We start from the raw sequence: 115,343 nt of genomic DNA, 5'->3' as shown, positions 1-115,343 counted from the left end.
GGCTAAGGCAAATCCAACCATCACTAAAAAACTCATGGCAATGGCTAGACTCATCTTCTTAAGCCCTCGGATAGTGTGCTTCTCGAATCGAAAGTCGCGGTCTATACGCCCATTCACCCTCTCCACAGCTGTCCGCTTCTGGTAGAGTAGTTTAAACTTCTGACTATCTCTAGCTACTTGATTAAAGATAATAGGTTCTACCGTCCGTTTTAAACGGAAGACGCGATTGTCCTGATAACGGGGATGAAAGCCATACCGCAAACTGTCACAATACTTATCGTATCCCTTATAGATAAGCTGAATCGCTTTGCCCTTGTCATTCACCCAAAAGATTTCTCCAGATTGATTGTAAATCACATCCGTATCAAGGTATTGCCTGGTTTCATCTTCTTTCCACTTACGAGGATGATCGATGATAGGAATAATTGTGGCTTCTTCTATGAGATTCTGAAGAGGAATTCCAATATAACCACGGTCTGCCAGCAAATATTCTGCTCTCTCCATGGTCGTTGGACGCATGTTTCGAATCAGCCTTTGGGCAACAGTAGGTTCCCCTTCTGAGGCCGTCGTCACTTCCCAAGTAACAGGCAGTTCATAAGTAGCATCAACCACAAGATGACAACGATAGACATAGTGTTTCTCCATAGAGACCGTTCCATTTTTGTGATGAAGTTTTTTAATAGCCATATCGGCATCACAGTCAGAGAGTCTATCCTTTCTTTGTTTCTTACCATATGGTGTTGCATAACTATCAATGAACTTGCCAGCTAGGGCTAAGTCAATACCAAATTCCGGAAGAAGGTTGTATAGTTCAGATATGCCCGATAAAACCCACTCGTCAATGTCTGGACAGACCTCTTCCAAGTCCTGAATAAAACGAGAATAAGCAGACTTAGAGGGAGCATGAACAAGTTTAATAGTACCATTTTTGAGCTTAACACCGTGAGTTTCAAAACCACAGATTTGACGGAGCTGGCTATTCATATTAAGCTGACGAATCAACTGTTGATCGGTTTCCAATTGAAGAACTATTTTAGCGATATAGGCAATGAAGTAAGATTGAACAGAATAATCCTTACGTCCGTGTTTACGTTTGACTTCTAACTCATCAAAGAGACCCGTTTCTGGAAGACCATCTAACACCCTCAAAATTTTTTCTAAATCACCTAGTTAGTGATCCTCAAAAAGGTTAAGCTGTGTTATAATTTTCATAGTGAGACCTCGCTAATAGAGATTTTTGACTTAAAACTATTATAACGCTTTGAAGTTTCATTGAGGCTCACAAAAGGGAAAAATCGCTACTTAACGTGGCGATTTTTCTCTTTATAGCGTGCTAATCTGGTGATAGGACGGGAAGAAATAACTATGGGAATGATTTGTATATCCTGTTAATATATAAGTGCTGTAGATGTTTATTTAAATGTGTCGGTATTTTTGAGTAAAAAATTCTCAGTACAGGACGATTAAGTCTATTTAAAAAGCTGAGTTCCTTGACCACCCCACATCATATGACATTTTGTTTCGGATATAATCTCCACTCGTATTGTAATCTAGCTTCATTTGACAAAAATCTCTTCCTTTCCGAGACTAATTCAAAAGCCACTAACAAACGCATGATCTGTAGTTTAGACACTAAAACGCCCCTAGAATAATAATTCTAAGGGCGTTTTTTTAAGGCTCTATAATATCTGTAGTGGGCAACTCCACCGCAAATCTTATAGGGCTTTTTGAGTGCAACAAAAAAGTCCCATATAGTCTATAAGGAAAAGCGACCAAACCATCATTAGAAAGAACCATATGGAACACATTAACGATACCACAAAACTCATCGGAATCAAAGACTTAAACATCAAAATAGCACTTATTCTCAAACATCAGACTCACATCGAGATAAAAGCCGAGCTGCATTATCCTGCTCCAGCTTGTCCTCATTGTCAAGGAAAGATGATCAAATACGACTTTCAAAGACCCTCCACCAGCCCAATCTTGGATGTGCAAGGCTTGGCAACTGTCCTAAAGCTTAGGAAACGCCGTTTTCAGTGCAAAGCGTGTCGCAGGGTTTCTGTCGCTAAAACTAGTCTGGTTAAGAAAAATTGCCAAATCTCACAGCCTGTCTGGACAAAAATCACACAGCTCCTCATCGAAAAACAGACCAACACAGACATCGCAAATCGCTTCCAAGTCTCTGTTTCTACCGTCCAAAGACAGCTGAATGCTTTCACTTCGAAAGAGAATTTTGAGACATTGACTGAGACCTTATCTTGGGATGAGTTCGAAAGAAACAAGGGAAAATTGGATTTCATTGCGAAAAATTTTGAGACAAAGAAAATCATGGCAGTGCTGGAGAACAATCGCCAAACGACCCTCAAAAAACACTTTTATAGGTATTCTAGGCAAGCTAGAGAGAAGGTCAAAGTCGTAACCGTGGACATGTCGGGAGCCTACATTCCCAGCATCAGGAAACTCTTTCCAAAAGCTCAAAGCGTCCTCGATCGTTTCCACATCGTGCAGCACCTCGCGCGAGCCATGATGGCGACTCGCATTACCATCATGAAAGCCTTTGACAAGAAGTCTCTGCCTTATAGAACCATGAAAAAGCACTGGAGAATCTTGCAAAAAGACAGCAGAAAACTCTCTAACAAGACTTTCTACTCCAGAACCTTTCGACAGACTCTGACACCTAGAGAAATTGTCCAGAAAACCTTAGCTTTTTCGCCTGAACTTCGCTATTACTACGATCTTTATCAGCTTCTACTTTTCCATTTTCAAGAGAAGCGTGTCGAGGCATTTTTCGGACTCATTCACGACAATATCAATACAGTCAACGCAAGTTTTGCAAGAGTTTTCAAGACATTCATAAAGTACGAGACTTATATTACCAACGCCTGGACGCTTCCCTACTCCAACGCCAAACTAGAAGCCACTAACAAACTTATCAAGGATATCAAACGGCAAGCATTTGGATTTCGTATCTTTACGATCTTTAGAATAAAGGATTCTCATCTCTCTGAACATACAAAGAGAGAGAACGAAAATCGTTCTCTCTCGTACATAGCTTTTAACCAACCCACTACAGTTGACAAAGAGCCTCAACTTTTTATAGTTGGTACATATTCTGTCCTTGATTTTACAATAGACTTCTCAACAATGAATACAAAACAGCGATGGTGATGAGGATGATAATCAGAGTGTAAAAAAGTGGATTTTTCTCTTTTTCATGCTCTGGGAGTTCCGCTCTTGCACCAGCAATGGTGTAGTTGATTTCTCTTTCTAGTAATTCGTTTTTAGGCATATGGTCCTCCTAACTTAGGACTTTTCGATAAGTGTCAGAGCTTTCAAAAATCGTCTCTTCTCGCTGATGTCTTGCTACTTGACCATAGTCTCCTAGCCCACGAACGGTCTCAATCAAGCGCTGCGTCTCCTCTGGTACAAAGATATGCGTAGGAAGCGTCAAGTCATGGTCGTGGCTGGTATTGGTATAAGCAAAGATGATTTGATTGTACTCAAAAGATTGGCGAACGCTGTCTAAGACGCTATTGCAGTGGTTGATATCAAAGTACAGGTCACACTTTTCAAACAGCTCATGCGCTTTTTGCGCAGGAAGGTTGGGGTAGAGAACCACATTGTCGTAGCGAGAAAAGCTTGTTAAGCGCTGCGACATCTCTGTTAGAGCTCCGATATGGAAGGCGAAGTCTGACAAGCCAACAACCAAATCCTCCAAATGCTCAATCTGGTCAGAATTGGTCAAAAGCAAGATATCTTTTTTCCCTGTCGGCTGTTTCTTGACCGGATAGGTGTAGCCTAGATAGTGAAAACGTTCATGATGTTCGCTGGGCAACAGCGATAATAGCTGGTCATAGGCTTCCTTTCTCTGGACGATGATACGCTGGACACGGTCCTCTGGATGATTGAAAATCGACTGCATATTCCCAGGAATAGCGTCACCGATTCCCTCCTGCCAAAAGAGCAAGTCATCGCCAGCCCCTCCGATATAGCGGGATAAAAAGAAGGGTGTCGACAAGGAGTTAAACCAAATAGCAGACGTGTCAAAGGCGAGCAAATCAAAGTAGAAATCGAGCAACTCCACACGATTTTTAAAGAAATGTACCTTGTCTTTCCAATTGAGGATAATGGTTCCTGTCTTGAAGTTTTCGACAAGGATTTCTTGACCTTCTTGATTGAAATAGGGCTTGACGGTTGCTTCTTGGTTGCCCGTAAACTGAGTTCTAGCAAAGCGCCAGCCGTATTGATTGTAATGGTCGGTGAAGCGAGCTTTGCCATTTGCACCTAGCCAATCAACATTTTGAATGTAGCGCAGATGTTTTGGTTCGGCGTAGAAAATGGTCGCTTTGTTCTCGCTGTAATTAAAGACCTCTCATTGACTGTTATTGCCTGCGATTTGCCAAAAAGCAGGCACAGGCAATTCATTAAAATAGAGTGGAAGTCTATTTTCTGATTTTTCAAAACCGCAGAAATAAGAGTAAGGTGAGGTCATGCCTTCTGGTAAAAAGCCGTTTTCATTGATGACAATGGTCTGTCCGCTAAAGCCTGCTTGATTGAGCGAATAATCTAGGGCTAGGCTGTCTTGGATTAGCCAGTCATAGAGTTTAATCATGAGACACCTCCTCGATGAAATTTTGCCATTTGGCTGTGATTTGGGCTTGTAAAAAGCCCTCTGCTATCTGGTAGCTGTGCTCATGGAACTGCACAAGGTCAGCTTCTCTAAAGAGCTGGATGATTTTTTGAGCAAAGGCTTTTGCCATGACAGCAGCATCATCAGGTTCCTCCCGAGGGATAAGATAGACATCTTTGCCAGCATCAACAAAGGTTTGATTGCCATAACGGACATCTAAGCCGATAATCGGCAATCCGGAGCCAACAGCCTCCATAAGAGTCAAACCAAAGCCCTCACTGGTTGAGGCAGCAACATAAGCCTCATAGTTTGGATAAATATCTGTCAAATCTTGGTGCCCCTTGAGGTGGATGTAATCCCGCGCCTGGTTTTTGCTAATCTAGTCTCGTAAAAGGGCTTCTTGCCCACCTGAACCGTAGATATCAAGGGTCACTTCTAGCAACTCTTGGTGTGCTAAGACAACCGCCTGAACTAGCCAATCAATGTGTTTTTCACTTGCGAGACGAGAGGCAGTCACTAACGAGTAAGGCTTACGCTGGTCACTTCCTTGCCCACGTAGGCGCTCTAAACTACCGACTGGGATGGTATAGACCTTGGGGTGACGGTTGGTGTACTGGCTAAACTGATGTTCAAGTAAGTTCTTTTGCACGTCGGTCGAGGCGATAAAAGCGTCATCTTTATCGCTGTTTGTGAATTGGTACTCGTAGTAGTTGCTCCAAAGGATGGTTTTATTAGTGGTGCTATTTTCACTAAAGTGCTCGGCATGAATGACGACCGCTAGGCGAGCCTTGCAGTGGTGCTGAAAAACGCTTTGTCCGATACCTGTGGCACGGTCAAGGATAACAATGTCGTTTTCTGTCAGCTTTAAGCGCTCTAACATGTAAGCCACTAACTCATCCTTAGAGTAGAGGAGGCGGTCTTTAAAGATAAAGACGCTGTTATCTCCATCTCGGTTTTCCGTGCAGGCGTCCGTACCATCTTCGTTAAAAAAGGTACGCTGATAGACCTCGGCACGCTGGTTTTTAGGAGCGTAGTATTCGCTAAAGAGCCTCGTGTAGGTAAAGTAGTCCTTACGCACTAAGACGCCCTTTGACACATACTCGACACGCTGGATGATATCCCTGGTCTCATCATTAGCGTAGGCTGTGATAAGCATGTCATTGTCATCGTAAAAATAACGCACCGCCTTGCCTGTACGCTCCACACGAGATAAAGGCATGTCAATGGTCTTTTCCAAATCTGCTAGCGTAAAGCTGGTTTTTGCGATTTTGACATCAGTAAAAAAGGAATAAAGCCAGATAATCTCATCGTCTCTAAAGCCGAGATTGGCTGTTAGGTGTTCGATATTTTCAGTGACAATCATGTCCGTAAAAATAATCTTGCTCTCTAAACCAAGCTCTCTTAGGACACTGGCACGATAGGCTGGGGCGTACTCAACACCACTACTCGCCCAACCAATGCCTAAATTGATGTTATAAAGTGTCACAGGGTCTCTCAGTTCTTATACATAATAAATGGATAAGTGCCCGTCTTTATCCTTGTTAAGCGTACTCAGCATGACATTGCGCACAACCTTGTGCTTGACATCCTCTCCCATACACTGGTAAATGTCATGAGACTCCATATGGTACTCCACGATATTGTTACGCTGTCCGATAGGACGAGTGTTGACGATACCTTTTAGCTGCTGCAGGTGGTCAACCTCCTCTACCCACGCTGCGTAAATAGCTTTTAATATCGACAGACAATAAAACTCATATACCTGCTTAACAGAAAAAAGAAAGGCTTCTTTTTTGTCTTTTTCACTCTGGTAGAGCTGCCACAGGAGATTTTTTACAGTCTCGGGCTTTTGTATGTCTACGCTGTTAGGTATCTCTACAAAATGATAGGCATAATTATCTAAAATATAGCGGCGCAGGTCATGACGACTTTTGGTTTTCATGTCCCTTGCGACACGCTCAATCTCTTCTTCAAAAATGGTATCAATGTATTTTCGTACAGGAATGTCATTGAACATGACCTTGTCTCGTAGTTGATAGATGAGATTTCTCTGAACATCTAGGCTCTCACCGAGTTGCACGGTATTAGCTCGAGCAGAGACTTCCTTGTCCTCACTGATAACTGGGGCGTGATTAACGGCTCGCTTGAAGCGTCCTTTAGTCAACTCTTGTCCATAGTGCTTGTGCTTGGTCTGGCCGCGCTTTTCAAAATAGCTCTTCGCCCAACTTGGACCATTTGTAAGGAGAAGCTCATCCTCTAGGGAGACAAAAAACTGTGACCTGCCTGGGGCACCTCGCCTGCCAGCTCGTCCCATAACTGGTAGGGCTTGTCTACGACTTTGCAGGCGCTCTGTGCCGATAACCGCAAGCCCACCGAGGTCATCGACATTGTCACCGAGCTTGATGTCTGTTCCCCGTGCTGCCATTGGTGTAGCGACAGTGACATTGCCGACCTGCCCAGCTTCTTCGACAATCTGGACTTCTTTAGCCGCATTCTTTGCAGTAAAAAGATTGTGGGCAATGCCTTCTTGAAGGAGCATGCGTGAATAAATCTCAGCAACTTCAACCGTTCCAGAGATAAGTAAAATCGGCTGTCCCGTTGCATGAATGGACTTGACCTCCTCGATAGTGGCATAGAGCTTTTCAGGTAGGGTTGTATAGACCTTATCAGGATAGTAAATCCGCTGTACAGGGCGATTGGTAGGGATAACCACCACCTCTAGCTGATAGGTATCAATCAGTTCATCCTCAGCTGTTTTTCCAGTCCCAGTCATGCCAGAGATTTTAGGAAACATGTTAAAGAGAGACTGGTAGGTCACGGAGGCTGTTGCACGGGTTTCCTTGGTGTTTTTAACACCCTCTTTTGTCTCTATGGATTGGTGAATGCCAGATTGCATTCTAGTTCCTTCAAGAAAACGCCCCGTCCTATTATCTAACAATTTGACCTCGTAGTCAACCACAACATAGTCATAATCTTTTTTATAGAGCTTGTGCGCTCTAAGTGCCAGCATGATCTGCCGGTAAAGCTCACGAGAAGTTTCACTATAGAGGGCATCAATATCAAAAAATGTCTGAGCGTAATCGGCACCTTTATCGGTTAGATAGACATCTTTGTCATCTTTTTTGTACTGGTACTCCTCGTCTTCCTTTAGCGTCTGTACAAACAAATCCGCTACTGGATAAAAATTGGACGGGACACGAGGTGAGCCTGATATGATAAGCGGTGTCTGCGCCATATCGAGAAGCACCGCATCCACCTCATCGACGATGACATAGTTAAAAGGAAGCAAAAACTTGCTATTTTGGTAACCAACGAGATTGTCCGTTAGGTAATCAAAACCAAGCGCTGTGCTGGTTGAATAGACGATGTCAGAATCATAGACCGCTTTTTTTACCTCGGTACTCGGGGCTTCATCCTCATCAAAGACGCCCACACCGACACTCAGACCCAAAAACTCATAGACAGGCTTCATTTCCTCAGCGTCACGCTTAGCCAGATAATCATTGAACGTTACAAGGATAGCGCCTTTTCCTGTTAGGGCATTGAGATAGAGGGGCATGGTGGCAGTCAGCGTTTTTCCCTCGCCCGTACGCATCTCAGCGATTTTCCCTTGATGTAGGACGATACCTCCGAGCACTTGGACATCAAAGGGAAACATGCCTAAAATTCTACGATTTGCCTCTCGGATAGTAGCAAAAGCCTCTGGCAAGATAGAGTCTAGCGTCTCACCAGCTGCCAAACGTTGCTTAAAGCGAGTGGTTTCAGCTTTCAACTCTTCATCCGACAAGTCCTTGTAATGAGAGGCTAAGGCATTGATTTTAGCTAAAATGCGTCGTAGTTTGTAGAGACGATAGCGGTTCAATAAAGAACTTTTTTCTGTAGCTGCCATACTTATCCTTTCTTTTCTTCATTTGTCTCAAGGAGCGGCTCCACAAGCTGTAAAAAGCTAGGGCGCTCAAGAGGAGCATAAGAAGCTGGTACTTTCTCCTCTATCACAATTGGGCAAATCCCATCCTCCTCAAATAAGACAAAACGTTCAAAAACAACCTGCTCACATCCTGCCCCATACAAAGTAATCGTATAAGTGAAGGTGCCCTTGGGACAAGTAAAACTATCACTATCACTTCTTTGGAAGTTCTGTCCAATTACTTCACATTGGCGATTGCTAAAGGCGAGTTTGAGGTAAAAGCGATTAGTAGGAACAGTCCGTGCCACAACCTCTAGCTTATAAGGTTTCTCAGGTGTGAGGAGAGGTAACTCTGGGCTTCTGCGATTACCTTGATAGTTATAGCGAGACGACCCCTTGAAAATCGGGCGACTCGGTGGCATGAGCGGATTTTTAAAGTGAAAACCGCCCTCCTCCATATGAATCTCAGAACCATAGGTGTAGACATTATCTGTATGGATATCATCCAAGGTAATGACAGCTATTTGCTTATAGGTCATGACAATCTCCTTCCGAATCTTTCGCTGAGGAGACGATGGTACTGGCTGTTGAACCACTGATTGAAAGATCGACTGTTATCATTGTGGCGTCCTGTATAGCCTTTTCCATAGATGTGAATGGTTTTATCAGACATGTAGCTCAAAAGTTTTTCAAAGGCATGACCATCGTAGTCATCCTGCTCCATATAAGCTATGGCAAAGGTGGTGTTGGGGTAGTTTGACTGTGTAAATCTTTGCCAAAAGCGCTCATTGAGCTGCTCAGCAGAAGCGTAACTATTGTCTCCTATGATGTTAGCTAGCATGTCTGAACTGGTTTCAAACTCATCTGGAAGTTTGGTCTTTAAACGTTTGACTGTATCTCCGACATTGGTAAAGGGTTTTCCGACAATAACAGCTGTTGGCCGTAAGTCTAAAGCATAGTAGACAGCCCCGTAAGCTCCCATAGACAGCCCTGACAAGACAAGGTCTGACTCTTCAAATCCCAAGTCATCAAGAGTGTTTTTGATAGCAGCAACTAACTGTTCTTCTAATTCTTTGGTTCCCATACAAAAGCAACCACCCTCTAGTCTCGGGTCAGCTACTAGTAAAAATGGAGCTCCTAAACGTTTCATCATGAAAAAGCCCTCAAATCCTTCGGCACCACGAAAACCTGAGAAATACACATTGAGCGGTGGCTGCATATCGCCTGGATTAAAGTAACAAAAGAGCTCTTGACGCTTACTGTCTGCGATACGCTCACCACCAAGCACAAAACGCCCCAGTCCCTTCCTAGAGTAGCGCCAATGAAGCGCCCCAATGGACAGCTTACCTGCTCCCTTAGCATAATCCGTAACATTATAAGCCCCAATGCCTTCCATCGGAGATATGATATAAGGTGCTCTGAACTGTTTTTCTGAAATGATAAAACGTCTTTTGATATCCCCTAGAGAGCCTGCTTGAAACCCTTCTATAAGCCAGTAAACGTCAATACCCTCACTCTTTGTATACTCTTGCCAAATTTCAATGCCCATGGCAAAGATTGGAAAACCATAACGAAAAGAAAAGAGTGGTGTGAATTCCTCACCAAATTCACCTTCAAAAACTGATTCTTTGTTACCAAAATAAGTGACCATATCTTGAACATCTGGAACAACATCTATCTCACCTATCTTCAGCTTAGCACCATAATGTCCACGAAAAAGGTTCTTGGCGAGATAGTAAAAAAGCTGCTGGTAATTGCCGTCAACACGCAACTCACGAATGACCTTGCGACGAAAGAAACCTCTTTTTTGTCCTCTTTCTAAGATGGTCTTTTCATCACGAAAAACAGCGTAGGCTTCAACCGTATCCATCAGAGGCGCAAACAAGTCCTCTGTTACAGGGCTAGTTAGCATAACACCAGAAAAACTGATAGGAATCTTCTCAAGAGCAACCTCGCTGTCCTCCTTGATGTCCCCATTTTCAAGCTTGGCCGCTAATCTTTCTTGCAGTTCTTTGGTAAATAGTTCTTCTATCTCATCAGGCGTACAAAAGAGCCAGTCAAGCGCTGCAGGCAGTTCAACGCCTGCTATTTCTGACCAATTGCTCTCTCCAATCTGGAGAATTTTTAAGTCTTTACTCATATTCCCTCTTCTTCTCTAAGGCTTCCTTCCAGCGGGCTAACAACTGACCGCTGGTGTAGTCTCCCATCTTCTCAACTGCATAGACTAAACTGTCATTCCAATGACGCAGACCGTCAAAGTAATAATACACTGATTTTTCCAGCTCTTCTTCTGTCCTTGCTATCCAGCCATTTTTTTGATGCAAAACATACTCTGTCTGCACTTGGTTAATCTGCGGAATTCCCGCACTGATACTCGCTATCTGGGTATAAAGGTCGGGCTTTTCACCAAGATCAATGACCAAGCGTTCATGGTCGAGCAGTCCGATAATCTGTGTCTCACTGGTTATCAGCTCAACGCTCACTCTGGCATTGTCTTCTTCCTCTGATACATCAATCTGATTTTCCCCGCTGTCTTTGACACTTGAGAAAAAACGAGCAGAATCAAACGCTGCATCAATAAATTGATTGATGTCTTTTTTGAGTGCATTAGCGTCTAGTGCTCTATCATAACTAGCGATGATGAGTTTGATAGAGTCATCTTTCTCCATCAACGCTAATAGACGCTTGAGAAAACGCTGACGCTTATCAAGGTTAATGGTGTCAATAAAGAAATAAATCTCAAGCTCTTTTTGAGACTGGCTATGCCCAAGTCGTAAGCGTGTATCAAAAGGTGTTGACACCAGCACGCTGGGACGCTTCCCTTCTGGCAGAGTGCTCTTTTTGAGGCTATTGATCAGAGCGTCGTGTGTCTCTTTCTTTTCCGTGACAATCAAATCAGCCGCTTCACAGACAGCCGTTAATTGCGCTGTATCAGAGAGATTGTACCTGTCTCCAAAAAAGGAGAAGACCTTGCTATAGGACAAAAAGGCGCTGGTAAAAAAGGCATTGTGACGTGGGTCGCTTGCAATGATAAGCTTATCTGTTTCTGTCATTTGACGGCTTGAAAAGAGCTGCAATCGCTCTCTCAACAACTCCTCCCAAGACTGATAAAGTGTTTTTGAAAATAGCTTGTCTGATTCTGGATTGATAGCGATAAAGCCATCTTGGTGGAGGTATTCACGCACCTGCCAGACACCATTTTCATTGAGATAGGCTTGGTAGATGGCTTCGCCCTTTTCACAGGCGATATAGCTAGAGAGAAAGCCCCTATCGTCAAAGACATAGGACTCTGTTATCACGCCATCTTTTTCCTTATCAATAGTAAGGACATTGCCATTTTCAGCAAAATTAACCCTAGCAATGGTCTTACCTTCCTTACGCACCAAGACGATGAAAGGCGAGTAGAGAAAGGACACGCCCTCCTCCCAATTCAAGCGCTTAAAGTCTATATTTTTCGTGTGCGTACGTGAGATATTTTGGATATCGTCAAAAAAGGACCAGTAAGCTGTCGCTTGCAAATCTTGCTTATGGAGAAAATAGCGCAATTGTGGACGATAACTCAGCACCAAGAGAGCACACTCTTCCTGTGCTTGCTGAAACATCTTGAGCTGATTGATGGTGTAGTCAAACTCCATCTTGTCATAAACACGTGACCAAGTCGGTGTGTCATCGTACCACTGAAGACTAGGATTGTACCACGAGGGAATAAAATAAAACATAAAAACTCCTTACAACAACTGCTTGTATTTCTTCCATAGGCGCATATTGGACACTTGCTCAATCAAGCCCAGCATGAAACTAGCAATGATATAAATATTTGTCACGACAAAGGCTAGGCTGACTTGACCTGCAGCAAGGACATTAGCCAGCATAGGTCCACCACCCATCACGCAAACGACAATAGCACCGATTTGTCCAAAAAAGCTGATACGCTTTTGCAGGTACTGGTGTGTCGCAATCCCAGGACGAACACCCTCGATATAATCGCCGTTATTGCGCATATTATCAGCGATATCGCCAGCGTCATAGTTATAATAGGTAAAGCCAACCGCTAAAATATAGAGAATAATGACATAACACACCACCCCTGTCAGGGTCTGTATAGATGTGCCTGTCGCAAGCGTCTTAAAAATCGTTACTTTTGGAAAGAACCCAGCCAAACATTGGAAAAGCAAAGGTGGTAGTGTCATCAAGGTCATCCCGTACATAAAGGGCATAGCACCTGCTGGATTGAGGCGGATAGGGATGTAAGCATAAGCTAGCCGACTTCTAAGCGGCGCATTGAAACGCTTAATCGCTATTCGATACTCTGCTCGATAAGTGATAATGGCAATCATGATAAGCACATACAAAACCAGAGTAAAAATCGCCCCTTGAGTCGCTATGCTCGCCCATGTCCACTTGGTCTGTGTGACATAAGTCACGATATTTGAGATGAGCCCTGTAGTCATATTAGTGAGGATAATGACAATAGCGCCACCAATGCCTTTAAGAGTGTTCATATTGGCTAGCCCCATCACAATCATCGAACCCGCAATCATCAGACTTATCGTCGCTAGACGTGCCACTGTCTCAGTACAAAAGCCGGTTTGCGACATCATGCTATACTGAGCAGACACCGTCATCCCAAACGCCTGTATCAAACTAACCAGAAGGGTAAAAAACATCATAAAACGATTGCGCCCGGCTTGGGTCATATTTTTGATAAAGGACACTTCAAAAACGGTTAAAGTTCTCAGCAAAATCTGCGCTGTCATCCAAGGTCCAAGTCCCAGCGAAAACAGAGTGAGACTGCTCAGCTGAGCACCAGACAGAACGGATAGGTTTTGCATCAGCGCTTGAACATTTTTATCCTGAAAAAAGGTGCTATCAAGCTTGACAGTAGGTATCGGGATGCGCTGCCCCAACATATACACAAAAATAATGAGCAAGGTCCAGAGCATTTTCTGGACAAATAAGGAATACGCAAACTTCCTTCTCAACAATGATAACATGACTTATTTCCTAACTTCATCTTAATAGATAGTCAACGAGGACTAACGTTTACTTATCAACTGCAACTTTTGTAGACATTTTTTGTAATTATACATATCCCCTGCCTCTAAGTACAAGTCGCAATGCAACTTCAGGCGATAGCGATAGGCTCGCAACTCATCACTCACATCCATCCCCAAGCTCGCTAGAACACCAAGGCGCTCTTCAACGCTTTTGATAGGATAGACATAGACACCCTCAACGGTCTTTGTCACGCTGCTTTCTCTCTTGCGGTGATAGTAGAGGGCACGGTTTTGATAAGCAATCTTATCAGAAGCTAGATAGAGCTTCCAAGTGGTATAGTCATCTTCGACCTTTTCACTTTCTGGATAGACGACATTATCAAAAAGACAAGCTTTATAGAGCTTAGACCAAGGGACAGTAAAGCACTGAATGAGCGAAAAATGCCCATCATACTGAAACTTGAACCATTCCTTCGATGTATAGACCGCTTCATAAAAATCATCTTCACGAAGATGGAAGGCATAAGCACTTCTCTCCTCGATAAACTCTGTAAAATTAGCAACCGCTATATCTGCATTATATTTTTGTAAAGCTTCATAGAGTAATTCAATATGAGTAGACTCCAGCCAATAGTCATTATCAACAAAGAGAATATAATCCCCTGTCACTAGTGACAGCGCTGTATTGCGAGTAGCACCAACGCCACTACCACCTAGCTTTTTATGATAGACACGCACTCGTTCGTCTCTTGCCGCATACTCCTCACAAATAGCAGCTGACCTATCGGTTGAACCATCATTGAAAAGGATAATCTCAAGATTGGTGTAGGTCTGATTGATGATACTGTCTAGGCACTCTCTAAGGTAAGCCTCAGAGTTAAACACGGGAACAATCACACTGAATTTTTCCATTTAGTCTCTACCTTTCTCAAGGAGATTCAGCTTGACCTTGATGTCTTTAGCCAGTGCAATCTGCCCTGCATTAAGTGCGTTTTCAAAACATTTTTCCAAACGCTGGTGATAAGACTTGACATGTTCTGAAATATCGTAGTTCATAGCAGCCATAAGTGCTATGCGCTCCTCGGCTTTTGAAATCTTGGTCGCTATATCCTTTTGCATGACGGTTTTAGATAGGCTATCCTCGTGCTGAGAGTAAAAGTAAATAGCAGAATTGACAAAGCTAATACGCTGACATCTCAAATAGAGCTTGTGAATAATAGAGTCATCCTCACGCACACGTCCCACAGGATACTCAATATCCTCCCACAGCTCACGCTGGTAGAGTTTAAAAGGCGTGTAAATAACCGTCAAGAAAAGATTATGACGAGGATTACTTTCTTGATCCAGCCATTCTTGAGGACTGTACACTTTTTCAAAGTACGTTTCTTCCGTCGTGAAAAATAAGAAAGCCTGAAGTTCTTCATTGAAAGAAGCAAAATTCCCCGAAGCTATATCAGCGTCACTTTCAGTCAGGCGCTTGTACAAGACGTCAAGATACAGTTTATCGACAAAGTCATCACTGTCAATAAAGGTGATGTAATCGCCTGTCGCAAGCTTCAAGCCTAAGTTTCGAGTGGCAGAAACGCCTTCATTTTTCTTATGAACGACACGGATACGGCTATCACTTTCTTTGACCTCCTCTAAAATCTTAGCACTACCATCTGTTGAGCCATCATTGATAAGGAGCAACTCAAAGTTCGTGTAGGTCTGCTCTAGAATAGAATCAATACAACGTCTTAGATAGTTTTCGGCATTGTAGACGGGCACGATAATGGAGATTTTTTCTGATGTCATCGGTTTCTTTTCCTTATCTTTGATGTGAGCGACAATCTGAGAGAGATAGTTAGTTTCCTCATCAAAAGCAATGTCCGCATCATAGTTAAACTCAGAAGTGTGCTTGTGCGCTAACTTCACCTTATGCGTTGCTTTCATCTGATACCACTCGTATTCAGAGTCGATATGCCCAAGGCCAATAGCTTGAATGCCGCTATCAGCCAGACGTTTGACCAGCACCTTAGCTGTAGGACCTAGCATAACCAGAACAAGGCGGTTAGCACTGTGTTCCATTACTTTATCATAAAGCCAGTCTAGGTCTTGATAAGCGTTTTTAGACGGTCCGATGATACGCTTAATGGACTTGCTATTGTCAAAAAGGTCATTGCCCACACCAGAGCGAGACGTTTCTCCCTCCACAATGAGCAAGTCCTTGTCCTGCCAAAGACTGCGAAGCTTTTCAAGGTTTGCCTGTGCTTGGCTCTTATCCACCCAGTCGATGTAAGGGCGTGATAAAAAGGTTGAGCCGTACCAGCTAGAGTGGCAGTGCTCCTTATAAAAGTCCGAAAATTGCTCAAAGTGATTTTCCCAAAAGTGCTGAGCATTACTGTTATAGCGCTCCAAATGCTCAAAGACATCTGGCAGACAGACCATGAGCTTGGGACTGCTCGGTGTCTCTAATATCTCCAGCAGTTCAAGCGCCAAGTCCTTATCATAACTTTGATAAGGAATGCTGCGCCCCATGATAAGGTCTATCTCACCATCACCAAAACGCACAACAGGAGCCTGATGTTGCTTGATATAGTAAATAGACCATGAAATAGAGCGCACCTCAATTTGTGGTAAAGCCATCACTTTCTCCTAATCTCCTGTCTTATCATAAACTGCACAAATCGCTTCGACCAAGAGGCGACGTGTGAAATAACCATTTCTCAGAAAGGGGTTAAAGGCTCTGAAGTTTGCCACCAACTGCTGATAAGTCTCCTCTGGCAGTTGCTTAACAAGCTCGGCTGCCGCTTCTAGACTATCAACGACCAAGCCTAGCTTGTTTTCTTCTATGATGTCTTGATTTGCAATGCCACGCTCGACAATGACAGGAATACCTGCTGCTAGAATAGTGCCTAGTTTATAAGGGCAGTAGAGCTTCATATAGTCCTTATCATGCTTTGCCATCCAGACCAAACCAAAACCACCACGAGATAAGTCCATCATGAGCGCATCATTTGGTCGCCAAGCTTCTTTGACCCCCTGCTCTGGTAGGTCTTCATTTGTACCATAGACATGTAATGGAACATCAAAACGCCACTCCCGCACAAAAGGAAAACGCTCTGGATTGCCTGGTAAATGAATCTTGCGCTCAAAATGCGCTGGATACATGGGCAGCTCTGTCGGATTGTCCCACATCCGCTGAAAGACGACTTTCTGCGTGGTAAAGACGTGCTCTCTCAACTTATCGACCATAGCTTGACTGGGTGCAATCAGGACATCTGCTTGATTGTTCATGGCAATCACACGCTCCATGAGGTAAAAGTTTGAGGAAAACATCAAAGGCACCCCATCATGGATAAAAATCACCAGCTTCACGCCAAAAAGGCGGATACGAGACAGCAACTTTTCATCAAAGGCTGTGCTGTTCCAAGTCGGCAGCTGCACAATGACCCCATCGCCCCTGTGAAGCCCTGCCAGAATACCATCTAGACGTTTACTGAGCTCAATCTCGCTGTCTGACTGCATATTATAAGCGTAGATACCCAGCTCACGGTAGACTAGACTACTTGAAACATCCATGACCATGCTTTGCCCAATATGGGCAGCACCAGCCATGCCGTTGATATTGGTAATGTAAACTCTCATTGTTTTCCTTCTTCTTACTTTCTGTACTTTTGCATTAACTTGCGTTTTAGTTTCATATCTTTGTAGACTGCTATATCACCTTGCTCCAGCATAGCTTTTTCGTTGACAGCACTTCGCCACTTGAAGGCTTCAATCTCACGAGAAATATCAAAGCCAATGAGCGTCAAGAGAGACAAGCGTTCTTCTACCGCTTCTGCTGAAAAGATATGTGCTTGATTGCCGACCTGTGTCATAGAGCTGCTATTGATACGGTAAATATAAGAAGCCGCATTGATGTAGACAATGCGCTCTGAAAAAAGATATAGCTTCCAAGTCGTATAGTCATCATCTGCGTGTTTATTAGGATAGAGCGCATCCTCAACAAGCTCGCGCTTATAGAGCTTGCCCCAAGGGACAACAAAGAAAGAACTCAAAAAATGCGGCTGTCCGTACTGAAAAGCAAACCACTCCTCAGGTGTATAAACCTTTTCATAATAGTCTTCAGCGCTCTAGTGAATATTGTAACTACCTTTTTCTTCGCTGTATTGGGAAAAGTTAGTGATAGCAATATCGCTATCTGGCTTGGTCAAAACCTGATACAAGTCTTCAATATGATTGGGATCCATCCAGTCGTCGCTATCAATAAAGCAGATGTAAGCACCAGTTGCTAAACTCAGTCCGACATTACGCGTTTCACCCACACCAGTACTTTCTTTGTGAAGAGTCTTGATACGCTGGTCCGCTTGGACAAGCTGCTCCATGATTTTTCCTGTTGTATCTGTAGAGCCATCATTGACGATAATAATCTCAAGATTCTGATAAGTCTGCGCAAGCACACTACGCACACACTGGTCTAGGTATTTCTCGCAATTATAGGCTGGTATAATCACACTTATTTTTTCCATTACACTTTCTCCTAAAAATAGCATAATCACTAACTATTATACCAAAATGTTACAAATAAACCTAGAGATATACATATACTATAATAAAATATTGTAAGTGGTAAGAGTTTTTAGATTTAATCAAACATAGCACTATGAGGGAGAACAGAAAGCTGTTCTCCCTTTTTTGTTTGCTCAAAATGATAGGGAGGTTTCAAATTGGATCAGTTTGTTTATCAGAAACTAATGGAAAGTGAAACACTAGGCTTTACTGACCCTTTTAAGGACTTGGGAACATTTGACAGTGTTCTCATGAAATTTGTTGAACCTGTTGAGAAATTAGTCAATAAATACTCTGGAAATCCCGACAGTCCTTACTGGCAGGAAAGAATTAAGGAAATGAGAAAACTCTATATAGAATATCTAGAATGTTCTCAAAGCCATAACGAGTCATTAGATTACCGCTTACGAAATGATGAAGCGAAAAAACACGCTGATGAGATTGTAACGACCTACTTGAAATTAGGCTTTCGATTTAAAGAAATTGAAGGGAAGATTAAACTTCCGACCAAACGTTTAAGGCGTAACTGGAGACGCTCTGATTATGTGGAGACTGCTAAACCTCGATTTTACCTAAAAGAAAAATTGAGAAATGGAAATAGTTTTCCTAAGCATAACTTGCCAAGTAGTTTAGAGTTAAACAAGGAGATAGATAAGCAATGGATATTAAACAAGTTTTTTGCTCAATAGGTCTCATCATCTCGATTTCAGTTTTGTTGTGGCTAGATATAAAGAAAATACAGTCTGGAAAGATAAAGCTCAGTGTTGAAGATTGGGTTTCTGTAATAGTTTTCTATTTTCTTCTGTATTTTATTGCTGGTACTACTCTTTATTTTGAACTATCGAAACTATTTTAAAAAAATTTATGACGACAAAAAACTTCTATTCCTTAATCCTCAAAGATGGGTTAAGACAAACCAAATTTAAGAACAGTCACCTAAAACTAATCTCTTCGGCTGAAGAAAGGAAACGTGGTGCTATATTTGCCTATCGTTCTAAGGATTATATGGTAAAGGCACGTGGAGTTGCTCTGACATCGATGGAAGCTATTTTTGAGAACCAGAACAACTTTACCCACTGGACACCAAACGTCTATCGCTACGGCTCTTATAGTGATGATAAACGCACAATTACACGTGGACACGCTGAAGAGAATCTCAGACAGATTAACACTTTCTACATTGATTTTGATATTACGTCTTCCGCTGAAGAGATGACCTCTGGAGATACTTTAACAGCTGCGACTGACCTGGGCTTTATGCCGACTTTAATTCTGAAGTCTGATAAGGGCTATCAAGCTTACTTTGTTCTGTCAGAACCTGCCTATGTCACAGCTCATTCTAATTTTAAAGTGATTAAAGTCGCAAAAGCCATTTCTCAAAATTTGAGACAGTACTTTGCCCAAACATTGCCAGTTGATCTCACGTGTAACCATTTTGGGATTGCACGTATGCCACGAACAGACAAGGTAGAGTTCTTTCATAAAGACTATACGTATTCTTTTCAAGAGTGGTTAGATTGGTCAATGAAGCAGTCTGACTTGCCATTCCCGAGTAAGCAACCAAATTTAACAGTTATTTCAGGGTCAAAAGGGGTAAAACAGATTGACGAGCCCTGGTAGGGTTTGCTGATGAAGAGGGCGAGTATCAAGGGGGCTAAAGCTCTAATGGGGAGAAACAATGGTCTATTTACCCTTGCTTTAGCCAACTTTTCATCTGGTGTCTCTCAGGGCGATTGTGAGGTCATTTTAAACGAGTTCAATCTACAACTAGACGAACCAGTCTCTACAGGTGAACTCTTAAAGCTAATTGCTAGTGCCTACTCAGGTAAATATGAGGCGGCTAGCCGTGATTATATCACACTACTGTGCAAAGCTTGGGTCAATAAAGACCTCAACAGTTCAGAACTTCTTATTAAACAGGGGTGGTACAAATTTAAAAAGAAACGTGCTGATCGAGTACATAGCAACTATACTGAATGGGAAACGGACATTATGGGCTATATCACGGATCAAACAGATACTGAAAAGGTTGCTCTAAAAGTCACTCAAAAAGATCTGCAGAAAGCTCTTGGTATTGCTAGCTCTAGTCTTAAGATTGTCTTACGTCGATTGGCAGACCATAATAAAATCTTCCTCCAGGTGAAGAAAGGACGGGGAGGAGGTTTAATCCTCGCTTCTGTTAAAACGGTTCTTCTGTCTATCTTGCTAAAGACACAAGAAACTAAAACGGCTTATTTTGCGTCTCTCGCAAGTTTTCTAGAGATACCAGGTCAAATAATCAAACAAACTATTATTAAAGCTCAGGAGGGTTTAAAACATGCCATAAAAGGTCAATTATTTGAGGAAGATGTGGGATAAAAGTAAGAAAAAATAAAATAGCCAGACTGCCATTACATTATATCTATGATACTGAAGGGGGAAATAATGGACAGAAAAAATAAAGCTTGGTCAACTGAGGAATTAGATTATCTTAGGACATTTTCAGAATTTCCTGATGGGGATAACTGTATTATGGTTGCTCAATATCTAAATAGGACTCCTGGCGCTATTAGAACACCAGTTCATAAACTAAGGAAAGAAGGAGTTCACACCAAATTACTGGATAAATGGACAGATTGGGAAATCAACGCCTTGATAAATATGAATGGGTAAATAACTGTCAAAGAACAAGCAGAATTATTAGGGCGTTCTTATAGTTCAGTCTCACACAAAAGAGGGGAATTGGGATTAAGGACAGTCCGAAAAACAACACCAGCCAGTAAAGGAAAAGAGATACGAAAGATGGCGCATCAGGGTCTGTTTCGGAGAGAGATTGCAGACAAATTAGGACTAAGCTACTCTTCACTTTGTAAATATATCAGACGTGAAAATATTTGTTGTGTAGATGATGAAGAGGGGCGCTTGGAAGGTTTTAGGAAACGTATTAAACTCCATAATCAAGAAATGGCTTGGGCATTTCACAGGGAGAAACATCATGGCTAGATGGGTAATTTTTAATCTTTATGATGGAGAGTTTATCCGCCAAAATGATGCGATAATCGTATTTGAAACAAAGGGCTTGGCTAGGCAATTCTTAGAGCGTTACAGAAAGACTAAACCACTTCAAATAACAAAAGATGTTACTGTTAATTACAGCTACTATGACGCACCATTTCGCTTTGTAAAGGAGGAAGATTATGAAGAACTATAAAATCATTCGAGGTTATTATTTAACAGGACTAGGACAAGAGGAACTGGTCTATCATTTCAAACTATCAGAAGACCAAGTAGAATTTAAAACGATTCAGGTTGGAGATATTGCAGTGACCTTTTATCAAAACCAGGAGGCTATTACTTACCTGACTGCTTTGATACGAGTTGATGGGATTGTCACATCTGAAAGAGCAGTTGAAGAGTACTTATTGGCAGAACAAAAAGACGGTTTTCCTATGTTACAGATTTTTGAAATCTACCAACATTCTGACCCACGCTTGTTTAAAAATGTGATGGAAAGCTGTCAAGACATGCACGAGGAAATCAAAGTTTTGGCCAGACAAAAACGTCAAAAAGGAGAGAATCAACGACACTTATTTTTAGAATTTGGGAAGCCCTTTTACATGGTTTTATCGTAGCCATTTTACTCATGTTAGCTTTCTATCCAGTCTGCTTCTTAGAGATAAGAGTAGGCTCAAAAACAGATAAAAAAATCACCCTTCCTTCTTCTGTTGCTCTAGCTTGTTTTTGTATGATGGTTGTACCGAAACGGCTAAACATTCTTTCCAAAAAAGAGAGAAAACAGAACAAAAAGAAGGAGAAAAACTAGTGTGTTTAGGTGTGTTATTCCTAAATATCATGAGTGTGTGGCAGTGTGTTTTTGAAGAGAGGTGGTAAAAACTAGTGTGTGTTTTAGGTAGGCGTAGCCGAGAAAATTGGGGACAGCGGAAACGTTGATACTATCAACTTACCACGACATGTGGTAACAGTTTCCCTTATGCTCTTTTCTGGAGTTTAGGGGAATAATAAGGTAGTCAAATTACCTAGTCAAAAAAATGGTTAATTTACCTCCCTATTTTTTACCTCTCAAAAATTGACGAGAAAGTGAGGTCGTATATGGACGATTGGAAAACCATGTTAGAGGTCGCTAAAGAGTTGAATATTACAAAAAGTTTAGTCAGGTATCATCGACAAAAACTGACAAACAGCGATGTTAAAATGAAAAACGGTGTGACCTATATTTCACCCCAAGGGATTGTCAAAATCAAAAGCTTTTTACGGTCATCAGACGACAGTGATGACTTTGAAACGATTGTTAAAAATCAACTCAACTTGATTCAAGATTTGCTGGTCACTTCCAAAAATTTACCTGAAAAAAATACCAAAGAAACGATTGAGTCTTTTCGAGAATTTCTAATCCGTACGCCAGATAGTTTGGTAGTCTTGAAAGAACTGGAAAGACAGTCACATGGGACAATAGATAGTGAATTTTATTTTTCACTCATAGATTATCTTGAGAGAAAAAATGGAACTATTGATAACTTTTTTAGCTGAATAGAAATGGAGAAAATATGGTAGTAGACAAACGAACAGAGTTAAAAATTAGAGGATTAACCCCGCTTGAAATTGATTATCTGAAGGCTGAAGCTAAAAGAGTAAAAGCAAAATCACTAAATGAATTTTTAGTCCAGGTCTTGCGTGAAAAAATTGAACTAGGAAAATTTAATAGGGTGGAAGCCAACTACTTGGCGCATCTGGTAAATATGAAATTGACATCTGACCATGTCCTATTTTTAACCCAAAAACAGACAGTTCTATTGGCTGAGAATGAAGAAAAAATGGCCCGCTATGCGGACCACATTTCACGCTGGTTAGAATACGAAGGGGAGGTAGAAAGCAGTGACTAAAGATTTTATTATTCGTGGTGTTCCAGATAGCTTATTTGTGCAATTACACATGATGGCTAAGGAACAGGGGTATCGCTCGTTTAATGCCTTTATGGTGGCACAGATGGAGCGTATTGTAAAAGCTGGAGGGTTAGACTTATATGATAATCACTTTGCGGAGACTTTGGCTGACATTAAAGAACAACAAGCGCAAATTTTGGAATTACTGCTCAAAAATGAAATCAAGCGACAGTATGCCAATGTCAAGCAAGATACGGTAGAAGAGCTCACCACAATGGGGCTTAATCGCTTTATGAAGTAGTGATTTTCGGCTGGAAATTTGGTATAATAGAACAAATATATGGAGGGAAGTCAATGACTCAAAAAAAAGAACTCGTTGCTGAAATAGAGGAGTTAACAACCAAACGAAATCGTTTGTTAGCCCAGATAAAAGAGGCTGAACAGTGGGAATCAGTTGCCTGGGATAGTTTTCATGCTCTCGCAGACCATGTTAATGCCATGGAGAAAAAGCGAAAGATTGCACAAAATTATTGGGACAGTTCCCAAAGTGAGATTACTCATCAATTTGGCTTTGTGGCAAATAAAGACAATAAAGTGAAAAAAGTCCTAGCAAAAAAACGCTTTGATCTTTTGGAGCATGAGATTGAAACACTTATGGAGGAGGTTCGAGAATTAGCAGATGTTCTTGGTATAGAGTTTGACGAACTCCCTCTACACTTTCCTTTCTTTGCCCTACCAGCAGAGACACTTGAAAAATAAGGAGATTACCTATGATGAAAAGAAAAATGATATTTATTTTAGGGCTTCTGGGGCCCTGTGTGGCTGTTTTAACAGCCTGTTCGAGTCAACCGTCCAAGAATGCGGACGGCACGCCTAGCACGCTGAAAAACCGTTATTTGGGGTATTATCGTTCTGATACAGATAACGCCTATTATTTCCAAGAAAGTACCAACGAATTTGATTTTAATGTGAAAAAAAGCACGATTTCAGATGGTTCTGGTGATGATTACTACTCCAAAAAATACATTGTAGTCGAAGAAGATGAGCTAAATTCTAAACTTCAAGGGCAAGCACAAAAATATAAAGCCCAAGTCACAGATAAGGATACCGTATTTTATCTTGTTTTAAAAGATAATGACGTTTATATGGACGGGAAAGTAACAAAATCTGAACAACAGGCTGTTTATCAGGTTGTTTTAAGTAACGGTGGTAAAGACATCAAAATTATTGCCTTAGGTTCTATCTATGGCTATGGTGATGATTTTGTCTTCACGGGTACAGCTAAAGAATAAGCAGTTTAGGAGCCAATACAAGCTCCTTTTTGTTTTTTCCTGTGATTTGTCCCCTTACTGCAAGAATTGTCATTATCTCTTATGGTAGTAATAACAATACTATAAGGAGTAGTTAATGAAATACGATACGTTTTCAGACCTAATGTCAAATTTCAAGGATTTACATAGAGAAACTCCAGCAACAGACCCAAGGTCTGCACCCTTGGTTGAATTTTACAAGTATTGGAGTAACTATTTAGAGCCTACACCAGCCTACATTGCTTTCATGTCTAACATTTGGGGAACACTTGCTAAGGGACTATATTTTATCACAGCTAGCCTAGAACATGTTTTTAATAACATGTTCAAGCTCTTTGGACTCTTTGGTTACCTAGGCAATCAAGATTCAATTATTGGGCAGTTCTCTTATTGGTTTCAGCTGATAGGGGTAACCCTCTTCACCTTAATTCTAGTTGTAAGTGCAATTACTGGTGTTTTTACTAAACCTGTCAAATAAAAGGGAGTTATTACCAACTTCTTACTAGTGACCTTTGTCACGTCCGTTTTTCCGATGGAACTGACAGCTATTTCCACCTCCATCGCTCAAGATGCCCAAAATATCCAAACAGTGAAGAGCGCAACAGAAGATGATTCTTCTTACTTCTCCTCCTTGGCGGTTCAACCCATGAAAAATAATGTGGTAGTTCTTAAGGTACTGATTGATAAAGACTTTTCAACGGAACTTTTCCCATTGGACGACCAAGGCCTTATTAAACCACCTAAAGAAGGCTCAACTCCTGTCAATAACATCACAGATAGTCCTGATAAACGAGATTCTTCTGATTTTGCCTCTCGCATTGATTTCAGTGCTACCTTTGGAGCGACAGACTCTGAGCTTCTTGATGCCTTAGAGAAGAAACAAAAGGGACTAAAAGGATTGTTCCTACATCAAGTAAATGCCACACCAGACGGTATTCTAGCGATGAACGAACATAAATTTATAGGACAATTGAACTCTTTTGAACCTGTCTATAAGCGTTATAAGGTCAACTGGATAGGGATGTTCGCCCAGTACATCATCTTGATTGCTCTTTTGGCAAGTAGGGCTATTAAATTGGTTAAATCTATCTTTGATATTGTTATACAAGCCTTAATTTCCCCGCTTGTAGGTTATACCTCTCTGTCATCATCTAAGAAGTATAAAGAGCTGTTACGAACAGCTGGAGGAGCCCTGGCGGGTATTTTCTTTGAAGTGGTGATTGTGCGAGTGACCTTGGAAATTTTAAGGGACTTACAGAAGCTTGCTGTTTCAGCGGTTACAAAATTATCTGGAGGCTTCTTTGACGGTCTCAATAGTTGGGAACAGATGATTGCGGCTTGCGTGGTCTATATCGGTGTTTTCTTAGCAGCCATGAAAGGGGTGACCCTGATTGAGAGTTGGCTTGGTGTCTCAACGGGTCATAGTGATACTGCTCAACAATTGATTGGAGCGATGATGGCAGGACAAGCCTTTGCGACTGGCGCAGGTGCTGTTGGAAATGGTGCAATGGCTATGGGCAGTTTAGGATTAAAGGTAGCTAAGAAAACGCCTGGGGTGGTTGCTTCAGGAAGTAAAATCCTCGGCTATAGCCTAGCTACAACTGGCGGTGGTATTCGAGGTACTTTTAACTCTGTGAAAGACCAAGGTTTAGCCAATACAGCTAAAGGAGGACTAAGCAATATGTATAGTGCAGCCGATCTCGCAGCACGAGAAGCCGTCGGTAAAGTCAAAGACTTTGCAGGTGGTGTGAGTGACCCCCTTAGACAAAAAGAACAAGCTGGTCACGATGCCGTGTATCGTGGTTTGAAGGACAATAGTTTTAAAGACCAACCACAACCTGTTTCTCCTTATGACCCTGATGCGAACTTTGCCCCTTCAGGTTCATCTAGAACTGACCCTATGTTCTCAGATGATGCTGGACCAAGTGGTGGAGGTATTTCAGACCCAACGATAGCACCAACTGATTCCTCTGGAGAAGATTTTGGCGGTATCAGTGAAACAACACCAGTTTCTCCACCAGAAGCAGCAACGCAACCAAAAGCACAAGCTCCTCTTCCAAATGTTGCCTCTAGTGCTCCTAAAAAGACAAAAGTAAGTTCTTCACCAAAGCATCATTTTCAACAATCCATGCATCAAATGAACCAGATGAACCAACAAATGAAACAAGCTAGTCAACGGATGCAGGGACAATCTCTTATTAAAGGGGCTGAAATTGAGGAGGACGATAGCTAGTGTTGACGTTTTTTCTCAAAAAAGGTAAAGTGTTAACATCGTATCAGTGAGTTGATATGCATTAAGCGCTTGGCATTAGCCAGGAGCTTTTTTACGTAGAATTAAAATAAATTTGCCTACTCCTCTACCTGCTTTGTACAATAGCCTTATTGCTTTTGGAGGTGGCGGGTATGATAGACGAGAGAGAACTCAAGGAACAATTACTAGAAAAAACTAATAAGGACTTTTTAAGTTGGGTGAAGGCCTATGATGAATCACTAGTGCCAATCATGAAGCAAAAAGGCTATACCTGCATTCATTCTATGGAACGTACGGTCGCTTTTACCTTTGGAGAATTTACCTTCAGGCGACGTCGCTGGAAGAAAGGGGATAGCTGGGTTGTGCCAGTGGACGAAAAACTAGGACTAGAGAAAAATACCAGGTATTCAAGAGAATTTATGTATCTAGTGGCCAGATTGTCAACCATGATGTCTTATGCCAAGGTCGTCCGGGTAATAGAACTGACCTATCTTATTGTCATCACAAAACCAACGGTTGTCAAAGCCGTTAAACTATGCGCTGACTTACTGGAAGAACAAAAGGATTATCAAGCTTATCAGGAAGATTATATCACTAAAGAAAAAGCAAATACCATTTATGTCGAGGGGGACGGGGTCATGGTCAAATCCAGCGAGAAAGACCTGGAGAATCGTCGTATTGACCTCTCCCATTTTGTAGTGCAGACAGGCAGTCAGAAAGTGGGTAACAACCGTTTTGAGCTCCAAAAAAAGAAAGAGTTTGTATCGCTCAATAATCGTAAAGAACGCGACCAAGTATTAGATTACCTTTACCACCATTTCGAGACGACCAAAGATACCCTTCTTATCACAAATTCAGACGGGGGTCATGGCTATACTCCCTACGTTTTTAAAGAAATGGCTAAAGCGCTCAAAGTGAGTCGTCATGAACATTTCTGGGACGAATACCATCTCAATCAAAAGCTAAAAACCTTTTTTAAACCCTATCCAGCTGAACTCCTGGATAAGGCTTTTCAGGCTATTCACGAGCATAATAAAAGCCTTCTGCGTACGGTATTAGATACCACAGAAGGCTTAATAGAGACAGCGGATGAATGGGAACAGTTTGACAACTTTAAACGTAAACTCCTTCAAAATTTTCAGTATACTAAGCCAGCTACCTTAAGAGGATTTCGTCATGCAGGAATTGGTATCTTGGAAAGACAACACCGGAAAATCACTTATCGCATGAAGAAAGGGGGTAAATATTGGACATTAAGAGGGGCAGAAGCCATGAGCCAGATGATACTACTAACTGATAAAGACGAGCTTAGGGAACTCATGTTAGGCGCATGGCGGGAAGACTATCAGAAAATTAAAGAACTGAAAGGTCTGTCTGGAGGTGAAATCAAACGTTTGGAATCTAAAAAATCCAGTCAATCCATGCCGACTGCGAGAATTACCTGGAAACAATTTAAGCCCTAAGCTAGCAGAAAAACTTGCATGGTGAACTAAAACCTGTTATAATGATATCAAATTAAGCGAATAAAAAAGACGTAAGGATTGCAGTCCTTACGGCACCGTGTGAGACACTATAAGGAACACAACTCACTCAGTCTTAAACCTATGATAAAGCTTAATGCGTAGGAAGTCAAGACTGGGACAAGAGAATCCTGGTCTTTTTTCTTACTCGGTGGGAGCTCTCGCATGGGGTTTGAGGACTTCTAAAAAATTCTACCACTTACAAAATATTTACACCATTGACAAATAAGACGCTTTTTGATATTCTAATTTTAATTAGACATCGGGGTTGATTATGTATTACGTTTTAAAGCATGATAAGGATAATGTTTATCTGCGTGATTCGGATGGGCATTTGGTGAAGTTAGAGAGAGCATTATTTGATTTTAAGATTAAGGCTGGCGACCGCATTGAGCTCTATCAGGATGCTGATATGACAGTGGTTGTGCCTTTTGTTGAGGAAAAGGTGCTTGAAATCAAGGGCGAAAAATCCGTTAAATCCAGCCTCTTACAAGGTATTTTAGACTTATTCCTAGAGACTCTTGCTATTCATAACAATCAACTGGGCAATCTCAAGCAGGTTTTCTCGCAATTCCTCATCACTTTATTTATGGCATGGAGCTTACTTGGCGTCATTGTCATTGAAACTCTACTTTTCTTAGAGTCTGCTCTAGTCTTTTTATGGAAACTCCTTATCCGGGGCTTAAAAGCCCTCCATTTGGTAGTTAACAGCAAACGTCTCCTTGAAAAGCGTAGACAAGCTAAGGAAAAAAAAGAACAAGCTGAGGAGCCTGAACCTCTCGAGCAAGAACAAGACAAGAACAAGCAGACAGAAGAAACAAAAAGTGAATGAGGACAACTCATTCACTTTTTTAAGACATGAAATAAGCTCGAAAGACTCCGATTTCAGGTTCATTGACCCCAAGGAAAATGGTGTCGACTGCTTGTAAGACAGTATCTCCAGATACTACCTCTGCTTCTCCTGTGTGTAGTTGGGTCGTTATTAGGACGTTTTTAGGCAGTTCTAGGTCTTTGACACGCTTTCCTGCTACCTTTTCAGAGACCGTAAGCTCTATCAAGGTCGGCTCTACGACAGATGTATCGTGCTTAGGTGCCATTCTCTCAAGCATGGCTTCATAGATAGGCTCACCTTTTAGCAAATCCATCACCAGATAGGCAACCAAAGTCACCGTGCCAAGCGCCATGAGCTGCCGCAAATCTCCTACCATTTCCGTCAACAAAATCATAGACGTTAGCGGTGCTTTTGATACCGCACCAAAATAGCCAGCCATCCCAAGAATGACAAACAAAGGCAAGAAATGTCTAGGCATCAAATGCAACTCTACCATCCCTAAGCCAAATACCATACCAGAGAGCGCCCCAAGAGCTAAGATAGGAAGGAAAATCCCACCTGGCACACCGCTGCCTTAACTGAGCATGCTCCAAACAAAGCGAATAACGAGATTCAAAAGCGCCGTCCAAAGCCCTATAGAACTACTAGGCAGAGATTCGATCAAGCTATTGCCCCCGCCTAACAGTTGCGGGAAGAAATAGCCAATTGGAAAGAGAAAAATCATAGATAAGACGACATAAAAAGGGGCAGATAGGTGACATATCTTTCCTAGAAAAGCATAGAATTTACCCATATTAAGAACAACCTTTTCATAGACATAGCCTAGAACACCCAGAAAAAGTCCCAAAAGCAGATAAATCCAATACTGATGCAGCCCTAAAAAGGACACATTTTCAGGCATGGCAAGGACAGGCTTGAGCCCAAAGATATTGAGCGAAATGAAGTTGGCAACAAGGCTAGCAACCAGTGCTGTTATCCAAATCTTGCGAGAAAAATGGTGATACACTTCCTCAACAACAAAAAGAAGACCTGCTATCGGTGCATTAAAAGCGGCTGATAGTCCAGCAGCTGCACCACGGGCTATTAGGACACGCTGCTCAGTTCGTCCTGTCTTCATCAGCTCAGTCAGACCTTTACCTGCCATTGCTCCCAATTGGATACTAGGTCCTTCACGTCCTAGCATGAGCCCAGATGAAATCGCCAAGACACCACCGTTAATCTTACGCCAAATGACGGACCACCAGTTGGGATGTAAAAGTCCTTTTAATTCTCCCTCAACATGAGGGATACCAGAGCCTTTGATATCTGGATCAGACCTTATCAAAACCGCTACGACGACCGCCACGATAAGGCTAGTGGCAATAAGCTTAAGGAGTAGGAGAGGATTGTCGTGCGATTGCTGATAGAGGGTGCGCACCCGTGTGAAAATCTCCTCAATCAGCAGGCGAAATACGCCTACAAAGACCCCAACTACCAACCCAACCAGCACCCCTCGATAGACGGGCTTTAGAATTGACTCTGATGTTAACTGATAATCTTGCTTATGACGCTCCATGATACTCCATTCTAATAAGTCTATTGGATTTTTACTCACGCCTATTGTATCAAAATTTCAGGCAGATTTCGATAGCCTTCAAAAAATCGTAAGGTTTTCCCTTACGATTTTGATTAGTTTTGATGTTGATAAACAACTTCACCATCTGCGACAGTGTATTTGACTACACCTTTTAAGGTTTCTCCGATAAAGGGCGAATTAGCTGCTTTTGAAGCGAATTGACTGGTCACGACACGTTCTTCTGTATCAGCAAAGTTAACTAAATCCGCTGGACCATTTTCTGCCAGATAACCTGCGTCAAGGTCATAGAGCTGAGCTGGATTAACGGTCATTTTTGCCAGATAGTCTGACAAGCTCTAGTGCCCTGCATTGACCAAGTAAGTCAAACCAAGAGACAATGAGGTTTCAAGGCCTGTCATACCAGACGGCGCTTTGGTGATGTCGTCCACTGCCTTTTCATCAGCGTGATGAGGGGCGTGGTCGGTCGCAATGACAGAGACGACACCAGACCTGAGCCCTTCGACGACTGCCAAACGGTCGCTCTCAAGTCGAAAAGGCGGATTCAGCTTGGCATTGGCTCCAGCAGTGAGAAGCAGACTCTCTGTTTTTGAGAAATGCTGTGGCGACACTTCGGCTGTGACCTTAGCTCCGAGCCCTTGGAAAAACTCGACCAGCTTGACGGACTCTGCCTTAGACAAGTGCTGAACATGCAGGCGTGCTTTTTCGGCGTAAGCAATCAGGACATCACGTGCCACCATGCTGTACTCAGCTACGCCAGTCGCACCGCAAACGTGGAAGTGCTTCTCAGCGATGTCCTCATTGAGCCCCAAAATGCCATTCAGCTCTGGGTCTTCCTCATGAAGAGAAATCAGTGCGTCGTGTTTTTTCGCCAGCTTCAAAGCGTCACGCAGAGTCTTGGTTGACGTCAAAGGGATACCGTCATCAGAGAATCCAACTGCACCAGCCTCTAAAAGTGCAGGAAAATCAGTCAAAGGCTCGCCGTCAAAATTCTCCGTAATGGTCGAAACACTGTAAATGTGAATGGCTTCCTTGCTGGCAGAGGTCTAAACCTCCTCCAAGGTCTCAACGGTTGAGATGGTAGGTGTAGTGTTTGCCATCTTGACGACAGACGTCACACCACCCGCTGCCGCTGCTAAAGCTCCTGTATGAATAGCCTCCTTGTGCGTCTGACCAGGCTCACGGAAGTGAACGTGAATGTCCACCAAACCCGGCGCTACAATAAGTCCTGTAGCGTCAATGACTCTGTCAGCTGCTTCTGTGATATTCTCAGCGATTTTGACAATACGCTTGCCGTCCACAAGGACATCACAGACTTGGTCAAACTTGGTTTTAGGGTCGATGACACGACCATTCTTGATGAGTAGCATGGTATCTCCTTACTAAATTCTTACTATTTATCGTGCCCAATCAATAGGTGTAAAGACGTTTTCTGCTAGAAAAGCATTGGTGCGTGAAAAGGGCGGGCTACCAAAGAAACCACGGTGGGCAGAAAAGGGACTGGGATGAGCAGACTCGATGACGAGGTGCTGAGGATTAGTGATAAGCGCTTTTTTCTTTCTAGCGTACGCTCCCCATAGGATAAAGACGACAGGTGTCGTTTTAGAGTTGACCCCCTTGATAATGGCGTCTGTGAAAGGTTCCCAGATAAGCCCTGCGTGTCCATTCGCTCGACCAGCAGGCACAGTTAAGCAGGCATTGAGCAGCAAGACACCCTGCTGCGCCCAAGCCGTCAAAGCGGGGCTAGACTTTTCAAGCCCTAAGTCACTGAATAATTCTTTAAAGATATTTTGAAGAGACGGTGGTGCTGGAATGCTATCTGGCACGGAAAAAGACAGCCCTTGTGCCTGTCCTTCGCCGTGATAAGGGTCTTGCCCCAAAATCACCCCCTTGACTTCCTCCTAAGGCGTGGTCTGAATGGCGTTAAAGACTTTCTCACGTGGCGGGTAAACGGTGCCTGTGCTGTATACTTCGTTCAAAAAGGCGTTGATTTTGGCAAAGTAATGCTCTGGCAACTCCTGCTTAATCAAGGCATGCCAAGTTGAATGTTGCATTGTTTCTCCTCTAGTTAAAAAGGTTTTCGTGGAATGATAAAGGCATTGTTCGCCTTTTGAAAGTTGATTTTTGGGTAATAGTCCATGGCAGATGGCGCAGCGAGTAAGACCAGTGACAAATCCTCTCCCATTTGTGCTTTGAGGTGCTCGACTAACTGGCATCCGATACCTTGGTGCTGATAAGCTTCAGCCACCGCTAAGTCCGACAGATAGAAGGCATAGGAAAAATCACTAAGCGCTCGTGCCACACCGACCAGCTTATCACCGTCCCAAGCTGTCCACAAGCATGAGCTATTCTCTAGAACTTGCTCGAGTCGAGCGAGGTCATCCACTGGGCGGTGAATACCAGACTTGCTCTAAACCTCGGCTAAGGCTGTAGCAGTTATCTTTTCAGTGTTTGTGTATGTAATCATTTAACTTTTTCCTATAATCTCTAACTCAGCTTTAGCTAAGGTGTGATTTTTCACAGCTTTTAGCAAGTCGTTCATGTAAAAACCATCAGAAAGCGCTAGCTCAGCATCAAGAGCATAATCCGTCAGCGTATAGATGTGGTCCTTGTCTGGTGGGTAAGGACCAGTGTAGTTTTCTGCGATGGCTGAAAAATCTTCTATCAAAAAAGGACTGACTAGGCTGTTTTTTCCGTGCGTGTGCACCTTGTCTTGTCGTGAAAAGTCCTCCTCAATCGCAAGATGCGAACCTGCAACTGGGACATTTGCCACCACCCAGTGGATATAGGCAAAGCCACACAAAGGAATCGAGTCGTAATCAACCAAGGTCCAAGCTATGGTCTTAGTCTTATTAGGGATGTTTGTCAACTCAAAAGGAAAAGACAGCGCAGGCTTTCCCTGTATGGTGTCGTTTGCTTTCTTGCTGTATTTATCTGGAAGAATGTTGTTTTTGAATGAAACCGTAATATCCATGTTAAGACTCCTTTGGTTCTATTTTGATAGCGTCGATATAATACGCTACCTGCTGGAAACCTTGGTGCTCATAAAGGGGTCGGTTCTCTTCCTCAGCTATCCAGATAGCCTTGGCGACACCTTTTGTTAGGCTTGCCTTTTGCAAAAGAGAGCCCACCCCTTGATGGCGCCAGCTTTCCGCTACCTCAAACCCATCCATCTCAACGATATCTCCACTATACCAAGCTGCCATCTCACCGTTGATTTTCTGCTCTCTTAGCGCTAGAAAAAGAGACGCCTGCTCATTTTCGACAAAGGCATAATTGTAGCCTGCCATCTGCGGGCTATAAGCCCTGCCATAGTCCAAATAATAGGGCGAGCTAACAGCTTTATAGAGAGGGTAGAGAGAAGCATCCATCGCTTTGACCTCTACCTTTTGAGGAATTTTTTGACTTAGTTTTAGCCTGTCGACCTCTGCCCAAAAGATGAGATGTTCACTCAACTGAAAATGCTCAGCTCGCAAAAATTGTGCCAACTCTTCTGGCAAAGCCTGATTTTCAGGGAAATGAAAATGCACATAGAGACTCGAATAATCCGCCTGCTCTCGCCTAAGAAAAGCCATGTCCTCTTGAAATTGCTTTAAGCTTGGTACACTTTTGTAGAGCAGATAATTTTCAGAAAAGCGCTCAGTCAGGTCTGTGTTTTTAAAGTAAACAAAACGCTCAGTCTCATGAGAAAGACTGCTTCGCCTGGACAGCACTTTCTGATAATACATCTCAGCCTCCTTGGTGCTAGACAGTGTCTAATCTTGCCACGTCTCCTGATTTTCTTTGAATTTCCTGAGCAAAGTTAAACCATCTGCGTCGATGTAACCTTGCACTTTAGCGACCTTGATGAGCTCACTGTAGTTGGAAAGAGTGTCCAATTTCACATCAGCGTCTTCAAAATTTGCCGTCGCTTTTGGCAATTCATAGGTGAAAATAGCTGCCACACCAAGGACATCTGCTACTTCACGCTTAGCTGCTGCAACCGCTTAAAGAACAGACCCACCTGTAGAAATCAAAGCCTCGATGACTACCATTTTCTGCCCTTTGACCACACGTCCTTCGACTTGATTGCCAGCGCCGTGGTCTTTTGGTTTGCTGCGGATATAAGCAAATGGCAGGTTCAGCTTGTCAGCGATGATAGCGCCATGTGGAATCCCTGCTGTCGCTGTTCCTGCGATAACCTCAACATCTGGAAACTCTTTCTTGATGGTTTCAACTAAACCATCCTCAATCAAAGTAAGTGTCTCTGGATAGGAGAGAGTGATTCGATTGTCCGTATAAATCGGCGACTTAATCCCGCTCGCCCAAGTAAAAGGCTCGTTTGGCTTGAGGTAAACTGCCTTGATGTCCAATAAATCACGTGCGATGTCTTTTGCTAATGTCATGTCTTTCTCCTTTTTATGTCTAAATGCGGGCTGTCTATATATGCCCATCGTAACGTTTTGCTTTATAACCGCCTAAAAAGGCAGGCTCTATGCGTGAGCCGTCATCTCCCTTGTAGCTATCGCCAAACAAAGCGGGGATGAAATGCTCTTCTATACCAGCATCATAGAGATAGTGAAACCCATCACCGAAAATGTCCTTGGTAACAACCTTGCCCATAAAGTCTATCCTTGATTCCATTCAGCGTAAATCGCTTTGTAAGCAGCGACGGGGTCGCTAGCTTGTGTGATAGGGCGTCCCACCACGATGTAGTTGCTGCCGATAGCCCCTGCCTGAGCTGGTGTCATGACACGTTTTTGGTCGCCTGTCTGAGAACCACTTGGACGGATACCAGGGGTCAAGCAGATAAAGTCAGCTGAGGTAGAAGACTTGATAGCCTCTACCTCGTGAGCTGAGCAAACCACACCATAAAGACCAGCTTCTGAAGTCTTTTGTGCGTAGTGAATGACAGACTCTGCAAGGCTTGTTTGGATGTTTTGTTCTCTGTGCATTTGCTCTTCACTGGTTGAAGTGAGCTGAGTCACAGCAATCAGCTTGCCCTCCTGACCTAAACCTTCACGTGCTGCCTTCAGCATCTAAACACCACCTGCAGCATGGACATTGGTCATATCATCACCGTGTTTTGCGAGTACCTTCATAGAAGACTGGACAGTATTTGGGATGTCGTGCAATTTCAAGTCCAAAAAGACTCTGTGCCCTAAGTCCTTAACATACTTGACAATCTCACTGCCACAGGAATAGTAGAGCTCCATCCCAATCTTGACATAGAGTTTTTCGTCTTCTGGAAACTGCGTCAAGAAAGTCTTGACGGCATCAAAAGACGGAAAATCAAGGGCGATAATCGGACGTTTTTCAATCATGTTTCTCCTCCACACAAAAAAACCTTACCCCAAAGAGGCTAGGTGACAAAAAAACGGGTAGACCATACCCCTGTTATTTCTCGCAGACACCTTCCTAGCCTCTCTGGACTATCTTTAAAGGTTATTCAATATTTCCTGTATTATACCGTTTTTACGGCTATTTGTCAATGACTAGTGAGACTTTGACGCACTTGCTCTCGCAAAGTTTCAAGGCTCTCAATGCCATACCTGTCCATGACTTTTGGCAAGTCACTAATGATATTTGGAAAAGAGTAAGGGTCTGTAAAGTTCGCCGTCCCAACGCCAATAGCAGAAGCCCCAGCAATCAGCATCTAAAGAGCTGCCTCAGCACTATCTACACCACCCATACCGATAATAGGTAGCTTCGTTGACATAGAGACTGGGCGAATAAGCTTGAGCGCTACTGGGAAAATAGCTGGTCCAGTCATACCACCAGTACCGTTTGCGATAATGGGACGTCTCGTTTTCAGGTCAAAGCGCATGCCAACAAGGGTGTTAATCATAGTCAGTCCCGTCGCTCCAGCGTCCTCGGCAGCCTTAGCTACCGTTGTGATGTCAGCGACACTTGGTGTTAGCTTGACATAGACAGGGACACTTGAGTGCTCGACACTTGCCTTAACCACCTCATAAGCCAGTTCTGGCACTTGCCCAATCAAAAGCCCTTGATTGCCGTGGTCAACATTGGGGCAGGAAATGTTAAGCTCGATGGCTTTGACGTTATTTGCCTTGGAGATTTTTTCAGAAACGTAGGCGTACTCTTCCACGGAAAAACCAGCGACGTTAGATATGATGGGAAGCTCTGGAAAATGCCGCTCTAGCCAAGGCAGCTTTTCTGCCAGCACCACTTCCACCCCTGGGTTTTGAAGTCCGATGGCATTGAGCATACCTGATGGGGTCTCTGCGACACGTGGTGTGGGATTGCCAAAGCGAGCCTCACGTGTGGTTGCCTTTATCATGATAGAGCCCAGCTGATTGAGATCATAATATTTGGCGTATTCTTGCCCAAAGCCAAAGCAACCAGAGGCAGGGATGACAGGATTTTTCAAAGCCTATCCTGGAAGATTGACCGCTAAACGATTATCAGTCATAACAACTCCTTACTCTAAGATAATGCTGCCTGTCTCAAAGACAGGTCCGTCCTCACTCACACGTTTTTTGGCAGCGCTCGATTGGTCACGAAGATGTACCACAAAAGAATAGAAAGATCCCATACCACACGCCATACGAGACTCCATGGTAATATAAGCTTGCGGGTGCTTTTCAATCTTACGGTCAACATAATCGAGCATCCCAGGCGCCCCGCAAGCATAGACAGCATCAAAGCTCTGTGTCATCTCATCAATCACCGTAGACACATAGCCCTTGATACCATAGGAGCCAGCATCTGTCGTCTCGATGACATCCGCATAGAGTGCCAACTCTTCCTCTAAAATCACTGCGTCTTTATTTGCAAAGCCTAAGACAGCTGTCACACGAACACCATGCTCATGCAGCTGCTTAGCTAGCTCAACTAGTGGCGGTTCACCGTTTCCCCCACCAACGATTAGGGCAGTAGCATCTGCTTTTAGAAAATCAATACTAAAGCCATTTCCCTGCGGTCCCATACAATCTAGGCTATCGCCAGAAGACAACTGACTAAAAATCTCTGTCCCAGCTACTTCAATGCGGTAAACAAGTGTCGCTTACTTCTTTTCCTTGTCCACTTGAGAGATGGTAATCGGTCTACGCAGAAGTTTACTAGCGTCTGGCACACGAATGTGCAAAAACTGCCCGATTGTCATCTGCTCAACCAAATCAACTCTTAGCACCATCTCATAATTACGTGGGGCTATCTCACTTTGTGAGACGATTGTCATGTTTTCTTTTAGTAGAACTGCCTGCCTCCTTAGCAAAAAACCTCGCCTAAAGAGGAGAGGTACATGAAAACAGCATGAAAGAAACCTTTAAAGACTTTTATTCGTGCGCCTTCTTAGCCTCTCTGGACTATGTTAAAGGGTTTTATTGTTCTTTATTATAGAGTGCTTGTGGCTTGCTGTAAAGACTCCTAGTAGTCAAAGGTAAGGTCTGTGTCGTCATCTGCTGTGGTCAAGGTTTTAGCGACAATAGACGCCACCTCTACCTTGTCATCAAAACCATTTAGCGAGCGGTAAATAGCAATCAATGAGGTGTAAACATCCGACAATACCGCAAAGCCAACATGACCTTTATCCTTGATGATAGCCTGAAAGATCTCCTTACTTTGGCAAATCTCAAAGATATTTTCAATACCAGCTAACCACGTTTCAACAACCTCCAAGGTCTTATCCGTGAGCTTAAAGGAAGACTCATCGTACCAAAAAATGGACTGAATCAAGAGTGTCTGCTTATCCAGGGCGTCAATCGCCTGCAAGATGTCCTTGGTAGCCTCCTTGACCTGCACTGTCGAGTAGCCCGTGCCCTGCAATGAACTTGACTTGTCTAGCCATCTCAGCTCGTCTCGAAAAAGCGTCTCGAAGTGGATACTGACTAATAATTTCTGAATCTTCAACTGATGTTTGTCTTGTTGTTCATTGGACATAGAACTTTTACCTGCTACTTCTATCGATTCTGTGTAATGCTTCAAATATAGCATAATTAACCTAAAAAAGAAACCAATCCTACAATATACCTGAAAATAAAACGCATTTGAGCTAAACTCAAAGCATGCGAATTCAACAGTTACACTACATTATCAAAATCGTCGAAACAGGGAGCATGAACGAAGCTGCTAAACAGCTTTTCATTACACAGCCTAGTCTGTCAAACGCTGTGCGTGATTTGGAGAGTGAGATGGGCATTGATATTTTCAACCGCAATCCAAAAGGTATCACCCTCACTAAGGACGGCGTGGAGTTCTTGTCTTAGGCCAGTCAGGTCGTTGAGCAGACGGCTCTGCTTGAGGAGCGCTACAAGTCTAAGACGACGCACCGTGAGCTTTTTAGAGTCTCCTCCCAGCACTACGCCTTTGTGGTCAATGCCTTTGTCTCGCTTTTAGGTGAGGCGGACATGACCCAGTACGAACTCTTTTTGCGTGGGACCAGAACTTGGGAAATCATTGACGACGTGAAAAATTTTCGCTCTGAGATTGGTGTGCTTTTTCTTCACAGCTACAACCGTGATGTCTTGACCAAGATGTTTGACGACAATCACCTGACTTATACTAGACTCTTTAAGGAGCATCCTCATATCTTTGTCAGCAAAGACAATCCTCTCGACAAGAAAAAGCTGATTCATTTAGAAGACTGGGAAGACTTTCCTTATCTGAGTTATGACCAAGGGATTCACAACTCCTTTTACTTTTCAGAGGAGTTTATGTCCCAGTTTCCGCATAAAAAGTCTATCGTGGTCAGTGTCCGTGCGACACTTTTTAACCTGCTTATCGGTTTAGACGGCTACACCATTGCCACAGGTAGCCTAAACAGTAAACTCAACGGGGACAATATCGTCTATATCCCGCTTGATGTCGAGGATATGATTGACATCGTCTATATCCGCCACGAGAAGGCGAATCTCTCGAAGATGGGAGAAAAATTTATTGACTATCTGCGTGAAGAAGTCCCATTAAACGTTAACTAAAAAGTGCGTCTCCGTCTGGAGTGCACTTTTTTACTGTTCTCTTACCACTTGCTAAATCCAGCTGAAACACCCCAAGCAATCAAAGCACCAAAGAGGGTCGCAATCAAGCGCTCGACGATGTAGTTAAAGCTCTGCCCTTGCCCAACAAAGACAACCAAAAGGAGGGTTAAAACAGCGATTCGAGCGATAAAAGGGGGCAGTTTAACGATTTTGCTAAGCCAAAGAGTAAGACTGATAGCAAGAGCAAGCGCCATAAAGGTTAGGGCTTTTGACGACCAAGCTGTCGCTACCATAGCCACCTAAACACCAAGCGCCCCGCCAATAAAAGTAGAAAGTAGCCGATTGAGCCCAGCCTTGTAAGTCCCTTTTTGCTCCTCCTGCACACATAAAAGCGCTGCAAAAGCTGCTGGCAATACAGATAAGCTAGGTAGCATCCAAGCAAAAAATACCGCTAACAGCACCGACACCTAAACCTTAACATCTAATCGTGTGAATGTAGGCACAACACATCTCCCCCTTTTGACCAAAATTATAACACAATTGCTTAGAGATGTTAAGAGTGTCCGTCTAAAGTATAAGACAAATACCCCTCTCCAGCTGGAGAGGGGTATGGTCTATCACTTAATCGGAAATCAAGGTCTCCAAGCCAACTCTCATCATAGCTGTGAAGGTTGTTTGGCGCTCCTGTGCTGTTGTATCCTCATCTGGATTGACCAAGCTGTCTGAAATGGTCATGATACCTAGCGCTTGCACTTTGTGTTTAGCGGCTAGGTAGTAAAGGGCTGCTGCTTCCATCTCAACGGCTTTTACACCCATCTCAACTAGTTTGACGTTGGTGTCTGCAAAGTCTGAGTAAAAGGCGTCAACAGACAAGACGATTCCTGTATGAACCGTCATACAGAGGTCTTTTGCGATATGGTAAGCCTTGTCAAGCAATGCAAAGTCAGCGATTTGCGGGAAATCATACTAAGGCCATTCGTTTTTAATCATGCTTGAGGTTGTCGCTGCAGCTTGCGCAAGCACCAAATCACGCACATGAACGTCTTTGTTAAGCGAACCTGCTGTTCCCACACGGGTGAGCTTTTTCACCCCATAAGAGGTAATCAACGCTGTGGCATAATTAGAGATAGACGGCATCCCCATCCCTGTCCCCATGACACTGACACGCTCTCCCTTGTAGGTACCTGTATAGCCAAGCATACCACGGACATTGTTTAAGCAGTCAGCATCTTCTGGGAAGTTTTCTGCGATAAACTGGGCACGCAAAGGATCCCCTGGCAATAAAATCTTAGCAGCAATATCACCGACTTTAGCTTCGATATGAATAGACATAAAATAGAACTCCTTAGTTTTCTTTGGTTAAAAATTGGTGTAGTGTAGTGGTCAAAAAGACGCAAAATAAAATGGGAATGAGTAACATCGGGTCTTGTTTGGTAAAGGCGACAGCTAAGCCTGCTGAGGTGAGAGGAGCTTTCATGGTCACCGCCAGAAAACTCGCTGCCCCTGCTAACATCCACAGCTCCGGATGTGCAATCCCTAAAAAAGTGTGAGACACTTCAAAGAGCATTAACCCCAATAAACTGCCCAAGGCAAAAGAGGGCGTCAAGGTGCCTCCGTAAGCTCCCGCTCCAAGACAAAGAAAGACCACAGCTGCCTTGATGTCAAATAGAACGGCAGCTCCTGAAAAGCCAATACCATTAAAAGATTCCTGCACTAGGGCACTTCCATTGCCCAAAATAGAGGGAAAAATGAGCGCAAAACTCCCTGTCACCAGTGTCGCTAAAGGAAGTGTGTACAAAATCGCCCTATCCTTTTTGCGATAATGGTTTGACTTCTGAGTTAGAGAGAGAAAACAGCCAGCCAAGGGCGCAATCAGGATCGCAAGAAGAACCAGCGCTGGCAGATTGCTGCCTGAAAATGACACCTTTGCCACATCATACTTAGCACGGCTAGTGACGATGGGGTTGGATAGAGCCGTTGCTGCATAGGTCGTAAAGAGGACGTTAACACCGCTTCGCAATGTAAAGGTCAAGGCAAAGGTCTCAAAGGCAAAGAAAAAGCTAGACTAAGGCACCTGATAAACAGCCGCCAAACCTGCAGAAGCACCGCACACAATCAGCAAATGCTTGTCCTTTAAGGTCAGCGCAAATTGATGTCCAACACGCCCTGCACTCAGTGCCCCAAACTCACGTGGCGCTACTTCTTTTCCGACAGGACCACCTGCTCCGACTAAGGCAATCTGAACAAAAGTGTGCAGAATATGCTGCCAAAAGCGAGGACGCAGGCTACTTTCTTTGCTACTCGTAGACTGCTCTTTGATAGACACCAGAGAGTGTTTACGCTGCTGGTGATACCAGAAAATAGAAACCTATATCCCCATGACAAAAATAGAAAGAAAGAGTCTAATAGGCGTCGTGTGTGTCACCAAGGTCAGAAAATTTTCCATGGACTTGCCATAAACTAGCCACTCAACGACATTCAAAAGCTCATGCATGAGAATACCACTCAAGCCAGCAAAGAAGCTGGTGAGCAAAACAGCAAGACAGAGGCGAAGAGTGTAGGGCAATTTAGCCACTGGCAGTCAACTCCTCTAGGGACTGCTTGAGTACAGCATTCATCTGGCTATAATCATAAGATAGCAGTTCTTCTTTCCCTTGTACAAACTCCTGTGACGCCGCTTTTTCATCCAGATTTTCCTCTTGAGCGACTTAGCTTGAGACTAGCTCTTTTGAAAACTCCTAGTGGCTCTGCAAAGCATAGTGCTTATCCGCATACTTGATGATTTGACGTGGGCAGCCCTCGCTTGTCGCAAGCACCTGCGCCTTAGCCGTCAAGCCTGGCATGTCCCCATGCCAATGCCCAGTTGTCATGGTTTCTGGTAAGGCTCGTAGGCACTTATCCTCAAAGACTTCTTTTGTCAGTTGTATCGGAAAATTGCCGATTTCTTGCTGAGGGCTTTTTTCGGTCTTAGCCCCATAGGCTTCGCCCAAAAGCTGCGCTCCAAGACAGACACCGACAACCCATTTATCCTGTGCTATACAATCTGAAATCACGCGGGTTTCTGCGTGCGCATCAAAGTAAGGGCAGTCTGCTAGTGTGGTGCTAGGGCTTTGCGGTCCTCCCATGTCAATCAGCATAGCAAAGTCAGCGCTAGAGCTTGACAACTGCTCGACTAGGTAAAGCCTCGTTGCGCGCACTTGATGTTTGGCTTCCCTCGCCCAGTCCATGTAAGCACCCGGCGCTTCAAAATCCTCATGAATAATAAAGTGAATATTCATGAAAAGACTCTTACAATTCTGCTAAGATGGCTTTGACTAAGGTCTTGAAGTCTTCTTTGATACGCTCTGTCACAGCCACAACTTCCTCATGGTTAAGCTCGCTTTGGAAGCCTGCAGCGTGATTAGTGATGGCTGAGATACCTAGCACCTTGGGACCTGAATGCGCTGCTACGTTAACCTCTGGTACAGTTGACATACCTACAGAGTCAGCTCCAAGAGTCTTAAAGGCACGGGTTTCTGCGGGCGTCTCGTAGCATGGTCCTGTCACGCCGATATAGACACCCTCGTCCAGCTTAACACCTAATTTATCAGCAACGGCTAAGGCTGTTTTTCTATAATCTGCTGTGTAGGCATTGGACATATCTGGGAAGCGTGGACCAAAGTCGTCTAAGTTTTCGCCAATGAGTGGGTTTTGACCAGTCATATTGATATGGTCTGAAATCGCCATGAGTGTCCCTGGTCCAAAGCCGATACCGCCTGCTGCATTGGTTACAAGCACACACTCGCAAACTAGTGCTTTCATGACACGCACAGGGAAGGTCACGACTTCAAGTGGATTGCCCTCATAAAAGTGGAAACGCCCTTGAAGTGCTAGCACTTTACGTCCAGCAAGGTCACCGTAGACCAGCTTTCCAGCATGTCCAACAACAGTTGAGCGTCCCCAGTTTGGGATGTCGATATAGTCTAGCACGACAGCATTTTCCACTTCTTCGGCGAGCTCAACTAGACCTGAGCCTAAAATAAGCCCAAACTCAGGTGCTGTCATGCCTTTTTGGCGCAAGAAGTCACAGGTTTCATTGATTTTTTCTACTAATGTCATTGCTTTCCTCATTGTTGACTTGATAATTCAGCTCGACAAACTGTCCATGGCGGCGACTATCACGTAATTTTAGTGTCTGTTCTTTTCGTATATTTTGTTAAAGAGAGATACCCTTACCTAGGATAATAGGGGCAAAGGTGAGGGGGAGTCTGTCTACTAGTCCGCTTTTTAAGAGACTAGACACCAGTCAGCCACCTCCACACAGCCATATGTCACCACCAGGCTGCGCTTTTAAGCACCTGACAATATCCTCGGGATTTTCCGTGATGTCCGTGGCATAAGGAGTCTCAAGGGGTCTTTTCGTAAAGACATAGTTTGTCTTGTCGGGATAAGGGTAGTAAGCCATCTGCTGGTTAATCCAGTCATAGGTCTTACGCCCCATGAGCTCTGTGTCAATGCCAGCGTAAAAGTCGCCTTAGCCTTTGTCGCCCTCACCCTCAACTGCCCCTAGCCTATCCACACGCTCATCTAGCGTTGCGATGTAGCCGTCCAAACTAAGCCCTAGGTAAGCGATGAGTTTTCTGCTTTGCATGCTTTATACCTATTTATCTAAGAAAGATTCTCCAATCATGGCTTTTTCAACGCCAAAGTTTTCAGCAATGGTCGCTGAGATATCCGCATAGTGTCCTACTGGCAGTTCACCGCTTCCTTTGATAGCTTTGCTGTAAGCAAGGAGTGGCACGTATTCACGTGTGTGGTCTGTTCCAGCATAAGTTGGGTCATTACCATGGTCAGCTGTGATTAAGAGCAGATCCTTGTCACCTAGATTATCGATAATTTCTGGCAAGCGCTTAGCAAAGTCATGCAAGCAATCACGTTAGCCTTGCGGGTCACGACGATGTCCGTAAAGCGCATCAAAGTCGACTAAGTTGGTAAAGGAGAAACCACGCTTAAATTCAGCAAGGTTGAGGGTTTTAATCAAAGTATCCACGCCGTGCATATTTGACTTGTTGTGCCCCATGTCATGGTTGATACCAGCTCCGTTTAAGATATCGTTAATCTTTCCGACTGCATAAGTGTCGATTCCTGCTTCATTGAGCTTATCGAGAACTGTTGGTGCAAATGGAGACACCGCATAGTCATGACGATTAGCTGTACGTGTGAAATTGCCAGGCTCTCCCACATAAGGGCGAGCAATGTTACGTCCTAGAAGAGCAGGACGCTCAAGTGTGATAGAGAGTGCGTACTCACAGATACGGTAAAGCTCGTCTAGCGGGATAATATCCTCATGCGCTGCAATTTGAAGGACTGGGTCAGCAGAGGTGTAGATAATCAACGCACCAGTTTCCATCTGACGGGGACCACAGTCCTCGTTAACAGCAGTTCCTGAGTAAGGCTTGTTGGCTTCACGGGTGACCTTGCGTCCAGAAAATGCCTCGATTTTAGTGATGATGTCTTCTGGAAAACCATTCCTAAACGTATCAAACGGCTCTGTGATGTTGAGCCCCATGATTTCCCAGTGACCAGTCATGGTGTCTTTACCAAGAGATACTTCTTCTGGCTTAGTCGCATAGCCTGTTGGCTGGTCATTTTGTGGTACTGTTTGAAGGGCTTGAAGGCGTGGGATGTTGACTAGACCTATCTCAGCCATGTGTGGCACATCCAGTCCAACTGCTTTTGAGATATGTCCTAATGTATCAGAGGCACCATCAGGAACACCAGCGTTGGCAAAGTTTTTGGCATCAGGGCTGGCTCCAATCCCTACAGAGTCTAATACAACAAGATGAATACGTTCAAACGTTGACATAATTGTCTCCTTTTTATGCTTCTAAAACTGTGACGCCGTCTTTCCCAGCGACAATCACTTTATTGACCATTCCGTTTAATAAACCGTGCTCAACAACACCAACTGTTGTGTCCAGCATGCTGGCAAAAGCTATAGGATTATCGATTTTGACTAGGTCAAGGTCAATGTTGAAATTGCCCATATCTGTCACAAAGCGCTGACCGTCCTGCTTACGTAAGGCTGGCTTGTAGCCTTTTTCAGCAAAGACACGCCAAAGTCGCTCTGCACCGTACTGAACCACCTCAACAGGCAACTTGAAAGCGCCAAGGTGTTTGACAACCTTGCTCTCATCCACTACCCAGATGTATTCTTTGGTCGGTGTGGCAACGATTTTTTCCATAAGAAGAGCGCCACCGCCCCCTTTGATACCATTGAACTCTGGATCCACCTCATCAGCGCCATCCACCGTCACGTAGATTCTGTCAATCTCATCTACTGATTTTAGCGGAATACCAAGACTCTCTGCCTGCGCTGTTGTGCGGTTAGAGGTTGTGACACCAACCTCTTTGAGCCCTTCTTCTTGAACACGACGTCCGATTTCCTCAACGTAATAATAAGCGGTTGAGCCTGTGACTAGACCTACTGTCATACCATCTTTGACATACTGCGCTGCTGTGACACCAGCAATTTTTTTAAGTTCTTCCATAGCTACTCCTATACTCTAATCATTAACTGCGCTTTGACGATTCATCCAAAGCCTCTAATGATTCTATTATACCATTTTTTAGCCCGTCTGACAGCATTTTCATGCTAGTATTTACAGCTACAAAGCAGGCAAAGCCTGCCTGAAAAGATATCCTATAAAACTAGTTTTCTTGATAGAGTTTATTGACAGCTGCTATATCCACTTGCTGGATACCATAGTAAGAACCTGACGACTGCATGACAGAGTCTTCGTTGTCATCATGAGATAGACCGATGGCGTGCCCCAGCTCATGCTCAGCTGTATTGACAATGCGCTCATAGGTGTAGCCAAAATCATTGTCTAAAAGATAATAGCGATTGAGTTTTACGTCAACATGCGTGATATGGTTGGTCACGCTTTTGGTTTTAAGCTCTGCGAGTCCTGCTGCTTGACTGCTGCTGTCTGACTCATCGGTCAAGATGATTTGAGCGTCACTTTTATTCGTCACTTGTGTGAAGGTGAAGATTCCTGTGGCATTCCTATTTGCTAGAGCTTCTTGGTAAGCTGCCACTAAGGGGGCGTCAGTTGAGGCGATGTAAACTGTCGCTTTTGGATGCGTCCAGCGTGCACCGTCATAAGTCACAAAATCATCTGTTGAGAGATGAGAGAGAGTTTGTTTGAGTTCAGATGCTGACGTTGAACTAAAAAAATTGGATACAGTCTCTCTTATCTGAAAGATGGATTGGGCAAGAGCAGAATTACTATGTTCGGCGTAAAAATTGTTTGCAAATAGAATCACACAAAGAACAATAGCTGTCTTGACAATTCCCCAAAACAAGCGCCAAACAAGCCGTACAATAGCTCGTGGAGTGGCAAATAACATTCTAAAAATGGATGTCATACAAAATCTCACAATCTATTTTCATAAAATCTTGACCCTCATTATAACAAACTTTTGTGACAAGACAATAGCAAAACATTACAAATCACACGACAAAGAGAGACATTTATGTCTTTTTTAAGAAAAGAGTTCTTCTTTTTTATAGTCAATCGGTAGCCACTCAAAGAGTTTTTCCTATTGCTTGTTCCTATAATACCACTCGTGCTTGCCGTGGTCTTTGTGGTACTCAATGTCTAAGCCAAGCTCTGTAAAGCCTTTGACCGCTCTTTCATTGAGCTCAAAAAGGAAGTCCTCATACCCACACAAAGAGTAATACTTAGTTTTCTTATCAGAAGATTCCGCCATAGTGGACAAGCTATGCTGTTCAAAGTTTTCAGGAGTCAGCTCTCCAAAGTTTCCTTCCCAGTAGGCTGGTGTAGTATTGGTATCATTGAGCGCTACAGCCAGCATGTCGTAAGAATAGCCTAAAGCACCAGAAAAAGAAGCGGCATGAGAGAAACGTTTGGTTTTCATGGCAATCTTGTAAGCGCCGTAGCCACCCATAGAAAGCCCTGCAATAAAGGTTTTCTCACGCTTTGTGGTCATGTTTGGGAAAAAGCGCTGCAAAACTTGTGGCAACTCAAGCGCAATCGCATCGTAGTAAGCCATTTGATACTTGGTATTGGTATACAAAGAGAGGTCTGTCGAGGGCATAACCACAATCAGATTGGTATGACGCAAAAGTCGCTCGATGCCTGTTCGTTTTTGCCATGAGTTTTCATTGCCACCCATACCGTGGAGCAGATACAAGACAGGAATGTCTGTAGCATCCACCTCTGACTCGTCAATCTCAAAACCATCTGGGTAGATGACATTGACCCAACGCTCCATTGCCAGTGCCCTTGTATGGTATTCAATCTTTAAAAATGCCATAATCTTACCTCCTTAACGCACTTCCATAACAACAGGGAGAATAGCTGGACGACGTTTGGTTTGCTCAAAGAGGAACTTGCTGATATCGTCACGCACCGCACTCTTTAGCTCACCCCAGTCAAAGGTGTCCTGCGCCAAGTAATTTTCAACGCTGGCATTGACCAACTCAGCGCCTTCACGTAAAATGTCACGACTCTTTTTAACGTAGACAAAACCACGTGTGTGGTCTTTAGCTTTAGAGACGATTTTCTTTTCTTTTTTATTGACCGTGATGGCAACGTTAAAGATACCGTCCTCTGAGAGCACCTTGCGGTCACGCAAAACGATGTTACCTACGTCACCGATGGAATTTCCTTCAATCATCACATCACTAGCAGCAATACCGCCCTCATGGACAAAGCCGTCCTCATGAAGCACCATGACGTCTCCACGTTTGACGATATAGATGTTTTCTGGAAACATGCCCACTTCCTGAGCCAGACTAGCATGAGCAGCCAAGTCACGTTACTCCCCTTGGATAGGGAAGAGATATTGTGGTTTTAGAAGGTTAAGCATGAGCTGGAGGTCACGTCCGTTGGCATGACCAGTCACACGCAAGTCTTGCGTGATGTCTTTGACTGTCCCGCCTGCCCTGTAAATCACGTTTTCCGTACGTGCAACCAGCGCTTCTTGAGCTATACTGGGCGTTGTGACGATAAAGACAAGGTCGCCCTCTTTAATCTCAACATAGCGGGGGCGTCCAATCGCCATCTTTTGAAGCCCGTGAATTGGCTCACCCATACGCCCTGTCTCAAGAATAACCAGCTCATTGTCTGCAAAGCGGCTCATGTCCTTTGGTTTGATGAAGAGTTGGCTGTCCTCCAGACGGATTTTTTTCATGCGGGTGGCTGTGCGGACGATATTTTCTGCGTCAAACCCAGTCAAGACCACCTTACGTCCGTACTCTGCTGCTGCGTCAAACACTTGTTGGATTCGCACCAAGTTGCTGGCTACTGCTGCTACAATGACACGTCCTTCAGCGCTTCCGATGTCATTAGCAATCTCATCGCCCACCTCAAACGCACTCGCAGTCTGCTCGGTGCTGCTAGCATTTGCCGAGTCTGAAAGAAGAGCCAAGACCCCTTCTCGTCCTATCTCAGCTAGACGTCCAAGGTCTGTTTGGTAATATTTTCTGGCTGCTTGGTCACACTTGAAATCACCTGTGTAGACGATGTTGCCCTCTTTTGTTCCCACGACAATCCCCATACTTTCTGGGATAGAGTGTGTGGTCTTAAAGAATGTAATCACAGCGTCTTGAAACTCAATCTCGGTTTCTCTGTCAATCACGTGGAAATTATTGAATTTTTTAACAGAGCTATTGTTTTTAACAAATAGCTTTGCCAATTCTATAGTCAAAGGCGAGCCAAACACAGGTGCACGCACTTCTGAGATGATGTAAGGCAAAGCCCCGATAGCGTCGGCATGCCCATGGGTCACAAAGTTTCCTTGCACACGCCTTTTGTTCTCAATCAGATACTCCTAGTTTGGGATGTCCACATCCACACCGAGCTGTTCATTTTCTGGATATTTCAGCCCAGCGTCCAGCACAAAAATTGAGTCGTTGACTTCTACGATGTATAAGTTTTTACCATTTTCTCGAACACCTCCCAGTGCCATGATTTTGATATCTTCCTTTTGTTTTTACTCCTTAATTGTTTTCATTTACATACGGTCCTTGCTCTTAGCAAGTCAATTTATAGCTCTTTCATTATACCATAATTTCATCAAACTTTCTCTTAAGGGCTGTAAAGCGCTACAAAGTCTAGTTTTCACTAGTCTTTTCATAATATTAGTCCAACAACTGATAATAGTCTGTGATGGTAATTTCTTGTTTTTGTGCTTGATTTAGGTCAGAGACGATTTTGCCGTCTTTCATGACTAGGACACGTTTGCCGTACTTGAGAGAGTCCTCCTTGTGGTGGGTAATCATGAGCGCTGTCAGCTTATCCCCAGTCACAAACTCATCGGTCAAGTTCTTCAATGATACGCTCGTTTTAGGGTCACGCGCTGCCGTGTGCTCATCACGTAGCAAGAGCTCAGGGCGCTGCAAGGTTGCCATCCAAAGTCTAAGCGCCTGACGTTGACCACCAGATAAAAGCCCTGTCGGCGTCTATAAGTGCTTTTCTAAGCCATTTCCTGTTTTTTGCACTAATTGCTCAAACTCTTCTTGGTAGTGATGGATTCGACGTGGCACAAAACCACGTTTTTGCCCTCGGAATTTGGCAATAAGGAGATTTTCAGCGACGGTCATTCGTGGCGCTGTTCCCATCTTGGGATCTTGAAAGACACGTGCAAGATAGTTAGCTCGCTTTTGCGCAGGCAGGTGCGTCACGTCCTCGCCGAGAATGGAAATGCTGCCACCTGTTAGCATGAGTGTGCCTGCAATAACATTGAACACGGTTGATTTCCCAGCACCATTTCCCCCTAAGATGGTAATGTAATCGTGCTCATAAATGGTTAGATTGACATGGTCACGTATGGTCTTGACCTCATCAAAGCCGTTATTGACTTGGACAGTTGCATCTTTTAACTCGACAATTGTTTTCATCTTGACCACCTCATCCCTTTAAAAATCTTCTGCTTGAGTACTGGCACCATGAGGCAAATAGCAAGCACAATGGCGCTGAACAACTTGAGGTAATTGGTATTAAAGACTAGGGCGATAACTGCTGTGATTAAAAATTGATACAAGATAGAGCCAATCACAATAGCAATCACGCGCTCAAGAAGAGTCAGGCTAGTCGAGTAGAGCACCTCACCAATGATAATGCTAGCAAGCCCGATAACAATAACACCAATCCCTTTAGAAACGTCCGCATAGCCGTCTTGCTGGCTGACAAGAGCGCCTGATAGCGCAATCAAGCCGTTTGAGACGACAAGTCCCATGTCCTCCTTGCGGTCGGTGTTGATACCACAACTCTTTGCCATCTCTGGATTATCTCCTGTTGCGATGTAAGCTTGCCCAAAGAGTGTGTAGAGAAAATACAGCACACAACTAATAACCAGCACAACCGCAATCAAACCAAGCACCAATAAATTGACATCGTCGCTAAATGGCAGATAGTCTTGCAGTGTCTTGTGGTCAGACAGCCCCAAGTTTGCTCGTCCCATAACCATGAGCATGACTGAGTTACAAGAGGTCATGACTAGAATCCCAGCCAGAAGAGTTGGAATCTTGCCCTTTGTATAGAAGAGTCCTGTGACCAGACCAGCCAGCATGCCTGCAATCATACCCGCTTGCGTTGCCAATAAAGGATTGACGTTACTGTTTGTAAGAGTCACTGTAACCGCTCCTCCTAGCGGAAAAGAACCTTCTGTTGTCATATCTGGAAAATTCAAAATCCTAAAGGTCAGATAATTCCCTAACCCCAATACTCCCCAGAGCAAGCCCTGTGATACAGATGAAATAATCATAATCTTCTCTTTTCCTATCCTTATTCTTTAACCGCAATATCTGCTCTTTTGAGCAGCTCATCAGAGATGGTAATATCTAGCAACTTAGCTGCCTTCAAGTTCTGCGTTGCTGTCCCTGTGTCAACAACCTTGACAGGAACATCTGCCACCTTTTGTCCTGCTAATAGCTTAACCGCCACTTTTGCTGTCTCTGTCCCAAGACCGTACTGACTTTGTGCGATAGAGCCGATACTGCCCTGCTTCACCATAGTATCAACACTTGAGTAGACTGGGATTTTAGCACTATTTGCCTCATTGACAACGGTCGTGAAGGCGCTTGCGATGGTATTGTCTTGTGGGACAAAGACCGCATCAACTTGCCCAGTCATGACAGACATGGTGGTTTTAATTTCATTGGTTGTCGGTACTGCGTATTCTTTGACGCTTAAGCCTGCCTTTTGAGCGTATTTTTTAAACTGTGCGACTTGTGAGACAGAGTTGTCCTCGCTACTAGCGTAGAGCACACCGATAGTTTTGGCAGATGGTGTCACCTCTTGGATGAGCTCCACTGTTTGCTTGATAGGGACTTGGTTAGAGACACCTGTCACATTGCCCTCTGGTTTTTTGAGGTTTTTGACTAGCTTTGCGCCAACTGGGTCTGAGATAGCTCCCATGACAACTGGGATGTCCTTGGTCGCTGACGCTAAACCTTGGGCTGCTGGTGTCGCAATACCAATGACCTCGTCATTTTTAGCAGCGACCAACTGCCTGCTCATGGTTTGAATCTTACTTTGGTCGCCTTCGGCCTTGAGCACGGTCAATTTGATATTAGCACCAGAATAACCAGCGTCTTTCAAGCCGTCTACAATCCCACGCTCAATCTCATCCAGCGCATCATGAGTCACATACTGCAAGATACCGACCTTGACGACCTTATTTTTACTGCCTGCTTGGTTACTTGTTGCGTCATAGATGAGCGAGCCACAAACTAAGACCACTAAACCGATTAACGTTGCGATTAACGCTTTATTTTTCATCTTTTGCCTCCTAATAACTACTATTTCTTCATCGTAAACTTCAAAAAACAAAAAGCGCCTGATAGACCACTACCTTGCGCTATACTGATAATAAGACTAGCGCATAGATACGTTTTTGAAGTTCACAAATGGCGTATCTATGCTTACCATAAATACAACCTCATCTACGCCAGCTTTGCCATGCTTTTAAGATTGTTCTTGTCATGCTAGTCTCCTTTTCTAAACTGAAATATACTATACTCTTAATTATACACTATATTCTGAAAATTTCAAGCGTTTTTTTAAGCTAATCTTTAGATTGTCCTATGTTATAATAGAATACAATTAAGTTTAGAGGGAGGAAACAGAAAAACAGCGTTTTTTCTGTAATCATTATGTCTTTTGATGGCTTTTTCCTACATTATTTAACAAATGAACTAAAAGAGCAAATCCTTTATGGGCGTATCCACAAGGTCAATCAACCTTTTGAGCGTGAGATGGTACTAACCATTCGCAACAACCGCCAAAATTATCAACTGCTCCTATCTGCTCTCCCTGTCTTTGGGCGTGTCCAAGTCACTAAAAACGACTTTCAAAATCCACAGCAGCCCAATACTTTTACCATGATTATGCGCAAGTATCCGCAAGGGGCGGTCCTTGAGGATATTAGGCAAATCGAAAACGACCGTATCCTAGAGATGCCAGTCTCCAATAAAAATGTAATCGGCGACGACATCCAAGTGACGCTCATCGTTGAAATCATGGGCAAGCACAGCAACATCCTCTTAGTGGATAAAAACGAAGGCAAGATTATCGAGTCTATCAAGCACGTTGGCTTTTCGCAAAACAGCTACCGCACCATTTTACATGGAGCAAGCTATATCGAACCACCTAAGACCGACGCTAAAAATCCCTTTGACATCTCGGATGAAGACTTGTTTGAGATATTAAAAACGCAAGAGCTGACGCCAAAAAACCTGCAGATGTCCTTTCAAGGTTTGGGTCGTGATACAGCAAGTGAGCTTGCAAAGCTCTTGACGGTTTCAGAGCAGCAGACCCTAAAAGCCTTTCGCACTTTCTTTGAAAAATCCGTAGAGACTAGTCTGACTACACAGTCTTTTTCTGCTGTGCATTTTTCAGATAGCGTTCAGAGCTTTGATAGTCTGGGTGAGTTATTAGATTATTATTACACAGACACGGCAGAGAGTGACCGTATCAGCCAGCAGGCAAGCGACCTTATTCACCGTGTCCAGACAGAGCTTGACAAGAACATCAAAAAACTAGCTAAGCAGGAAAAGGAACTTAAAGCCACTGCTTCTGCTGAGGAATTCCGCCAAAAAGGCGAATTGCTGACAACTTATCTCTCTATGGTGCCAAACGATAAGGATAGTGTCGAGCTGGACAATTACTACACCAACCAATAAATCACGATTGCTCTTGATAAATCGCTGTCGCCTAGCCAAAATGCGCAGCGCTACTTTAAAAATTACCAATAATTAAAAGAAGCGGTGAAGCACCTGACTACTATTATCGAAGAAACCAAGCATACCATCAGCTATCTGGAGAGTGTCGAGACTGCACTTAGCCTAGCGTCGCTTGCTACCATTGCTGATATTCGAGATGCGCTGGTTCAGACAGGCTTTATCAAGCGCCGCAGACACGATAAGCGACAAGTGCGCCAAAAGCCTGAGCAATATTTGGCAACAGACGGCAAGACCATTCTTCTTGTAGGGCGTAATAACCTGCAAAATGTTGAATTGACCTTTAAAATGGCAAAAAAAGGCGAACTCTGGTTTCTCGACAAAGACATCCCAGGAAGTCACGTCCTTATCCGTGACTTTCTCAATCCTAGCGACCAAGTCAAAACAGACGCTGCCGAGCTGGCTGCCTACTACTCAAAAGATCGCCTGTCAAATCTCGTGCTGGTAGATATGATTGAAGACAAGCGCCTCAACAAGCCAACAGGCGCTAAACCGGGATTTGTCACCTACACCGGTCCAAAGTCCCTGCGGGTTACACCCGACACAGACAAAATCGAGAGTATGCGTATACAAAAATAAGACTGGAAAATCCAGTCTTATTTTTTATTCACTCTTATCTTTAGCATCCTTTAGCTCGTCCATGTTGAACTTGGCAACGTGATACTTGCGGTCTTGGACAGGAAAGCGCTGGTCACGCTGGTCTACAGCTCCCACCTCAACGTTACCTTCTGAGATGACACAGTCCATCACATGCCCACCAAACGTGTGGTCAGCTGAGATAAAGTGCTGGTGATAGCCCGCCACACGCACTCCATGAAACATCTCGGGCGTCCAAATGCCGACAATCGTTCCAGAGACATTGTCCTGCGTGTACTCTGGCTGATGTGTCGCTACCTCTGCCAACTTACGATCAGAGGTAGACTTTGGAATCATGCGCACATGCATGCGTGCAAAATGCCCTGTGATTTTGATGGAGCGAAAGAGATTGACCCCGTCTTAGTAGGACTCAATGCGCTTTTCCTACTCTTTGTCAGACATCTCAAAGAGTTGTTTGAAAATCACCTCAGCCTCATGAGGAACAACAGCGGCGTAGGGAACCTTGACATCCTCAGATACTTCAACGACCTCTACACGACCATCTGAGACTTTTGCCTGATAAGCCTTGCCATCTAGCACAATCAACTCACCGTCAATAGAATCCAGTGTCCCAATCCCCAAATCACCGTGCTCTAGCAACTCACCGATGGTAAAAGTCCCACCGTAAAGCCCTGCCATCACAGCACTGTGCGTATTGTATTGAAAAAGTTTAATCGCTTCTGACATAATTTCCTCTTTTAGTAAAATTCATCTGGTAAAATGGTTTCTCCCAAGCTAATATTGTCTTTGTAATCAATCGGCTCGTCAATCAAAACTGGACCATTCTGCGCTTCAGTCAGCGCTTCTTGTAAAAGATGTTCAAAGCTTTCTTTGCTGTTAGCTCTGAAACCTTTGGCACCACAACTTTCTGCGTATTTGACTAAGTCAACTGGTCCTAAGTCAACGCCTGATGAGCGGCCATACTTCATCTCTTCTTGGAACTCGACCATATTGTACTTGCCATCGTTCCAGATGATGTGTACAATAGGTAGTTTCAAGCGCACAGCCGTCTAAGGCTCTTGCCCTGAAAAGAGAAAGCCACCGTCCCCAGAGATGGATACAATTGTCTCCTTTGGACGAACACGCGCTGCGGCAATTGCCCACGGCAAAGCCACACCTAGTGTTTGCATACCGTTTGAAAAGAGCAGGTGACGAGCTTCGTAGGACTTGAAATAGCGTGCCATCCAGATGTAGTGACTACCTACATCCACAGTCACTGTCATCTCATCGGTGACATGCGCCTGCAAGCTATCAATGACATCAAGCGGGTGCACCAAGCCGTCCTTAGTTGCATTGCGGTCCAACTTGACATCCTCGACCACATTTTCACGCAGACCTCTAAGGTAATTGCGAGAACCTTGATTGAGCTCATATCCCTTGATAGCTGGCAATAATAAATCCAAGGTATCCGCTTTAGCACCAATCAGCTCACGCTCTGGCTGGAAATACGTATCAATCTCCGCCTTAGCCTCGTCAATAACAATAATACGAGCAGAAATCTCCGCATTCCAGTTGCGTGCCTCGTACGCAATCGGGTCGTAACCAATAGCGATAACACGGTCAGCTCGTTTTAGCAGCATGTCTCCAGGCTGATTGCGAAAGAGACCTACACGACCTAAGAAGGTATCCTCCTCCAAATCACGAGACACGTTACCAGCGCCTTGGACGGTCTCAACGACAGGCAATTTCACCGCTTCTAACAAACGGCGAATAGCTGCGGTTACTCTCTCTGTTGTCGCACCATTTCCTAGAAGAAAAACTGGTAAAACAGCATTGCGGGTGGCTTGCGCTAGGTAGTTGATGTCAGCTACCGATGCCGAACCAAGCTTAGGATCTGTCAGTGGCTTAATCGCCTTGACAGAAACAGTGCTATCTGTCACATCCTGTGGAATGGAGAGGAAGCTAGCACCCGGTTTTCCAGATTTTGCTTGACGGTAAGCGTTGGCAATGGTCTCTGACTAAGTGTTGGGATCGTGAACCTCTGCCGCATACTTGGTGCTGGGCTCTAACATAGCGACATTGTTCATAGACTGATGAGCTCGCTTATGCAAATCCCCACGCTTGACCTGACCGCTGATAGCAAGGATAGGGTCGCCCTCATCTGTCGCTGTCACAAGCCCTGTCGCAAGGTTTGACACCCCTGGTCCACTCGTTGTATTCACAACTCCTGGCTCACCTGTGATAAGCCCAATCCCCTGCGCCATAAAGGCTGCATTTTGCTCGTGACGTGACACGATAAGCTCTGGTCCTTTATCCTCTAAAGTGTCAAAGACACGGTCAATCTTTGCCCATGGAATACCTAAGACATACTCAACATTATGATTGATGAGACTATCAACAATTAAATCCGCACCATACTGTTTTTTAGCTTCTGTCATACCATACTTCTCCTTACTTGATAAGCGCTAAAAATCATCTTTGCTAGATAATTTCTCCAACTTATCTTCATTATAACATAGAATATAGCTAAGTTTATCAAAAAAGTTTGTGAATTTTTTACCTAATCAAGACAGAGATTTTCCAAGAAATCAGCCATAGCCATGTCATCAGGAACGAATGTGAGATAGTGCTCTGCCATTTTCTGCGCCTGCCTGCGGTAGCCATACTCATAGAAGAGATAGGCATAGTCCTGCAGAAACTCTGGATTGTCATACAAGTCAGCCTCCAAATCATGGTAAGCCTCGTAGGCTTTGTCCTCATCCTCTAGCTGGCGATAAGCCTTTGCTATATTCCATTTGGTCACGTCATTATCAATGGCTTCATCATCCAGCGCTACCACGTCCTCGTAGCGCTATTCCTCAAGATAGAGATTGCTCAATCGCATAAGGACTTCCTCAGTGTCGTCTGACTCCTGCTTGGCCTCTAGCAAATAGCTCTCTGCTGAGCGGCTATCGTGCTGCTCGTAGGACAGTTGTGATGCTAAGAGCAAGAGGTTGCTATCAAAACTATTCTTAGACAGCCCTTGCTGCACGACACGTAGCGCCTCGCTGCCTTGATTTTACTTTTGCAAAGAAAGCGCATAGACATACTCATATCCGTAAAAGTCAGGGTTCATGGTCTAAGGCTGCTTAAAGTAGAGATTGGCTTTTTGATATTCCGCCATATCATAGAGAATTACAGCCAACTCAAAGACTGTCTGGTCAGCATACTCTTTCTCAATAGCCTTCTCTATGAACTCAACGGCAGCTTCCAACTTTCCAAGTGCTGCGTAAGCATGTCCGATACGCTGATAAGTCGAGACACCCGTCTACTCTAAAATCTCACGGTTGTCCAGTTGTGCGTAGTAATCAATCGCTTCCTTAAAATGCCCACGGTCTAAATCAAGCTCCGCTAAGACAAAAAGCACAAGCGGGTCTGGACTGATGTCTGCTGCTAGGAGCAGTTTTTCACGAGCCTCATCTGTAAGCCCCGCCATATCATAAAGATCAGCCATGACAAGAAGTGCTGACACATAGTCTGGACTGGTCTCATCGATAGCGTCAAGGTACAAAAAGGCTTCTGTCAGGTCATCATCCTCTGCCGCTTTCTGCGCTAAGTTGACATTGACCTCTGGGAAACGTTCTCGAAGTTTGAGGTAAATTTGCTTTGCTTGTGGTAAACAACCGATACTCTCTAGGTAAGCTCCACGGTCTAACAACATCTCATCGTCATCTTCTTTGAGCGCTAGCTCAAAATATTTGTTGGCATGTGTTAAGTCTTGATTGCTGAGTACTGCAATCATTTTTTCACTATTTTGCATGAGTGCTATCACTTCCTTCCTCAATTTGATGTTCTTCCTCATACAAACCACTGATACTCTTGTACCAGTCAAATAATTCTTTGACAATAACTTTGACAGAAGCGTAGACAGGTATGCCCAAAAAGACACCCCAAATGCCAAACATAGAGCCTGCCGTCATTAAAATCAACATGGTAGTGATTGGATGGATATTGAGCTTAGTTCCCAAAACAAGCGGTGACACAAAACGCCCCTCGATGGTCTGCTCAATGACACAGACAATGGCAACCTTAACCACCATGATAGGACCTGCAACGATAGCAAGGATAAAGACAGGAACCTGTGCTAGAATACTCCCCAGATAAGGCACCATATTTAAGATACCTGCAATATTCCCTAAGGTCACTCCGTAGCGAAGACCGACGATACTATACATGACACCAAACATGATACCTACGACAATGGCAACCATGACTTGCCCTTGCACATAGCCAGCTAGTTGTGTATTGACATCACTTAGGATACGTGAAATGGAGGTACGTATACGTGTTGGTAAGACTTTTAAATTACCACCTTTCATGGTATGTCCATCTCGTAGCAAATAAAAGAGAATAAAAGGCGCAATGTTGACTGCTACCGTCACTCTAGCAAAGGTGCTAGCAAAATTGCTAGCCCAAGACAGCGCATTTTTAGAAATGCTTTCAGCATAATCCACTGCCTTAGTGCTGATATTGCTAAGAGTGTCTTGCAGTTGTCCTTGATAATTCTTCAGGAACGGGTGGTCTAAAAACTGATTGCTTTCTTTGTTGACCGTCTGGATATAAGCAGGCAAATCATCACTGAAGGTCGTTAGCTGTCGAGTAATCATAGGAATAACATTGGCACCAGCCCAGACAAGAAGCGCTGCTATGCCAGCAAAGACTAGGAAAATAGCGAGCGTCAGCCCAACCCCTTTTTTCTAAGGCCAATCAACTAACGACTTTAAGAGATAATAAAGAAGAGCTGAGATGACAAGCGGCAGCATGATAATGCTGACACAGTCCAAAACAGGCGCAACGTGCAGAGATAACTTGACCAAGACCAAGCCTGTCAAACCCACTAAAAGAGTGATGAGTACAGCCGTAACGGCTTGATTGTTCAAAATCCACTTAAACAACCACGTATCAGAAAAGAGTTTATCTGAATGTTGCTTCATTGACAAATCTCCTTAGTTTGTTTTTCTATCATAAAAGGTAACATCTTTTTCGATGAGCTTTTGCTGGCTATCATAGCGAAACTTCGCTGAGAAAAAGGGAACATCCTCCAAAATCCACTTAAAAATCTCATATTCCCCCGCCCAAGTCGGCATGGTAAGCACCTTGTCATAGGGTATCCAAGCTAGCGTCCCCGCACGAGACTCCTCATCAGAGATAAGCTCTCCCTCAAAACCAGTCACTTTAAAGACATAAGTGTACCAATCTTGCCCAGGCGTGATATCTGGAAAAGTGATATTCCCCTTGAAATCCATCTCCGTTACCGTCAAGTGCGTCTCCTCAAGAATTTCTCGACGAGCGCACTCATAAGGCGTCTCCCCTGCTTCTAGCTTTCCGCCAACTGATATCCACTTTCCCTCATGAACATCATTAGGCTTTTTATTACGGTGAAGCAATAACAATTCCTTACCATTATCAATATAACAAATCGTCGCTAATTTCGTCATCTTTCTTTCCTTTTAATGCATTGTCCTCTTCATTATAACAAAATTTTCCCCCAAGCTCGAAGAAAAGATATGTTCTTTCCTATGTAAATAACGAAAAAGCCTTCACTCACAAAGGCTTTTTTAACAAGCACCAATAATACTCTCAAGTCGAGCTTATTTTTTCACAAACCACCAAACCAAAAGACCAAGTCCACCAACGACAGCCAGGTTAGGCAATAAACCCGCACGGTATGAATACTCTACTTTTGTGCTACCATCTTCTGATGTATGTTTTAGTGTTTTTTCTTCACCTATCAATGTGTTCTTCCAATCCATCATATTCTCCTCTCCTTCTCATCGCTAACTGAAGCAAACATAGCAACCACAACTAATCAAAATCAGATGTCTCTAGACTCTTATACGCTTCTTGTTCCATTCTTAGCTTTTCAAGTTTCTTATTTAAGTAGTACGCACTAACCTTACGTCCAACGAATATCATGATGTACAAGCTCAGTAAAACCCACAGTAATGTATTCATTTGCTCTTCCCTCTTTCTTTTTGGCGCTTTTTTAGCGCTTTATAGTTACATTATACCATATAAATAGCTCCTATTTTCTTGTATGTACTATATTTTACGAAAATTTCCGACTATCATCTTGATTTTTACTAGCGGTTTCCTTATCTGTAAGACCGCTTCTTGCCCATCCCTCGACTTTTAGTAAACCTTCCTCGGTAAGCCAAGGGGTCGCTTTACTTTTGGCCAATGCACCTCCCCAAAATGGTTATATACTTATTTTAGACAATAAAAAAAGGCGCTACTTGGGCGTCCTCTAGGATATTTCTCCCAAAACAAAAAGCCCTAGTTTAACTAGGACTTTGCTTTATTTTTTATCTTTGTAGAGTTTTTTGTACTCGTCAGAAAGCATACGGTTACGTTTAGCTTTGACCTGCTCATCACTTGAACCAAATAGCCAAGGTAGAGCAAACAGCAAACAGCAAACAAAAACCCAAAAATACAATCCATTCCATCATAATCAACTTTCTCCTTTCGCCTTTTCAGCATATTCACATAGCTTACCAGCAACTTTTAACGCCATGTTTTCTAAACTGCTCGTGTTGTCACGATATCTATCAAGGCTGGAAATACTAATGCCCGTCTCTTTTGATATGCGGTAAGTCGTTATATCGCTATCACATCACCTTTCAATAACATTATACCTTACCCACGACACACTGTCCATATGTTCTAGATAATTGCTAACTTACTTCAACTATACTCTACAAAAGTAAAAAAGAGCTCTTGGAAATTTCCAATAGCTCTAAAACCTTGTTCATCAAGGGTTACTTTTTCAAGTTGTAGCATGATTTCCAACCACGGTATTCTGCAACTTCACCTAGTTGATCTTCGGTACGAAGCAATTGGTTGTATTTAGCGATACGGTCTATACGTGACAATGAACCTGTCTTAGTTTGACCAGCGTTAGTTGCAACAGCGATGTCAGAGATTGTTGTATCTTCTGTTTCTCCTGAACGGTATGATACAACGGCAGTATCACCAGCTTCTTTGGCCATTTCGATAGCTTCGAAAGTTTCTGTAAAAGTTCCGGTTTGGTTAACTTTGATAAGGATTGAGTTAGCTGCACCTTCTTTGATACCTCGTGCAAGGTAGTCAGTGTTTGTAACGAAGAAGTCGTCACCAACCAATTGAACACGTCCACCAAAACGTTCTGTAAGAGCTTTCCAACCGTCCCAGTCGTTTTCTTCCATACCATCTTCGGTAGTGATGATTGGGTATTTGTTTACTAACTCTTCAAGGTAGTCGATTTGTTCAGCTGCAGTACGTTTAGCACCACCTTCACCTTCGAATTTAGTGTAGTCGTAGATACCATCTTCGTAGAATTCTGCTGAAGCACAGTCAAATCCAAGGAATACTTCTTCACCTGGTTTGTAACCTGCAGTTTCGATAGCTTTGATGATAGTTTCTACAGCATCTTCAGTACCGTCAAATTTAGGTGCGAAACCACCTTCGTCACCAACAGCTGTTTCAAGTCCACGTTCTTTAAGGATGTTCTTCAAAATGTGGAAGATTTCAGCACCCCAACGAAGAGCTTCTTTGAATGTAGGTGCACCAGCAGGTACTATCATGAACTCTTGGAAAGCAAGTGAAGCGTCTGAGTATGAACCACCGTTGATGATGTTCATCATTGGTGTTGGCAGCACTTTAGCGTTGAAACCACCAAGGTAGTTGTAAAGTGGCACTTCAAGGTAGTCAGCAGCTGCACGAGCAACAGCGTTAGATACACCAAGGATAGCGTTAGCACCTGGTTTACCTTTGTTTGGAGTACCGTCACGTGCAATCATAGCACGGTCGATAGCTTGTTGGTCGCGAACATCGTAACCAATAAGTGCTTCGGCGATGACGTTGTTTACATTGTCAAAAGCTTTTTGAGTTCCAAGACCGTTGTAGAGAGACTTGTCACCATCTCGAAGTTCTACTGCTTCGTGCTCACCAGTAGAAGCTCCTGAAGGAACCTTACCGCGTCAGAAGGCACCAGATTCAGTATCAACTTCTACTTCAAGTGTTGGGTTACCGCGTGAGTCAAGGACTTCGCGTGCGTATACATCAGTAATAATTGACATTACATACTCTCCTTCTGAGTTATATTTTTTACATGTTAATATTACCACTTTCTGGCTGTAATAACAAGAAAAAACCCATAGAAAGCGCTTTTCTAACTGAGTTGTTCTCTTTTTGTGACATTATCCTTGGCTTTTGGCTTTCATTTCTGCTTTTTTGGCTTTTTTTCGTTATAATAAAGGCAATTACCTACACAGGAGGCTATTATGACAGACCTTGATAAACAAATTTTACAAAAAGCGACAGGTGAGACAAGATTAAACCCAGATGAGCAGCGTCGCTATTTCGGGACTTTTAGAGAGCGGGTTGTCTTGACCATTGCGCTTCAAGAAGCGCTGACAGAGGGGATACAAAAGACCTTTTCTAAAGCTTTAGAGCGACTGTCACAGACCTTTTCGCCCCTTTCGGTCAAAATCTCGCCAAAACTCAGCACTGAAACGCAGATGTTCTTTATGAAAAAAGCGCAAGATAAGGGATGTTCTGACACGATCGTTGATGAAAATGCCGCCAACGCACCGTTTGGTATTATCGTCCACACGAATAAAGCAGAAAATATCGAAAGCACCGATTTTGCAGTGCAATTTCCAGATTTGTTGGAAGCAATACCAACGCCACACCCTCAAAAGGAATCTTTTTTCAAATAATTATTTGGTCACTAAGACAAAAAGCTGGTTCTACCAGCTTTTTTCGTTTAGTTTTAATAGATTAGCGATATTTTGTGCTGTGCGTATGAGATGTTTTTCAGTATTCTGCAATAAAGTTTCTTGACTGCTTAGAGAAGGGATGCTGGGAAAAGCTGCCGTGATGTTACTAGTCGGAATATCTGGCAAGTCATCAGCCAGACTGCCACAGATGGCAATGTCTGGGGTATTTTGTGGAGTTCGCCTTGCGACTCCAACAGGGGCTTTACCAGATAGACTTTGACGGTCCAGTCGCCCCTCTCCGACAATGACTAGAGCCGCTTTTTGCAAGCGCTCATCAAAATGTGAGTAGTCAAGCACAGCGTCATTACCAGAGACAACTTGACCATTTAAAAAGGTCATCAAGCCCGCTGCCATACCACCTCCTGCACCGCTACCAGGTACAGTGCTGGCAGCAGGATTAGCTTTTTGGTAAAACTGATTCATCGCCTCATCAAAAGCTTTCGTATCTGCTACTGGCAAGCCTTTTTGCTCACCAAAGACATAAGTCGCACCGTTTGGGCCACATAAGGGATTGGTCACGTCAGTGATGATGGTTACTTTTAACTTTTTTAGTGTTTTGGGAACTTGACTGCCATCAATAACGGCGATTTTAGAAAGATTGTCACCGATAGCTTCTAGCTCTATCCCTTGGGCGTCTAAAAAGCGATAACCTAAGACTTTTGCCATGCCAATACCACCGTCGTTGGTGCTTGATCCGCCAACACCAACCATAACCTCTGTGACACCCGCTTGACTCAGATGAACGAGCATCTCGCCGACGCCTTGTGTGCTTAGCTGTAAGGGATTACGCTGTGTCTTAGAAACGAGCTCTAAACCGCAGATACTCGCCATCTCAAAGACAGCAAGATTGCCCAAAACCGCATAAGGTGCTTCTCGCTTATCTCCAAATGAATCGCTGACCAGAGCTGTTTTTGTAGTCATGTGGAGGTTGGTGCTAAGACTTGATAGAGTGCCCTCACCACCGTCTCCAACAGGCAATAAATCAAAAGTCGCTTCTGGATAAACAGACCCAAAACCACTTTTTATCGCTTCTGCCACCTCTAGCGCAGACAAGCTCTCCTTGAAAGAATCTGGTGCTATGAGTATGTGCATGCTGTCCTCCTTATTTGTCGTCCAAAATCGCAAGCACCTGCGTCAAGTCAGCTGTGTTAATTTGGTAAGGTGCTTGTTCTTTAACGATAGGTTTTGCATAAAAGGCAATACCAATGCCTGCCGTCTGAATCATAGGAAGGTCATTGGCACCATCTCCCATAGCGACCGTTTCTGACAGACTAAGTCCATTTTCACTTGCCCACTGCTCTAGGCAGTTTTTCTTAGTTTCTTTGGTCACAATATCGCCTACGACACGTCCGGTCAACTTGCCGTCCTTGACTTCTAGGCGATTGGCTTTGACATAGTCGATACCCAGCTCTTTGGCTCAGCTATCTACGGTCTCGTGAAAACCTCCTGAGACCAAGCCTACCTTGTAGCCTCGTGCATGCACGGTCTCAACCAGCGCACGAGCTCCCTGTGTAAAGTGCATTTCCTGCATGACTTCCTCAAAAATCGTCTAAGGTAGTCCCTTTAGTAATGCCACACGCTCAAAAAGCGCTTGCCTAAAGTCCAGCGCACCCCTCATAGCACGCTCTGTAATGTCTGCCACCTCACGTCCAACGCCCGCTTTTTCTCCCAATAGGTCAATCCCCTCTTCTCGAATCAAGGTAGAGTCCACATCCATCACTAACAATCCCTTAACGCTCATTTACTTCCTCCTTGTTTATTGTATTATTATTTTACTTGAAAATTCTGCTAACTGCAAATGCTATAATACTTCCGCTAGTTTTCTAGGGAAGTTTTCTGTCATTAACGAATTTCCGCACCGACTGTTTCTTCGAGAGAAGCTGTGATTTTGGCCATGTATTTGGCAACTTCTCCATCAGTGAGGTTATCTGTTGGATTTTGGAAGGTTAGGCTGTAAGACATTGATTTGAAGACTTTTTGGATGTTTTCTCCAGCATAGACGTCAAAGAGTTTGATGTCTGTTAGGCGTTTCTCACCTGCGACTTTAATCGCTGCGATGATGTCGCTGTGGCTGGCGCTATTTTCAACCAAGAGAGCGATGTCACGGCTAACGGCTGGGAACTTAGTGGTTTCCTTAAAGACATGCGCTTTGTGGTAATGAGACTCGATAACATCCAGATTGAACTCAGAAACATAAGTCGCACCAATAGCGTAATCTTTAGCGGTTTGCGGGTGCACTTGACCAACAAAACCGGTTTCTTGACCATCTAGAACGATGAGCGCTATACGCCCTGGGTGCATGCTAGCCATATCCTTGGTTGGAACATAGTCAACTTCTAGTCCCAGCTTAGTAAACACGGCTTCTAGAACCCCCTTAGCATGGAAGAAATCAACAGGGACTGCTCTTGTCTGGTAATCTTTTTCCGTTACGAGACCAGATAGGGCAAAGGCACGGCTTGTGATTTCCTTTGGCAGGTCTTCTTTTGGATTGCCAGTCTGCTCAAAGACTTTACCAATCTCATAGAGAGCTAGGTTGGTATTTTTACGGGCGCTGTTGTAGGCAACAGTGTCTAGCTTACCAGAGACGATATTTTGACGTAGAACCGTGCGCTCCACACTCATTGGCCACGTGAGCTCCGTGATCTTACTTGGTTTGAGGGCACATTCAACCGCCTTTTCAGGTGTTGTCAAGGCGTAAGTGATGATTTCGGAAAGCCCCAGTCCTTCAACGATGGTGAGCACTTCACGGCGGAAACGTTGAGAAGTGGTCAATTCACCAACGGTACTACCAGATTCTGGCAAGGTTGTTGGCAGATTGTCATAACCTTAGATACGAGCAATCTCCTCAACCAAGTCGACTTGAATGCTGATGTCCCAACGTCTGCGAGGAACAGATACGGTAAAGTTGTCTCCAGAAATCTCTAAACCAAAGCCAAGTTTCTTAAAGATATCCTTGATGTCATCGGCAGTTAAATCTGTCCCTAGTCGTGCATTGACATAGCTTAGACTGCTCGAGACTTGGGTAGGTTCTGTTGGAAGATTGCCTGCGACTACACGCCCTGCAAGAGTCGCACCACCAGCTAACTCAGTCAGCATAGCAGCCGCAATATCCAGCGCTCCAAGGACAGTGGCGTAGTTCACGCCCTTTTCAATACGTGATGAACTTTCCGTGCACAGATTGAAACGTCCGCTGGTCTTGCGTATGCTTGTTCCGTCAAAGATAGCCGCTCCAAGAACGACATTTTTAGAAGTATCATCAATCTCAGTGTCACGTCCACCCATGACACCTGCAAGCGCTACTGGCTTGTCACCAACGGTAATCACCTAGTCCCCTGCGACAAGCTCACGTGTCGCACCGTCAAGTGTGACTAACTCTTCACCCTCACGGGCTTCACGTGACACGATGTCACGCCCTTCAAACTTGTCTAGGTCAAAGGCGTGCGTAGGTTGTCAAAAGTTCAAGAGGACACAGTTGGTCACGTCAACGACATTGTTAATAGGTCGAATGCCTGCATGCATCAAGAGGTTTTGAAGACATTGTGGGCTTGGTTTGATGGTGACTTTTTCCACAACACGGCTAGCGTAGGTTACGACCTTGTCAGAGGCTATGGCTACTGAAATCTCATAAGCTGCTGGCTTTTCAATCTCAAGAAGTGTACGCTCTGGGAAATGCAATGCTTTACCGTAACTGGCAGCCACTGCATAAGCGACACCACGCATAGAAAGGGCGTCAGCACGGTTTGGTGTAATGGAGAGCTCGATATTCTCATCGTCCACATCAAGATAAGGGAAAATGCTATCACCAGGCACAGCCTCATAAGGCAGAATTTGAATGCCATCTGAGAATTCCTTTGGAATGGTACCGTCTGGCAACCCCTACTCTTGCAGCGAACAAATCATCCCTAGCGACTCCATACCACGAATTTTACCTTTTTTGATTTTATAATTGTCAGCGATACGAGCGCATGGAAGCGCTACAATCACCTTGATACCTGCTTTGATGTTTGGTGCGTCGCTGACTTTCTGTCGTGGGCTTTCATCCCCTGTGTCCACATGACAGAGTTGAAGATGAGTGTCTGGCACATCCTCGCAAGATAAAACCTCACCAACGACTAATTTTGACAGACCCGTCTGTGGGCTTGTCACGCCCTCTACTTCAATTCCTGTCGTTGACATCTTCTCGGCTAGCTCAGCACTTGTCACATCCACATCAAAAAGCTCTTTGAGCCATTTATAAGATACTAACATACACTTGTCACACACGCTAAAGTGTGCTTGCTCCTTTCTATTACTTGAGATATTTACGCATCAACCAGTCGGTGTCTACCTTGTCACCGACAGCAAACTGGTGCTCTGAGAATTTTTCAAAACCGTATCTTTTATAAAGGGCTTGCGCTTTGGTGTTGTGTTCCCAATCGCCTAACCTTGCCCATGTAAAGCCTTGTTCGTTTGCAAGCTCTAGCGCAAAGGTAAAGAGACGTTTGCCCAAGCCTTGTCCTTGGAACTTTTGGAGAACATAGATACGTTGCAATTCAAAGCTATCGTAAAGCTCTTTTTCTGTCTGAGATGCACCCCAGTTGACCTTGAGAAAGCCAGCAACTTCGCCGTCTACGCTGACTAGATAAGTTTCTGTATCTTCTGCTTTTAACTCTTGGCCAAGCACTTCTAGCGTGTAAGCTCCATCATAATACTCTTGCAACTGCTCTTCGGTGTTGGCATGTCAAAAAGTTTCTCGAAAAGTAGTCTTCGCTAGGTCTTGACTGGCCTCTAGCTGGTCAATACCAGCTCTTGTAATAGCATTATCAGTCATACTCTCCTCCTAAAATTGCTCTGTAAAACGGGTGTCTCCTTGGTAGAAGACACGAATGTCATTGATACCGTAGCGCAGCATAGCGCTACGCTCTTGACCTGGACCAAAGGCACAACCTGAGTATTCTTCTGAGTCAAGCCCTGACTTTTCAAGGGCGCTAGGGTGTACCTTACCAGCTCCGAGAATTTCAAGCCAGACAGTTTACTTGCAGACGTTACAGCCGCTGCCGCCACGTTTGAAGCAAGACACATCCACCTCAACAGATGGCTCTGTAACTGGGAAGTAGCTTGGGCGCAAGCGGGTTTGACGCTCAGCACCAAACATTTTTTGGATAATCATCTCAAGTGTTCCTTTGAGGTCGCCCATAGAGTTGTTTTTCCCAACGACTAGCCCTTCGGTTTGGTGGAACTGGTGAGAGTATGTGGAGTCATCTGTATCACGACGGAATACACGCCCTGGTGAGATCATCTTCAAAGGTCCTTTTGAAAAATCGTGGCTGTCCATAGTGCGGGCTTGCACAGGTGAGGTGTGCGTACGCATAAGGGTTTCCTCTGTGATGTAGCAAGTATCCTGCATGTCACGGGCTGGGTGGTCTTTTGGCAGATGCATACGCTCAAAGTTGTAATAGTCCTTTTCAACCTCATAACCTTCCACCACTTGAAAGCCCATGCCAAGGATGGTATCTTCGGTTTCTTCGCTGGTTTGGGTGAGGACATGACGGTGTCCGACCTTCTTCTGTCGACATGGAAGGGTCCCATCCAAACTTTCAGACTCTAGCTTTTTAGCAATGCGGGCTTGTTCAACAAGTTTTGCTTGTTCTTCAAAAGACTTGGTCAATACATCAAGCACTTCGTTGACTTGTTTTCCGACAACTGAGCGCATTTCATGTGATTAATCTTTCATACCTTTTAATAGCTCTGTTAGAGAGCCTTTTTTCCCCAAGACCTGCACACGCAGTTCTTGCAATTCCTTGGCATTGTCAACATGCGTTTCCTTGAGTTTTGCTTGCGTTGATGTACGCAACTCTTCTAGTTGTTCTTGTATATCCATCCTTCCTCCAGTATCTTAACAAAATAGACAACAAAAAAGTGCCAATGCTCCACACACGGTGCATTGACACGCGGTACCATCCGTTTTCTTCTGCTCAGCAGACCTTTATTGAGATCTCCTCATGAGTGAATTCGCCCTGCTTTCTTTTAGCTAACTTCCAGTCACGGTTAGCACTCCCTGAAAAATGCCACAAGGTTACTAGTCTCATAGATCGCTATTTAGTTTCTATCATTTTATCAAAAAGGCTGGTAGATTTCCAGCCTCTTATCCACAGCAACTTCACCATTTGCATAGTTAAAGGTCAAGCCAGACTGGACATTAGGCACAAAAACGTTAAATTCTAAACTGCCGTCAGTCGACTTGGCTCCAAGGTGCGTACCTGAAGCTGGTATATTGTCGCCGTCGTAGATGAGGGTCCCTCGGTAGCGCACATGCTTGTTCTTTTCAAGAGCCTTTCGAACCAGCGTCTCATAGTAGTTTTGCCCTGTCGAGTGGTCACTGTTGGCTTGATTTGCCCAAGCGGCTCGGGTGGCAATATTTTTGGGATTGCTGGTTGAAGAGTCATAGCCTTTCAAGCCACCAACCAAGGCGTAGCCCAGCAAATGCCCTCTGTCCACAGCGTGGTTGTAAGCACCTTTGAGATTGTAGCGCTGGTGCCAACCTGCTGGTGTCCAAGAGGTTGAGCCATTTCCTGTCTCCTCACGGCTCTTGTATTGACGGGTAGCCTTGCTCAACAGCGCATTGGCGACAGTTGGGACGGTTTGACCTTGTACAGTTTTGGTTTTATTATTGGCATAAGGGGCGCTTGACACCTTGGCATTGAGGTTTGTTTTGTTGTTATTGATGATAAAAGCACCTGCCTTATTCCATGTAATACTGCCTTTAAGCTGGCTTTTGACAGATGTGGTCAATACCGACTCGGCTAGACTTTGGCTAGGAGTTTTGCCGACAACTTCTGTCTCTTCTGTCGTTGACTTTGTGGTCTTAGTTTCGAGACTGCTCGTGATTTGACGGACGGGATTGTCCTTGGGATGAACATCCGAATAGCCTAGAGCTAGCGCCAGTACTCCGACAAGACGTGCTGCTGGTGAGTAGGAAGCACGCTTTGCTGTTTTTTTCTTTGCCATATTAGTTTCCTGTGAATTTTCCGGTCAAGTCATGCCAAGTTCATGGCGAGAGGATAGAAAAAGGATTTTTCCCATCACCAATCACGCCGTAGCCAATCACAAGACCCAGCGCTAAAAAGAAAAGACACAGCAGGGCACCCAGCCCCAGCTAGCCAAACTGCTTGACAACGTATCGCCAACCTGTATGCATTAGCCTTCCTCACTTTCACGACGAATAGTAGCACCTGGTACTTGCAGTTTTTCGTGGAATTTGTAGTAACCACGGTCTAGGTGATTGAACTTGCTAACAGTTGTGACACCATCAGCCACCATCCCAGCTAAAATCAGAGCTGCACTTGCTCGCAAGTCTGTTGACATGTCTGGCGCACCTTGCAAATGCTCACCTCCGTGGATGACAGCGGTGTCACGCATGATTTCCGTGCAGAGTCCCATTCGACGCATTTCCTCTAAATGTTGGAAACGATTTTCATACTCCGTCTCTATCATGGTTGATTCTCCAGATACAACCGCCATGAGCGCTATCAACTGCGCCTGCATATCCGTTGGGATGCCTGGGTGAGGGAGGGTTTTTACAGTCACTGGTTTGAGTTTTGCCACATCAGACTTGACACGGATACCGTTTTCCTCCTCAGTCACCTCCTCACCCATTTCCATCAATTTAGAAATCATGGGACGATTGTGCTCCCAGATGGCATTTTTGACAAGGACATCGCCTGATGTCATAGCGGCTGCTACCATAAATGTCCCTGCTTCGATACGGTCTTGAACCACATCGTGCTCAACGCCGTGCAAACTGTCCACGCCGACAATCGTCAGCGTCTAAGTCCCTGCTCCTCTAACCGTAGCGCCCATTTTATTGAGCACAACAGCAAGGTCAACAATCTCTGGCTCACGAGCGGCATTTTCGATAATAGTCGTACCCTCAGCAAGGGTCGCTGCCATCATCAGATTTTGCGTAGCGCCTACAGACGGAATATCCATCTAACTGGTCGTGCCTTTTAGCTTGTCTGCTGTCGCTGTGATGTCCCCACCAGTCTGTGTAATCTCAGCCCCAAGCGCCTCAAGTCCTTTTAAGTGCACATCAATAGGACGGCTACCAATCGTACTACCACATGGCATGGACACAACGGCATGCCCTTTTCTAGCAAGAAGCGGACCTAAAACCACGATAGAGGCACGCATCTTGCTGACGTACTCATAGGGAGCAACGTCTAAAATATCGCCTGTCGCATCTACGGTAACTTGATTGTTTACCTCGTAAAAAGTGACATCCACATCTAAACCAAGCACCACATTATGCATAGTATATACGTCTGACAAAATAGGGACATTGGTTACCGTCGTTTTGCCTTCTTCTGCGAGGATAGTTGCTGCAAGCAAGGGCACAACAGCATTCTTAGCCCCTTCAATCGTTACTTGACCTGACAATCGTGTATTGCCACCTTCAATTATGATTTTATCCATGATCTTCTCCATCTAAAATAGTATCTTGATTATAGCGTAAAGTTTTGTGCTGGTCATTTTTTCTGACTTTTACTGACCTAACATAGCGGTCTGCATGATTGAGAGGACCTCATGCTTAAAGTGACTGACCATATAGCCGATGGCAATGCTGATTAACATCAACAACACACGCAATTGCCCCAGCTTATCTTGAGCATTTTTGACGATTTTGGACCAATCAAAAAGCGTCACCTAGAGGCGGTGCACCAACAAAATAAAAATCAGATGACTCATCAAAATCACAAGTGATAAGATATATTCCATGCTATCATTATAGCGTATCTTGCTGTAATCACCAAACAGCAAGTAAGAGTATAGTCCGCTCCCACAACTAACCACCTCTAGCTGGAGGTGGTTTGTTGTCTTTAAAGGATGCTTAGGTTTTCTTTTATTTTAACAGGACTTTCTCCTATTAAAATACTATAGCATTAATTTTCTCATTTTTTTAATTATTGTATGCTCTTTCATCCATTCTTTTTGCCTCTTTGCTGTATTTCTCCTAAAAATCGCCTACAGACCCATGAAAATACAGCATTTATCGCTATTATAGACATAGCAAGTTAGGTGACTTATGTATCAGATACGATTCTTTCTCCCCTCATTTCATAGATTGCGCTCTTTGATTTTTGAGAGTCTCAGGGATTTATTTCCTTTTGCCTTGCTCTATGCCTGGATGCATATCTTTCAGCAACTTTTCTGTTTTGAAAATGCCTTTTTTCTAGAAACAACTGGTTTTCTAAAGGGCAAGCAGATTGTTGTTGCACTATCGATGGGGCTAGGCACACTCTCTGACTTCCTCCTGTCTTTTTTGATGGGGCATTTTGTAGAGACCTTCATGCGCCGCAGTCTAGAGGATAGCACTATTGATTGGCAACTGCCGTCTTTGATTGGTTTTTTGACCACTTGGCTCTTGTTTACCACAGATAGCACCTGCGAGCGGATTTATTACAATATCCAGCCGTTTTGGTTGCTTTTGGTTCTCTTTGGTTTGGTGATTGTCTTTGTTATCATGCTTATGAGTAGCCGTTTTGCTTATGTCAATCGCTTTTTAGGCATTCTCCTACTGTATGGGGCTTACAGTTTTAACCAAGCCGCTCAACGAATCCCTTATCTCTATCTGGATTTTTTGCTGCAAACTATTTTTGAAAGCCTTTTAGGCAATGGACATGGTCAACTGCTTAGCGTACTTTTGTGGTCCGTTCTTGCTACTATCATGCTGGTGTTTGGGTTTACGCCACCTTTTATGCTGAATACTCCTGATTTGGGCGTGACTGTAGCTGGTGAAAATATCACAGCGGCTCTAGACAATACTGTCTCAACCTTCCCACACCTCTTTACCTTTTACACCTTTCAAGACTGCTTTGCTCTTTTTGGAGGGATTGGTATGCTCCTAGCGCTACTGATCAGCGTCCTAGGCAGTAGCCGCATGCTTAACAATAAACGCTACCTTTACATCGCTCTATTGTCTGCTATTCCGCTTCTTTTTGACCAACAACTGCCATTTTTCCTTGGATTGCCCATTCTCTTTCAGCCGATTTTGTTGATTCCTATGGTAGTATCAACTGTCCTCGCCGAGTTACTTGGTGCTCTAGCACTTCCTCTACTTCTGCTCAAGCCAGCAGTCTATGCAACACCTGTTGGAACACCAAGTGTCCTCTTTGGTTTTCTCACTTCAAACGGCGATTGGCGCTATCTCGTCTTTACCTTTGGGCTCTTGGGCATGTCTATTTTCATTTACCGCCCCTTTGTCACACTCGCTTTTAGAAAGGAAGAAAAACAAGATGAAATGGTTTAAAGGCTCCATTGCTCTCCTGCTTTTCTCTCTTCTAGCGACCATGGCGGTTTTGGGACGGCGTTATGTCAATGACATCACAACCACGCAACACCGTATCAATAATTCTAAGATGACGCCGACCTTCTTAGTGCCAGGCTCTAGTGCCAGTCACGTGCACTTCAATACACTCCTCAAACAGCTCAATAAAATGGGCGAGAAGCACAGCATTCTAAAGCTGACGGTTAAAACCAGCGGTAAAATCGTCTACAAAGGCAAGCTCGACACCAATGACCGCTAGCCTTATATTGTTATCGCTTTTGAAAATTACAAAGATGGCTACAGAAACATAAAAAAACAGGCTGCCTGGCTCAATGAAGACATGCTAGCACTACAAAAACGCTCTAACTTCATGCGTTTCAACGCTCTTGGACACTCTAACGGTGGCTTGAACTGGACAATTTCCCTAGAACAGTACATTGACTCTGATGATTTTGAGATGTAGACACTGCTAACCATCGGAACACCTTTTAATTTTGAAGAGAGCAACAGCTCTAACCGCACGCAAATGCTCATAGATTTGATTGCCGCTAGAGCAAATATCCCAAGCAATCTCTCTGTCTATAACCTCGAAGGAACGAATACCTACGATGCCGACAAGATTGTCCCACTGGCTAGTATCGAAGCTGGTAAATACATCTATCAAAAAGTCGTAAAACACTACACACAAGTAACCGTGACCGGTGATAATGCCAGTCACTCCGACCTGCCAAGTAACCCCGAGGTCATCAAATACATCGCTGAAAAAATCGTCTACAAAGATAAAAAAGAAAAAGGAATCGCCAAACTCTAGTCTCCTTTCGAGAAAGCATAATACGATTGAAAGATTCAATCGTTTTTTAGCATTTATTACCTACGTTGATACGGTTAAGCGCACGTCTAAGAGCCACTTGAGCACGTTGCACCTCATCAGGTCTGTGCTCTTGCTTAGCGACTTCGATAGCACGCTCAGCACGCAATTTAGCACGCTCAGCACGGCTAACGTCAATGTCACGCTCACGCTCTGCAGAATCCGCTACAATCGTTACAACATTGTCTTTGATTTCAATGATGCCACCATTGACTGCAAGCCAATCTACATGTTTCTCATCATCTACACGGCGTACTTTCCACTCGCTGACCTTCAAAGGAGCAAGCAGATTGATATGCCCTGGCAAAATACCGGTTTCCCCTCCTCTAGTCACTGCGTGAATAAAAGTAGCACGGTGATCGTATTTCGGACCATCAGGTGTCTCTACTTGAACAGTCATTTCTGCCATCATGTCACCTCATTAGTAATTCATTTTTTTGGCTTTTTCAACAACATCATCGATTCCACCAACCATACGGAAGGCATCTTCTGAAAGATCATCGTGTTTACCTTCAAGGGTTTCCTTGAAGACACGAACCGTTTCTTCTACTGGTACGTAAGAACCTGGTTGTCCTATCAAGGTTTCAGCAACGTTAAAGTTTTGTGAAAGGAAGAACTGGATACGACGGGCACGTCCAACCAAAGTTTTTTCCTCTTCTGACTACTCATCCTTACCAAGAATAGCAATGGTATCTTGCAATTCACGGTAACGTTGAAGGACACGTTGCAATTCTGTTGCGTCTTGGTAGTGTTCCTCACCAACAATCTCTGGTGCCAAGGCACGTGAGCTGGAAGACAGTGGATCCACCGCTGGGTAAATCCCCATTCGGGTCAATTTACGCTCAAGGTTGGTTGTTGAGTCCAAGTGAGCAAATGCTGTTGCTGGCGCTGGGTCAGTGTAATCAGCCGCTGGCACATAGATGGCTTGGATAGAAGTAACAGAACCTTTTGTTGTTGACGTGATACGTTCTTGCAATTGCCCCATTTCAGTAGCAAGTGTTGGTTGGTAACCAACGGCTGACGGCGTACGCCCAAGAAGCGCTGCTACCTCAGAACCTGCTTGAGTGAAACGGAAGATATTGTCGATGAAAAGAAGCACGTCTTGACCTTCGACGTCCCGGAAATACGCCGCAATCGTCGGACCAGTCACAGCCACACGCATTCGAGATCCAGGTGGCTCATTCATCTGACCATAGACCATGGCAGTCTTTTCAATATCGCCAGATTCCTTCATTTCCCTGTAGAGGTCATTCCCTTCACGTGTACGTTCCCCAACACCTATCAACACAGAGTTACCACCGTGTTCTTGGGCGATTTGATGGATTAACTCTTGGATAAGGACGGTCTTACCTACTCCGGCTCCACCATAGAGTCCTACCTTTCCTCCTTTTAGGTAAGGCGCAAGAAGGTCAATATCCTTGATACCTGTCTCTAAAATTTCTGAAGAGGTTGACAATTCATCAAATGATGGGGCTTTTTTATGGATAGGCTCACGCTCTGCATCTTCTGCATAAGGTCCTTCAAGGTCAATGGTATCCCCAAGAACGTTGAAAACTCGACCTAGAGTCTTGTCTCCAACAGGGACACTAATAGGTCGACATGTATCAAGAACTTCCATTCCACGAGTATGCCCATCGGTTGATTCCATAGCGATCGTACGTACTACTCCGTCTCCTAACTCACGTGCTACTTCGAGTTCGATTTTTTGACTTTTATCGCCATTTTTATCAACAATCAATGCATTGTTTATCTCAGGAAGTTTGTCATCTGTTGAGAACGCAACGTCATCAACAGGACCCTCGACATGAGCAATTTTGCCTGAGCTCATTTATTTCTCCTTCTAAACTAAGCTACAAATCTTGCCTCTTTTGATCAAAGAGGGCATTTTATAAAATTGTAGCTATGAGTATGTTCGATTTACTCTAGCGCATTGGCACCCGCTACAATCTCTGTAATTTCTTGTGTAATTGCAGCCTGACGAGCACGGTTATATTGGATGGGCAAGTCGTTGATGACATTTCTAGCATTGTCGGTTGCTGTCTGCATGGCTGTCATACCGGCAGCATGCTCTGCAGTTTTAGCATCAACAATCGCTCCATAAATCATGCTTTCTATATATTGAGGCAATAATTGCTCCATAATAGCTTCTCGATCTGGCTCTAACTCACAGCCAGATACTCCGTCCTCACTCGCTTCATCCGAATCAAGGTCTGCAAGTGAAAGCTTCTGCTGTACACGGACTTGGCTGGTTAAGCTATTAACATGGTGATTGTAGAAAACATAAAGCTCATCATATAGCTCGTTTTTATACATCTCAACAGACTTGGAAATAATCTTTCCAACTTGCTCAAAGCTAGGCTGATCTTCTAAACCACGCAGTTCATATGCAACATTTAACCCGCGTGCCTTGAAGAAATCGGACCCAACACCACCTATAGAAATATTGGCATAATCATCTTTTTCAGCATGATCTTCTGCAAGCATATCCATCATCGCTTTTAACATCTTTGAGTTGTAACCGCCAACGAGCCCTTTATCTGATGTGATGACGATATAGCCTGTCTTTTTGACTGGACGTGACACCAACATCGGATTGTCAGAACCTGTTGTCAATTCCGGTTTCATAAGGTCAGTTGTTATCTGACGGATTTTTGAAGCATAGACTTGAAAATCGCGTGCGGACTGATCAGACTTAACGAGCTTTGCAGAGGATACCTTCTGCATGGCACTCGTAATTTTACTCGTTTTTTCTGTTGAGGTAATACGCTCTTTAATTTCACTAAGAGAGCCTGCCATATCATACCCTCCTATGCTTTAACTTCTGATTGGTCTTTAACTTCTTGAATAGCTGCATCATGCACTGCTCCTTCAGGCAAATCTTTTGTTGATACGATTGTTTCATAGATGTCTTTATGATGCGCCTCTAAGTAGTCGTACAAGGCTCCTTCAAAGGCTAAAAGGTCATCTACTGGCACATCATCCTAGAAACCATGTGTCAAAGCATAAAGAATTACAACTTGCTTTTCAACAGGAAGTGGCTTGTGAAGCGGTTGTTTATGCACTTCAACCGTTCTACGACCACGGTTTAGTTGAGATTGAGTCGCTGAATCAAGGTCAGAACCAAACTATGTGAAGACTTCAAGCTCACGATAAGACGCTAAGTCAAGACGTAAGGTCCCTGCTACTTTCTTCATGGCTTTATTCTGTGCAGCTCCACCAACACGTGAAAAAGAAGAACCTGCGTCAATGGCTGAGCGGATACCTGAGTTAAAGAGTTTTTCTTGCAAGAAAATTTGCCCGTCAGTGATAGAGTTAACGTTGGTTGCGATGTAAGCTGAGATATCACCAACTTGCGTTTCGATAAATGGAAGAGATGTGATAGAACCACCACCCAACTCATCAGATACCTTTGCAGAACGCTCTAGCAAGCGACTGTGAAGGTAGAAAACTTCCCCTGGATAAGCTTCTCGACATGGCGGACGACGAAGAAGAAGTGATAATTCACGATAAGCTACCGCTTGTTTTGATTAATCAGCATCAACAATCAATACGTGATTGCCGTTGTACATAAACTCTTCTGCCATTGCAACACCAGCATACGGTGCAATGTAGAGCAATGGAGAAGGTTGCGAAGAAGACGCTGTTACAACGATAGTATATTCAAGAGCACCATACTTTCGATGCGTTTCTACTCGTGTACGTACTGTTGATTCTTTTTGTCCGATAGCGACATAGCTACAAATCGTATCTTGTCCTTTTTGGTTCAAGGTTGCATCAATCGCAACAGATGTTTTACCTGTTTGACGGTCACCGATAATCCACTCAAGTTGACCACGTCCAATTGGTACAAGGGCGTCAAGCGCCTTGAGACCTGTTTGAAGTGGTTCTGAGACAGACTTCCTCTGAATAACACCAGGAGCTGGTGTTTCTACTGGACGTGTCGCTGTTGTCTTAATCTCACCAAGACCATCAACAGGCTGACCAAATGGATTCACAACTCGACAGATAAGGACTTCACCTACTGGCACTTCCATAATCTTACCAGTACGTTTCACCTCATCGCCTTCACGAATTTCAGAGAAGTCCCCAAGGATGATGATCCCGACATCATTTGACTCCAAATTTTGTGCCATACCATAGACTCCGTTTGAAAATTCGAGAAGTTCACCACTCATGGCTTTGTCAAGACCACGAGCTCTAGCGCTACCGTCACCAATATAAGTAACGACCCCTGTTTCTGTGACGTCATAATTTGGCTGAAAGTTTTCAATTTGCTTTTTAATTAAAGCGCTAATTTCTTGTGCATTGATTGCCAAAAATCTACACCACCTTCTATTTTAGATTTTGTTCGAATTGACGTAATTGACTCTTGATACTCGTGTCAATTACCTTGTTATTAGCATTGATTATAATACCACCGATAATGCTCGGGTCAATGGTTTCAACCTGTTGACCATGCACTATGGTTAATTTTTCTTTTGCCAAGGCTAAAAGACGCTCTTTTTGCTCATCAGACAGGGCAATAGCTGTTGTCACACTAATGTCGTGGGTGTTTGTTGCTCGTGCTTCTTTGACCTAGAAAGTCTGGCAAATGGAATAAAGAAGTCCTTCACGTTCATTTTGAATAATGACATCAAGAAAATTGCTCACATAAGTCGTGCTAGACTCTTGAAGAAGTTTTATTATAGAAGCTTTGTCTTCTTTTGATATAGCAAAGTCTGACAGTACAGATTCTAGATTATTCTCTTCATAGACAGCAATGATGGCCTCAACATCAGCCTTGACAGTTGCTAACTGTTCATGCTCAAGCGCTACTTCTAACAAACTCATAGCGTATTGCTCAACGAGAGCCTCTGTTTTTTTGTCCATTAGGCATCTCCGAGATGTTTGAGATAGCTGTCAAGCATATCACTTTGTGCTTTTTGATCTAATTGTGTTGTCATTACTTTTTCAGCTAGCTAGATAGTAAGGTCAGCGACGTCTCCTTTGACACTCGTGAGCGCCTCTGTTTTACTTTGTTCGATGTCCTGCTTAGCCGTATCTTTTAGTCGACTAGATTCTGTTCGAGATTCTGCGATGATTTGATTACTTTTTGTATTTCCGGTTTCCTGAGATGTTTCGATAATTTGACGAGCTGCGCCTTTGGCGCTCTCTTGTTCTGCTTGACGCTTAGCTGCTAAGTCTTCTGCTTCCTTACGTGCTGATTCTGCTGTGTCAATATCTGTTGCAATCTTATCTGCAAGTTGTTCATAGATACCTGTGATTTTATCCCAAGAAAACAATCGAATGAAAACAAGTAAAAGAATCACAGAGCCTGTAGTGATAATGATATTACCAAGCGTTGTACTTTTGATTAGTATTGACATATTTCTCATCTTCTATCCTTATTCACCTTCACCGTTAACTTTTTTACCGATGTGGCTTGAGCTCAAAATGATAAAGACATAAGCTTGAATGAAGCCGATAAAGACTGAAAAAGCAACCCAAACCATATTATGCACAAAAGCAATAGGACCAGTAAAAATAGATAAGTGAGCGAGCTGTAAGATAAGTGAGGTTACCACAGCACCTGAGTATATGTTACCAAACAAACGTAGAGCAAGTGAGGCAAGATTAGTCACTTCCTCTAAGAGGTTCTTCGGCAGCATTGCTGGATAAGGCTCTAAAAAGCCCTTTAGATATCCTGATACTCCTTTTTTGCGTACACCTTCAACGTGAAAGATAATAGTAATAAAAAGTGAAAGGGTGAACGTCTCACCATAATTTTCTGTTTCACCCATCCACTAATTATTACCGTTAACTTCTAACTTTGTCGGAAGACCCAAGTTTTTTGCCACTAATACGAAGGTAAAGATGACAAACTTCATAAGGCTGTAGTTTTTTGTGTAGTTCCCTAATTTCTGTGAGATGGTGCTGTTTACCATTTCATAGAGGAACTCATGCACATTTTGATTGCCTTTTGGTTTTAGTATCAGCCTGCGACTAGCCCAGAAGACCTAGAAAAAAATAATCGTAACAGTCAAGAGAGACAGGGAAAGGATGGGCATATCAAACTCAATGCCTAAAAAAGATACGGTTGGGTCAATAGTTGTTCCCAATCCTCATCCCTCCTTCTTTCTTACTCTACGGCTATTTTACCAAGAATGTAAAGGCAAAGAGAACGAAGATAGTCCCTTCAATAAAGGCAACACCTGTGAACTTCAATGTTTGCAACTTACCAAACATTTCTGGTTGACGTGCTGAGGCTTGGGCGATTTGGGCAACCTAGATACCTTCACCGATAGACACGCCCATTACGGCGAAACCAAGTGCTAAAATAGCTAATTTCATGAAAGAATTCTCCTTTTTATTAATTTTACTCTGTTTATTTTAGACCCATTTAAGTCTGATGTCAATGAAAAGAGTTAGTTTTGATGACGTTTTCATTAAAATGACTTACCTTTTTTCACCATTACTGGACTTTGTTCTCTCGTTTGACTAAGTTCTATCGGATTTTTGCTCTACAATAATCTTTAACAAGTACAAAAATAACAGCATTTTCTCATAATGCTGTTTGTTATCTAAGATTGTTTTTCCAAATCCTCTACTTCATTTGCAAACTTTTGGGCGATTGCCTCCATTGCCAAGTCCTCTGGGTCAGGAAGAAGCGCCTCATCTGAATTCTCATCGGTATCTGCGAAAAAGGTGATGTGATTTTTCAGATTAGTTAGGGTGATAGGGGCGTCTCCACCATACGCACCGTCTAGGTTAATCATCATGCACTTGTCAGACTGAGGCTCAATGACAATCTTGCTGATCTTGATATACTCGATACGCTTATCATAGATGTGATTGCCTGAAAGGAGCAAGCGAATCATGCTCAAGAGTTGTAGGAGATTGGCTGTTTTGACGATGATAAGGATCAACAAACCATCATCTAGCTTAGCGTCTGATGCGATTTGCTCAATACCGCCGACAGAGTTTGTGATAGCCGCAAAGATCATGGAGGCTCCTCCGTCACAGACACATTCATCGTGTGTAATCTTCAAAGGAACCTTTCTGACTTGAGGAAGAAGCTCCGCTCCCTTAGCCAGGTAAGCAAGGTAACCAAAAGTCGTTTTTAACTGGCTAGGCACGCTGTAAGTCAGCTCGGTCAATGACCCAGCTGCTGCAATATTGATTAAGTAGGTGTCGTTTCTGGCTCGACAAATGTCCATTTTGACCATTTGGTTTTTGCCGCTGACTTGGGCAGCAGCGACAGGGTTTCCCCGTGGAATCTTTAAAGCCATTGAAAAGTCGTTGGTTGTCCCTGTTGGGATATTCGCCATTTTAGGACGGTGCTTGAGTGGAGCAATGCCGTTTTCGACTTCGTTGATGGGCCCATCGCCTCCTGCTGCAATGACTAAGTCACAGCCAGCTTTTGCGGCACGTTCAGCTTCATTGCGAGCTGAATTTTTCTCTGATGTCGTCTGAATAGCCGAGATTTCATAACCAAATCCCTCTAGAATATCTAACACTCCTCCGACATGGCGCTTCATCCACTCTTGACCTGCTGTCGGATTGTATATCAAACGTGCTTTTAATTGTTTATGCATAGCACACTCTTCTTTCTAAGGTCTATAAACTTCTAAGACAATTTTCATCCCGGACTTCTTTGCCTAGCTCCTGCGCTTTAGCAAACTTGCTGCCAGCGTCGCTACCTGCTACGACGATATCGGTCTTTTTCGCTACACTGCCTGTCACTTTAGCGCCCAAGATCTGCAACTTTTCCTGAGCTGCGCTTCGAGTCTTCTGCTCTAGCTTTCCTGTCAAGACAATGGTCAGGCCAGATAGGCTAGCGCTACTGCTTGCGACCTGCCCTAAAAAGGTCATATTAACACCGTAAGACGCTAGCTCTGCCATAAGCTCATGCACTTCAGCTTTTTCAAAATAGCTGGTAATAGAACTTGCAATCACCTCACCAAGCCCTTCTATCTGAGCGGTTTCCTCAAAAGAAGCCTTACTCAACTCATCTAAGATGTGAAAAGTCTCTAAAAGCTGACGAGAGACTTTGCTGCCGACATGTCTGCTACCGAGTCCAAATAGCAAGCGTTCTGCCGAATTGTCTTTAGAAGCTTGAATTGCAGATACCAGCTTGGTAGCAGATTTTTCCTTGATCCCCTCAAGGGTCATAAACTCATCAAATGTCAGTTTGTATATGTCCGCCACTTCACGCACCAGGTGCGCAGCGTAAAGCTTTTCAACCTGAGAAGGACCAAAGCCTGTGATATTCATGGCGTCTCGACTAGCAAAATGAGCGAGACGCTCTTTGATTTGGCTTGGGCTGATAGGGTTGGTACAACGTAGTGCCACTTCGTCCTCAAAATGAATCTAATCGCTCCCACTGGACGGACACTGACTAGGGATGTCCATAGGATTCTGCTCTTTGCGCTTTTGCTCAACGACACGCAAAACAGCAGGAATGATGTCACCAGCTTTATAGACATTAACGATATCGCCTATGCGGATGTCCTTTTCAGTGATGTGGTCGACATTGTGAAGCGTTGCAAGGCTCACCGTTGTCCCTGCCAGCTGAACAGGCGTCTAGTTCGCCGTTGGTGTCACAACGCCAGTACGTCCTACCGTCCAATCAACGCTCAAGGTTTCCGCTTCTTTCTCCTCAGCAGGAACTTTATAAGCAATCGCCCAGCGAGGTGCTTTGACAGTGTCGCCAAGATCTTCTTGCATAGCAAGGTCATCTACCTTGACAACAATCCCATCAATATCATAAGATAGCTGCTCACGCTGGCTAGCAATTTCTTCGATAAACTACCAAATCGCCTCCATGGAAGACGTCACCATATAGTGGTGATTGACTGAATAGCCGTCTTTAGCAAGTGACTGCAAGACATCTTCTTGGGTTTGATGATGGCTTGGACTCACCTCTTGGTAAAGAAAAGTCGCAAGATTGCGCTCAGCTACAACGGCTGTATCCAGTTGTCTCTAGGTTCCTGCAGCTGCGTTTCTTGGGTTGGCAAACTCAGGCTCACCATTTGCTTGACGCTCTTGGTTAATCTTATCAAAAGAAGCCTTTGGCTGATAGCACTCCCCACGCACTGTAATATCTAGTGGCTCATCCAGCACCTAAGGAATATCCTTGATACGCTTCTAGTTCTCCGCAATGTTCTCACCAATCGTTCCATCACCACGAATGGCGCCAACCTGCAAGTCGCCATCACGATAAGTCACAGACTCCGACAAACCATCAATCTTCTGCTCAGCCACTTAACGAGAGGTAGGAAAGCGCTCTTTTACCCTGCGGTCATAATCAAGAAGCTCCTCACGTGAAAAAGCATCCTGCAAGGAATAAAGAGGATAGGCATGTGTGTATTTTTCATAGTTTGACAGGACTAGACCACCCACTCGATGAGTCGGACTATCGGGAAAGATGTCATCAGGGTGCGCTTTTTCATGCTCCACTAACTCTCTATAGAACTTGTCATACTCACTATCAGATACACTGGGATTTTCCTCGGTATAGTACTCCTTTGCTTAACGATTAAGAAGTGTTTCGAGTTCGTTCTTTCGATTTAACATGGTCCTATTTTACCATAATACTGCCATTTTCTGTGGGATTTTTGCTAGCTTTTGCCAAGTTTTTCTCTCTTTTCATAACTTCATAAAAAGAGCAATGAATGCTCTCTTTGTTTATTTTGTATAATCAATTCTCTTTGCAATGCGGTCAATAAAAATAGCACCAACAAGAAGAGAGGCTAACTCTCCAAGAGCCGTTGTCAACCTAATCAGCCAAAATGATGCGTCAGCAACAATCGCCAACTCAGCAGCTACAGTCACCATAGAGGCTGAAAAGAAGATAGCAAAGAAGAAAAAGGCTTTGTTAAATAGGCCACCGAGAATACGCTCGTTCATGTAGCGCTCATACAACCATACGCCAAGGCTAACAAAGACCTAGGTTGAATGACTTCCAACAACCACATCAATCAAGCCAAAACTAAAGAAGTTAGCAATCGTACAACCAATGGTCAGGCTGATGATTTACTTGCGGTTGTAAAAGGCTAAAAAGTTCAGCATTTCAGCTACACGAAACTGATATGCTCCGTAAGAGTTAGCATTGAGCGGTGGTGTGATGGTTAAAACCACATAAAGCGCAGCGACGATGGCTATCTGAGAAAAGTCGTTTACAGTAAAAGTTTTCATGAGTGTCTCCTTTAACACTTTGTTCTACTAAGGTTTGTAATATGCTTGGCGTAAGAAGTGAAGCACCTAAGGCTGTTCTAACAACTTGTCTATTCTATCATAAATAAAAGCCATTGCCAAGGTTTATTTAATCTTTCTTTAAGTCTCTTTTGCTGCTCTTTTGTGGTATAATAAAAACATGAAACTATTGATAACATTCTCTAAAAAGCTCTTGCAAAGTGAAGGCATCTTATACCTTATCTTTGGTGGGTTGACGACACTGGTCTACATGGTCCCTCGTCTTTTGCTGTCTGCTTTTGCTATCGATGCGGGGCTATCTGCGACGATAGCAAATATCATCTCGGTACTTTTTGCCTTTATCACCAACGACACCATCGTCTTTCGCCAAGAACGTAAGGGCTGGCTCTATCGCCTTGGTAAGTTTGTCCTAGCCAGATTAGCCACTGCTTTGATTGATATTGCCTGAGATTATCTCCTTGTGACACGCTCTCCAAGTCTCATCGGGAAATTTGTCAACAATGACTATCTCTTGGTTATTCTGATTGAGATGCTCTTTTCTCAAGTCTTGTTTCTCCTTCTCAACTATGTCTTTAGTAAAGTCTTTGTCTTTAAAAATACCGCCAACTAAATACCAGCTTTCATCTAAGCTGGTTTTAATGTTCTTTATCTATATGTTCTTTTTCACTTTTTGAGCGGCTTTGAAGAATGGAGACCTAATCGCCTTTTCTGCTTTCAGCAAGACATTCGTGCAGCTCTTGATAAGTGGCATTTAAAATAGCACCAAAAATAATGAGATAGGCTAAGAAAATAAACCAAACCATCAAGATGAAGATGACAATCGACCCAAAAATCTTGATATCCACCAAGCGCTCGATACGATTTAACACGTAATTACTGACTAATTTACTAAAGAAAACCATGACAACGGTCACCATAATCGTCCCCGGCAGCAAATAGCGCAAACGTTTGATACGGACTTTTGGCAGGAACAAGTAAAGGGTTAGCTTGCCTAGAAAAATCGTCAGTGCTGTCACTGGCTGTGATTAATTCAACAAAAGCGTCGTCAAGAGGTCCCACATGTCATAGCGATTGACTATCAACATGATTAAGGGCTTTGAGAAGGTTGAAATAATCAAGACAAAGATCAGCATGAAAAAGAGCAAGAGACTCATGGCTAGCCCGACTAATCTTCCAATCACAAAGTCACGGTGCTGAGTGACTCCGTAGGCTTTATTCATGGCTTTTTGCAGGGAGGTCAGACTTTTGGACATGGGCCAAAGAGAAGTCACCGTCGCTACTCCCAAGATACTCTTTGAAGGGTTTGAAAAAATACTGACAATAAAAGATGAGGCTGGTTGGTAGACATTCTTGGGAAGATTATCTTTTAAAAAACTCAAGAAGTCAGTGATGTCAATATTGAGATAGGGAACAATTTGGGCAGCAATTACCACCAGCGGAAAAGCGGTTAGCTGCAGGTAATAAGCCACTGCAATCGCTGATAAATCCATCTCCGCACTTTGATAATGTTTGAGATAAACTTGCAAAGGAGGATCATTGAGCTTATCCATCAACTTTTCAACAACTAACTTTTTAGCCATGATTAGTAAGTTCTTTCTGCGCCTTGGCTGATTAAAATAAAAGGTCCATCTTTCGTGCTGACAAATTGATGTTCGTTTGGGAAAGATAGCCCGCCGTCTAGCGTCTTGTGCGCCCAACCTGTTCCCATATCTATGTCAATTTCCCAAGTGCCTGTGTTAATCATAGGCTCAATGGTAAGCACCATGCCCCCACGTAACCGTAAACCACGTCCAGCTCGTCCGTAGTGAGGTACTTTTGGCTCCTCGTGCATGGTTGGTCCATCGCCATGTCCCACTAATTCACGCACCACTCCGTAACCACGGCTTTCAGCGTACTCTTGAATTGCTGCACCAATATCACCGATACGATTGCCAACGACAGCTTTTTCGCTACCGATATAGAGCGCTTCACGAATGACATCCATGAGGTCTTTAACTTCTTGTGAAGCATTACCAACAGCGTAAGCCCAGCAAGCGTCCGCTAGACCACCCGTGTAGCTTTGGGTGTATTTTTTGACTTGCGCAACATTTTCATAATCAAGCTTAGACACGTCTACGACAGACTTTTCAAGAGGCTCACTAAGCACCATATCCACTTTGAGAAGGTCGCCATCTTTTAGGATATATTGGCGTGGAAAAGCGTGTGCCACTTCATCATTTAACCCACTGCAAGGCGCTTATGGATAGTCCATGATAGCGTCGTCAACACCGATTTGAAGAGGTAGGACTTTTGCCTCTTTACAGCGTCTACGGACATACTCTTCGACTTCCCACATATCAAGCCCTGGCTTAATCAAGTCTCTCAGTCCAGTATGAATGCTGGCTAGAAAATCACCAGCACGGTCCATAGCTTCTATTTCGCGTTTTGATTTTAATGTAATCTTTGTGTCTCCTTTTAATCTTCGTTTTTAGTTTATCTGAGATGTGACCTTTGCTTTTGCAATCTGTTGGTCATCTAAACAAATATCAAAATCTAGTAAAGCGCTGCGCCTTTTTTCGCTAATTACTTTTGGGCGTATCCGCAAAATATCATCAATCTGTGCCACCTGCAAGAAATGAATGGACAGCTCTTCAACGATGATACTTTTAGGGCTTTTTTTGGTTAATTGCCGATTGGTGCTGGCGTGAAGTGCTTCCACCAATACTCCTTGTGCGATATTGCCTGAGCTGTCTACCTAAGAAGGCTCCACAATCAGGCAGTATTCGCCGTGATCATACTGGAGATTGGTGATATTCTGATCACTCACAGTGTAGACCCCACGTGGCTGGGTGTTAGGGAGATTTCCCATGGCTTGACGCCGTGTAATCTCACCCAACAACTACTTGTCATCCGTGCTGACTGGTAGCATGTTGAGGTCTTCAAAACTCATCTTTTGGCTGATGTTAGCAAGCCTCTTATGGGGTTTTGCCGTGCTGACGTCTTTTGACATGACAAGCTCTATCTGAGTGTCATTGGGCTTTCTGACTGTGTCTTGCACACTGATGACACCCACGACATGATTGTCACTATCCACCACTGGAACACGCACATGCTTGGTTTGTTTGACCTGTTGGTTAAAGTCTTTGATGATGTTGGTCGTGGTCTGATAGCCATGGTCGTGCTTTGACTGATAGACTTGATTGACCGTTTTTAAGTCGATCTTAATCCGCACATCAGAAAGAGCGTGGTTTATCATAGTAGCCACTGTAAAGATGTCGTAGTGGGTCACCATGAAAGGAATGCCTAGGCTGTCTGCTGTTCGTTTCACACGCTGTGACACCCCAAAGCCTCCAGTGACTAATATGGCATTGTGTTTTTCAAGGGCGAGGAGCTGGATATTCTCCCTGCCTCCGACAATCAACACGCCACCACGCACCTAATAGCGTCCGATATTTCCACGTGTCATAGCCCCAATCGAAAACTTGCTAACCTCTTGACTCAGCCCAGCCTCGCCTGCCAGCACCTCTGAGTCACTGATTCTAGCAATCTCTGAATAGGTCTGCGTTTCAATCTGTACCTTGTTGGCTTGGGCAATCCGCACCGTACCACTTCGAGGCTTGGTCTCAACGATACCTCGCTTTTCAGCCTCTTTTATAGCACGATATGCCGTGCCTTCGCTGACATGCAAATGATTGGAAATGCTACGAACACTGACACGATTGCCAATAGCCAGATTTTCAAGATAATCTAATATGTCCTGATGCTTACTCATAGCGATATTCCCTCCTACTTAGACCATACTCGGTGTAAAAACGCATCTGATGCGTATAGCGGTCGCTTCCTTTGTAATCTCGCAAGAACGTGAAACCTGCTTTTTGAGCCACTCGTTGACTGGCTTTATTTCCCTCGTGCGTGACAATCGTCAAATGCCTAAGCTTCAACTCATAAAAAGCCAGTAATACAAGATTTTTCAGCGCTTCTGTCATATAGCCACTGCCCCACTCGCTCTCTTTTAGAAAATAGCCGATCTCACAAGTCCCCTCGTGATCATCCAGCTTTTCAAAGCGAATGGCACCAGTCATCTGCTGCCTGTCTTTGAGCTCAATCGCCCAGACACCTAGAGGTGAGCGCATAAACTACTCGACCATCATAGCTGTCCTTTCTTCTTTGGTTTTAGGACTTGGAACAATAAAGCGAAGATTACTTGGTCTTTTGATCATCTCCCAAAAATCCATCTCCTCTGTAAATGCAAACGGGCGCAAGATTAAACGCTCCGTCTCAAAAGTCGCAAACTGCGCTAATCGTGTCCAAATGTTCATAAAGCTATTATATCACTGCAAAGAAAATTTGCCTAACCCTGCTATGAGTCAAGACACGTAGTATGTCTAGAAAACTGCAAATAGCCCGAGCAACTCGGGCTTTTCTTTAATTTTCTTCAAATTGAGAATTGTAAAGGTCTGCGTAGTAGCCGTTTTGTGCCATAAGCCCGTCGTGGTTTCCTTGCTCGATGATATTACCATCTTTCATCACTAGAATCAAATCAGCGTTTTTAATGGTTGAATGACGGTGAGCGATATCAAATGAAGTGCGTCCTCCCATCAGCTTATCCATCGCTTTTTGGATGAGCTCTTCGGTACGGGTATCTACAGATGCTGTCGCCTCGTCAAGGCTAAGAAGCGGTGCGTCTTTTAAGAGAGCTCGAGCAATAGTTAACAATTGCTTTTGACCAACAGCCAAGGTCAGGCTGTCATCTAGGCCTCTGTCGTAGCCGTTGGGAAATGTCTTGATGAAGTGGTGAACACCGACAGCTTTTGCAGCAGCTTCCACCTGCTCATCAGTGATACCTTTTTGATTGTTAATCAAGTTCTCCTTGATAGTTCATTCATACAACCTAATGTCCTGAAGCACCAAAGAAAAGGCGTCGTGAACTTCTTCACGTTTCATGTCATGGACTTTAACCCCGTCAATACTGATAGTCCCACTATCCACTTCGTAGAAGCGCATTAGGAGATTAACCAGCGTTGTCTTACCAGCACCAGGCGGTCCGACAATGGCGATTTTTTGCCCAGCTTTAGCATGCGCTGAGAAGTCATGGATAATTGTCTTATCTTTTGAGTAACCAAAATGGACATGCTCAAAGGCTACGTCTCCTTTGATGATGTCAAGTTGTTTTGTTTTATTGCTTTCCTCTCCCATTTCGTCTTCTTCTAGGATTTCAAAAACACGATTCATACCTGCGCTCGCTTGTTGCAATTGACCAAAGGCTTGCGCTAATTGTGACAATGGTTGTGAGAAGATACGCACATAAATCATGAAGGCAACGATGGTTCCCATGCTGACATTGCCATCAGTCATCCTGATAGCACCAAAGACGCAGACCATAACGTAGCCGAAGTTGCCGATAAACTACATCAAAGGCTTCATGCTCCCTGAGAAGAACTGTGATTGCCACATACTCTTATAGAGGGCATTGTTTAAGTTCTTGAACTGCTCTTTGACCTCCTCTGTCGCAGAATAAGACTTGACAACGTTATGTCCTGAGTAGGTTTCCTCAACATATCCTGAGACGTTCGAAAGGTTCTTTTGCTGACGCTTAAAGAGCGATTGAGAACTTGCGCTGATAACCATCGTGCTGATAATACCGGTGAGTACAGAAAGAATCGCCACAGCGGCTAACCGTCCGTTGGTCTTTTTCATCATGATATTCGCTGCAATCAAGAGAATGGAACTTGAGAAAATCGTTCCCAAACTTTGTTGGAGAGATTGCGCCATGATCTCACCGTCGTTGGTAACTCGAGAAAGGGTATCCCCTTGCGTGTGTGAGGCAAAGTAAGCCAGTGGCACACGATTGATTTTCTCTGCGATAGCCTTACGCGTACGATTTGAGAATTTTTGGATAATCGTTGTGAAGGTGTGTTGTTGGTAGTAAGATACTAATGCCCCAACGCTGTAGAGTACAACCTGTTGCCACGCCAACTTAGCGACCTTGGCAGTATCAACATCTGCGTTGACACCCATAGCTTCTTTGATATTGCCCGCTTTTAGATAAACGGAAATTTGCGAAGCGTTTTTGAGAGCGTCTGAGATGGTATTTGCAATGTCGCTAATAATATCTGGACCAATGACGGTAACCCAACTTGAAATCACCGCACAAATCAGCGCCAAGATAAATGGCAGACGGAAGCCTTTCGTTTAAGGTAGGAGACGCTTGCTTAGAAAGGTTTTTTCTTTATTTCCCATTTCCTAATTCCTCCTTAGACAATTGAGAATAAGCAATTTCTTGATAAACGGAATTGTTTGCCAGCAATTCTTTGTGCGTGCCTTGTCCGACAACAACACCCTTATCGAGTACAAGAATTTGATCCGCCTCCATGATGGTTGAGATACGTTGGGCGACGATAAGTTTTGTCGTATCTGCTAGTTTTTCATGCAAATCATGACGCTATTTCTTGTCCGTCTTATAGTCTAGGGCAGAGAAAGAGTCATCTAAGAGGAGCACTTCTGGCTTTCGAGCAAGCGCACGTGCGATGGCTAGACGTTGACGTTGCCCACCTGAGAAGTTGGTTCCGCCTCGGGCTACCTCTATGTCGAGACCCTTTTCCTTGCCTTCTACAAAGTCTTTTGCTTGCGCCAACTCGAGTGCTTCCCAAATCGCTTCGTCAGAAAGCGGTGTTTGGGTGCTTTCCCCAAAGTTCATGTTTGAGCGGATGGTTCCACTGTAGAGTACAGCCTTTTGTGGAATAAAGCCAATCTTATCGTTCAAGTCTTTTTCAGAATTGTGTTTGAGTTTGACACCGTCTACCTTGCTGTAACCACCAGGCGCTTCGTTAATACGTGGGATGAGGCTAGTCAAAATGGGTTTACCAGAACCAGTTAAGCCGATTAAGGCTACCGTTGCGCCTCTTTTAGCGGTGAAATTCACATGCTCAATGACATCACGAGATGTTTTTGAGTAACGGAAAGATACATCCTGAAACTCAACTTCACCTGTTGTATCAGGTGTTTTGCCTGTTTCCTCTTTAAAGTTAATTGAAGACTCTAAAGCATACTCTTCATTGATACGACGTGCAGACTCGAGGGCACGTGGCAAACTCATTAATACAATCGCCATCATCATAAAGCCCATGCCCACTTGCAGGGCGTTACTTGTTAATACAACCTTGTCTGAAAAGACAGCAACACGATCTTTCATGCTAGCAGCAAACTCTGTCGCATAAAAACCTTTCGCTAGTGCTTTTTGCGGCAACTCTGACAGCTTGACATCATTGATCAGGTAAGCCCCAATCCAGTATCCTGCCATGGTCAAACCTGATGAAACTGCTGTCATGAAAGGATTCATCAAAGCCTTCAAGAGGTAAACAAAAAGGTTTAGGCGAGTGATGTTGTTATTGACCTCATTGTCCTTATCGTCTTGATATTCCTCGGCATTGTAAACACGCACCACTCGGATACCTGTTAGGGTTTCACGTGTTGTAGAGTTGAGCTTATCAATAAGGACTTGTACCTTACTTTGTTTTGGAACGGCTAGGATAAAAAGAATTGCTAGCATGATGACAACAACGACAATCGCTACACCTAATGCCATTGTCCAGCTAGAGCTCTTATCCCAAATCTTGGTCAATGCCCAGATTGCCTTGATAGGTCCCATGATGCCCACTTGTAGCCCCATGATCATTTACTTTTGAATTTGGGTGAGGTCTTTGGTCGTACGTGTCAAGAGACTTGGGCTCCTAAAGTTTTTAATCTCAGCATCTGAGTAACCCATAACTCGCTTGAAAATATCCTCTCGCAAACGTGTTGTGAAACTAGCCGCAACACGTGCCGCAATAAAGCCTACAACAACCGCTGAGGCAAATCCTAATAGTGAAAATCCAGTCATCTTCCAACCTGGACCCATCACATCCGCTCCTTTTGTACCACTATTTTGCAGTTACTTTGTGATACGAGACATGTGGTCGGGCACTTTTAAGTTTGCCCAGACTTCGACACATACATACTCTACACTCAGTAGCATCATCAGCCTTTCTTTGACTGTCAAGCGTTTGAAAACTTTTAGCATCGCTTACTCTACTCCTCTATTTCTAAATTTTCCAGAATCTTTCGGATAACTTTTTTCATGGTCTTTAGTTCGGTTAGGTCGCTATCTTTTAGGACTTTTTCGTGAATGGGCCGATGAAAATCAGCCTATTTCACTGCTTTTTGACTCCCAAGTGCTGTCAATACCAGCTGCTTGTAGCGCTTATCTTTTTGAGATGGGATAACTTTGATAAAGTTGTTTTTTCCCATCCGTTTGTTAAGGTTACTCGTAACAGATTTTGAAATCTTCTGTTTTTTTTCGCTATCTTTGATATACTCTTCCTCGCCTGAGTGCTTGTAAAGACACATAACCACAAAGCCCTGCGGACCACCTAGGTGCTCTACATCCTGCTCTTTTGCAATCTGCTGAACACGCCCTTCAACCTGAGTGACTAAGTTCAGAAATTCGGTGAAAGGGTCTTGCATTAATACTCCTCACTTTTTTCAGAATACTTTCAATTGGTTTCTGTGGTAACTATTTTACCCTTATTCCAATAAGAGGTCAACAAATAAGTTCATAAGAGAACTATTTTTTTGATTTAAAATAACAGTCGCTAGGTCGCCTGTTTACTATTCATAGCGAAGAGCGTCGCTAGGGTTAAGCTTGCTGGCTTTACTTGCTGGTAGTAGCCCAAACAAAATCCAGATAACTGCTGAAAAGAGAAGGCTAATCAATGCCACCTACATAGTCACTCTTGGTTTAATCTCCCTTTGCGCTGAAGCGATATGCGTTGAAGCACAATCGGCTAAAATCAAGCCAGTCAAACCACCAGTCAAAATGAGCACCAATGACTCTATAAAAAACTGGGTCAAAATCTTGGCTCGAGTCGCACCGATTGCCTTTCTAAGCCCAATCTCACGAATACGCTCTGTCACAGAAACCAGCATGATGTTCATGACACCAATCCCACCGACAAGATGTGAGTTAGCAGCTAGGGCACCGATTACTCCTGTCATGATACCCACTTGCTGGTTGACACTCTTAATGACGGTTGACATATCGGAGATAGCAAAGCGTCCGCCCTTAGCTTGACTAAGCTCTGTCAAACGTGCCCCAATCTCCTCACCTAGGCGATTAGCCTGCGTCACGTCCTCAATGTGGAAGTACATGCTACCTACTTCTTTTTGCCCCATTTCAGAAGCCAGCTGGGTGTTGGTCTTGAGGGCATTCCCGCCACCCATACCGCAAAGGGAACTTCCTGCGTCAGGGTCTTTGTAGACTCCGACGACACGATATTCTTTATTAGACACTGTGACCAGCTTATTGAGTGCGCTCTTTGACGTTTTAAAGAGCTGTTTAGCGACATTCTCCTCAAGCTACATCCCTCGAGAAAAGTTGTTATAGTCACTTTCTTGAAAGGAACGCCCAGCGACTATTTTAAACTTCTTTATTCCCATTAAGGTGCGGTTAATCCCTGTGATGTTGACATTTTCAACCGCTTTCTTCTGGTAGTTGATTTTTCCTGTCGTTTGTTTCGTGACATAGTAGCCTGTGACTTCTGGGAAGTCTTTGACAATGGTTGCTAGCCATTCCTCCTTGACTTCAAGCTCGTTCATCTCACCGCCTCCAGTGCCTAGAATTGCTCCCATTTCAGCTGCTTCTTGCTCCATTTCTTCGGTCTCTTTAGCCTTATAATACACTTGCAAGTTCTTTTGCGGAGATGTGACTTCATCTAAGCCACTGGCCCGCATGCCCTCTCCTAATGCCATAATCAAGACCTCGGACGCCCCTCCAATGATATTCCCTAGCATGGTCAATAAAGAGCGCATCTTATGTCCCATGATTGAGCTTAGAGCAAATTTCCAATTTCCCATCCACTTCTCCTTACTCTATCCGAACGCTCTCTGTCGTATCTAGCGTAATCTCACCATCACGAATGACAATCTTGCGCTTAGCATAATCGGCAATCTATGGCTCGTGAGTGACCATGATATTGGTTTTCCCCTCCTGCTTGAGAGCGGTTAAAAGCTCCATAATCTGCTCACCCGTTTTTGTGTCTAGCGCTCCTGTCGGCTCATCAGCTAGGCTGATAGAGGGGCTATTGACCAAGGCTCGAGCAATCGCCACACGCTGCTTTTGCCCACCAGACAGCTCTGACGATAAATGGTGCATGCGCTCCTCTAGCTCTACTTTTTCCAAATATTGCTCTGCTAGCGCCTTTCTCTTCTTAGCTGACATACCTGCGTAGACCAAAGGCTCCTCCACCTTTTGCCTAGCATCGAGCTTTGAGAGAAGGAATAACTGCTGAAAGACAATACCGGTTTCCTCATTGCGCCCCCGTGCTTGCTCTTTTTCATTGAGCTCTTCGACATTTTCATCATTGAGCCAATAGTCACCTGCTGTCGGGTGGTCAGGCAGTCCGATCATGTTCATCTGCGTTGACTTTCCTGCGCCAGAAGGTCCCATAATTGCTAGAAATTCTCCTTACTCTACTGTCAAATCAATGCCCTTTAAAATCTGCTACTCCTCATCACCGTTTTGATAGCTTTTCACAATCTGACTGAGTTTGTTTCTCGTTTTGGGACTTGCTGTCATGATACATCTCCTCAATCTCGTGTTTTATTCAAATGCCATATCGGCTAGTTTTTGCCCATCTTCAAAGTCTGAACTTGGATTTTCTATGATGGTTTGTCCTGTTTGCAGGCCAGTTAGGACCTCTTGTGATTTAGCATCGGCTTTACCAAGGCTGACTTCTGTCTTAGTGATTTTTTGCCTGTCCTTGTCATAGCCCCAGACATAGTTCTTCTTATTCCTCTTGACGACAGCTGACACTGGCACTAGGATATGTGTCTCGCTGTTTTGGACTTCAAGCGATACGGTAAAGCCCTGCTTCAACTCGTCTAGTGGGCTGATCATGTCGGCTTTGAACTCATAGTTTGACGCAGAAGCACCGCTACTTGTCGTGTCTGTGGAGCTGGCTGTAGACGTCTCGTTTGGATAGTTAGAATTATAAGAAATCGTTCATTGCCAAGTCTTATCGGTGTAAACTTTTGACTTGATGGTATCTGCCTGTCCAACCTTGACCGTTGATAGGTCGTACTCGCTAAGGTTTCCTTGGATTTGCAATTCTCCTTCTGTTGCGATATGAACCTGCGTTTTATTTCCCCTTGAAGACGACTCCATGTCGTTGTTGACCTCTCCTACCGTCCCTGAAACTCGCCTGGTCCCTACCGTTTCTTTCAAAACAGCTTGCGCTTTATTGACCTCCGCTTGTGCGTCGGCATAGTTGTCGTTCAAATCTTGCAATTGCTGATTGTTGCTAGCTTTATCCTGTGCGGTTTGTTGCTGACTTTGTTGCACAGCAGCTGCACTATCACCGCTACTTTCTGTCTCTGTCGTTTGCGTTGTCGCTGGGGCTCCTCCATAGGTTTTGAGGTAGTTAATCTGACGTCCAATCTTGTTGAGATTGCGCACAGCCGTGTCATAGGCTGCTTGCGCAGTTGTAGTGTCGTATTGGACGACCTGCTCACCAGCATTGACTTGTTGTCCGACAGCCACTAAAACCTGCGCACTAGTGCCCTTGCTGCTGTCATAGGAGACATACTGCTCGGCATTTGCCTTTACTGTCCCTGTCAATTGGGTTGCTGTAGAAATCGTGCCCTCCTTAACTTGATAAGTCTTATAAGACTCAGCAGCATCCGCTTCTTGTCTGATGGCATTTCCCATGACGATAGCGTCATAAATCCCCGCTAAAATAACGACTGCTGCTCCTCCAAAGATAAGTCCTTTCTTCTTTTTAGACCATTTCTTCTTTTGACGTCTTGCCATATATCCTTCTCCTTTACATAATACAATCTAACAATTGTTTTCTCCCTTAAAGAAAACTTAATCGCAAACGTTTTTTTTTTCTCTATAGATAATCGTACAAAAAGCACTCCTCCTAAGACGTGTACTTTCTTGTATTAAATAGCTTGTGTGAGGAAGCTTCTGCTCTCAGGCACACGTACCATAGCATCCGCTGTATCTAGCGCTGTAATGAGTGGTACGCCGTGTTCAATAGCAGAGCTACGAATGACCTGACCATCTCCGTCAAAGGTACGTTTCGTACCGCCTGTATTGACGATAGCTTGTACTCTGCCTTGACGGACAAGAGCAGGCATGTCGTTATCATCATTTCCTCCGAGCTTATGGACTAGCGTTGAAGCAAGACCATTCTCATTGAAGAACTGGGCTGTTCCAGCCGTTGCAAGGCTCCTGTAGCCGATGTTAGCAATGCGTTTAGCCAGCGCTAGCGCTTCCTCCTTAGTGTCGTCAGCGATGGTGAAGATTACTTTACCAAAGGCAGGCAAATGGAAATAAGTCGCTTCTAAGGCTTTGCAAAGGGCTTTTTCAAGTGTCGTGTCCGTTCCCATGACCTCACCTGTTGACTTCATCTCAGGGCCAAGGAGACTATCGACCTTGGCTAACTTGATAAATGAAATAACAGGTGCTTTAACGTGAACATTCTGACTCTCTGGATAGAGACCATCCTTGCAGCCTTGCGCACTAAGGCTCTCACCGAGAATAATCTTGGTTGCCACCTGCGCCACTGGGATATCTGCTACCTTAGAAAGGAATGGTACGGTACGACTGGCACGTGGGTTGACCTCGCTAACATAGACTGTCTCGTCTTTGATGACAAACTGGATGTTCATCCTCCCAATACAGTCTAGCCCAAGAGCAAGTCGTTTGGTGTAATCTGTGATAGTTTCTTTGACTTTTTCAAACAAACCTTGTGGTGGGTATCCTGCCATTGCGTCTCCAGAGTGGACACCTACACGCTCGATGTGCTCCATGCTCCCTGGGATAAACACGTCATTGCCATCTGATAGCGCTTCCACCTCTCCCTCACGGCCAACGATGTAGCTATCAACCTCGAAAGGGTGGTCTGGGCTAGCTTTTACGGCTGTACGCGTGTAAGAGCGAAGGTCTGCTTCATTTCCTACGATTTCCAGGGCACGTCCACCAGGCACATAAGACGACCGTACAAGGCCTGGGTAGCCGATTTTGTTAGCAGCGGCTACAGCTCCTTCTTCATCAGTCGCTGTTTGCCCTGGTGGTTGTGGGCTCCCGAGTTCTTTAAGGGCTTGCTCAAACAAATCACGGTCCTCAGCTCGGTCATGGTCAGCTACTTGTGTTCCAAGGATGGTGACACCTGCCTTGGACAAGCTTTCAGCGAGGTTGATGGCTGTTTGTCCACCAAACTACACGACCTCACCTTTTGGCTTTTCATGGTCAATGACATTCATCACGTCCTCAAAAGTCAGCGGTTCAAAGTAGAGTTTGTTTGAGACTGAGAAGTCTGTAGAGACGGTCTCAGGGTTTGAGTTCATGCTGATGGCTTCATAGCCTGCTGCTTGGATAGCCTTAACAGAGTGCACGGTCGCATAGTCAAACTCGACCCCTTGTCCGATACGGATAGGACCAGAACCAGGCACTAGGACAGCCTCTTTATCAGCCTTGTGCGACTCATTTCCCCACTCATAGATTGAGTAAATATAAGGCGTTGCTGACTCAAACTCTGCCGCACAGGTATCAACCTTCTTGTAGACTGGGAGTATCCATTGCTATGTGCGGACTTGGCGGATAGCGTCAGCTGTTGTGTTCCAAAGCTATGCAATCTTGCGGTCAGAATAGCCGTTACGCTTCGATTCCCTCATAAGAGTAGCCTCTTAAGCGTGAGTGGAGAGTTCTTGCTCCAACTCTAAGAGATGAAGGAGTTTATCAAGGCAGAAGAGGTCAATCTTAGTCAACTCTGCCAGTTCTTCAATCGTGTAACCACGACGTAGCGCCTCCGTGATGTAGAAGAGACGGTCGTCTTGCGCTTTGACGATTTTCTCTCCAAGGGCGTCATCAGCCTCCTCAGCAAGCTATGGCATTTCATTGTGATGCACACCGATTTCTAGCGAACGGAAGGCTTTGAGGAGACTTTCCTCGCTGTTACGCCCAATTGCCTTGACTTCACCAGTGGCTTTCATCTGTGTGCCGAGACGACGCTCACCGTGCTCAAACTTATAAAATGGGAAGCGTGGAATTTTAGCATCCACGTGGTCAAGAGAAGGCTCAAACATAGCGTAAGTTGTACCTGTTACTGGGTTAATCGTCTCATCAAGGGTCAAACCAACTGCGATTTTGGCCGCCAGCTTCGCAATGGGATATCCTGTTGCTTTTGAGGCAAGGGCAGACGAGCGAGTCACTCGAGGGTTCACCTCGCTGACATAGTATTTAAAGCTATGTGGGTCAAGGGCGAGCTGACCGTTACAGCCTCCTTCAATCTTGAGAGCACGGATGATTTTGTGACTAGCATCTCGCAACATTTGATTTTCAATGTCAAACAAGGTTTGCGTTGGTGCAAAGACGCTAGCGTCCCCAGTGTGGCTCCCAACTGGGTCAAAGTTTTCCATATTACACACCACAAGTGCGTTGTCTGCTGAGTCACGCATAACTTCGTACTCGATTTCTTTGAAACCAGCGATAGAGCGCTCAATCAAACACTGGGTAACTGGTGAGTGTTTGCGTCCATTTCCTGCGATTTCTCGCAGTTCTTCTTCATTGGCACACATACCACCACCAGTACCACCGAGGGTAAAGGCTGGGCGCACCATAACTGGATAGCCAATGCTATTTGCAAAGAGGACAGCCTCTTCACCGTTATTGACAATTTCTGATTCTGGGATAGATTGACCGAGGTCTTCCAGGAGCTGTTTGAAAAGATCACGGTCTTCTGCTTGGTCAATGGAAGAAAGCTTTGCCCCTAAAAGCTCTACACCAAGCTCTTCAAGGCTCCCAGCCTTTGAGAGCTCCATTGCCATGTTAAGCCCTGTCTGACCACCAAGTGTTGGAAGTAGTGCGTCTGGACGCTCTTTTCGCAAAATACGTGTGACAAACTCTGTCGTAATCGGCTCGATGTAGACTTTTTCTGCGATTTCTTTCTCTGTCATATTGGTCGCAGGGTTTGAGTTAACAAGGCCTACACTGCAGCCTTCTTCTTTGAGGGCAAGACAGGCCTATGTCCCAGCATAGTCAAACTCTGCTGCCTGTCCGATAATAATCGGACCAGCCCCGATGACCATGATTTTTTTAATATCTGTACGTTTTGGCATAACTTATGATACAAGGCCCGTCACCGACACCGTGAAAATAGGAAACTCGACGCAGATGCCTAGCATCTAGGAGAGGTTTATCTTTCTCACACAGTCGTTAGGGCGTGTTCACTTTCGTAAACGTGTATCTTCTCCTTTCTCTATTTTCTAACTCTCAGTCTAGAATTAAATAATCTCGTCCAGCCTCTAGCAAGCTCTGTTTGATAGGCTTCAATCGTTTCTAAATATTCATCAATAAGAGAGATGGCATCGTGTGGACCTGGTGCTGCGTCAGGGTGAAATTGCACGGAAAAAGAAGGGAAATCACGGTGTCTCACACCTTCTACAGATTTGTCGTTGATTTCTTCGTGGGTGATAATGAGACAATCTAGCAGCGTGTCACGGTCAACCGCAAAGCCGTGGTTTTGTCTGGTAAAGTCCACACGACCTGTTGCAATTTCTCGCACAGCGTGGTTGAATCCACGATGTCCAAAGGTCTTCTTGCAGGTCTTAGCTCCCTTAGCACGGCTAATGAGCTGATGTCCCATACAGCTCCCAAAAATTGGAATCCTACCTTGAATGCCTCGAATCGTCTCAAGCGCTTCAAGGACATCCTCTGGATTTCCAGGGCCGTTTGAGAGCTTGACGCCATCAGGATTGAGGGTGAGGATTTCTTCTGCAGTCGTGTTATAAGGAACAACGGTGACGTTGCAGTCACGTTTTGAAAACTCACGTAAGATAGAGTGCTTGCGTCCAAAGTCCACAAGCACAATGTTCTTGCCTACACCTGGTGCTGGGTAAAGTGTTTTGGTTGAGACTTGCTCGATATTGTTAGTGGCAAGAACCGTTGCACGCTCCTGGTCACGCAGGTGCTCCATGCTGTCGTTCAGTCTATCCGTCAAGGTTGCTTTCATGGTTCCATGCTGACGGATGATTTTGGTCAAAACACGTGTATCACTTCCAGATTTACCTGGGATATTTTTTGCTTTTAAAAACTCATCCAGCGACGTTTGATTGCGCCAGTTGCTAGCTAGACGTGCTCTTTCACTGACTCCTACACCCTTACAGGTTGGCTGGAATGACTCGTAGTCTTCTCTGTTAATCCCATAGTTTCCAATCAAAGGATAGATAAAGGTTAGAATTTGTCCGTTGTATGATTGGTCGGTGCTGGATTCTTGATAGCCTGTCATCCCTGTATTAAAGACAATCTCACCAGTGACATCAATCCCTGCGCCAAAAGCTTCTCCTTCTAAGAGTGTTCCATCTTCTAATATTAAAAGTCGTCTCATTTCTCTCCCCTTTCTTGGCGTGTATTTGTTTTGGTTCGAACTTTCCTCGTAAAATAGCTTCCAATAGCGCCATTCGCACAAAGACTCCCTTTTGCATCTGTGCAACTATACGTGCTTTAGGAGCTTCTACTAAGCTATCTGCAATCTCTACATCCCGGTTATCCGGTGCTGGGTGCATGCTGATAGCTGTGTCTTTGAGCTTAGCATAGCGCTCTGTTATAAGCCCAATCTGCCTGTGATAAGCTTCTTTTGAAAAACTTTCTTTGCCATCATGGCGTTCATGCTGAACTCGCAACAACATCAATACTTCCAACTCTTCGATTACTTCATCAATATCAACATAGGTGCCGTAAACATCAAACTCACTTGAGTACCACTCTTTTGGTCCAGCAAAGTAGAGTTTAGCTCCTAGACGTTTTAGAATTTGCATGTTTGATTTAGCGACACGTGAGTGTGTCTAGTCGCCTGTGATAGCGATTTTTAGTTGGTCAAAATGTCCAAATTCTTGATAAATGGTCATTAAGTCCAGCTGACATTGGCTTGGGTGTTGCCCAGAACCGTCACCACCATTGACAATAGCGGTTTGAATGGTACGGCTATCAATCAATTGCTTGTAGTAATCCACTTCTTGGTGACGTACGTCACTGATGTCTACACCAAGTGCACTCATGGTCAATTTAGTATCGTAAAGTGTCTCACCCTTATTGACTGAGCTTGTTTTAACGTCAAACTCATTCACATCAGGCCCTAACTTGCGCTCAGCCTCCTCAGATGACTTGTGTGTACGTGTTGATGACTCAAAGATAAGAGTAGCTGCAAAGTATTGTCCATCCTGAGAAAACTCTGCTCGCCCTTCTTTAAAAGCGACCCCACGCTCAATCAAACCTAGAACTTCATCGTTTGTCTATATTTCCATTGTCACCAAGTGCTTTAGTGATACTTGTCCGTCTGTAACCACAAGTAGCTTATACTCTATTCCTTAATCTTTTACTATTTGCTGACTGTGTCGCCTTTATCTAGGGTCCACAATACTGATACTATCTTTGCCGTCGTGCTCTCCCACTTGTACCTCGGTTTCCTCAAATCTGCCTGTTGGGATATTTTTGCCCACATAGTCTACACGAATCGGCTCCTCACGATGACCTCTGTCCACTAAAACCGCTAAGCTGATACGTGCTGGACGACCGAGGCTGACGCTATTGTCTATAGCAGCACGGATAGTACGCCCCGTATAGAGCACATCATCAATCAAATTCACATCACGCTCAGTAATATCAACAGGCTTGACCGTCGTGTCCTCTTCGACCTTCATGTCGTCACGAAATGGCTTTGCATCAAGCTCACCGACTGGCATGTCGATGTTTTCAAGCTGTTTGAGACGCTCTTGGATACGTTTTGCGATATAGACTCCACGTGTCTTGCTCCCAGCAGGAACTCTCTTGTCCAGCGATTTGTTGCGCTCGATAATCTCTTAAGTGATACGAGTGCTGGCACGTTTCTTGGTAATGTCATCAATGATTTCTTTTGTTTTCATCAGTCACCTCTCTAAAATTATAGTATAAATCTCCTTAAAACTAAGGAGAGTCCCCTAATATCCGTGTGCAAAAAGCACCCAGCCCTTTTATCGTCGTCTCCTTACTTGCCTCTCGGAACAAGGTTAAAGGATATTTTTGCTATTTTTCTCCCAAAACTGAACGATTTTTCAAGTGTTAGTTGTTTATTTTCGTAATTTCTCTAAAGTTTCTTGGAAAATAGCTGGTGCTTCCACGCTAAAGGTCTTCAGCTCACCTGTTGTCGGATGGGTAAAGCCAAGTGTTTTGGCTTGGAGAAATTGCCCTTGACCAGCAAGCGTCTTTCGTGGTCCATCGAAAGGGTCACCTGCGATGGGATATCCGATATAAGCCATGTGCACTCTGATTTGGTGAGTACGCCCTGTCTCAAGGGTCAACTCTCCAAGCGTAAATTCACCAAAGCGCTCCAAAACTTGTAAACGTGTCAGCGCTGGCTTTCCCTTTGCTGTGACAGCTTGCTTCTTGCGGTCTTTGTCGCTACGTCCAATCGGCGCCTCAATGACCCCACGGTCGTTTGGCAGAGTACCATGCACAATAGCCACGTACTGACGCAGCGATTTTTTCTCTTTGAGCTCTTGGGCTAGCGCTTGCTGTGCCTTGTCATTTTTAGCAATCTTCAAGAGCCCTGAAGTATCCTTATCGATACGATGTACCATTCCTGGGCGAACCTCACCATTGATAGTAGACAAGTCCTTAACATGATACAGAAGAGCATTGACCAGAGCTCCGCTGGTATGCCCTGCTGACGGATGGACCACCATGCCTTGTGGTTTATTGACCACTGCTACTTCGCTGTCCTCGTAGACAATCTCGATTGGGATACTTTCTAGTTGATAATCCAGAACTTCCTCTTTGGGTAGCTCGTAGCTGATTACTTCACCAAGCTTTACAGCCTATCTCGCTTTTTGCTTTTGATTGTTAACCAAAATCGTGCCTGCTTTTATGGCTTCGTTGGCTTGGCTGCGTGATAACTCGGTCAGCTCAGCTCCTGCCTTGTCAAGGCGCACCCCCGCCTCTTTCACGATGACTTCCATCTTCCTCCCCCCATAGTGCAATCTTGAGAATACCTACACCGACACTGAGATAAGCGTCAGCGACATTAAATATAGCAAAATCCATTAAATCTAAATGAACCATGTCCACCACATAGCCAAGGCGCAAGCGGTCACAGAAATTGCCAAGACCACCAGCAATGACTAAAACCAGGCCTGTTAGTAACCACCAACTGCCGTCGAGATGCTTTATCAGCTAATAAATGGCAGGCCCGACCTCGGTGCTAGTGATGAGAGCGAAAAACCACTGCTGATCTTGCAACATGGAAATGGCAGTCCCTCGGTTTTGTAGATAAGTCAGCCTAAAGACTCCCTTAAAAACAGGTCTGATACTGCCTAGCTCGATGTTGTTTACCATCCAGAGCTTACTCTCCTGATCCAGCACAATCAGGATAATAATACTTGCGATAACTCCTATTTTTTTGACCATCGAACTCTATTCCTACTCTTGTTAACGTGGCATAAATTTTTCAAACTACGCTTTCATAGGAGCGACAAACTTTTCAGCACAAGCTGACAGATTTCTATCCAGACGCTTGCTGTAAACCATGGAGTTGTCCAGATGATTTTCAAGAGGAATGACGGTGACACCGTTAACACTTCTGCTGTCTAAATAGCCTGAACCTGTCGCATAGGCGTCCGCTCGCTCCAAGACACCGTTTAACGTCGCTCTATCTGTGACATTGAACATAGCCGTGCTGTCACTAGTATCCACAAAGTTTTCCGAATAGTAGAGATACTCATCCTTTCCCTGCGTGTTACGAACCGTTGGCAGACCTGCCTAATCCTGCAAAACCAGCGACTTTTTATGTGCCTAAGGATGGTTTTTGCCGATGTAGATGTGGGTCTGAAATGAGCTCAACTCGACAAACTCTAAGCCTAGCTTTTCAAACCGCTGTAAGAGCCCTTTACGATTTTGGTTGTTCATGTTAATGCTCCCAATCTCGCTGTCGCCTTGTGCGACCTCATCCAATAGCTGTATGGTCGTCGACTCAAAGACTCGGAACTCTTGATAGTCAAGCTGCGCTGTCGCAAAACTCGTAATCAAGGGCGACAAATAGTCATAGTGCTGACTAGCATTGGAAAACTCATTTTGGTCAGCTTCTGACTGAGAAAAAGCTTTCTCAAATGAGTCAAAACTCTTAACTACCTCAAGCGCCTCTTCTTAAACAGACATGCCTTGGCTGGTCAGCACAGCACCTGTCGTTGCTCTAGTGAATAGCTGTAAGCCCATCTCACCCTCCAAATCACGAATGGCTACAGATAGACTGGGTTGACTGACTTAAAGTTTAGCGGCAGCTTCTCGGAACGTACCGCTATTTGCGATGGCTACGACGTAGCGTAATTGTTGTATATTCATTTTTCTCACCTTTCTTTGACGCTATCTCTTCTATTTTACACTAAAACAAGCTAAGGTGCGACAAGGATAGCATAACTCACAAGATAAGACCGTTGCTTACAGCAATAGCCTTTTTAACTAATTTGCCGAATGATAGCGTTCGACACCTTTCTTCCAGACCCAGCGTGCCATTAAGGTTCCTAGAACATCCTCGGTTACCATAAAAACGAGATACACCATATACGATTCCCCTTTGACGCTAAAGACAGGAAGGTTTATACTAATCAAAATCGGGTTCCCCCAGGTCAAGTTAATACGAATCGACGATGGGTAAATCGTAAGCGGTCTTGATGAGAACTCCATCACGTACTCCGGTAAACCAGGGACACTATTTGCATTGTCCCTCCATAAAACAACTGAAACAGTCAGTTGGTTCAATAATAACAGTAAATCAGTAGCCAGCAATATACTGATAATGAAGAAAACAATCTGGCTCCATTCTAGCTTGTAACTTAAGAATAAGTATAGCTGTATCATCACACTGATAATCAGGTCACAAATACTAGGAATATCAAGTCGAGACAGGGCAATTTACCAAACCGAATCTACTGGCTTTAGGAGTGTAGCGTCTAACTCACCCTCTAGGATGGTCTCTACTAAATACTCATGTGATCTGACAAATCAGGTCTGATAAAGAAAGGTGCTGGTTGATGAGGTTGCCATCATAAGCTGTTTCTCTTGTCCGGTAAATCCTAAAAGGGTATCTGTGTATTCAAAGAAAACAAAACCAGCAATCTTCTCTAAAGCAAAGAATAAAGAACCAGGCACAAAGGTGCTGACAGCCGTTTGACGATTGATACGTACCTCTTGGATGCTGTGACGTACCAACCTTTTCCATTAAGTATAAGACATCTCACGCCCCCCTTCCTTCGTTACGCTTCAAACCTCGCTTAAAACTCCAACGCTAACCGATTTAAAATACCACAGTCCACAGCAAAGCTAGACTAGTATTTCGCCATATCTCTGCTAAGAGCAAACGGTGTTGCAGGGCAAGTGTGTACTGAAAACCTATTTGTGAGAAAGGATTGTTAACAAGGATGTGCTACAGCGGACTTGGTAGTAAATTTAGTGGAAAGAGCAAACCACCCAGTAATCTCTAAACTGCATTTAAGATTGGTCTACGTGGCCAGGGCTGTATCAGCCTAAATCCTAAATTTGCGATTAAGTTAATCAATAAAGAATACTTCATCAGCTTACTTATCATAAGAACGCTAAATACTAATGTGTAATACCACTCATGGCCCTTCGCTAAAGTGCTGATAATCGCTACAAGTTATAGTAGCAAATACCACAATTTGTCTCCTAAATAGGAGACTAGTTCTTGTCCGAAATACGAATCAGGTCACAATAAATGCGTGGTTAACTCACCTGTATGCACCAAGTGTCCCAGGTTCGCATCCCTTGACATCCCTAAAACAACTGCCCTGAAACTCACAATTATCAAATACCCATACTTCTGAGAGCGGGTAAAGTGACCAATTATACCTTGAGAGCTACTGCTAAAAATCGCTGACCAAGTAAGCAGCGCAACCAGGACGCCAAGCTCCTGATTAAACAGTCCCATACTGACATTAAACTTATAGGTCAGCTGGATTTGATGGTGGTTAATCAAACCGACAGCATATTTTTTCATCTCATCTCCTATCCACCTCAACTAAACTTGCAATAATATCCTCAAAAGGACTGTCATACTTGGTTATCGTTTCAATATCTGCTACCTCTAAGGTAGTAGCTAGTGACTGATAGAGTCTCTCAGTTATCTTGATACTTCTAGCATTTATCTGATACGAAGAAAACTTCTCTGGGACACTTGATTGAATGGTAATCACGACTTCCTTAGGCGCTCCGTATTTTTTCTTTCAATCAGAAATGGCTAAATCGTCCAATGGTCTCCCCTTTGATAACACCATGACACGTTGACACGTCTCTTCTATATCTTGCATATAGTGGGAGGTCAGCAAAATCGTAACCTTTTCCTTACGGTTAATCTCCTTTCAAAAATGTCTAATGGTACGCTGACTAGTGATATCTAGTCCAATCGTCGGCTCATCTAAAAACAACATCTTAGGAGTGTGAATGAGCGCACAGATTAACTCAAACTTCATGCGCTCACCCAAGGATAAATTGCGGACAGGTGTTTGCAATTTATGGCTAATATCTAGCAACTTGCAAAGCTCTCTCAAACGCTCATCATGATCCTTTCGTGGCACCTCATAGATGACTTTTAACACCTCGAGTGTTTCTTTTGCCGGAAAATCCCTAATCAGCTGACTTTTTTGCCCTAAACCGACACCGATTGATTTTGAATGGTCTTTTTGTCTCAAAGACGGTGTGTAGCTTTGGCTGGAATGACTTCCACTCGTTGGCGTTAAGACACCTGTCAGTAACTTGATTAAAGTTGTCCTACCAGCTCCGTTAGCCCCTAAAAGCCCTATACATTAGCCTTCGCTAATCTCTAAGCTAATCGCTTCAAGCGCAACTAGTGCTTGATAGCGTCTAGTCCAAAAGTCTCTCAGAGACCCCATAAAGCCTGCTGATTTCTCAGATGTCCTATAAACATAGGTTAGCTCTTCTACCTGAATCGTTTCTTTCCTTTCCTCATCAATTTAGCTTCTTTTCTATACTATACCCCTAATCAACCTTCCTAAAATGTTTTTTCAGAATTTTCTGTTTTTATCCAAAAACAAAACCCTAGACGAACTAGGGTTTTGTTTAGGACTAACCTTTGACAACTTGCGTTGCGCTATCAAGGTTTTCATGGTTTTGTAGGGAGGTGCTGATGGCTTTCCTGCCGTCACCTTGCTCTCCAAAGTCAATAGCTGCTTCAATTTTTAGAAGCATGCTTCCTGGTGCAAATTGCTTTTCACCGGTGTATTGACGTAATTGGGCATCCGTGACGGTTTCTAATTTTTCTTGGTTTGGTTGGTTGTAGTTGATATAGACATTGTCCACACCTGTTAGGATGATAAAGAGGTCTACTCCGACAAGCTCAGCTAGAGTCTGGATGGCAAAGTCTTTATCAATGACGGCTTCACTTCCTTCCATTTTCTTGGTGTCTGGCTTTTGCACGACAAGGACACCACCGCCACCGGCTGCGATAACCCCTACACCAGAATCAACAAGCGATTGGATGACTTTTGCATCCTTGCTACCGATTGGTTTTGGAGATGGCACGACCTTGCGCCAACCTCGACCAGCATCTTCCGTGAAGCTAGAGCCCGTCTTTTCCATTTGTTCTTTGGCTTCTTCCTCGCTCAAAAATGGACCGATTGGTTTTGTTGGATTGTCTAAGGAAGGGTCGTCAGCTGACACGATGACTTCTGTCATAATCGTTGCCACATCCTTGTCTATACCTTGCTCCAAGAGTTCGTTATTGAGTGCATTTTCCATCCAAAAGTCGATACTACCTTGGGTCATAGCCACCAAGGTATCCAGTGGCAAAGCTGGATTTTTTTCAGAGTCAGCGGCTGCCTGTTGCCAGAAGAGAGTACCAACTTGCGGACAAGTACCGTGGGTGCTGATGACCTCATGACCTGCCTTAATCAATTTAACCAGTGATTTGACGGTTTGCTCTAGTGCTCCTTGTTGGGCTTTTGCCGATGCGTCTTTTGCTAGGATGGAAGTACCACCCTGAGCCACAACTACTTTTGCTTTTCTATCTGACATATCTTATCCTCTCTTTCCTTTTCCATTTAAAATACCTTGTATATCAATTTGCCCTGTGAAGATTTGGATGCTCCAAACCTCACTGAGAATGGCACTGACAACTGCTGCCCTTTCTTCTTAACCTGTAAAGACCTCTTGCTTATCGTCACGACGCATTTTGACTTAAAGAATCATACCGAGTGCGTAAGCAATCTTGGTCAACAAGTGTTTCTCATAACCACCAGCATAGATGAGGTTAACAGAATAAATGCTTGCAACGCTACCTACGATAAGGTTCTTGGTACGTCCTGGTGTGTTCTTTGCTGCGGCCAGTGTGTATTTCAATTGGAAATGAGCGATAAATGCGTAAAGGATAAGGATGGAAGAAGCTGCCAAGGAAAATCCAAACCGGTAAGCACTCTTTGTAAAGAGGATGGTAATCAGGAACAATTGCACGCAGATGTTAGTAACCAGAAGAGAGTTAACTGGGGCTTTGCTAACATTTTCTTTGGCAAAGAATTTAGGGAAAGAGCCTTCTTTTGCAACTTGGTAAAGCAACTCAGCAGCAAAGAGTGTCCCTGCTAAGATAGCACCAACTACCGAGATGATAACACCGATTTTAACCAGAACAGCGCCCCAGTGACCAACTGCTTTCTCAGGAACATAAGCCATGGCTGGTGTTTTGAGTTCTGCAAGCTCTGGACGTGTCATGATACCAAGGGACAACTCGCTGTTAAGAACGTTAACAGATACCATAGTGAGGAGTGCAAGGATACTAGCTTTACCAATATCTGAGCTTGCTTTTGCACGTCCTGAGTAGACTACCGCTCCTTCACTACCGATTAAGACCCAAACAGCGGTTTGCATGGTAGAGTTGACTTGTTCACGTACTGTGCTACCAGTCGCTACACCCCAAATATCATGTGAGAAAATATCCAGTTTGAATGCCTAAACAGATGCTCTCATAAAGTTAACCAGTGGCACCAACTTGGCAATGGTAACGATCGTGTTGATTAAGGCTGCTGTACTAACCCCACATAAGATAAGGAAGTGCACGCACCAAAGCACTCTACTGGCTCCGATGATAGTAGCGACGTTGTTTCCATCACCTAAGAACTTAAAGAAATAACCTTGAGAGCTAAAGAGTAGAGCAGCATAGGCTACTTTACCAAGCCAAGCTGATAGCCAGTAACCCCAAGCTGAGTTGAGGCCCTTGAAGTTACCTAATCCTTCTTTAGCGTAAAAATAACTACCTGCAGTCAGGTCAGGTCGTTTTTAGGAGTGTTTTTGGAAACACAGTCCAAATGTTCCCTTCCCTACAGCTGTAATTCCCCAAGCTCTCAGCATAGGAATCAGCCCTGCACCCTTACTCATGTTTTGCATTAAGTCAAAGATACCACCACCAATGAGTAAGCCGATGACAAGCATGGTCTATAGCAATCGAACTAATTTATTGTCTTCCTTCTTAAGAGACGACCTCCTTCAATGAAAAAGCCGCCCTGATTCTGATTAAGACGACCAGAACCAGAACGACTGGAATGTTCACTTTTGTCTAAACTTTTGGAATGTAGAGGTTTCCTAAAGTAGCTGCCATGACTGCTTTAATTGTGTGCATACGGTTTTCAGCTTGGTCAAAATGACGAGCGTATTTGCTGCGGAAGACTTCGTCAGTCACTTCCATTTCTGTTACGCCATATTTTTCAGCAACGTCTTTACCATATACAGTGTCAGTGTCGTGGAAAGATGGCAAGCAGTGTAAAAAGATAAGGTTTTCATTGTCCGCTTTCTTGACCTAATCCATGTTAACTTGATAAGGTTTCAAATGAGCTACACGTTCTGCGAATTTGTCTTCCTCACCCATAGATACCCTAACGTCTGTGTTGAGGACACCTGCGCCTTTGACCGCTTCATCAGCGTCTTCTGTGCTAAAGATACGAGCACCGCTTTCTTTAGCAAAGCCTTCAGCGTGTTTCTCGGTTTCTTCATCTGGGTAGAGTTCTTTTGATAAAAAGTTATAAACATTGACACCAAGGATAGCTCCTGTAACGAGCAAGCTGTTAGCTACGTTGTTGCGTCCCTCACCACAGTTGACACGTGTCAAACCTTCTAATTTTCCAAAGTTTTCTTGAACAGTAAGGAAGTCGGCAAGCATTTGTGTTGGGTGCCTTTCGTCTGTCAATCCGTTCCAGACAGGCACACCTGAGTATGCGGCCAACTCTTCGACCATACGTTGGCTAAAGCCACGGAACTCAATCCCATCAAACATACGACCAGGAACTTTTGCTGTATCTTCCGTTGCTTCTTTTTTGCCTAATTGGATGTCGTTTGCACCGAGGTATTCTGGATGAGCACCAAGGTCAATAGCTGCAGCTGTGAAAGCTGAACGAGTACGTGTTGAGGTTTTTTCATAAAGTAGAGCATTGTTTTTACCAGCTAAATAGTGATGTTCACTGTTACGTTTTTTCATATCTTTCAAATGAGCTGATAAGCCAATGAGATATTCTAATTCCGCCCGTGTGAACTCTTTCTCTACTAAAATACTTCTTCCTTGAACTACTGATGTCATAGTTATGTCCTCTTTCTTTTGGTTTATTTGTTTTTATTTTTTATCAAATGGAGTATCAAATCAACTGTTTTTCCAGCGACTGACAGCGCACGCCATCTTCGGTGTAGATACTACCAACTGGGTGCTAACCTACACTTTCGTAAAATGTCTTGGCGCTTAGCTCGCTATGGATGACTAATGTCCGGTTCCCTGCTGTTTTCGCATGGTCTTCTAAGGATGCTCTCACTTGTGCACCGTTGCCCTGCCCTCGGTAGTCCTTTCAGGTCACAATCCGTGTGAGCCGTGCCTCGTCTCTAGACTCAAGGAGTAAACGCCCTGTTGAGACTGGCTGCCTACCATCTTAAGCCACCGCATCGAACGTCCCCTTTTCGTCATGGCTATCAAACTCATCAGCCCTATCAATGCCCCTCTCTAGGACACAGACATGAAAGCGAATGTTGAGACTAGCTGCCCTCTGAAAAGCTCCTGCGCCTACTTTTACTGTTACCATAATCGTCACCTACACTTGTTGGAATCTAAATGTCCTCACGTTCACATGGCTTGGACATGCAACGAGGTCCACCACGTCCACGAACCTATTCACTTCCGTGAATCTTGATGAGACATAAGCCTCTAGCTTCTAGGCTAACGTTGGTGCTAGTGTTACGGTTGTTAACTACTCCTACACCAGGGGCAATAGTGAGGGTATTTGAGCCGTCGTTCCAGTGCTCACGTCCAGCTGCGACACGGTTTTCACCACCACAGCGGATAAGCTCAACCTTTTCAACGTCTAGTTTTTCAGCTAGTAATGCGGCCAGGTCACCGTGTTCTTCCTTGCTTTTCACATCATCATCAACATACGTCACACTGTACACCTTGCGGTCATCTTCGGTTTCTAGGTGAATTGTAAACTTATCATAGTTAACCATGGCAAAGACGGTATCTAGGTGCATGAACTTGCGGTTATTTGCGAATTCCATGGCAAGAATTTTCTTAAAGCCTAGGTTTTCTCTAAAGATATTGATGAGGAGTTTCTCGAATGACGCTGCGTCTGTCCGTTGAGAAATACCAACTGCTAGCACGTCCTTAGTGAGAACCTACTCATCCCCACCTTCGATACGAGTGTTTTCAGTGCGGTTGTTGACACGTGGCACTTCTCCACCGTATTCTGGGTGCTAAATAAAAATCTCTTTTCCATAAATGGTTTCTCGGTTACGTGTTTCTGAGAACATGTGGTTAAGCGATACCCCGTTGCCGATTGTTGAAAATGGGTCACGTGTGAAGTAGAGGTTTGGCACTGGGTAGATGGAAAATGGATAGTCAGCTTCTACCAAGTCTGTCAGTCCCTTAGCGTCTTCAGGAGTTTCTAGCAACTCTGCTCTTTGCACACCTGCCATGGTCTTTTCAACCAGTTCTTTGCTGTCCTTGATGGACTTGAGAAGCTCACGAATAGCAGCCTCTGTTTGGCGTCCACGGATGTTGGCTTCTTCTAGATATTCATCGTTATACTGCTCTCTAATTTCTGGAGTGTGTAGCGATTCTGCTACCAAGTCTTCCAAGTTGAGAACTTCTACGCCTTCATCTCTTAGAGCTTGAACAATAGCATCGTGCTCTTTTTGAGCATCTTCCAAGAAAGGAATATCATCAAAGAGCATGCGTTCCAAGTAGTCTGGCACCAGGTTCTCAGTTTCCTTTCCTGGACGATGAAGCTTAACCCTTTTTATGCGTCCAATTTCAGTATATACATGAATTGGTGCTTGAATAGTCCTATGGTGCATCTCCTTTCCTATGCATTGTTTATGCGCTTACAATACTGATGTTTTTTTATCACTTTCTTACTTACAGTGATAGGATAGGACTCTTTCTTATATGAAAGCGGTTATTCATCACAATTATTTTGTTAAATACCTCACACTTTTTATCATCAAAACTTAAAAATCTCCAAATGTTTGCTATTACATTTAAATTTTTTTTATTTTTGTGCAAAATACGAAATTTAATGAATTCCATATTTTTTCCTAAATCAAAATAACAGACGATACTTCGTTCGTCTGCTTCATTTCAGTTATTTCTTTCTTTTTTTTTGGAAATAGTAGAATCCAAAGACAGCACTGATGCTAACGCTGTTGGTCGCATAAAGACCGATTTGATTGCCTGTCGTTTGCGTTGTCTTTTCAGCACTGTTGCTTACTGTTGCGGTTACACCGTTTGCGGCACTTTCTGTTTTAGCAGCAGCTTCATCTTGCTTTTTTATCGCATTAGCCAGTTTTTGGATGGACTTGTCCGTACCACCCTTTTCCTTGTTGGTTCGTGTCATCTCTTTTTCCACTGCTCTCATTTGCTTGAAGAGTTTCTCAGTGCGCTCTAGTGAGTCCTTGGTCACTTCTTTGCTGGCTGCCTTAGCGTCTGCGTCGGTTTCACCTGTGTATTTGGCGTCACGAGCTGCCTGTTCTGCGATTTCCTCTTTCTCAGGCGCTTGCCATTTTTCCTTGATAGAGCTTCCAAAGATATCCCAGTTTTGTGCAACCATTTGGTCAATGTGCCATGCTACCCAGTAGAAGGAGTTCTTGTTGTACTGTCCATCTTTTGGCTTTAAGGCTTTGCAAGTGTCTGTCACTGTACCGTAAAATGAGCTGTAAGGGGTGTTACGTGATGGGGCACTGCTGAGCCACATGATTGAGGACATAGAGGATGGCAAGTCTTTCTTGACTTGATAGTAGTGAGCGTCTACGACGTTATCATTACCCGGGGCATACTTGTATTTGTCGCCATCTTCGTGAGCATTGACCTCTGGACGACCATGCGCACCCCGTTTATCGTTAAGGTCGTTTGGTAAGAAGCCTTCTCTGAGCGTTTCAAAGCGGTTACGTTGAATAGCACTGACGTCCTCAACAGAGCAGCGACGGTTTGGATCCGTCGGCGTTTGCAAAAAGTCATAGGATTGGTCAATTTAGCCAACCTTGGAGTCAGGTTCCATGAGCTTGAAACCTGCATAGGCCCGTGAGCGGTTACCAGCTAGATAGTAGTCTGTGTTGCAGGAGTTTGCGTTATAAAACTTACCATCCACTTCTTTGCAGTGATTAGCTTTTTCAGCGACTGCTTCAACATCCTTAGAGGCAATGACTTTGGCCGTGTCACTAAAGTCGACATTACCTAAAAAGTACATGTTTGGATAGATAGAGTATTTATCATCTGGATACTTGTTGGCAACGTATTGGTGTCCAGTGAGGATTTCCATGTTCCAGTGTTCGTTTTGGTCAGCACTGACAATGATATTCCCCTCTGCAGCACCCTTTTTATCCAGGACTTTTGCAGTCAGCTCAATCCCTCCTCGTACTGTCTTGAGACGTGGTAAACCGAGACTGACACAGATAGATTCAGCACGAACGTCTTTAACCTAAGGGTCCACTTTTAAAATCTTATCATTTGGATAAGCGGAGGTGGTTACTGTCATGCTGACACCGAATTCATTTTGCCCGTGTGCGCCATAGATACCTTCATCAGTGTCACGACTAACGTCAGGCACAGAGGTGTACTTGTACTCATGCGCCATATGCGGATTGGTAAAGCCATTTGACTTATCCACTAGTTTTGCACCCTTTTTGTAATCTTTTGCCTTGGTCACAATATAGTTTTTATTGTGAGCACCTGGCCGTGGCAAAATAGGATAGTCCTCAATCCGACCGTAAAGCACATAGCCGTCTGTGGTGAGGTTACGTCCGATGATAAAGGACGAACAAGCCTCAGCTGATTGCCATGGGCATAAAGCCAAGGAAGCGACTGCTACCAACGTATAGCGAAATCTCTTTTTCATCATGAGTCCTCCTTGCAAAATAGATGATTGAGACAGATAATCTCAATGTTTTGTTCGTATACCAGCCAAATCAAGCTGTTTTCTTAAACAAAACTTAATTCATCCAAATTATAACCCTATTTGAGACTCTTTGCAAGCGCTTTTCTGAATATTCTCAAAAATATATACTAAATAATGACGGCTCTAAAATAACACCTCCACGCCATATCGCAAAAGTGTTTTTCTGATTATTCCCTAAACTATCTCAAAAATTTCAAAATATAATCCCTGTCCAAAAAGACGATCTACTTGTGGTCAATAGCACTCAGGTGCTTCTTTTTCATATCCAGAATAACACGGCTTACCGTCTCTCGCGTCGTTCCACTAATCACCGCTACTTCACTGGTTGTCAAAGCATTAGGAAAATGCGAGTCCACCTCACCTAGCTCCTTGTGCAAAATAGCACGGCTCTACTCCCCCCGCATGCTAGCACTTGCGGTCACGACATTACGCACACGCAACTCATGCAGACGCAAGAGTCTAGTAAGCCTGACATAGAGGTGCTTCATC

General features: G+C 44.0%; 64 protein-coding genes, 59 pseudogenes and 1 riboswitch (2 of these 124 cut by a window edge). Of the genes and pseudogenes, 21 read left to right on the top strand and 102 right to left on the bottom strand.

All coding sequences use genetic code 11. The annotated features are described in order from the left end of the window. Positions 1-1,143 carry the 5' portion of a transposase gene (locus G5B60_RS04205; RefSeq protein ID WP_241154502.1) on the bottom strand. It extends 48 nt beyond the left edge of the window, so 1,143 of the gene's 1,191 nt are visible here — the first part of the coding sequence; its start codon is at positions 1,141-1,143; the stop codon falls past the left edge of the window. Positions 1,144-1,797: 654 nt separating this feature from the next. Between G5B60_RS04205 and G5B60_RS04200 the strand changes: the two genes are divergently transcribed. Then, positions 1,798-3,055 (top strand): ISL3 family transposase gene (locus tag G5B60_RS04200; RefSeq protein ID WP_430523645.1). Its coding sequence is split into 2 segments (ribosomal slippage): positions 1,798-2,991 and positions 2,993-3,055, totalling 1,257 coding nucleotides; the frame shifts between segments, so codons are not numbered across the junction. A gap of 72 nt (positions 3,056-3,127) precedes the next feature. Here G5B60_RS04200 and G5B60_RS04195 read toward each other — a convergent pair. The 14 genes and pseudogenes from G5B60_RS04195 to G5B60_RS11430 form a co-directional block, all read right to left on the bottom strand. Continuing rightward, on the bottom strand, positions 3,128-3,292 hold the full coding sequence (locus G5B60_RS04195) for a hypothetical protein (RefSeq protein ID WP_164682799.1): 165 nt from the start codon (positions 3,290-3,292) through the stop codon (positions 3,128-3,130). 9 nt (positions 3,293-3,301) lie between these two features. After that, positions 3,302-4,360 (bottom strand): annotated as a pseudogene (gene gtfB / locus G5B60_RS04190) (accessory Sec system glycosylation chaperone GtfB); the annotation flags it as partial. A gap of 15 nt (positions 4,361-4,375) precedes the next feature. Beyond that, complete coding sequence (locus tag G5B60_RS04185; protein WP_164682797.1) at positions 4,376-4,615, bottom strand: hypothetical protein; 240 nt, start codon at positions 4,613-4,615, stop codon at positions 4,376-4,378. After that, positions 4,608-6,119, bottom strand: a pseudogene (gene gtfA / locus G5B60_RS04180) (accessory Sec system glycosyltransferase GtfA). The gene G5B60_RS04185 and the pseudogene gtfA overlap by 8 nt, the downstream one beginning before the upstream one ends. Before the next feature lie 15 nt (positions 6,120-6,134). After that, positions 6,135-8,522: an accessory Sec system translocase SecA2 gene (gene secA2 / locus G5B60_RS04175; protein WP_164682795.1), complete on the bottom strand. Its 2,388-nt coding sequence runs from the start codon at positions 8,520-8,522 to the stop codon at positions 6,135-6,137. 2 nt (positions 8,523-8,524) lie between these two features. Beyond that, complete coding sequence (gene asp3, locus G5B60_RS04170; protein WP_164682793.1) at positions 8,525-9,079, bottom strand: accessory Sec system protein Asp3; 555 nt, start codon at positions 9,077-9,079, stop codon at positions 8,525-8,527. Beyond that, the gene (asp2, locus tag G5B60_RS04165; protein ID WP_164682791.1) at positions 9,076-10,680 is read right to left on the bottom strand and encodes an accessory Sec system protein Asp2; all 1,605 of its coding nucleotides are present in this window, start codon (positions 10,678-10,680) and stop codon (positions 9,076-9,078) included. Before asp2 ends, asp3 begins: the two co-directional genes overlap by 4 nt. Then, positions 10,673-12,259 (bottom strand): accessory Sec system protein Asp1, encoded by a 1,587-nt coding sequence (asp1, locus tag G5B60_RS04160; RefSeq protein ID WP_164682789.1) that lies wholly within the window; start codon positions 12,257-12,259, stop codon positions 10,673-10,675. The genes asp2 and asp1 overlap by 8 nt, the downstream gene beginning before the upstream one ends. A gap of 9 nt (positions 12,260-12,268) precedes the next feature. Then, positions 12,269-13,534 carry an accessory Sec system protein translocase subunit SecY2 gene (gene secY2 / locus G5B60_RS04155; RefSeq protein WP_164682787.1) on the bottom strand — a complete coding sequence of 422 codons (1,266 nt, stop codon included), beginning with the start codon at positions 13,532-13,534 and terminating at the stop codon, positions 12,269-12,271. A 42-nt stretch (positions 13,535-13,576) separates the two neighbouring features. Continuing rightward, complete coding sequence (locus tag G5B60_RS04150; RefSeq protein ID WP_164682785.1) at positions 13,577-14,449, bottom strand: glycosyltransferase family 2 protein; 873 nt, start codon at positions 14,447-14,449, stop codon at positions 13,577-13,579. Continuing rightward, entirely contained in the window at positions 14,450-16,162 is a 1,713-nt protein-coding gene (locus tag G5B60_RS04145) for an SP_1767 family glycosyltransferase (protein ID WP_241154500.1), read from the bottom strand. Between the two features lie 9 nt (positions 16,163-16,171). After that, on the bottom strand, positions 16,172-17,164 hold the full coding sequence (locus tag G5B60_RS04140) for a sugar transferase (protein ID WP_206225084.1): 993 nt from the start codon (positions 17,162-17,164) through the stop codon (positions 16,172-16,174). A 14-nt stretch (positions 17,165-17,178) separates the two neighbouring features. Beyond that, positions 17,179-17,577 carry a hypothetical protein gene (locus G5B60_RS11435; RefSeq protein WP_241154499.1) on the bottom strand — a complete coding sequence of 133 codons (399 nt, stop codon included), beginning with the start codon at positions 17,575-17,577 and terminating at the stop codon, positions 17,179-17,181. Positions 17,578-17,652: 75 nt separating this feature from the next. Beyond that, positions 17,653-18,048: a glycosyltransferase family 2 protein gene (locus G5B60_RS11430; RefSeq protein ID WP_241154498.1), complete on the bottom strand. Its 396-nt coding sequence runs from the start codon at positions 18,046-18,048 to the stop codon at positions 17,653-17,655. Positions 18,049-18,273: 225 nt separating this feature from the next. On the opposite strand from G5B60_RS11430, the gene G5B60_RS04130 reads away from it, so the two are divergent. The 14 genes and pseudogenes from G5B60_RS04130 (at position 18,274) to G5B60_RS04065 (ending at position 28,881) form a co-directional block, all read left to right on the top strand. Further along, positions 18,274-18,777, top strand: a complete 504-nt coding sequence (locus G5B60_RS04130) for a modification methylase Sau96I (RefSeq protein ID WP_164684162.1) — start codon at positions 18,274-18,276, stop codon at positions 18,775-18,777. A 175-nt stretch (positions 18,778-18,952) separates the two neighbouring features. Further along, positions 18,953-20,446, top strand: a pseudogene (locus G5B60_RS04125) (primase C-terminal domain-containing protein). A gap of 66 nt (positions 20,447-20,512) precedes the next feature. Next, positions 20,513-20,740, top strand: a complete 228-nt coding sequence (locus tag G5B60_RS11425) for a hypothetical protein (protein WP_241154497.1) — start codon at positions 20,513-20,515, stop codon at positions 20,738-20,740. 129 nt (positions 20,741-20,869) lie between these two features. After that, on the top strand, positions 20,870-21,070 hold the full coding sequence (locus tag G5B60_RS11420) for a hypothetical protein (RefSeq protein ID WP_241154496.1): 201 nt from the start codon (positions 20,870-20,872) through the stop codon (positions 21,068-21,070). Continuing rightward, positions 21,063-21,278, top strand: coding sequence for a hypothetical protein (locus G5B60_RS04115; protein ID WP_164682782.1), 216 nt, complete (start codon positions 21,063-21,065; stop codon positions 21,276-21,278). The genes G5B60_RS11420 and G5B60_RS04115 overlap by 8 nt, the downstream gene beginning before the upstream one ends. Next, positions 21,265-21,699, top strand: coding sequence for a hypothetical protein (locus G5B60_RS04110; RefSeq protein WP_164682780.1), 435 nt, complete (start codon positions 21,265-21,267; stop codon positions 21,697-21,699). Before G5B60_RS04115 ends, G5B60_RS04110 begins: the two co-directional genes overlap by 14 nt. Before the next feature lie 478 nt (positions 21,700-22,177). Further along, positions 22,178-22,615 carry a hypothetical protein gene (locus tag G5B60_RS04100; protein WP_164682777.1) on the top strand — a complete coding sequence of 146 codons (438 nt, stop codon included), beginning with the start codon at positions 22,178-22,180 and terminating at the stop codon, positions 22,613-22,615. 17 nt (positions 22,616-22,632) lie between these two features. Next, positions 22,633-22,968, top strand: coding sequence for a hypothetical protein (locus tag G5B60_RS04095; RefSeq protein ID WP_164682775.1), 336 nt, complete (start codon positions 22,633-22,635; stop codon positions 22,966-22,968). Continuing rightward, complete coding sequence (locus G5B60_RS04090) at positions 22,961-23,269, top strand: hypothetical protein (RefSeq protein ID WP_164682773.1); 309 nt, start codon at positions 22,961-22,963, stop codon at positions 23,267-23,269. The genes G5B60_RS04095 and G5B60_RS04090 overlap by 8 nt, the downstream gene beginning before the upstream one ends. A gap of 53 nt (positions 23,270-23,322) precedes the next feature. Continuing rightward, positions 23,323-23,727 carry a hypothetical protein gene (locus tag G5B60_RS04085; protein WP_164682771.1) on the top strand — a complete coding sequence of 135 codons (405 nt, stop codon included), beginning with the start codon at positions 23,323-23,325 and terminating at the stop codon, positions 23,725-23,727. Between the two features lie 11 nt (positions 23,728-23,738). Further along, complete coding sequence (locus tag G5B60_RS04080) at positions 23,739-24,260, top strand: hypothetical protein (protein ID WP_164682769.1); 522 nt, start codon at positions 23,739-23,741, stop codon at positions 24,258-24,260. A 115-nt stretch (positions 24,261-24,375) separates the two neighbouring features. Next, positions 24,376-26,511: pseudogene (locus tag G5B60_RS04075) on the top strand (pLS20_p028 family conjugation system transmembrane protein). Between the two features lie 170 nt (positions 26,512-26,681). Continuing rightward, positions 26,682-27,992, top strand: coding sequence for an ISLre2 family transposase (locus G5B60_RS04070; RefSeq protein ID WP_164682767.1), 1,311 nt, complete (start codon positions 26,682-26,684; stop codon positions 27,990-27,992). 331 nt (positions 27,993-28,323) lie between these two features. Beyond that, positions 28,324-28,881 carry a hypothetical protein gene (locus G5B60_RS04065; RefSeq protein WP_164682765.1) on the top strand — a complete coding sequence of 186 codons (558 nt, stop codon included), beginning with the start codon at positions 28,324-28,326 and terminating at the stop codon, positions 28,879-28,881. A gap of 19 nt (positions 28,882-28,900) precedes the next feature. Here the strand turns inward: G5B60_RS04065 and G5B60_RS04060 are convergent. From G5B60_RS04060 to G5B60_RS04005, 12 genes and pseudogenes are all read right to left on the bottom strand, one after another. Then, positions 28,901-30,436, bottom strand: a pseudogene (locus G5B60_RS04060) (chloride channel protein). 113 nt (positions 30,437-30,549) lie between these two features. Then, a pseudogene (locus tag G5B60_RS04055) lies at positions 30,550-31,824 on the bottom strand (dihydroorotase). A 27-nt stretch (positions 31,825-31,851) separates the two neighbouring features. Then, positions 31,852-32,508 (bottom strand): annotated as a pseudogene (locus G5B60_RS04050) (uracil-DNA glycosylase). 14 nt (positions 32,509-32,522) lie between these two features. Beyond that, positions 32,523-32,840, bottom strand: a complete 318-nt coding sequence (locus tag G5B60_RS04045) for a GNAT family N-acetyltransferase (RefSeq protein WP_277423785.1) — start codon at positions 32,838-32,840, stop codon at positions 32,523-32,525. A gap of 81 nt (positions 32,841-32,921) precedes the next feature. Further along, complete coding sequence (locus tag G5B60_RS04040) at positions 32,922-33,428, bottom strand: YbhB/YbcL family Raf kinase inhibitor-like protein (protein WP_164682763.1); 507 nt, start codon at positions 33,426-33,428, stop codon at positions 32,922-32,924. Between the two features lies 1 nt (position 33,429). Beyond that, entirely contained in the window at positions 33,430-34,182 is a 753-nt protein-coding gene (locus G5B60_RS04035; protein WP_164682762.1) for a GNAT family N-acetyltransferase, read from the bottom strand. Positions 34,183-34,209: 27 nt separating this feature from the next. After that, a pseudogene (gene pyrE / locus G5B60_RS04030) lies at positions 34,210-34,839 on the bottom strand (orotate phosphoribosyltransferase). Between the two features lie 34 nt (positions 34,840-34,873). Further along, a complete protein-coding gene (locus G5B60_RS04025) occupies positions 34,874-35,056 on the bottom strand; it encodes a hypothetical protein (protein WP_164682761.1) in 183 nt (60 codons plus the stop codon). Between the two features lie 5 nt (positions 35,057-35,061). Further along, a pseudogene (pyrF, locus tag G5B60_RS04020) lies at positions 35,062-35,757 on the bottom strand (orotidine-5'-phosphate decarboxylase). Positions 35,758-35,921: 164 nt separating this feature from the next. Further along, positions 35,922-36,824: pseudogene (locus G5B60_RS04015) on the bottom strand (dihydroorotate dehydrogenase). A gap of 51 nt (positions 36,825-36,875) precedes the next feature. Continuing rightward, positions 36,876-37,634: pseudogene (locus tag G5B60_RS04010) on the bottom strand (dihydroorotate dehydrogenase electron transfer subunit). A gap of 188 nt (positions 37,635-37,822) precedes the next feature. Continuing rightward, on the bottom strand, positions 37,823-38,335 hold the full coding sequence (locus G5B60_RS04005) for a hypothetical protein (RefSeq protein WP_164682758.1): 513 nt from the start codon (positions 38,333-38,335) through the stop codon (positions 37,823-37,825). 125 nt (positions 38,336-38,460) lie between these two features. Here G5B60_RS04005 and G5B60_RS04000 point away from each other — a divergent pair. Further along, positions 38,461-39,372, top strand: a pseudogene (locus G5B60_RS04000) (LysR family transcriptional regulator). A 41-nt stretch (positions 39,373-39,413) separates the two neighbouring features. On the opposite strand, the gene G5B60_RS11415 reads toward G5B60_RS04000, so the two are convergent. The 17 genes and pseudogenes from G5B60_RS11415 to trpX all read right to left on the bottom strand — a co-directional run bounded on the left by G5B60_RS11415 (position 39,414) and on the right by trpX (position 52,163). Next, positions 39,414-39,665 (bottom strand): hypothetical protein, encoded by a 252-nt coding sequence (locus tag G5B60_RS11415; protein ID WP_241154494.1) that lies wholly within the window; start codon positions 39,663-39,665, stop codon positions 39,414-39,416. Positions 39,666-39,671: 6 nt separating this feature from the next. Continuing rightward, positions 39,672-39,839, bottom strand: a complete 168-nt coding sequence (locus G5B60_RS11410) for an aromatic acid exporter family protein (protein WP_241154493.1) — start codon at positions 39,837-39,839, stop codon at positions 39,672-39,674. A 154-nt stretch (positions 39,840-39,993) separates the two neighbouring features. Beyond that, a pseudogene (deoD, locus tag G5B60_RS03990) lies at positions 39,994-40,704 on the bottom strand (purine-nucleoside phosphorylase). A 13-nt stretch (positions 40,705-40,717) separates the two neighbouring features. Beyond that, positions 40,718-41,698: pseudogene (locus G5B60_RS03985) on the bottom strand (chloride channel protein). A gap of 42 nt (positions 41,699-41,740) precedes the next feature. Further along, complete coding sequence (locus G5B60_RS11405) at positions 41,741-41,947, bottom strand: hypothetical protein (RefSeq protein WP_241154492.1); 207 nt, start codon at positions 41,945-41,947, stop codon at positions 41,741-41,743. Further along, a pseudogene (locus G5B60_RS03980) lies at positions 41,940-42,650 on the bottom strand (glutamine amidotransferase-related protein). The gene G5B60_RS11405 and the pseudogene G5B60_RS03980 overlap by 8 nt, the downstream one beginning before the upstream one ends. 10 nt (positions 42,651-42,660) lie before the next feature. Beyond that, positions 42,661-43,470 carry a purine-nucleoside phosphorylase gene (locus tag G5B60_RS03975; RefSeq protein WP_164682756.1) on the bottom strand — a complete coding sequence of 270 codons (810 nt, stop codon included), beginning with the start codon at positions 43,468-43,470 and terminating at the stop codon, positions 42,661-42,663. Between the two features lie 97 nt (positions 43,471-43,567). Next, complete coding sequence (locus G5B60_RS11775; RefSeq protein ID WP_430523658.1) at positions 43,568-43,654, bottom strand: hypothetical protein; 87 nt, start codon at positions 43,652-43,654, stop codon at positions 43,568-43,570. Positions 43,655-43,657: 3 nt separating this feature from the next. Further along, the gene (locus tag G5B60_RS03965) at positions 43,658-43,852 is read right to left on the bottom strand and encodes a dihydrofolate reductase family protein (protein WP_164682754.1); all 195 of its coding nucleotides are present in this window, start codon (positions 43,850-43,852) and stop codon (positions 43,658-43,660) included. A gap of 159 nt (positions 43,853-44,011) precedes the next feature. Continuing rightward, a pseudogene (locus tag G5B60_RS03960) lies at positions 44,012-45,217 on the bottom strand (phosphopentomutase). A 13-nt stretch (positions 45,218-45,230) separates the two neighbouring features. Next, the gene (gene rpiA / locus G5B60_RS03955) at positions 45,231-45,902 is read right to left on the bottom strand and encodes a ribose-5-phosphate isomerase RpiA (RefSeq protein WP_164682752.1); all 672 of its coding nucleotides are present in this window, start codon (positions 45,900-45,902) and stop codon (positions 45,231-45,233) included. A 160-nt stretch (positions 45,903-46,062) separates the two neighbouring features. Further along, a complete protein-coding gene (locus G5B60_RS03950) occupies positions 46,063-46,782 on the bottom strand; it encodes a matrixin family metalloprotease (RefSeq protein WP_164682751.1) in 720 nt (239 codons plus the stop codon). A 174-nt stretch (positions 46,783-46,956) separates the two neighbouring features. Beyond that, positions 46,957-47,694, bottom strand: a complete 738-nt coding sequence (locus G5B60_RS03945) for an alpha/beta hydrolase (RefSeq protein WP_164682749.1) — start codon at positions 47,692-47,694, stop codon at positions 46,957-46,959. A gap of 12 nt (positions 47,695-47,706) precedes the next feature. Further along, positions 47,707-49,350, bottom strand: a pseudogene (locus G5B60_RS03940) (ribonuclease J). A 172-nt stretch (positions 49,351-49,522) separates the two neighbouring features. Further along, positions 49,523-50,281: pseudogene (locus G5B60_RS03935) on the bottom strand (ABC transporter ATP-binding protein). Further along, positions 50,278-51,147: an ABC transporter permease gene (locus tag G5B60_RS03930; protein WP_164682747.1), complete on the bottom strand. Its 870-nt coding sequence runs from the start codon at positions 51,145-51,147 to the stop codon at positions 50,278-50,280. Before G5B60_RS03930 ends, G5B60_RS03935 begins: the two are co-directional and overlap by 4 nt. Before the next feature lie 20 nt (positions 51,148-51,167). Beyond that, on the bottom strand, positions 51,168-52,163 hold the full coding sequence (trpX, locus tag G5B60_RS03925) for a tryptophan ABC transporter substrate-binding protein (RefSeq protein ID WP_164682745.1): 996 nt from the start codon (positions 52,161-52,163) through the stop codon (positions 51,168-51,170). A 374-nt stretch (positions 52,164-52,537) separates the two neighbouring features. Between trpX and G5B60_RS03920 the strand changes: the two are divergent. Beyond that, positions 52,538-54,202 (top strand): annotated as a pseudogene (locus tag G5B60_RS03920) (Rqc2 family fibronectin-binding protein). 24 nt (positions 54,203-54,226) lie between these two features. Here the strand turns inward: G5B60_RS03920 and budA are convergent. The 8 genes and pseudogenes from budA to eno form a co-directional block, all read right to left on the bottom strand. After that, a pseudogene (gene budA, locus G5B60_RS03915) lies at positions 54,227-54,946 on the bottom strand (acetolactate decarboxylase). Between the two features lie 11 nt (positions 54,947-54,957). Then, positions 54,958-56,637 (bottom strand): annotated as a pseudogene (gene alsS / locus G5B60_RS03910) (acetolactate synthase AlsS). Between the two features lie 122 nt (positions 56,638-56,759). Beyond that, positions 56,760-57,998: pseudogene (locus tag G5B60_RS03905) on the bottom strand (tetratricopeptide repeat protein). Next, a pseudogene (locus G5B60_RS03900) lies at positions 57,988-59,172 on the bottom strand (AI-2E family transporter). Before G5B60_RS03900 ends, G5B60_RS03905 begins: the two co-directional pseudogenes overlap by 11 nt. Before the next feature lie 12 nt (positions 59,173-59,184). Then, the gene (locus G5B60_RS03895) at positions 59,185-59,676 is read right to left on the bottom strand and encodes an NUDIX hydrolase (RefSeq protein WP_164682743.1); all 492 of its coding nucleotides are present in this window, start codon (positions 59,674-59,676) and stop codon (positions 59,185-59,187) included. 153 nt (positions 59,677-59,829) lie between these two features. Then, the gene (locus G5B60_RS03890; RefSeq protein WP_164682741.1) at positions 59,830-59,994 is read right to left on the bottom strand and encodes a hypothetical protein; all 165 of its coding nucleotides are present in this window, start codon (positions 59,992-59,994) and stop codon (positions 59,830-59,832) included. 293 nt (positions 59,995-60,287) lie between these two features. After that, positions 60,288-60,419: a hypothetical protein gene (locus G5B60_RS11575; protein WP_277423784.1), complete on the bottom strand. Its 132-nt coding sequence runs from the start codon at positions 60,417-60,419 to the stop codon at positions 60,288-60,290. Positions 60,420-60,996: 577 nt separating this feature from the next. Next, positions 60,997-62,295: pseudogene (eno, locus tag G5B60_RS03885) on the bottom strand (phosphopyruvate hydratase). Between the two features lie 204 nt (positions 62,296-62,499). On the opposite strand from eno, the gene G5B60_RS03880 reads away from it, so the two are divergent. Then, positions 62,500-62,937 carry a YueI family protein gene (locus tag G5B60_RS03880; protein WP_164682739.1) on the top strand — a complete coding sequence of 146 codons (438 nt, stop codon included), beginning with the start codon at positions 62,500-62,502 and terminating at the stop codon, positions 62,935-62,937. A gap of 30 nt (positions 62,938-62,967) precedes the next feature. Here G5B60_RS03880 and G5B60_RS03875 read toward each other — a convergent pair whose 3' ends face one another. The 9 genes and pseudogenes from G5B60_RS03875 to G5B60_RS03835 all read right to left on the bottom strand — a co-directional run bounded on the left by G5B60_RS03875 (position 62,968) and on the right by G5B60_RS03835 (position 71,679). After that, positions 62,968-64,089, bottom strand: coding sequence for a glycerate kinase family protein (locus G5B60_RS03875; protein ID WP_164682737.1), 1,122 nt, complete (start codon positions 64,087-64,089; stop codon positions 62,968-62,970). A 10-nt stretch (positions 64,090-64,099) separates the two neighbouring features. Next, positions 64,100-64,738, bottom strand: a pseudogene (serB, locus tag G5B60_RS03870) (phosphoserine phosphatase SerB). A gap of 101 nt (positions 64,739-64,839) precedes the next feature. Next, positions 64,840-67,245 (bottom strand): annotated as a pseudogene (pheT, locus tag G5B60_RS03865) (phenylalanine--tRNA ligase subunit beta). Between the two features lie 40 nt (positions 67,246-67,285). After that, a pseudogene (locus G5B60_RS03860) lies at positions 67,286-67,807 on the bottom strand (GNAT family N-acetyltransferase). 9 nt (positions 67,808-67,816) lie between these two features. Then, a pseudogene (gene pheS / locus G5B60_RS03855) lies at positions 67,817-68,857 on the bottom strand (phenylalanine--tRNA ligase subunit alpha). A gap of 236 nt (positions 68,858-69,093) precedes the next feature. Beyond that, positions 69,094-69,984 carry a DNA/RNA non-specific endonuclease gene (locus G5B60_RS03850; RefSeq protein WP_164682735.1) on the bottom strand — a complete coding sequence of 297 codons (891 nt, stop codon included), beginning with the start codon at positions 69,982-69,984 and terminating at the stop codon, positions 69,094-69,096. 40 nt (positions 69,985-70,024) lie between these two features. Next, a complete protein-coding gene (locus tag G5B60_RS03845; protein WP_430523657.1) occupies positions 70,025-70,114 on the bottom strand; it encodes a DNA-directed RNA polymerase subunit beta in 90 nt (29 codons plus the stop codon). A 59-nt stretch (positions 70,115-70,173) separates the two neighbouring features. Beyond that, positions 70,174-71,448 (bottom strand): annotated as a pseudogene (murA, locus tag G5B60_RS03840) (UDP-N-acetylglucosamine 1-carboxyvinyltransferase). 69 nt (positions 71,449-71,517) lie between these two features. Next, complete coding sequence (locus G5B60_RS03835; RefSeq protein WP_241154491.1) at positions 71,518-71,679, bottom strand: DUF1146 family protein; 162 nt, start codon at positions 71,677-71,679, stop codon at positions 71,518-71,520. 379 nt (positions 71,680-72,058) lie between these two features. Between G5B60_RS03835 and G5B60_RS03830 the strand changes: the two genes are divergently transcribed. Beyond that, a complete protein-coding gene (locus G5B60_RS03830; RefSeq protein ID WP_164682733.1) occupies positions 72,059-73,282 on the top strand; it encodes a PTS sugar transporter subunit IIC in 1,224 nt (407 codons plus the stop codon). Continuing rightward, a pseudogene (locus tag G5B60_RS03825) lies at positions 73,269-74,111 on the top strand (alpha/beta hydrolase). Before G5B60_RS03830 ends, G5B60_RS03825 begins: the two are co-directional and overlap by 14 nt. A 46-nt stretch (positions 74,112-74,157) precedes the next feature. Here the strand turns inward: G5B60_RS03825 and G5B60_RS03820 are convergent. From G5B60_RS03820 to G5B60_RS03770, 11 genes and pseudogenes are all read right to left on the bottom strand, one after another. Further along, complete coding sequence (locus G5B60_RS03820) at positions 74,158-74,577, bottom strand: F0F1 ATP synthase subunit epsilon (protein ID WP_164684154.1); 420 nt, start codon at positions 74,575-74,577, stop codon at positions 74,158-74,160. A gap of 12 nt (positions 74,578-74,589) precedes the next feature. Then, positions 74,590-75,996: pseudogene (atpD, locus tag G5B60_RS03815) on the bottom strand (F0F1 ATP synthase subunit beta). 89 nt (positions 75,997-76,085) lie between these two features. Further along, positions 76,086-76,964 carry a F0F1 ATP synthase subunit gamma gene (locus tag G5B60_RS03810; RefSeq protein WP_164682731.1) on the bottom strand — a complete coding sequence of 293 codons (879 nt, stop codon included), beginning with the start codon at positions 76,962-76,964 and terminating at the stop codon, positions 76,086-76,088. 11 nt (positions 76,965-76,975) lie between these two features. Continuing rightward, positions 76,976-78,484 (bottom strand): annotated as a pseudogene (gene atpA / locus G5B60_RS03805) (F0F1 ATP synthase subunit alpha). Positions 78,485-78,500: 16 nt separating this feature from the next. Then, positions 78,501-78,998 (bottom strand): annotated as a pseudogene (locus G5B60_RS03800) (F0F1 ATP synthase subunit delta). Positions 78,999-79,036: 38 nt separating this feature from the next. Then, positions 79,037-79,534, bottom strand: a pseudogene (atpF, locus tag G5B60_RS03795) (F0F1 ATP synthase subunit B). A gap of 18 nt (positions 79,535-79,552) precedes the next feature. Then, positions 79,553-80,266: pseudogene (gene atpB / locus G5B60_RS03790) on the bottom strand (F0F1 ATP synthase subunit A). 31 nt (positions 80,267-80,297) lie between these two features. Continuing rightward, a pseudogene (locus tag G5B60_RS03785) lies at positions 80,298-80,498 on the bottom strand (F0F1 ATP synthase subunit C). A 230-nt stretch (positions 80,499-80,728) separates the two neighbouring features. Next, the gene (locus tag G5B60_RS03780; protein ID WP_164682729.1) at positions 80,729-81,742 is read right to left on the bottom strand and encodes a diacylglycerol kinase family lipid kinase; all 1,014 of its coding nucleotides are present in this window, start codon (positions 81,740-81,742) and stop codon (positions 80,729-80,731) included. A 22-nt stretch (positions 81,743-81,764) separates the two neighbouring features. Beyond that, positions 81,765-83,723, bottom strand: a pseudogene (ligA, locus tag G5B60_RS03775) (NAD-dependent DNA ligase LigA). Between the two features lie 111 nt (positions 83,724-83,834). Then, positions 83,835-84,344, bottom strand: a pseudogene (locus G5B60_RS03770) (QueT transporter family protein). After that, positions 84,342-84,446, bottom strand: a riboswitch (PreQ1 riboswitch). Its footprint overlaps the pseudogene before it by 3 nt. Positions 84,447-84,522: 76 nt before the next feature. Here G5B60_RS03770 and G5B60_RS03765 point away from each other — a divergent pair. After that, positions 84,523-84,972, top strand: a pseudogene (locus tag G5B60_RS03765) (GtrA family protein). A gap of 85 nt (positions 84,973-85,057) precedes the next feature. On the opposite strand, the pseudogene G5B60_RS03760 reads toward G5B60_RS03765, so the two are convergent. From G5B60_RS03760 to G5B60_RS11390, 30 genes and pseudogenes are all read right to left on the bottom strand, one after another. Continuing rightward, positions 85,058-85,942 (bottom strand): annotated as a pseudogene (locus tag G5B60_RS03760) (YihY/virulence factor BrkB family protein). Between the two features lie 2 nt (positions 85,943-85,944). Next, positions 85,945-86,769 (bottom strand): annotated as a pseudogene (locus tag G5B60_RS03755) (methionyl aminopeptidase). Positions 86,770-86,829: 60 nt separating this feature from the next. Further along, positions 86,830-88,113, bottom strand: a pseudogene (gene spxR / locus G5B60_RS03750) (CBS-HotDog domain-containing transcription factor SpxR). Then, positions 88,106-88,660 (bottom strand): annotated as a pseudogene (locus tag G5B60_RS03745) (GNAT family N-acetyltransferase). Before G5B60_RS03745 ends, spxR begins: the two co-directional pseudogenes overlap by 8 nt. A gap of 106 nt (positions 88,661-88,766) precedes the next feature. Further along, positions 88,767-90,518, bottom strand: a pseudogene (locus G5B60_RS03740) (ABC transporter ATP-binding protein). Positions 90,519-90,570: 52 nt separating this feature from the next. After that, positions 90,571-92,400, bottom strand: a pseudogene (locus G5B60_RS03735) (ABC transporter ATP-binding protein). A gap of 125 nt (positions 92,401-92,525) precedes the next feature. Next, entirely contained in the window at positions 92,526-92,843 is a 318-nt protein-coding gene (locus tag G5B60_RS03730; RefSeq protein ID WP_241154490.1) for a MarR family transcriptional regulator, read from the bottom strand. Positions 92,844-92,987: 144 nt separating this feature from the next. Then, positions 92,988-94,232, bottom strand: a pseudogene (locus G5B60_RS03725) (ABC transporter permease). Between the two features lie 10 nt (positions 94,233-94,242). Beyond that, positions 94,243-94,875: pseudogene (locus G5B60_RS03720) on the bottom strand (ABC transporter ATP-binding protein). 102 nt (positions 94,876-94,977) lie between these two features. After that, a pseudogene (locus G5B60_RS03715) lies at positions 94,978-96,186 on the bottom strand (efflux RND transporter periplasmic adaptor subunit). 134 nt (positions 96,187-96,320) lie between these two features. Then, positions 96,321-99,500 (bottom strand): annotated as a pseudogene (gene carB, locus G5B60_RS03710) (carbamoyl-phosphate synthase large subunit). Positions 99,501-99,640: 140 nt separating this feature from the next. Continuing rightward, on the bottom strand, positions 99,641-100,768 hold the full coding sequence (locus G5B60_RS03705; RefSeq protein WP_164682728.1) for a carbamoyl phosphate synthase small subunit: 1,128 nt from the start codon (positions 100,766-100,768) through the stop codon (positions 99,641-99,643). A 40-nt stretch (positions 100,769-100,808) separates the two neighbouring features. Further along, a pseudogene (locus tag G5B60_RS11400) lies at positions 100,809-101,684 on the bottom strand (aspartate carbamoyltransferase catalytic subunit); the annotation flags it as partial. A gap of 96 nt (positions 101,685-101,780) precedes the next feature. Further along, positions 101,781-102,302 (bottom strand): annotated as a pseudogene (gene pyrR / locus G5B60_RS03685) (bifunctional pyr operon transcriptional regulator/uracil phosphoribosyltransferase PyrR). 183 nt (positions 102,303-102,485) lie between these two features. Beyond that, positions 102,486-103,373, bottom strand: a pseudogene (locus G5B60_RS03680) (RluA family pseudouridine synthase). After that, positions 103,336-103,821: pseudogene (lspA, locus tag G5B60_RS03675) on the bottom strand (signal peptidase II). The pseudogenes G5B60_RS03680 and lspA overlap by 38 nt, the downstream one beginning before the upstream one ends. 45 nt (positions 103,822-103,866) lie before the next feature. Beyond that, positions 103,867-104,751, bottom strand: a pseudogene (locus G5B60_RS03670) (LysR family transcriptional regulator). A 117-nt stretch (positions 104,752-104,868) separates the two neighbouring features. Beyond that, on the bottom strand, positions 104,869-105,315 hold the full coding sequence (locus G5B60_RS11770; protein WP_430523656.1) for an ABC-2 family transporter protein: 447 nt from the start codon (positions 105,313-105,315) through the stop codon (positions 104,869-104,871). Between the two features lie 96 nt (positions 105,316-105,411). Continuing rightward, positions 105,412-105,618 (bottom strand): hypothetical protein, encoded by a 207-nt coding sequence (locus tag G5B60_RS03660; RefSeq protein WP_164682722.1) that lies wholly within the window; start codon positions 105,616-105,618, stop codon positions 105,412-105,414. A 514-nt stretch (positions 105,619-106,132) separates the two neighbouring features. Then, positions 106,133-106,423: a hypothetical protein gene (locus G5B60_RS03655; protein WP_164682720.1), complete on the bottom strand. Its 291-nt coding sequence runs from the start codon at positions 106,421-106,423 to the stop codon at positions 106,133-106,135. Position 106,424: 1 nt separating this feature from the next. After that, positions 106,425-106,619 (bottom strand): hypothetical protein, encoded by a 195-nt coding sequence (locus tag G5B60_RS03650; RefSeq protein WP_164682718.1) that lies wholly within the window; start codon positions 106,617-106,619, stop codon positions 106,425-106,427. A gap of 165 nt (positions 106,620-106,784) precedes the next feature. Continuing rightward, a complete protein-coding gene (locus G5B60_RS03645; RefSeq protein ID WP_164684148.1) occupies positions 106,785-107,225 on the bottom strand; it encodes an ATP-binding cassette domain-containing protein in 441 nt (146 codons plus the stop codon). A 283-nt stretch (positions 107,226-107,508) separates the two neighbouring features. Next, positions 107,509-108,456: a carbamate kinase gene (locus tag G5B60_RS03640; protein WP_164682716.1), complete on the bottom strand. Its 948-nt coding sequence runs from the start codon at positions 108,454-108,456 to the stop codon at positions 107,509-107,511. A 3-nt stretch (positions 108,457-108,459) separates the two neighbouring features. Continuing rightward, a pseudogene (locus G5B60_RS03635) lies at positions 108,460-109,863 on the bottom strand (basic amino acid/polyamine antiporter). Between the two features lie 124 nt (positions 109,864-109,987). Beyond that, positions 109,988-111,001, bottom strand: a pseudogene (argF, locus tag G5B60_RS03630) (ornithine carbamoyltransferase). Positions 111,002-111,056: 55 nt separating this feature from the next. Beyond that, positions 111,057-111,491: pseudogene (locus G5B60_RS03625) on the bottom strand (GNAT family N-acetyltransferase). 85 nt (positions 111,492-111,576) lie between these two features. Next, a pseudogene (locus G5B60_RS03620) lies at positions 111,577-112,758 on the bottom strand (arginine deiminase). Positions 112,759-113,045: 287 nt separating this feature from the next. Continuing rightward, positions 113,046-114,794, bottom strand: a pseudogene (locus tag G5B60_RS03615) (dipeptidase). A gap of 284 nt (positions 114,795-115,078) precedes the next feature. Next, a complete protein-coding gene (locus G5B60_RS11395) occupies positions 115,079-115,231 on the bottom strand; it encodes a helix-turn-helix domain-containing protein (protein ID WP_241154489.1) in 153 nt (50 codons plus the stop codon). Positions 115,232-115,243: 12 nt separating this feature from the next. After that, positions 115,244-115,343: the 3' portion of a hypothetical protein gene (locus tag G5B60_RS11390; RefSeq protein ID WP_241154488.1), read on the bottom strand. The gene runs 71 nt beyond the window's last position; 100 of the gene's 171 nt are visible here — the last part of the coding sequence; the start codon falls outside the window, past its right edge; the stop codon is at positions 115,244-115,246.

Source organism: Streptococcus hyointestinalis (genome assembly GCF_011039275.1).
GTDB lineage: Bacteria > Bacillota > Bacilli > Lactobacillales > Streptococcaceae > Streptococcus > Streptococcus hyointestinalis_A.
Note: the sequence above shows the minus strand (reverse complement) of the source record. Positions and strands in the feature narration are given on the sequence as shown.

Coding starts and splice junctions, on each gene's coding strand:
- G5B60_RS04195 (WP_164682799.1), bottom strand. CDS start 3,292: ATGCCTAAAAACGAATTACTAGAAAGAGAAATCAACTACACCATTGCT.
- G5B60_RS04185 (WP_164682797.1), bottom strand. CDS start 4,615: ATGATTAAACTCTATGACTGGCTAATCCAAGACAGCCTAGCCCTAGAT.
- secA2 (WP_164682795.1), bottom strand. CDS start 8,522: ATGGCAGCTACAGAAAAAAGTTCTTTATTGAACCGCTATCGTCTCTAC.
- asp3 (WP_164682793.1), bottom strand. CDS start 9,079: ATGACCTATAAGCAAATAGCTGTCATTACCTTGGATGATATCCATACA.
- asp2 (WP_164682791.1), bottom strand. CDS start 10,680: ATGAGTAAAGACTTAAAAATTCTCCAGATTGGAGAGAGCAATTGGTCA.
- asp1 (WP_164682789.1), bottom strand. CDS start 12,259: ATGTTTTATTTTATTCCCTCGTGGTACAATCCTAGTCTTCAGTGGTAC.
- secY2 (WP_164682787.1), bottom strand. CDS start 13,534: ATGTTATCATTGTTGAGAAGGAAGTTTGCGTATTCCTTATTTGTCCAG.
- G5B60_RS04150 (WP_164682785.1), bottom strand. CDS start 14,449: ATGGAAAAATTCAGTGTGATTGTTCCCGTGTTTAACTCTGAGGCTTAC.
- G5B60_RS04145 (WP_241154500.1), bottom strand. CDS start 16,162: ATGGCTTTACCACAAATTGAGGTGCGCTCTATTTCATGGTCTATTTAC.
- G5B60_RS04140 (WP_206225084.1), bottom strand. CDS start 17,164: ATGAGAGTTTACATTACCAATATCAACGGCATGGCTGGTGCTGCCCAT.
- G5B60_RS11430 (WP_241154498.1), bottom strand. CDS start 18,048: ATGGAAAAAATAAGTGTGATTATACCAGCCTATAATTGCGAGAAATAC.
- G5B60_RS04130 (WP_164684162.1), top strand. CDS start 18,274: ATGGAAAGTGAAACACTAGGCTTTACTGACCCTTTTAAGGACTTGGGA.
- G5B60_RS11425 (WP_241154497.1), top strand. CDS start 20,513: ATGGACAGAAAAAATAAAGCTTGGTCAACTGAGGAATTAGATTATCTT.
- G5B60_RS11420 (WP_241154496.1), top strand. CDS start 20,870: ATGGCGCATCAGGGTCTGTTTCGGAGAGAGATTGCAGACAAATTAGGA.
- G5B60_RS04115 (WP_164682782.1), top strand. CDS start 21,063: ATGGCTAGATGGGTAATTTTTAATCTTTATGATGGAGAGTTTATCCGC.
- G5B60_RS04110 (WP_164682780.1), top strand. CDS start 21,265: ATGAAGAACTATAAAATCATTCGAGGTTATTATTTAACAGGACTAGGA.
- G5B60_RS04100 (WP_164682777.1), top strand. CDS start 22,178: ATGGACGATTGGAAAACCATGTTAGAGGTCGCTAAAGAGTTGAATATT.
- G5B60_RS04095 (WP_164682775.1), top strand. CDS start 22,633: ATGGTAGTAGACAAACGAACAGAGTTAAAAATTAGAGGATTAACCCCG.
- G5B60_RS04085 (WP_164682771.1), top strand. CDS start 23,323: ATGACTCAAAAAAAAGAACTCGTTGCTGAAATAGAGGAGTTAACAACC.
- G5B60_RS04080 (WP_164682769.1), top strand. CDS start 23,739: ATGATGAAAAGAAAAATGATATTTATTTTAGGGCTTCTGGGGCCCTGT.
- G5B60_RS04070 (WP_164682767.1), top strand. CDS start 26,682: ATGATAGACGAGAGAGAACTCAAGGAACAATTACTAGAAAAAACTAAT.
- G5B60_RS04065 (WP_164682765.1), top strand. CDS start 28,324: ATGTATTACGTTTTAAAGCATGATAAGGATAATGTTTATCTGCGTGAT.
- G5B60_RS04040 (WP_164682763.1), bottom strand. CDS start 33,428: ATGGATATTACGGTTTCATTCAAAAACAACATTCTTCCAGATAAATAC.
- G5B60_RS04035 (WP_164682762.1), bottom strand. CDS start 34,182: ATGTATTATCAGAAAGTGCTGTCCAGGCGAAGCAGTCTTTCTCATGAG.
- G5B60_RS04025 (WP_164682761.1), bottom strand. CDS start 35,056: ATGGGCAAGGTTGTTACCAAGGACATTTTCGGTGATGGGTTTCACTAT.
- G5B60_RS04005 (WP_164682758.1), bottom strand. CDS start 38,335: ATGTCCAATGAACAACAAGACAAACATCAGTTGAAGATTCAGAAATTA.
- G5B60_RS11415 (WP_241154494.1), bottom strand. CDS start 39,665: ATGGTAGCGACAGCTTGGTCGTCAAAAGCCCTAACCTTTATGGCGCTT.
- G5B60_RS03975 (WP_164682756.1), bottom strand. CDS start 43,470: ATGACATTAGTAGAAAAAATCAATGAAACCTGTGACTTCTTGCGCCAA.
- G5B60_RS03965 (WP_164682754.1), bottom strand. CDS start 43,852: ATGGGGCGTAAGACCTATGACTGGATTAACCAGCAGATGGCTTACTAC.
- rpiA (WP_164682752.1), bottom strand. CDS start 45,902: ATGGAAGAACTTAAAAAAATTGCTGGTGTCACAGCAGCGCAGTATGTC.
- G5B60_RS03950 (WP_164682751.1), bottom strand. CDS start 46,782: ATGACATCCATTTTTAGAATGTTATTTGCCACTCCACGAGCTATTGTA.
- G5B60_RS03945 (WP_164682749.1), bottom strand. CDS start 47,694: ATGGCATTTTTAAAGATTGAATACCATACAAGGGCACTGGCAATGGAG.
- G5B60_RS03930 (WP_164682747.1), bottom strand. CDS start 51,147: ATGATTATTTCATCTGTATCACAGGGCTTGCTCTGGGGAGTATTGGGG.
- trpX (WP_164682745.1), bottom strand. CDS start 52,163: ATGAAAAATAAAGCGTTAATCGCAACGTTAATCGGTTTAGTGGTCTTA.
- G5B60_RS03895 (WP_164682743.1), bottom strand. CDS start 59,676: ATGACGAAATTAGCGACGATTTGTTATATTGATAATGGTAAGGAATTG.
- G5B60_RS03890 (WP_164682741.1), bottom strand. CDS start 59,994: ATGATGGATTGGAAGAACACATTGATAGGTGAAGAAAAAACACTAAAA.
- G5B60_RS03880 (WP_164682739.1), top strand. CDS start 62,500: ATGACAGACCTTGATAAACAAATTTTACAAAAAGCGACAGGTGAGACA.
- G5B60_RS03875 (WP_164682737.1), bottom strand. CDS start 64,089: ATGCACATACTCATAGCACCAGATTCTTTCAAGGAGAGCTTGTCTGCG.
- G5B60_RS03850 (WP_164682735.1), bottom strand. CDS start 69,984: ATGGCAAAGAAAAAAACAGCAAAGCGTGCTTCCTACTCACCAGCAGCA.
- G5B60_RS03830 (WP_164682733.1), top strand. CDS start 72,059: ATGTATCAGATACGATTCTTTCTCCCCTCATTTCATAGATTGCGCTCT.
- G5B60_RS03820 (WP_164684154.1), bottom strand. CDS start 74,577: ATGGCAGAAATGACTGTTCAAGTAGAGACACCTGATGGTCCGAAATAC.
- G5B60_RS03810 (WP_164682731.1), bottom strand. CDS start 76,964: ATGGCAGGCTCTCTTAGTGAAATTAAAGAGCGTATTACCTCAACAGAA.
- G5B60_RS03780 (WP_164682729.1), bottom strand. CDS start 81,742: ATGCATAAACAATTAAAAGCACGTTTGATATACAATCCGACAGCAGGT.
- G5B60_RS03730 (WP_241154490.1), bottom strand. CDS start 92,843: ATGCAAGACCCTTTCACCGAATTTCTGAACTTAGTCACTCAGGTTGAA.
- G5B60_RS03705 (WP_164682728.1), bottom strand. CDS start 100,768: ATGAGACGACTTTTAATATTAGAAGATGGAACACTCTTAGAAGGAGAA.
- G5B60_RS03655 (WP_164682720.1), bottom strand. CDS start 106,423: ATGAAAAAATATGCTGTCGGTTTGATTAACCACCATCAAATCCAGCTG.
- G5B60_RS03640 (WP_164682716.1), bottom strand. CDS start 108,456: ATGTCAGATAGAAAAGCAAAAGTAGTTGTGGCTCAGGGTGGTACTTCC.